Source organism: Streptomyces sp. NPDC057877, from assembly GCF_042796855.1.
In the GTDB taxonomy this organism is placed as follows: Bacteria; Actinomycetota; Actinomycetes; order Streptomycetales; family Streptomycetaceae; genus Streptomyces.
Genome location: NZ_JBHVMS010000010.1, coordinates 169,185 through 281,913, shown reverse-complemented (window position 1 = coordinate 281,913; position 112,729 = coordinate 169,185). Strand labels below are relative to the sequence as shown.

101 protein-coding genes and 9 pseudogenes (2 of these 110 only partly in view) are annotated in these 112,729 nt (G+C 71.9%); 63 read left to right on the top strand and 47 right to left on the bottom strand.

The window, feature by feature from the left end:
* Both ACFVQG_RS30045 and ACFVQG_RS30040 read right to left on the bottom strand, forming a co-directional pair.
* Positions 1-450: the 5' end (the start) of an FAD-dependent oxidoreductase gene (locus ACFVQG_RS30045; RefSeq protein ID WP_383389327.1), read on the bottom strand. It extends 1,212 nt beyond the left edge of the window; 450 of the gene's 1,662 nt are visible here — the first part of the coding sequence; its start codon is at positions 448-450; its stop codon lies beyond the left edge, outside the window.
* 145 nt (positions 451-595) lie between these two features.
* Positions 596-1,258, bottom strand: a complete 663-nt coding sequence (locus ACFVQG_RS30040; RefSeq protein ID WP_383389325.1) for a peroxiredoxin-like family protein — start codon at positions 1,256-1,258, stop codon at positions 596-598.
* 162 nt (positions 1,259-1,420) lie between these two features.
* Here ACFVQG_RS30040 and ACFVQG_RS30035 point away from each other — a divergent pair, with 162 nt between their 5' ends.
* A complete protein-coding gene (locus tag ACFVQG_RS30035; protein ID WP_383389323.1) occupies positions 1,421-2,020 on the top strand; it encodes a TetR/AcrR family transcriptional regulator in 600 nt (199 codons plus the stop codon).
* Positions 2,021-2,330: 310 nt separating this feature from the next.
* On the top strand, positions 2,331-3,551 hold the full coding sequence (locus ACFVQG_RS30030) for an alginate lyase family protein (RefSeq protein ID WP_383389321.1): 1,221 nt from the start codon (positions 2,331-2,333) through the stop codon (positions 3,549-3,551).
* Positions 3,552-3,627: 76 nt separating this feature from the next.
* On the opposite strand, the gene ACFVQG_RS30025 is transcribed toward ACFVQG_RS30030, so the two are convergent.
* Positions 3,628-4,362, bottom strand: a complete 735-nt coding sequence (locus ACFVQG_RS30025) for a TetR/AcrR family transcriptional regulator (RefSeq protein WP_383389319.1) — start codon at positions 4,360-4,362, stop codon at positions 3,628-3,630.
* Between the two features lie 89 nt (positions 4,363-4,451).
* Between ACFVQG_RS30025 and ACFVQG_RS30020 the strand changes: the two genes are divergently transcribed.
* Positions 4,452-5,315 carry an SDR family oxidoreductase gene (locus ACFVQG_RS30020; protein WP_383389318.1) on the top strand — a complete coding sequence of 288 codons (864 nt, stop codon included), beginning with the start codon at positions 4,452-4,454 and terminating at the stop codon, positions 5,313-5,315.
* A 58-nt stretch (positions 5,316-5,373) separates the two neighbouring features.
* Positions 5,374-5,655: a hypothetical protein gene (locus tag ACFVQG_RS30015; RefSeq protein WP_383389316.1), complete on the top strand. Its 282-nt coding sequence runs from the start codon at positions 5,374-5,376 to the stop codon at positions 5,653-5,655.
* 54 nt (positions 5,656-5,709) lie between these two features.
* Here ACFVQG_RS30015 and ACFVQG_RS30010 read toward each other — a convergent pair whose 3' ends face one another.
* Together ACFVQG_RS30010 and ACFVQG_RS30005 are read right to left on the bottom strand one after the other, a co-directional pair.
* Complete coding sequence (locus tag ACFVQG_RS30010) at positions 5,710-5,919, bottom strand: hypothetical protein (protein ID WP_383389314.1); 210 nt, start codon at positions 5,917-5,919, stop codon at positions 5,710-5,712.
* A gap of 43 nt (positions 5,920-5,962) precedes the next feature.
* On the bottom strand, positions 5,963-8,410 hold the full coding sequence (locus tag ACFVQG_RS30005) for a helix-turn-helix domain-containing protein (protein WP_383389312.1): 2,448 nt from the start codon (positions 8,408-8,410) through the stop codon (positions 5,963-5,965).
* A 197-nt stretch (positions 8,411-8,607) separates the two neighbouring features.
* Here ACFVQG_RS30005 and ACFVQG_RS30000 point away from each other — a divergent pair, with 197 nt between their 5' ends.
* Entirely contained in the window at positions 8,608-9,063 is a 456-nt protein-coding gene (locus tag ACFVQG_RS30000; protein WP_383389310.1) for a carboxymuconolactone decarboxylase family protein, read from the top strand.
* 130 nt (positions 9,064-9,193) lie between these two features.
* On the top strand, positions 9,194-9,592 hold the full coding sequence (locus ACFVQG_RS29995; protein WP_383389438.1) for an iron chaperone: 399 nt from the start codon (positions 9,194-9,196) through the stop codon (positions 9,590-9,592).
* Here the strand turns inward: ACFVQG_RS29995 and ACFVQG_RS29990 are convergent.
* Positions 9,585-9,965, bottom strand: a complete 381-nt coding sequence (locus ACFVQG_RS29990) for a DoxX family protein (RefSeq protein WP_383389308.1) — start codon at positions 9,963-9,965, stop codon at positions 9,585-9,587. The genes ACFVQG_RS29995 and ACFVQG_RS29990 overlap by 8 nt on opposite strands.
* A 172-nt stretch (positions 9,966-10,137) precedes the next feature.
* Between ACFVQG_RS29990 and rox the strand changes: the two genes are divergently transcribed.
* Positions 10,138-11,565, top strand: a complete 1,428-nt coding sequence (rox, locus tag ACFVQG_RS29985) for a rifampin monooxygenase (protein WP_383389306.1) — start codon at positions 10,138-10,140, stop codon at positions 11,563-11,565.
* A 68-nt stretch (positions 11,566-11,633) separates the two neighbouring features.
* Here rox and ACFVQG_RS29980 read toward each other — a convergent pair whose 3' ends face one another.
* The 3 genes from ACFVQG_RS29980 to ACFVQG_RS29970 form a co-directional block, all read right to left on the bottom strand.
* Positions 11,634-13,130: a PQQ-dependent sugar dehydrogenase gene (locus ACFVQG_RS29980; protein WP_383389304.1), complete on the bottom strand. Its 1,497-nt coding sequence runs from the start codon at positions 13,128-13,130 to the stop codon at positions 11,634-11,636.
* 251 nt (positions 13,131-13,381) lie between these two features.
* On the bottom strand, positions 13,382-14,233 hold the full coding sequence (locus ACFVQG_RS29975) for an NAD(P)H-binding protein (protein WP_383389303.1): 852 nt from the start codon (positions 14,231-14,233) through the stop codon (positions 13,382-13,384).
* 79 nt (positions 14,234-14,312) lie between these two features.
* Positions 14,313-15,425 (bottom strand): alkene reductase, encoded by a 1,113-nt coding sequence (locus tag ACFVQG_RS29970; RefSeq protein ID WP_383389301.1) that lies wholly within the window; start codon positions 15,423-15,425, stop codon positions 14,313-14,315.
* A 67-nt stretch (positions 15,426-15,492) separates the two neighbouring features.
* Here ACFVQG_RS29970 and ACFVQG_RS29965 point away from each other — a divergent pair, with 67 nt between their 5' ends.
* The 9 genes from ACFVQG_RS29965 to ACFVQG_RS29925 all read left to right on the top strand — a co-directional run bounded on the left by ACFVQG_RS29965 (position 15,493) and on the right by ACFVQG_RS29925 (position 30,865).
* Positions 15,493-15,915, top strand: coding sequence for a MerR family transcriptional regulator (locus ACFVQG_RS29965; RefSeq protein WP_383389299.1), 423 nt, complete (start codon positions 15,493-15,495; stop codon positions 15,913-15,915).
* Entirely contained in the window at positions 15,912-16,484 is a 573-nt protein-coding gene (locus ACFVQG_RS29960) for a GNAT family N-acetyltransferase (protein ID WP_383389297.1), read from the top strand. Before ACFVQG_RS29965 ends, ACFVQG_RS29960 begins: the two co-directional genes overlap by 4 nt.
* Before the next feature lie 58 nt (positions 16,485-16,542).
* Positions 16,543-17,553, top strand: a complete 1,011-nt coding sequence (locus tag ACFVQG_RS29955; RefSeq protein WP_383389295.1) for a LacI family DNA-binding transcriptional regulator — start codon at positions 16,543-16,545, stop codon at positions 17,551-17,553.
* 177 nt (positions 17,554-17,730) lie between these two features.
* Positions 17,731-21,117: a CARDB domain-containing protein gene (locus ACFVQG_RS29950; protein ID WP_383389293.1), complete on the top strand. Its 3,387-nt coding sequence runs from the start codon at positions 17,731-17,733 to the stop codon at positions 21,115-21,117.
* Between the two features lie 199 nt (positions 21,118-21,316).
* The gene (locus tag ACFVQG_RS29945; RefSeq protein WP_383389291.1) at positions 21,317-25,603 is read left to right on the top strand and encodes a discoidin domain-containing protein; all 4,287 of its coding nucleotides are present in this window, start codon (positions 21,317-21,319) and stop codon (positions 25,601-25,603) included.
* Between the two features lie 197 nt (positions 25,604-25,800).
* Entirely contained in the window at positions 25,801-27,219 is a 1,419-nt protein-coding gene (locus tag ACFVQG_RS29940) for an extracellular solute-binding protein (protein WP_383389289.1), read from the top strand.
* A gap of 83 nt (positions 27,220-27,302) precedes the next feature.
* A complete protein-coding gene (locus ACFVQG_RS29935; RefSeq protein WP_383389287.1) occupies positions 27,303-28,262 on the top strand; it encodes a carbohydrate ABC transporter permease in 960 nt (319 codons plus the stop codon).
* Positions 28,263-28,278: 16 nt separating this feature from the next.
* Positions 28,279-29,154 carry a carbohydrate ABC transporter permease gene (locus tag ACFVQG_RS29930; protein WP_383389285.1) on the top strand — a complete coding sequence of 292 codons (876 nt, stop codon included), beginning with the start codon at positions 28,279-28,281 and terminating at the stop codon, positions 29,152-29,154.
* 106 nt (positions 29,155-29,260) lie between these two features.
* Positions 29,261-30,865, top strand: coding sequence for a glycoside hydrolase family 13 protein (locus ACFVQG_RS29925; protein ID WP_383389283.1), 1,605 nt, complete (start codon positions 29,261-29,263; stop codon positions 30,863-30,865).
* Between the two features lie 48 nt (positions 30,866-30,913).
* On the opposite strand, the pseudogene ACFVQG_RS29920 reads toward ACFVQG_RS29925, so the two are convergent.
* A pseudogene (locus ACFVQG_RS29920) lies at positions 30,914-31,063 on the bottom strand (VOC family protein); the annotation flags it as partial.
* Between the two features lie 19 nt (positions 31,064-31,082).
* Positions 31,083-32,129: an aldo/keto reductase gene (locus ACFVQG_RS29915; protein WP_383389281.1), complete on the bottom strand. Its 1,047-nt coding sequence runs from the start codon at positions 32,127-32,129 to the stop codon at positions 31,083-31,085.
* 109 nt (positions 32,130-32,238) lie between these two features.
* Between ACFVQG_RS29915 and ACFVQG_RS29910 the strand changes: the two genes are divergently transcribed.
* The 6 genes from ACFVQG_RS29910 to ACFVQG_RS29885 all read left to right on the top strand — a co-directional run bounded on the left by ACFVQG_RS29910 (position 32,239) and on the right by ACFVQG_RS29885 (position 37,105).
* Positions 32,239-32,865, top strand: coding sequence for a TetR/AcrR family transcriptional regulator (locus ACFVQG_RS29910; RefSeq protein ID WP_383389279.1), 627 nt, complete (start codon positions 32,239-32,241; stop codon positions 32,863-32,865).
* A gap of 200 nt (positions 32,866-33,065) precedes the next feature.
* The gene (locus tag ACFVQG_RS29905; protein WP_383389278.1) at positions 33,066-33,668 is read left to right on the top strand and encodes a GPP34 family phosphoprotein; all 603 of its coding nucleotides are present in this window, start codon (positions 33,066-33,068) and stop codon (positions 33,666-33,668) included.
* A gap of 119 nt (positions 33,669-33,787) precedes the next feature.
* Positions 33,788-34,813, top strand: a complete 1,026-nt coding sequence (locus ACFVQG_RS29900) for an alcohol dehydrogenase (RefSeq protein ID WP_383389276.1) — start codon at positions 33,788-33,790, stop codon at positions 34,811-34,813.
* A gap of 169 nt (positions 34,814-34,982) precedes the next feature.
* Positions 34,983-35,159: a hypothetical protein gene (locus ACFVQG_RS29895; protein WP_383389274.1), complete on the top strand. Its 177-nt coding sequence runs from the start codon at positions 34,983-34,985 to the stop codon at positions 35,157-35,159.
* Between the two features lie 81 nt (positions 35,160-35,240).
* Positions 35,241-35,753: a peptide-methionine (S)-S-oxide reductase MsrA gene (msrA, locus tag ACFVQG_RS29890; protein ID WP_383389272.1), complete on the top strand. Its 513-nt coding sequence runs from the start codon at positions 35,241-35,243 to the stop codon at positions 35,751-35,753.
* Between the two features lie 167 nt (positions 35,754-35,920).
* Entirely contained in the window at positions 35,921-37,105 is a 1,185-nt protein-coding gene (locus tag ACFVQG_RS29885; RefSeq protein WP_383389270.1) for a Rieske 2Fe-2S domain-containing protein, read from the top strand.
* Here ACFVQG_RS29885 and ACFVQG_RS29880 read toward each other — a convergent pair.
* Both ACFVQG_RS29880 and ACFVQG_RS29875 read right to left on the bottom strand, forming a co-directional pair.
* A complete protein-coding gene (locus ACFVQG_RS29880; protein ID WP_383389268.1) occupies positions 37,075-37,770 on the bottom strand; it encodes a hypothetical protein in 696 nt (231 codons plus the stop codon). The genes ACFVQG_RS29885 and ACFVQG_RS29880 overlap by 31 nt on opposite strands.
* A 33-nt stretch (positions 37,771-37,803) precedes the next feature.
* Positions 37,804-39,378: a hypothetical protein gene (locus tag ACFVQG_RS29875; protein WP_383389266.1), complete on the bottom strand. Its 1,575-nt coding sequence runs from the start codon at positions 39,376-39,378 to the stop codon at positions 37,804-37,806.
* A gap of 281 nt (positions 39,379-39,659) precedes the next feature.
* Between ACFVQG_RS29875 and ACFVQG_RS29870 the strand changes: the two genes are divergently transcribed.
* On the top strand, positions 39,660-39,995 hold the full coding sequence (locus ACFVQG_RS29870; RefSeq protein WP_383389264.1) for a hypothetical protein: 336 nt from the start codon (positions 39,660-39,662) through the stop codon (positions 39,993-39,995).
* A gap of 126 nt (positions 39,996-40,121) precedes the next feature.
* Here ACFVQG_RS29870 and ACFVQG_RS29865 read toward each other — a convergent pair whose 3' ends face one another.
* Complete coding sequence (locus tag ACFVQG_RS29865) at positions 40,122-42,014, bottom strand: RICIN domain-containing protein (RefSeq protein WP_383389262.1); 1,893 nt, start codon at positions 42,012-42,014, stop codon at positions 40,122-40,124.
* A 214-nt stretch (positions 42,015-42,228) separates the two neighbouring features.
* On the opposite strand from ACFVQG_RS29865, the gene ACFVQG_RS29860 reads away from it, so the two are divergent.
* The 7 genes from ACFVQG_RS29860 to ACFVQG_RS29830 all read left to right on the top strand — a co-directional run bounded on the left by ACFVQG_RS29860 (position 42,229) and on the right by ACFVQG_RS29830 (position 56,059).
* A complete protein-coding gene (locus ACFVQG_RS29860) occupies positions 42,229-42,879 on the top strand; it encodes a TetR/AcrR family transcriptional regulator (RefSeq protein WP_383389260.1) in 651 nt (216 codons plus the stop codon).
* Positions 42,880-42,898: 19 nt separating this feature from the next.
* Positions 42,899-43,381, top strand: coding sequence for a nucleoside 2-deoxyribosyltransferase domain-containing protein (locus ACFVQG_RS29855; RefSeq protein ID WP_383389258.1), 483 nt, complete (start codon positions 42,899-42,901; stop codon positions 43,379-43,381).
* Between the two features lie 178 nt (positions 43,382-43,559).
* A complete protein-coding gene (locus ACFVQG_RS29850; RefSeq protein ID WP_383389256.1) occupies positions 43,560-44,414 on the top strand; it encodes a DUF4132 domain-containing protein in 855 nt (284 codons plus the stop codon).
* A complete protein-coding gene (locus ACFVQG_RS29845) occupies positions 44,411-49,507 on the top strand; it encodes a hypothetical protein (protein ID WP_383389254.1) in 5,097 nt (1,698 codons plus the stop codon). The genes ACFVQG_RS29850 and ACFVQG_RS29845 overlap by 4 nt, the downstream gene beginning before the upstream one ends.
* A gap of 38 nt (positions 49,508-49,545) precedes the next feature.
* Entirely contained in the window at positions 49,546-50,712 is a 1,167-nt protein-coding gene (locus tag ACFVQG_RS29840) for an AAA family ATPase (RefSeq protein ID WP_383389436.1), read from the top strand.
* Between the two features lie 5 nt (positions 50,713-50,717).
* Entirely contained in the window at positions 50,718-54,344 is a 3,627-nt protein-coding gene (locus tag ACFVQG_RS29835) for a DUF5682 family protein (RefSeq protein WP_383389252.1), read from the top strand.
* A complete protein-coding gene (locus ACFVQG_RS29830; RefSeq protein ID WP_383389250.1) occupies positions 54,341-56,059 on the top strand; it encodes a hypothetical protein in 1,719 nt (572 codons plus the stop codon). Before ACFVQG_RS29835 ends, ACFVQG_RS29830 begins: the two co-directional genes overlap by 4 nt.
* Before the next feature lie 66 nt (positions 56,060-56,125).
* Here the strand turns inward: ACFVQG_RS29830 and ACFVQG_RS29825 are convergent.
* The 3 genes and pseudogenes from ACFVQG_RS29825 to ACFVQG_RS29815 all read right to left on the bottom strand — a co-directional run.
* Positions 56,126-56,272: pseudogene (locus tag ACFVQG_RS29825) on the bottom strand (ATP-binding protein); the annotation flags it as partial.
* A 297-nt stretch (positions 56,273-56,569) separates the two neighbouring features.
* A complete protein-coding gene (locus tag ACFVQG_RS29820) occupies positions 56,570-56,833 on the bottom strand; it encodes a hypothetical protein (protein ID WP_383389248.1) in 264 nt (87 codons plus the stop codon).
* A 63-nt stretch (positions 56,834-56,896) separates the two neighbouring features.
* A complete protein-coding gene (locus ACFVQG_RS29815; RefSeq protein WP_383389246.1) occupies positions 56,897-57,445 on the bottom strand; it encodes a MarR family winged helix-turn-helix transcriptional regulator in 549 nt (182 codons plus the stop codon).
* 39 nt (positions 57,446-57,484) lie between these two features.
* Here ACFVQG_RS29815 and ACFVQG_RS29810 point away from each other — a divergent pair, with 39 nt between their 5' ends.
* Positions 57,485-58,480, top strand: a complete 996-nt coding sequence (locus tag ACFVQG_RS29810; protein ID WP_383389244.1) for a DMT family transporter — start codon at positions 57,485-57,487, stop codon at positions 58,478-58,480.
* A gap of 115 nt (positions 58,481-58,595) precedes the next feature.
* Here the strand turns inward: ACFVQG_RS29810 and ACFVQG_RS29805 are convergent, their stop codons facing one another.
* Positions 58,596-59,465, bottom strand: coding sequence for a helix-turn-helix domain-containing protein (locus tag ACFVQG_RS29805; RefSeq protein ID WP_383389242.1), 870 nt, complete (start codon positions 59,463-59,465; stop codon positions 58,596-58,598).
* A gap of 198 nt (positions 59,466-59,663) precedes the next feature.
* Between ACFVQG_RS29805 and ACFVQG_RS29800 the strand changes: the two genes are divergently transcribed.
* The gene (locus ACFVQG_RS29800) at positions 59,664-60,443 is read left to right on the top strand and encodes an SDR family oxidoreductase (protein WP_383389240.1); all 780 of its coding nucleotides are present in this window, start codon (positions 59,664-59,666) and stop codon (positions 60,441-60,443) included.
* A gap of 223 nt (positions 60,444-60,666) precedes the next feature.
* Positions 60,667-61,200 carry a 2'-5' RNA ligase family protein gene (locus ACFVQG_RS29795; RefSeq protein ID WP_383389238.1) on the top strand — a complete coding sequence of 178 codons (534 nt, stop codon included), beginning with the start codon at positions 60,667-60,669 and terminating at the stop codon, positions 61,198-61,200.
* Positions 61,201-61,690: 490 nt separating this feature from the next.
* Here ACFVQG_RS29795 and ACFVQG_RS29790 read toward each other — a convergent pair whose 3' ends face one another.
* The gene (locus ACFVQG_RS29790; RefSeq protein ID WP_383389236.1) at positions 61,691-62,572 is read right to left on the bottom strand and encodes an alpha/beta fold hydrolase; all 882 of its coding nucleotides are present in this window, start codon (positions 62,570-62,572) and stop codon (positions 61,691-61,693) included.
* 158 nt (positions 62,573-62,730) lie between these two features.
* Between ACFVQG_RS29790 and ACFVQG_RS29785 the strand changes: the two genes are divergently transcribed.
* The 3 genes from ACFVQG_RS29785 (at position 62,731) to ACFVQG_RS29775 (ending at position 67,296) form a co-directional block, all read left to right on the top strand.
* A complete protein-coding gene (locus tag ACFVQG_RS29785) occupies positions 62,731-64,698 on the top strand; it encodes a BTAD domain-containing putative transcriptional regulator (protein ID WP_383389234.1) in 1,968 nt (655 codons plus the stop codon).
* Between the two features lie 304 nt (positions 64,699-65,002).
* Positions 65,003-66,133, top strand: a complete 1,131-nt coding sequence (locus ACFVQG_RS29780; protein WP_383389232.1) for a hypothetical protein — start codon at positions 65,003-65,005, stop codon at positions 66,131-66,133.
* Positions 66,130-67,296, top strand: a complete 1,167-nt coding sequence (locus ACFVQG_RS29775; RefSeq protein WP_383389231.1) for a hypothetical protein — start codon at positions 66,130-66,132, stop codon at positions 67,294-67,296. The genes ACFVQG_RS29780 and ACFVQG_RS29775 overlap by 4 nt, the downstream gene beginning before the upstream one ends.
* 173 nt (positions 67,297-67,469) lie before the next feature.
* On the opposite strand, the gene ACFVQG_RS29770 is transcribed toward ACFVQG_RS29775, so the two are convergent.
* Positions 67,470-68,384 (bottom strand): MBL fold metallo-hydrolase, encoded by a 915-nt coding sequence (locus tag ACFVQG_RS29770; RefSeq protein ID WP_383389229.1) that lies wholly within the window; start codon positions 68,382-68,384, stop codon positions 67,470-67,472.
* Positions 68,381-69,670 (bottom strand): MFS transporter, encoded by a 1,290-nt coding sequence (locus ACFVQG_RS29765; RefSeq protein WP_383389227.1) that lies wholly within the window; start codon positions 69,668-69,670, stop codon positions 68,381-68,383. Before ACFVQG_RS29765 ends, ACFVQG_RS29770 begins: the two co-directional genes overlap by 4 nt.
* A 130-nt stretch (positions 69,671-69,800) precedes the next feature.
* On the opposite strand from ACFVQG_RS29765, the gene ACFVQG_RS29760 reads away from it, so the two are divergent.
* From ACFVQG_RS29760 to ACFVQG_RS29745, 4 genes are all read left to right on the top strand, one after another.
* Positions 69,801-70,010, top strand: coding sequence for a hypothetical protein (locus tag ACFVQG_RS29760; protein WP_383389226.1), 210 nt, complete (start codon positions 69,801-69,803; stop codon positions 70,008-70,010).
* Positions 69,997-71,388 (top strand): amidase, encoded by a 1,392-nt coding sequence (locus tag ACFVQG_RS29755; RefSeq protein ID WP_383389224.1) that lies wholly within the window; start codon positions 69,997-69,999, stop codon positions 71,386-71,388. Before ACFVQG_RS29760 ends, ACFVQG_RS29755 begins: the two co-directional genes overlap by 14 nt.
* Positions 71,389-71,543: 155 nt before the next feature.
* Positions 71,544-72,107 (top strand): TetR/AcrR family transcriptional regulator, encoded by a 564-nt coding sequence (locus ACFVQG_RS29750; RefSeq protein ID WP_383389223.1) that lies wholly within the window; start codon positions 71,544-71,546, stop codon positions 72,105-72,107.
* A 69-nt stretch (positions 72,108-72,176) separates the two neighbouring features.
* Positions 72,177-72,680: an NUDIX domain-containing protein gene (locus tag ACFVQG_RS29745; RefSeq protein WP_383389222.1), complete on the top strand. Its 504-nt coding sequence runs from the start codon at positions 72,177-72,179 to the stop codon at positions 72,678-72,680.
* On the opposite strand, the pseudogene ACFVQG_RS29740 reads toward ACFVQG_RS29745, so the two are convergent.
* Positions 72,652-72,807, bottom strand: a pseudogene (locus ACFVQG_RS29740) ((2Fe-2S)-binding protein); the annotation flags it as partial. The gene ACFVQG_RS29745 and the pseudogene ACFVQG_RS29740 overlap by 29 nt on opposite strands.
* A 214-nt stretch (positions 72,808-73,021) precedes the next feature.
* Positions 73,022-73,417 (bottom strand): hypothetical protein, encoded by a 396-nt coding sequence (locus tag ACFVQG_RS29735; RefSeq protein WP_383389220.1) that lies wholly within the window; start codon positions 73,415-73,417, stop codon positions 73,022-73,024.
* A gap of 571 nt (positions 73,418-73,988) precedes the next feature.
* On the opposite strand from ACFVQG_RS29735, the gene ACFVQG_RS29730 reads away from it, so the two are divergent.
* Genes ACFVQG_RS29730 through ACFVQG_RS29720 form a run of 3 tightly spaced genes read left to right on the top strand, consistent with a single transcriptional unit; the run spans position 73,989 to position 76,208 of the window.
* Positions 73,989-74,369, top strand: coding sequence for a hypothetical protein (locus tag ACFVQG_RS29730; RefSeq protein ID WP_383389218.1), 381 nt, complete (start codon positions 73,989-73,991; stop codon positions 74,367-74,369).
* A 38-nt stretch (positions 74,370-74,407) separates the two neighbouring features.
* On the top strand, positions 74,408-75,028 hold the full coding sequence (locus ACFVQG_RS29725; RefSeq protein ID WP_383389216.1) for a TetR/AcrR family transcriptional regulator: 621 nt from the start codon (positions 74,408-74,410) through the stop codon (positions 75,026-75,028).
* A gap of 37 nt (positions 75,029-75,065) precedes the next feature.
* Complete coding sequence (locus tag ACFVQG_RS29720; RefSeq protein ID WP_383389214.1) at positions 75,066-76,208, top strand: acyl-CoA dehydrogenase family protein; 1,143 nt, start codon at positions 75,066-75,068, stop codon at positions 76,206-76,208.
* Positions 76,209-76,237: 29 nt separating this feature from the next.
* On the opposite strand, the gene ACFVQG_RS29715 is transcribed toward ACFVQG_RS29720, so the two are convergent.
* Entirely contained in the window at positions 76,238-77,125 is an 888-nt protein-coding gene (locus ACFVQG_RS29715) for an amidohydrolase family protein (protein ID WP_383389212.1), read from the bottom strand.
* A gap of 4 nt (positions 77,126-77,129) precedes the next feature.
* On the opposite strand from ACFVQG_RS29715, the pseudogene ACFVQG_RS29710 reads away from it, so the two are divergent.
* Positions 77,130-77,566 (top strand): annotated as a pseudogene (locus tag ACFVQG_RS29710) (enolase C-terminal domain-like protein); the annotation flags it as partial.
* Between the two features lie 167 nt (positions 77,567-77,733).
* Positions 77,734-78,174 (top strand): PfkB family carbohydrate kinase, encoded by a 441-nt coding sequence (locus tag ACFVQG_RS29705; protein ID WP_383389210.1) that lies wholly within the window; start codon positions 77,734-77,736, stop codon positions 78,172-78,174.
* On the opposite strand, the pseudogene ACFVQG_RS29700 reads toward ACFVQG_RS29705, so the two are convergent.
* Positions 78,138-79,584: pseudogene (locus ACFVQG_RS29700) on the bottom strand (sulfatase-like hydrolase/transferase). The gene ACFVQG_RS29705 and the pseudogene ACFVQG_RS29700 sit on opposite strands and share 37 nt — an antisense overlap.
* 377 nt (positions 79,585-79,961) lie before the next feature.
* Between ACFVQG_RS29700 and ACFVQG_RS29695 the strand changes: the two are divergent.
* Complete coding sequence (locus tag ACFVQG_RS29695; RefSeq protein ID WP_383389208.1) at positions 79,962-80,474, top strand: hypothetical protein; 513 nt, start codon at positions 79,962-79,964, stop codon at positions 80,472-80,474.
* A gap of 321 nt (positions 80,475-80,795) precedes the next feature.
* Here ACFVQG_RS29695 and ACFVQG_RS29690 read toward each other — a convergent pair whose 3' ends face one another.
* Positions 80,796-81,206, bottom strand: coding sequence for a hypothetical protein (locus ACFVQG_RS29690; protein WP_383389206.1), 411 nt, complete (start codon positions 81,204-81,206; stop codon positions 80,796-80,798).
* Positions 81,207-81,539: 333 nt separating this feature from the next.
* On the opposite strand from ACFVQG_RS29690, the gene ACFVQG_RS29685 reads away from it, so the two are divergent.
* Positions 81,540-82,298, top strand: coding sequence for a hypothetical protein (locus tag ACFVQG_RS29685; protein WP_383389204.1), 759 nt, complete (start codon positions 81,540-81,542; stop codon positions 82,296-82,298).
* A 155-nt stretch (positions 82,299-82,453) separates the two neighbouring features.
* On the opposite strand, the gene ACFVQG_RS29680 is transcribed toward ACFVQG_RS29685, so the two are convergent.
* Positions 82,454-83,005: a TerD family protein gene (locus tag ACFVQG_RS29680; protein WP_383389202.1), complete on the bottom strand. Its 552-nt coding sequence runs from the start codon at positions 83,003-83,005 to the stop codon at positions 82,454-82,456.
* 462 nt (positions 83,006-83,467) lie between these two features.
* Between ACFVQG_RS29680 and ACFVQG_RS29675 the strand changes: the two genes are divergently transcribed.
* Positions 83,468-84,073 (top strand): lytic polysaccharide monooxygenase, encoded by a 606-nt coding sequence (locus ACFVQG_RS29675; protein ID WP_383389200.1) that lies wholly within the window; start codon positions 83,468-83,470, stop codon positions 84,071-84,073.
* Between the two features lie 179 nt (positions 84,074-84,252).
* Here the strand turns inward: ACFVQG_RS29675 and ACFVQG_RS29670 are convergent, their stop codons facing one another.
* The 5 genes from ACFVQG_RS29670 to ACFVQG_RS29650 form a co-directional block, all read right to left on the bottom strand.
* Positions 84,253-84,600 carry a MerR family transcriptional regulator gene (locus tag ACFVQG_RS29670; RefSeq protein WP_383389198.1) on the bottom strand — a complete coding sequence of 116 codons (348 nt, stop codon included), beginning with the start codon at positions 84,598-84,600 and terminating at the stop codon, positions 84,253-84,255.
* 29 nt (positions 84,601-84,629) lie between these two features.
* Positions 84,630-85,568, bottom strand: coding sequence for an aldo/keto reductase (locus ACFVQG_RS29665; protein ID WP_383389196.1), 939 nt, complete (start codon positions 85,566-85,568; stop codon positions 84,630-84,632).
* Between the two features lie 367 nt (positions 85,569-85,935).
* Complete coding sequence (locus ACFVQG_RS29660; RefSeq protein ID WP_383389194.1) at positions 85,936-86,148, bottom strand: DUF4287 domain-containing protein; 213 nt, start codon at positions 86,146-86,148, stop codon at positions 85,936-85,938.
* A gap of 61 nt (positions 86,149-86,209) precedes the next feature.
* Complete coding sequence (locus tag ACFVQG_RS29655; RefSeq protein WP_383389193.1) at positions 86,210-86,782, bottom strand: dihydrofolate reductase family protein; 573 nt, start codon at positions 86,780-86,782, stop codon at positions 86,210-86,212.
* Positions 86,783-87,270: 488 nt separating this feature from the next.
* A complete protein-coding gene (locus tag ACFVQG_RS29650; protein ID WP_383389191.1) occupies positions 87,271-88,155 on the bottom strand; it encodes an NAD(P)H-binding protein in 885 nt (294 codons plus the stop codon).
* Positions 88,156-88,218: 63 nt separating this feature from the next.
* On the opposite strand from ACFVQG_RS29650, the gene ACFVQG_RS29645 reads away from it, so the two are divergent.
* Complete coding sequence (locus ACFVQG_RS29645) at positions 88,219-88,815, top strand: TetR/AcrR family transcriptional regulator (protein WP_383389189.1); 597 nt, start codon at positions 88,219-88,221, stop codon at positions 88,813-88,815.
* Between the two features lie 155 nt (positions 88,816-88,970).
* Here ACFVQG_RS29645 and ACFVQG_RS29640 read toward each other — a convergent pair whose 3' ends face one another.
* Positions 88,971-89,615 carry a dihydrofolate reductase family protein gene (locus ACFVQG_RS29640; protein WP_383389187.1) on the bottom strand — a complete coding sequence of 215 codons (645 nt, stop codon included), beginning with the start codon at positions 89,613-89,615 and terminating at the stop codon, positions 88,971-88,973.
* Positions 89,616-89,886: 271 nt separating this feature from the next.
* Complete coding sequence (locus ACFVQG_RS29635; RefSeq protein ID WP_383389184.1) at positions 89,887-90,234, bottom strand: hypothetical protein; 348 nt, start codon at positions 90,232-90,234, stop codon at positions 89,887-89,889.
* Positions 90,235-90,530: 296 nt separating this feature from the next.
* Between ACFVQG_RS29635 and ACFVQG_RS29630 the strand changes: the two genes are divergently transcribed.
* Positions 90,531-91,478 carry a GAF and ANTAR domain-containing protein gene (locus ACFVQG_RS29630; RefSeq protein ID WP_383389183.1) on the top strand — a complete coding sequence of 316 codons (948 nt, stop codon included), beginning with the start codon at positions 90,531-90,533 and terminating at the stop codon, positions 91,476-91,478.
* Between the two features lie 190 nt (positions 91,479-91,668).
* On the opposite strand, the gene ACFVQG_RS29625 is transcribed toward ACFVQG_RS29630, so the two are convergent.
* Positions 91,669-91,833, bottom strand: coding sequence for a hypothetical protein (locus ACFVQG_RS29625; RefSeq protein ID WP_383389181.1), 165 nt, complete (start codon positions 91,831-91,833; stop codon positions 91,669-91,671).
* A 161-nt stretch (positions 91,834-91,994) separates the two neighbouring features.
* Here ACFVQG_RS29625 and ACFVQG_RS29620 point away from each other — a divergent pair, with 161 nt between their 5' ends.
* Complete coding sequence (locus ACFVQG_RS29620; protein WP_383389180.1) at positions 91,995-92,165, top strand: winged helix-turn-helix domain-containing protein; 171 nt, start codon at positions 91,995-91,997, stop codon at positions 92,163-92,165.
* On the opposite strand, the gene ACFVQG_RS29615 is transcribed toward ACFVQG_RS29620, so the two are convergent.
* A complete protein-coding gene (locus ACFVQG_RS29615) occupies positions 92,138-92,368 on the bottom strand; it encodes a hypothetical protein (protein WP_383389178.1) in 231 nt (76 codons plus the stop codon). The two genes, ACFVQG_RS29620 and ACFVQG_RS29615, sit on opposite strands and share 28 nt — an antisense overlap.
* Before the next feature lie 460 nt (positions 92,369-92,828).
* On the opposite strand from ACFVQG_RS29615, the pseudogene ACFVQG_RS29610 reads away from it, so the two are divergent.
* A pseudogene (locus ACFVQG_RS29610) lies at positions 92,829-93,565 on the top strand (sensor histidine kinase); the annotation flags it as partial.
* Between the two features lie 162 nt (positions 93,566-93,727).
* Positions 93,728-94,222, top strand: coding sequence for a MarR family winged helix-turn-helix transcriptional regulator (locus tag ACFVQG_RS29605; protein WP_383389434.1), 495 nt, complete (start codon positions 93,728-93,730; stop codon positions 94,220-94,222).
* Position 94,223: 1 nt separating this feature from the next.
* Here ACFVQG_RS29605 and ACFVQG_RS29600 read toward each other — a convergent pair whose 3' ends face one another.
* Positions 94,224-94,973 (bottom strand): DUF899 domain-containing protein, encoded by a 750-nt coding sequence (locus ACFVQG_RS29600; protein ID WP_383389177.1) that lies wholly within the window; start codon positions 94,971-94,973, stop codon positions 94,224-94,226.
* A gap of 297 nt (positions 94,974-95,270) precedes the next feature.
* Here ACFVQG_RS29600 and ACFVQG_RS29595 point away from each other — a divergent pair, with 297 nt between their 5' ends.
* From ACFVQG_RS29595 to ACFVQG_RS29585, 3 genes are read left to right on the top strand one after another with little or no spacing between them, the layout of a single operon-like run.
* Entirely contained in the window at positions 95,271-96,467 is a 1,197-nt protein-coding gene (locus tag ACFVQG_RS29595) for a macrolide family glycosyltransferase (RefSeq protein WP_383389175.1), read from the top strand.
* Positions 96,467-96,955 (top strand): hypothetical protein, encoded by a 489-nt coding sequence (locus ACFVQG_RS29590; protein WP_383389173.1) that lies wholly within the window; start codon positions 96,467-96,469, stop codon positions 96,953-96,955. Before ACFVQG_RS29595 ends, ACFVQG_RS29590 begins: the two co-directional genes overlap by 1 nt.
* Complete coding sequence (locus ACFVQG_RS29585; RefSeq protein ID WP_383389171.1) at positions 96,952-97,920, top strand: hypothetical protein; 969 nt, start codon at positions 96,952-96,954, stop codon at positions 97,918-97,920. The genes ACFVQG_RS29590 and ACFVQG_RS29585 overlap by 4 nt, the downstream gene beginning before the upstream one ends.
* On the opposite strand, the gene ACFVQG_RS29580 is transcribed toward ACFVQG_RS29585, so the two are convergent.
* The gene (locus ACFVQG_RS29580) at positions 97,886-98,746 is read right to left on the bottom strand and encodes an SDR family oxidoreductase (protein ID WP_383389170.1); all 861 of its coding nucleotides are present in this window, start codon (positions 98,744-98,746) and stop codon (positions 97,886-97,888) included. The two genes, ACFVQG_RS29585 and ACFVQG_RS29580, sit on opposite strands and share 35 nt — an antisense overlap.
* Positions 98,747-98,928: 182 nt before the next feature.
* Between ACFVQG_RS29580 and ACFVQG_RS29575 the strand changes: the two genes are divergently transcribed.
* Positions 98,929-99,777, top strand: coding sequence for a helix-turn-helix domain-containing protein (locus tag ACFVQG_RS29575; protein WP_383389168.1), 849 nt, complete (start codon positions 98,929-98,931; stop codon positions 99,775-99,777).
* A 261-nt stretch (positions 99,778-100,038) separates the two neighbouring features.
* Entirely contained in the window at positions 100,039-102,165 is a 2,127-nt protein-coding gene (locus tag ACFVQG_RS29570; protein WP_383389166.1) for a SpoIIE family protein phosphatase, read from the top strand.
* Here the strand turns inward: ACFVQG_RS29570 and ACFVQG_RS29565 are convergent.
* Complete coding sequence (locus ACFVQG_RS29565; protein ID WP_383389164.1) at positions 102,152-102,808, bottom strand: TOPRIM nucleotidyl transferase/hydrolase domain-containing protein; 657 nt, start codon at positions 102,806-102,808, stop codon at positions 102,152-102,154. The genes ACFVQG_RS29570 and ACFVQG_RS29565 overlap by 14 nt on opposite strands.
* A gap of 85 nt (positions 102,809-102,893) precedes the next feature.
* Positions 102,894-103,376, bottom strand: a complete 483-nt coding sequence (locus ACFVQG_RS29560; protein WP_383389163.1) for a carboxymuconolactone decarboxylase family protein — start codon at positions 103,374-103,376, stop codon at positions 102,894-102,896.
* Positions 103,377-103,457: 81 nt separating this feature from the next.
* On the opposite strand from ACFVQG_RS29560, the gene ACFVQG_RS29555 reads away from it, so the two are divergent.
* Complete coding sequence (locus ACFVQG_RS29555) at positions 103,458-104,423, top strand: pirin family protein (protein WP_383389162.1); 966 nt, start codon at positions 103,458-103,460, stop codon at positions 104,421-104,423.
* Between the two features lie 272 nt (positions 104,424-104,695).
* Here the strand turns inward: ACFVQG_RS29555 and ACFVQG_RS29550 are convergent, their stop codons facing one another.
* A complete protein-coding gene (locus tag ACFVQG_RS29550; RefSeq protein ID WP_383389160.1) occupies positions 104,696-105,223 on the bottom strand; it encodes a hypothetical protein in 528 nt (175 codons plus the stop codon).
* A 5-nt stretch (positions 105,224-105,228) separates the two neighbouring features.
* Entirely contained in the window at positions 105,229-105,351 is a 123-nt protein-coding gene (locus ACFVQG_RS29545; protein ID WP_383389158.1) for a hypothetical protein, read from the bottom strand.
* 172 nt (positions 105,352-105,523) lie between these two features.
* On the opposite strand from ACFVQG_RS29545, the gene ACFVQG_RS29540 reads away from it, so the two are divergent.
* Together ACFVQG_RS29540 and ACFVQG_RS29535 are read left to right on the top strand one after the other, a co-directional pair.
* Positions 105,524-106,099: a TetR/AcrR family transcriptional regulator gene (locus ACFVQG_RS29540; RefSeq protein ID WP_383389157.1), complete on the top strand. Its 576-nt coding sequence runs from the start codon at positions 105,524-105,526 to the stop codon at positions 106,097-106,099.
* A 737-nt stretch (positions 106,100-106,836) separates the two neighbouring features.
* Entirely contained in the window at positions 106,837-108,276 is a 1,440-nt protein-coding gene (locus ACFVQG_RS29535) for an MFS transporter (protein ID WP_383389155.1), read from the top strand.
* 559 nt (positions 108,277-108,835) lie between these two features.
* Here ACFVQG_RS29535 and ACFVQG_RS29530 read toward each other — a convergent pair.
* From ACFVQG_RS29530 to ACFVQG_RS29510, 5 genes and pseudogenes are all read right to left on the bottom strand, one after another.
* Complete coding sequence (locus ACFVQG_RS29530) at positions 108,836-109,087, bottom strand: hypothetical protein (RefSeq protein ID WP_383389153.1); 252 nt, start codon at positions 109,085-109,087, stop codon at positions 108,836-108,838.
* 358 nt (positions 109,088-109,445) lie between these two features.
* Positions 109,446-109,742, bottom strand: coding sequence for a heavy-metal-associated domain-containing protein (locus ACFVQG_RS29525; RefSeq protein ID WP_383389152.1), 297 nt, complete (start codon positions 109,740-109,742; stop codon positions 109,446-109,448).
* Positions 109,743-109,819: 77 nt separating this feature from the next.
* Positions 109,820-110,137: a TetR/AcrR family transcriptional regulator C-terminal domain-containing protein gene (locus tag ACFVQG_RS29520; protein ID WP_383389150.1), complete on the bottom strand. Its 318-nt coding sequence runs from the start codon at positions 110,135-110,137 to the stop codon at positions 109,820-109,822.
* 206 nt (positions 110,138-110,343) lie between these two features.
* Positions 110,344-110,751, bottom strand: coding sequence for a four-helix bundle copper-binding protein (locus ACFVQG_RS29515; protein WP_383389148.1), 408 nt, complete (start codon positions 110,749-110,751; stop codon positions 110,344-110,346).
* A gap of 169 nt (positions 110,752-110,920) precedes the next feature.
* A pseudogene (locus ACFVQG_RS29510) lies at positions 110,921-111,212 on the bottom strand (DUF4396 domain-containing protein); the annotation flags it as partial.
* A 132-nt stretch (positions 111,213-111,344) separates the two neighbouring features.
* Here ACFVQG_RS29510 and ACFVQG_RS29505 point away from each other — a divergent pair.
* Together ACFVQG_RS29505 and ACFVQG_RS29500 are read left to right on the top strand one after the other, a co-directional pair.
* Positions 111,345-112,169: pseudogene (locus ACFVQG_RS29505) on the top strand (IS5 family transposase).
* 8 nt (positions 112,170-112,177) lie between these two features.
* A pseudogene (locus tag ACFVQG_RS29500) lies at positions 112,178-112,729 on the top strand (O-methyltransferase); its annotated part runs 41 nt beyond the window's last position; the annotation flags it as partial.

The following is a 112,729-nucleotide window of genomic DNA, read 5'->3' as shown; positions in this document are numbered from 1 at the left end:
TCCGAAGCCGCCGCCGGAGACATGGCCGCCGGCGCCCACGGAGTAGCACGAGCCGCCGGGCACGGCGAGACCGTGGTGCCGGTACAGCTGGCTGGCGGTCTCCCAGTTGCCCGCGCCCGCCTCGACGCAGTAGGCCTCCATCTCCGGGTCGTAGGAGACGCCGTTCATGCCGCTGACGTCGATGATGACGGCGACGTCGGCGCCGCACACGAAGTCCTCGTAGCAGTGCCCTCCGGAGCGGACCGTGACCCGGCGCCGCCGCGAGGGATGGCGGGCGAGATAGGTGTCCAGGGCGGCGACCACGTCACGCGTACCGGCGGCCACGACCACGTAGTCCGGGGTGGCGATCCAGCGCTGGTTGAAGCCCCGGCGCAGCGCCTCGTAGCGGGCGTCACCGGGCCCGACTTCCGTCGGACCGCGGTGCGCCGGGTGGGAGGAACTGGTGGGCATGACGGCACCTCCGCACGGATGACCTGCACCGATCACTCGAAGTTAGGTCAGTGTCGCCGTGGAACGCTCCGCCGTTCGGGTGATCTCGCGAGGCGCACGGGCTCACACCGGTCACCGCGCGGGGCGCCGGGGCACGCCGGGGCGACTACGCGGTGCGCGACTGGTCCAGTGCGGCGAGGATGTCGGCCGGTTCGGCGCGGGTGGTGTAGTCGGTGGCCGCGAAGGCCCAGCGGATCGTGGAGCCCGGGTCGATGACGTAGGTGGCGGGCAGCGGGAGGGTGCGCGCGTGTCCGCCGTTGACGCGCTGGAGGTCGATGCCGAAGGTCTCGTAGAGGGCGGCCAGGTCGTCCGGGATGTCGAAGGCGAGGCCGTACTGCTTGGCCGTGTCGCAGCCGAGGTCGCTCAGCACGTCGAAGGCCAGCTCGTGCTTCTCGGCGAGGGAGAGGGACGCGTCGGGGAGCTGCGGGGAGACGGCCACGAGCCGCGCCCCGCGGGCGGTGATGTCGCCGTGGTGCCGCTGCAGCGAGCGCAGCGTGATGTTGCAGTACGGGCACCAGGCGCCGCGGTAGAAGGTCAGCACCACCGGACCTTCGGCGAGCAGGGCGTCCAGCGAGACGGTCCCTCCGGTGGCCGTGGGCAGGGCGAAGGACGGCGCGTTGGCGCCCACGGCCAGGGCGCGGTCGGCCTGCCCGGACTCGGCCAGCTCCTGTGCCGCCCGCCGCATGACGGCACGGACGTGCTCGGGGAACTGCTGCTGACGGCTGTCGAAGAAGGCGCGCAGTTCGGCGTTGAGGCTGTTGGGGCTCACGAGGTGGTCCTTCCGGGACGGGCGGAGGAGACGGAACGACAGATCCTGGAACAAATCTTGGAACGACCGTTTCAAGATAGTCCCTGGAGCGCACTCCACGTCAACGCCCGCGGGCGTATCTTGGAACCCTCATTTCAGGATCGAGGGTTCAGGGGAGCCGTCATGCCGGACATCAAGCACTTCGATCCGGAGGCGACCCTGGAGACGGTCGTACGACTCTTCTGGCGCCAGGGCGTGGCCGCCACCGGCGTCCAGGACATCGTCCAAGCGACCGGGGTCAACCGCTCCAGCCTCTACGCGACCTTCGGCGGCAAGCAGGAGTTGTACCGCGCCGCCCTGGACCGCTACATCACCAGCCGCTCACGCCCGGCCCTGGCCCGCCTCGCCGAGGGTGACCGGGGGGTGCCCGCCATCCGGGAGTTCTTCACCGGACTGGTCGAGATCCGCTGCACGGGCGAGTACGCCCGATGGGGCTGCATGGTCTCCAACGCCCACGCGGGCGCCGAGAAGGGCGACCCCGAGGTACGCGCCCTCCTCGACCGACAGCACGAACGGCTGCGCGACGCCCTGCGCCAGGCCCTCCTGACGGCTCGGCGGCAAGGCCAGCTCACCGAAGGGGCGGATCCGGAATCCGGGGCCGAGGTCCTTGCCCTGCTGGCCTACGGCATCAATCTGCGGTCCCGCGCCGGGGCGGGCGCACGTCGGCTGCGTGCGACGGCCATGGCGGCGATCGACGCGGTGGCGGGCCCGACCGTTCAGTGAGGCAGACCGGACCCGTCGGCGAACCGGGCGAGCTTCTCGGCGGCGTCGCGGGGCGGATCGGTGCCGGGCAGGGGTGTGATCGCGGGGGTGCGGTTCGCGCGGCGGGACGTTCCGCGGCGCGTGCACCGTACGGACGAGGCGAGTGGCGTTCGGCGGCCGGAGGCGGCCAACGGGGCGTGTCCAGCTCGTCGAGGTGCGTCGACTCCGCTTGCCGCCGCAGTGCTTGACGGTCAGTTGGTCTGTACCTATGGTCTGCTCTCAGCGCCAGTTCAGCGAAGCGAATGTCGTTCACATACAAGAACGGACGTCCATGTCACCCACATCCGCTCACCCCCACCGCGGAACCCGCCTCTCCCGCCGCGCGGCCATCGTCACCGCGGTCGCCGCCCTGCTGGCCGGTCTGCTCGCCTGGCCGGGAGTCCAGCGCGCCGACGCCGCGCCCGCCACCTTCGTCCACCCCGGAGTCACCGTCTCCAAGGGGCAGTTGGACTTCACCCGCAGCATGGTGACCGCGGGGGCGCAGCCCTGGAAGGGTGCCTTCGACCAGATGATGGCGAGCAGGTACGCCGACCTGAACCGCACCCCGAAGCCCTGGGCCGTCGTCGAGTGCGGCTCCTACTCCAACCCCAACTACGGCTGCACCGACGAGCGCGAGGACGCGATCGCCGCCTACACCCAGGCGCTCGCCTGGTACGTCACCCGCGACGAGCGGCACGCGAAGAAGGCCATCGAGCTGATGGACGCCTGGTCGGCCGTGATCCAGGACCACACCAACAGCAACGCGCCCCTCCAGACCGGGTGGGCCGGTTCCTCCTGGCCCAGGGCCGCCGAGATCATCAAGTACACCTACACCGGCGGCTGGCCCAACTCCGGCCGCTTCGCGACGATGCTCCGCAACGTCTACCTCCCCGAGATCATCAACGGCTCCCACTCCAACGGCAACTGGGAGCTGTCGATGATGGAGGCCGCCCTCGGCATCTCCGTCTTCCTCGAGGACAGGACGTCGTACGACAAGGCCATGGCCAAGTTCCGCACCCGCACGGCCGCCTATGTCTACCTCGCCTCCGACGGTGATCTGCCCAGGACCGTCCCGAGCCAGAACCTCGACACCCGCGACAAGATCGTCCGGTACTGGCAGGGCCAGACCACCTTCGTCACCGGGCTCACCCAGGAGACCTGCCGCGACCTCACCCACACCGGCTACGGCATCTCCGCCATCTCGCACGTCGCGGAGACCAGCCGTATCCAGGGCCAGGACCTGTACGGCACCGACGTCGGCGAGCGGCTGCGCCACGCGCTCGGCTTCCAGGCGAAGTACGAGCTGGGCACCGCTGTCCCGAGCTGGCTGTGCGGCGGCACCCTCCACCTCGGCCTTGGCCCCGTCACCGAGGTCGGCTACAACGCGATGCACAACCGTCTCGGCCACGCCATGACCAACACCCAGACCCTGACCGAGCGGAACCGCCCGGCGGGCAGCAACAACCTGTTCGTCGCCTGGGAGACCCTCACCCACGGTGACAACTACAACTGACCGCTGACCGCTGACGTGTCCTGCCCTGTCCACCACGAGGGACAGGGCAGGACGCCGGGACATACCCGGCAGCACCTCATCCGCCCGCGGCGAGTCGGTCCAGCCACTCCCTCAGCAGATGCTGCTCCGCGCCGCTGAGCGCCATCTGGTCGGGGAGCGCGGCGCGCAGCGCGCGGGCGGCACCGGCGGGGCCCGCGTCCCGTACGGCGGGCCGCTGGTTGGTCACGGCGGTGACCATGGCCTCCCGCAGCGTGGTCAGCAGGGCGGGGTCGCGCTCCTCCTCCGGCAGTGACAGCCAGGTGAGTACGGCGCCACGGGCCGTGGCGTGGATGATCTGGGCCGCGAGTGCCTCGTCGACACGGAGCCAGCCACCGGCGGCGAGCCGCCGGATGCGGCCCCTCAGGATCTCCATGCCGGACTGGAACGCGGCCGAGGTGCTCCTGCTGGGCTCGCTGTACATGAGCGTGTACAACGCGGGGTTGGCCACCCCGAACTCGACAGCGACGTCCCATCCGGTTCTCAGGTCCTCCAGGGGGTCGCGCGGGTCGGGATCGATGTGCTTGGTGGCGAGGAACGCGGTGAAGCCGTGCTCGGCCACCGCGTCGAGCAGCCCCTCCTTGTCACCGAACAGCCGGTAGATGGCCGGGGGCTGCAGCCCCGCCAGATCGGCGACCGCGCGCGTGGTGACCGCGTCGCGCCCCCCGCGCGTGAGCAGGTCGATGGCGGCCTGGATGACCCGTTGCCGGGTGTGCTCGCGCCCACGGCCGGTGGCGTCGGAGGCGCTGTTCTCGGTCGGCGAGGATGATGGCATGTATCGATGATATCGCGGTATTGCTTCCGTCGTTAGTATCGGTGATACGCTCAATACGGTACCACTGGAACCATGCCGGGGAGAACATCGTGATCATCGTGACCGGAGCCACCGGACAACTCGGGCGTCGGATCGTCGAGAGGCTGCTGACCCGCGTACCGGCCGACCGCGTCGGCGTCAGCGTCCGCGACCCATTGAAGGCGCGGGACCTCGCCGACCGGGGCGTGCGGGTGCGCCACGGCAGCTTCACCGACGCCGCGAGCCTGACGCACGCCTTCGAGGGCGCCTCCCAGGTGCTCATCGTCTCCGTCGACAAGATGGGGGAGGAGGCCGTGCGGCAGCACCGTGCCGCGATCCAGGGCGCGGTCGCGGCCGGGACCCGCCGCATCCTCTACACCAGCCACATGGGCGCCAGCCCCACCTCGCACTTCCAGCCCTGCCGCGACCACGCCGCCACCGAGGAAGCGCTGCGCGCCTGCGGGGTGCCGTTCACCTCCCTGCGCAACGGCTTCTACGCCGCCTCCGCGACCCAGTTCCTCGACCGGGCCACGGAGGACGGAGAGGTGCTGCTCCCCGCCGACGGGCCGGTCAGCTGGACCGCGCACGCCGACCTCGCCGACGCGACGGCCGCCATCCTGGCCGACGAGGGCCGGTTCGACGGCCCCACACCCCCGCTGACCGCGGCGCGGGCGCTCACCTTCGACGAGATAGCAGACCTCGCCGGGGAGATCACCGGTCACACCCTGAAGAGGATCACCGTGGCCGACGACCGGTTCCGGGAGCGGCTGACCGGCCATGGCGTCCCCGCCGAAGCGGCGGACCAGCTACTGGGCGTCTTCACCGCCGCCCGCGCGGGTGAGTTCGCCGCCGTCAACCCGACTCTGGCCGCCCTGCTGGGCCGCGAGCCCCTCACCCTGGGTGACGTACTGCGCGAGCGCATATCCGCTGAGTGACCGCATGCCTCGCGAGTCGGGCCCGGGGGATCCCTGGTGATCGACATACGATCCGCCCGTGGCACTCACCTTCGAGGAACTCGTGGAGATGCAGCGCGCCGCCGACGCCGCCCATGCCAAGGTCGAGCAGCTCCGCGCCCAGTACGGCTCGCCCACCGCCCATCCGTGGAGCGAACAGCAGACCACCACCTACGAGACCGCGTGGCGGGCCTGGCGCGACCTCGCCCGTGATGTCCAGGCCGCGGTCACCGAGCACGCCAAGGACCAGGGGCAGCGGCGGAACTCGGTGGAGGCGGACGTGAAGAAGGCGGTACGGCACTCGGAGGAACAGGGCCCGTAGAGCCGAAGCGGCCCGGAACCCCGGGCCGCCCCGCACCGCTTCACACGAAGCCCCTCACCTGCCGAGCACACCCGCGGGAAGAAGGGACTGCGGAGAGGCCGCCGGATTCCCCACTTCCAGGGCACCGAGGACACCGTCCAGGAGGGGCGCCCCGGGAATCCCGGCGGACGGGACGGGATGCGCCGCGGCGGCCTGAGCGGCGGGAACGGCGGTCGCCACCAGAGCGGCGGCCAGGACGGAGACGCGTACGAGATTCTTGATCATGTCTGCTCCAACGACCGACGGCCTGGACGGAAACGCCCGCCCGTCACCCGCTCGGGGCGTCCTGGCGGCCGAAGGAGTGAAGTTCCCGCAGGACCGCCTGGGCCGAGGCGCGGTGCTCGGCGGCCCCGGCCGGATCCGTGCCGTCGAGCACGGTCGCGATGCCCTCGTGGGCCAGCGCCTCCTCGTACCGGTTGCCCAGCCCCGGGGCCAGGGCGAGGGCCTGCCGGTGCAGCCGTAGGGCGTCCTCGGGCAGGCCCGCGAGGCGGCAGGTCTCGGCGTAGCCGTTGAGGAAGTGGATCTTCCAGTGTTCCTCGAACAACTCGTCGAGCAGCGCGAACGCCTCCCGGTGGCTGGCCAGCGCCTCCTCGTAGCGGCCCATCCGCCGCAGGGCGACGCCCCGGCAGTGGGCCAGCGTCAGGGCCCGGTGCAGGTGCTCCGCCGCCTCGTCGGGGTGCTCGCGGGCGATGGCCACACCGAGTGTGATCCGGGCCGTCAGGGCGGGCGGCCAGGCGGGATCGCTGTGCGGGACGTCCAGCACCTCGCGGGCCCGCCGCGCCGCCTCCTCGCGGTGCCCCAGTTGCAGCATCGCCCAGGCCTCCGACGCCGCCGCGTGCGCCACGCCCGGCGCGCAACCGGCCTGTTCGTACAGCTGCCCCGCCAGCCGGAAGAGGTCGAGCGGCTCCTCGACCCGCCCGGCGTCCCAGGCCAGATAGGCGCGGCGCATGGTCAGTTCGGCCTCCGCGAGCCCGTCCGCCGCCTGTGCCACCCGCGGCCCGGCGGCCTCGTACTCCGCGGCGGCCTCCGCCAGCCGCCCCGCGTTGTAGCGCGCGAAGCCCAGGTCGCTGTGCGCCTCGGCCAGTCGCAGCGGATCGCCCAGGCGCTCGGCGGCGGCCAGCGACCGCTCGAAGAGGACGTTGAGGTGCGTCGTGCCGCAACGCCGCGCGAAGTAGGACCGCAGGAAGCGCGGCAGGTCGTACACATGCGCGTCCGCCCCGACGGCGGCGGCCGTCTCGAAGACGGCCATCAGATTGCCGTACTCCGCGACGAGCCAGGCGAAGGCGGCGTTCTTGTCCGGGAACGGCGGCAGCGCGGCCGGGGCCCGACCAGCGGTGGGCGGCCTGCCGGGGGACAGGAACGGCATCGCGGCGTCGGCGGCGGACGCCGCGTGCACGTAGTAGTCGAGCACCCGGCCGAGCGCCCGCTCCCGCTCGGCCGCCGGATCCAGCTCCTCCGTGGCCCGGCGCGCGTGCTGGTGCACCAGGTCGTGCAACCGGAAGCGGCCCGCCGTCGGCTGCTGGACGAGATGCGCGTCGAGCAGGTCCTCCAGCGTCGCCCGGGCCTCGCGCAGCGGCAGATCGGCGAGCGCGGCCACGACGTACTCGTCGAAGGACGCCCCGGGCAGCAGGCCCAGCATGCGGAACAGCCGGGCCCGGGACCGGCCCAGCTGCCGTACCGACATCGCGAACGCCGTGCTGAACTCGGCGTCGAAACCGCCCGCGCCCTCGGCCATCCGCTCGGCGAGGATGCCCACGGTCCACCCCGGCCGGTGCCGAAGGCGTGCCGCGGCCAGCCGCAGGGCCAGCGGCAGACGGCCGCACAGCCGCACCACCTCGGCGGCGGACTCCGGATCGCGGCCGAGCCTGCCGTCGGGGCCGCCCGGATCGCCGCTGGCCCGGGCCAGCAACTCCGCGCTCTCCCGCGGACTCAGCACATCGAGCGAGACCGGCGGCACCTCGTCCAGGCCGAGCAGCCGGTTGCGGCTGGTGACCAGGGCGACGGACGGACCGGCACCCGGCAGCAGCGGGCGGACGTGGTCGGCGTCGGCGGCGTTGTCGAGGACCACGACCACCCGGCGGCGGGCCAGCTCCGACCGCCAGCAGGCGGCCAACCGCTCGACGCCCTCCTGCGGGACCCGCTCGGACGGCACGTCGAGCGCCGCGAGCAGCGTCCGCAGCGCGGAGTCGGCGTCGAGCGGGGGACGGCCCTCGGTGAACCCGTGCAGGTCAACGTAGAGCTGGCCGTCGGGGAAGTCGGCGGCGAGCCGGTGCGCGGCGTGCACCGCGAGACAGGTCTTGCCGACGCCCGCCATGCCGTCGACGGACACCACCCGATGGCTCTCCACGGCGGCGAGCACGGCGGTGAGCTGCGCCTCGCGGCCGGTGAAGTCCGGTACGTCGCGCGGCAGGTCGTTGCGGGGGAGCGGGCGGCCCTGGCGGCTGCTCTTGGGCGGCGCGGGCAACGGATTCGAGGTGCGCTCCCACAGCGGACGCAGCGGCCGGGGGTCGCGCCTGACGAGACGGCACAGGGCGACCACCGCGGGCCAGGGCGGCACGGTCTGACCGTTGAGATAGCGCGACAGGGACGACGAGCTGAGGCCGGTGTCCCGGGCGAGGGCCCGTACGCCGAGCCCGGACAGCTCCTGGAGCAGCCGCAGCCGTGCCGCCAGCTCCTCCTGCGGGTCCGGCTTCGTCTTCCGCCCCGGTACGTCCACTGTCCCCCGCCTTCCGTCCCGCTCGGAAGCGAAGTGTCCCCAGCCAAGTCGCCGCTGGTCAAGGCCGTTTCAGCTGTCCCACGCTGTCCCGTCGCCGTGGTCGTCGCGGGCCGGTGCGGCTGTGATGGAGTCACGCCCCGGTCAGCCGGGGCACCGGCCCGGAAGACCGGGAGAAGACCAGAAGAGGAGCAGCGACCATGCAGTCCCGTATGCAGAACCCCGCCGTCGTCCTGTCCGACGCGATGCGCCCCATCCAGCAGGTCTTCAAGGCCGCCCACTCCGGCGGCGTCGACCCGCAGACGCTGGAGCTGGTCCATCTGCGGGTGAGCCAGATCAACGGCTGCAGCGCCTGCGTCGACGGCGGCACCAAGACGGCCCGCGAGGCCGGGGTCGACGACGAGCGGCTGGCCACGGTCGCCGCCTGGCGGGAGGCCCCGTACTTCACCGACGAGGAGCGCGCGGCCCTCGCACTGGCCGAGTCCGCGACCCGGCTGGCCGACCGGCCCGACCCGGTGAGCGACGAGGTCTGGGACACGGCCGCCACGTACTTCGACGAGAAGCAACTGGCCGCGATCGTCCTGATGATCGGCGTCACCAACCTCTTCAACCGCCTCAACGCCACCACCCGCCAGATCGCCGGGGCGTGGGGCTGACACCGCGCCGCCCTCCGCACAACACCACCGCCGACCCGCCGCACGCCGTACGGGAAAGGGACCACCAGTGAAGAACGCACAGGACACCACCACGACCTACGACGGGTTCACCGACGCCGAGCGCTCCGCGATGAAGGAACGCGCCCGGGAGCTGAAGACCTCCGCCCGGCGCGGCTCACGCGCCGACAAGGCGGCGCAGAACGAGGCCGCCGTCCTCGCGAGGATCGCCGAAATGCCGGAGGCCGACCGGGCCATGGCCGAACGCCTGCACGCGGTCATCAAGGCGAGCGCGCCGGACCTCGCGCCGAAGCTGTGGTACGGGATGCCCGCGTACGCCCTGGACGGCAAGGTCGTCTGCTTCTTCCAGAGCGCGCGGAAGTTCAGCACGCGGTACGCCACCCTCGGCTTCAGCGACAAGGCGAGCCTGGACGAGGGCGCCATGTGGCCGACGTCGTACGCCCTGAGGGACCTGACTCCCGCCGAGGAGACGAGGATCGCCGCCCTTGTCCGGCGAGCGGTGCTCAGCTGAAGGACTCGGGACCGAAACGGCCCACCGCGAGGAACACGGCGACGGAGAGATAGACCAGATTCAGCCCCACGAAGGGGAACTCCCGGCGTCGGCCATGGGTGATCATCGCGCCGATCATCAGCAGGACCCAGCAGACGGCGGTCACCGGCACCATGACCGGTGCGATGTCGAGCGCGGCGGGCAGGATCAGGCCCGCCGCCGCCAGCAACTCCAGGGCGCCGAGGGACTTCACGAAGCCGTCGCCCACGTCCCCGGTCCAGCCACCGCCATGGGCCGCGGCCAGCTTCTGTCTGGGGATGAAGGACTTGCTGAGGCCGCCGACCAGGGCGACCGTGGCCAGGAAACCGGCGGCGATCCACAGTGCGAGGTGCAAGGCCCACTCCCCCGATACGGCCCAAAGAAAAAGGCAAGGGAGTACCGGCCTCCTTGCCACTCTCAACTTATAGCGCACGGGGGGCCTTGCGGCAAGGCCCCGGGTGTGCCGCAGAATCTCCCGCCTGAGCAAATCTCGCGGAGCGGGTTTCGCGAGTCGAAGGGGGATTCCGATGATCGACGTGATCATTGCCGGTGGCGGGCCGACCGGCATGATGCTGGCCGCCGAACTGCGGCTGCACCAGGTGCACGTGGTGGTGCTGGAGAAGGACACGGAGCCGCCCCCGTATGTGCGCGCGCTCGGGCTGCATGTGCGCAGCATCGAGGTGATGGACCAGCGCGGCCTGCTGGACCGGTTCCTCGCACACGGCACCAGGTACCCGCTCGGCGGCTTCTTCGCCGGTATCCCCAAGCCGCCGCCCGAGCGGCTGGACACCGCGCACGGGTACGTCCTCGGCATTCCGCAGACCATCATCGACCGCCTGCTGGCGGAGCGGGCCGCCGAACTCGGCGCCGAGATCCGGCGCGGCCACGCCCTGGTCGGGCTGAGCCAGGACGACGACGGGGTGAGCGCCGAACTGGCCGACGGCACGCGACTGCGCTCGCGCTATCTCGTCGGCTGCGACGGTGGCCGCAGCACCGTGCGCCGAGCGCTCGGCGTCGGCTTCCCCGGCGAGCCCTCCCGGGTCGACACGCTGCTGGGCGAGATGAGGATGACCGCCTCGCCGGAGACGCTGAACGCCGTCATGGCCGAAGTCCGCAGGACACACTTGCGCGTCGGCGCGATGCCCCTCGGCGACGGGGTGTACCGCGTGAGCGTGCCCGCCGCCGGGGTGGCCGAGGACCGCACGACGGCGCCCACCCTCGACGAGTTCAAGCGGCAACTGCGGGCGCTCGGCGGGACCGACTTCGGCGTCCACTCACCGCGCTGGCTCTCCCGGTTCGGCGACGCCACCCGGCAGGCCGAGCGCTACCGCACCGGCCGGGTGCTGCTGGCCGGTGACGCCGCGCACATCCATCCACCCGTCGGCGGCCAGGGCCTCAACCTCGGCGTCCAGGACGCGTTCAACCTCGGCTGGAAGCTCGCCGCCGCGCTGGACGGCTGGGCCCCGGAAGGACTCCTGGACAGCTACCACGCCGAACGGCACCCGGTGGGCGCGGCCGTGCTGGTCAACACCCGGGCCCAGATGGAGCTGATGTCCACCGAGCCGGGGGCGCAGGCGGTACGCCGACTGTTCGCGGAACTCGTCGACTTCGAGGAGGTGAACCGCCACCTGGTCGAGAAGATCACCGCCATCGGCGTGCGCTACGACTTCGGCGCGGGCCACGACCTGCTCGGCCGACGGATGCGGGACGTGCAACTGAAGCGGGGCCGCCTCTACGAGCTGACGCGCACCGGGCGCGGGCTGCTCCTCGACCAGACCGGCCGTCTCTCGGTCACGGGCTGGGCGGACCGCGTCGACCACGTCGTCGACCTCGCCGAGGAACTGGACGTGCCCGCCGTGCTGTTGCGGCCGGACGGTCATGTGGCGTGGGTCGGTGAGGACCAGCGGGACCTGTGTGAGCGGCTGCCCGTGTGGTTCGGGGCGGCTGCGGGCTAGGTGCATCGACCCGCCGCCAGGTCCGGTGCTCGGTGCGAGCGTGGCCCGGCGGCGGGTCGGATGCGGCGTCAGCGGCCTACGGCGCAGGCGTCCCCGTTGAGCATGAAGCGGGGTGGTGGGGCCGCGTCGCCGGTGTGGCTGGCGAGGTAGCCGAGGGTGATGGTGGAGCCCGGAGCGATCGCGGCGTTGTGGGAGGCGTTGGTCGCCGTGACCGTGTTGGAGAGCTGGGTCAGGTCCGTGTTCCAGTCGGAGACGACGGTCTGGCCGAGGCCGAGCCAGAACTTCAGGGTCCAGCCGTTCACCGGGGTGTCACCGGTGTTGGTGAGGGTGAGGTCGACCTTGGTGCCGGTGCCCCAGGTCTGGACGGTGCGGTCGACCCGGCAGGTGGGTTCCTCCTGGGCGAAGGAGACCCGGTGCAGCCCGCCGGGCAGGTCGTTGACGACGTAGAACTCGCCCTCGGCGGTCGTACCGATCGAGGTGACCTGGGTGGGCATCTCGCCGATCTCGGCGTGCTCGTAGCCGCCGTTGCCGTCGGGGCGCAGGGCCCAGACCGTGGAGGAGCAGTAGTCGGTGGCGATGTAGGTGCCGCCGACCAGGTCGGCGTACCGCTGGCCGCGGTAGACCTGACCGCCGATGACCGAACAGCCGCCGGTGTAGGGGGAGTAGGTGAAGACGGGCTTGGTGTAGGTCTGACCGGGCGGGCAGTCGCCGCCGCTGAACTTCTCCAGCCCCTCGTAGCAGGACCAGCCGAGGTTCAGGCCTCCCCGGCCGCGGGCGATGTGGTCGATCTCCTCCCAGCGGCCCTGCCCGACGTCGCCGATCCACATCGAGCCGTCGACGCTGTCGAAGGAGAACCGCCACGGGTTGCGCAGCCCGTAGTGCCAGATCTCGGCGCGGGCGCCGGGGGTGCCCACGAAGGGGTTGTCGCTGGGGACGCAGTAGGGGAGCGCGCCACAAGTGCGGCTGACGTCGACGCGCACGATCTTGCCCAGCAGGGTGTCCAGCCGCTGCCCGGCCTTCAGCGGGTCGGCGGAGCCGCCGCCGTCGCCGATGCTCCAGTAGAGGTTTCCGTCGGGGCCGAAGGCGAGTTGGCCGCCGTTGTGGTTGTTGAACTCGGCGTGCTCCTGGGAGAGCAGCACCTCGAGGCGGGAGTCGTCGAGCCGGTAGCGGGCCAGCGTGACCGCGCCGTTGGGCCGTGCCGTGTACGCCAGGTACAGGTCCTGGCTGGCGGCGAAGTCCGGCGGGATGGCGATGCCGAGCAGGCCGCGCTCGTTGCCGGACTCGAGGATGGCCGAGGTGATGTCGATGAGCGGGGTGGTGGCCAGGCCGGTGTCCGGGTGGTAGACGCGGACGGTGCCGGACTTCTCGGTGATGAACAGGCGGTCCGTGCCGTCGTCGGGGGCGACCACCGCGGTGGGTCGCCTGAGCCCGAAGGCGACCTGAGTGGTGGTCGCCTTGAGCGACGGCAAGGGCGTGGCTGAGGTGGCCGCCGTCGTCGTCTCGGACGGTTGGCTCGCGGCGGCGGGTAACGGGGTGAGGACGGTCAGCAGGAGGGCCAGCAGCACGGGCCCCGTCCATCGGCGTCTTAGCATCGCGGCTCCAAGTGGGGGGGGGGGAGAGAGAAGACGTGTGGGAGCGCTCCCGCGCACCAGGCTGAGGGTCATGGGGGAGGGCGGCAACCTTCGAACACGCCACTCTCGCCCCGTGTGGCGCAAAAGTTCCGGTCGTTGAACCGTGGACTGCCGAGGGGGCTTCGCTTGAGCGGTCGAGGCCGCCGCCGGACAACGGCGGCGGCCTCGGGTGACGGTCCAGCTGTCTATCGTGCGCCGACCTTCGCCCGGAAGGCGTCCGCGTGCTCCCCGGCCCACTGGCCGAAGGTGCGGGCCGGGCGGCCGGTGACCTTCTCGACGGTGCCGACCACCGTGCGGCCCACCTCGGGTGTGTTGCCGTACGCCTCAAGGAGGAAGCCGATCACGTCCTCCGGGTGCCCCGCGGCCCGCCACTGGGCCACGGCCTGCTCCTCGGTCATTTCCACCAGGGCGACGTCCCGGCCGCGAGCGGTGGCGATGGCCGTCACCTTGTCGGCGACGGTGAGCAGTTCGGGGCCGGTGATCACGTACTCCTGGCCGCCGTGCCCCTCCTCGGTGAGCGCGACGGCGGCGACGGCGCCGATGTCTCCCTCGTGGACCATGGCGCTGAGCCGGGACACGAACGGCTCGCGCACCTCGTCCCGGGTCGAGATCGGGTCCGCCCACTCCAGGGCGTTGCCCATGAACTCGACCGGCATCAGCACCGTCCAGGCCACACGGTCGTCGGCACGCACGGCGTCCTCCAGCAGGGACGGTCCGCCACCGTGCAGCACGGTGACCCGGCGTACGCCCGCGGCGTGGGCCAGCTCCAGGATGCGCGGGCCGGTCTCCAGCGGGGCGAAGTAGGCCCCGCCGAAGGTGATCAGGTGGAGGCCGGTGACGCCCTCCAGCGCCGGGGCCAGGGTGTCGGGGTCGGTCAGATCGCCCTGGACGACCTCGACTCCCGCCGGGAAGGCGGCGTTCTCCGGGGTGCGGGTCAGGGCGCGGACCTGGTGGCCGCGGGCGAGGAGTTCGGTGACGACCTGGCGGCCGACGGTTCCGGTGGCACCGGTGACGAGGATCTTCTGCGTGTGGGTCATGGGATGACCGTAGGAAGCGTTGCGGTCAGGTTCTGTCCGCGATGCGGGCGGAGCGGTTCCGGGACGGAAGAGGGCTCGCTCACCCCACGGCGCTGACCGCGAGGGTGGGGTAGTCGGTGTACCCCGTCTCCCCGCCCGTGTACATCGCGTACTCGTCCCGTACGGGATTCAGGGGCGCCCCGACGCGCAGTCGTTCGACCAGGTCGGGATTTGCCAGGAAGGCCCGGCCGAGGGCGATCAGGTCGGCTCCGGCGGTCAGCAGCCGCTCGCCCGCGGCCCGGCCCCCGTCGGCGGGCAGGGGGCCTCCCCAGCCGAGCGCCGGGTTGGCGATCAGCGTGCCCGGCCACGACCTGCGCAGGCTCCCGAAGAGGGGCTGGTCCGGGTCGGCGAACACGAGGTGCAGATAGGCGAGGCCGGTGTCCGCCAGCGCCGTCACCAGGGTGCCGTAGAGGGCCTCGGTGTCGCCTTCCGCGATGCCGTTCACGGTGTTCGCGGGGGAGACGCGCAGGCCGACCCGGTCGGGCCCGATCGCGTCCGCGACGGCCCGGACCACCTCGACGACGAAGCGGATCCGGTGGGGGACCGGGCCGCCGTAGGCGTCGGTGCGGCGGTTGGTGTTCGCCGCCAGGAACTGGTGGAGGAGGTGACCGTTGGCCGCGTGCACCTCGACGCCCTCGAATCCCGCGTCGACCGCGTTGCGCGCGGCGGTGGCGAAGTCGGCCACGGTGGAGCGGATGTCGGCCTGGGTCATCTCGCGCGGCACGACGGGGGCTTGGCGCCCGCTCGGGGTGTGGATCGTCTCGGGGAGCGGGACGGGCGAGGGCGCGACGGGTGTCAGCCCGCTGGTGGCCGGATGGCCGACCCGGCCACCGTGCTGCAACTGCAGGAACATCCGCCCACCGGCCGCGCGCACGGCGTCGGTGACGCGGCGCCATCCGGCGACATGCTCCGGGCGGTGGATCGCGGGGATGCCGGGATAGGTCTGCCCCACCGCGTTCGGCGTGGTGGCCTCGGCGATGATCAGTCCGGCGGTGGCGCGCTGGGCGTAGTAGGTGGCCATGAGCGGGCCGGGGACCCCGTCCGATCCGGCGCGATTGCGGGTCAGCGGCGCCATCACCAGGCGGTGGGGCAGGTGCAGGGGACCGAGGCGCGCGGGCGCGAAGAGAGGGGACTCGACCTGTGTGTTCGTCATGCCGGGTACCGTAGGAGTTGACATCAGTGTCAGGTTCAAGTGGCATACGCGGCGGTCGGGGTGGGCGATGCGGATCGGTGAACTGGCCCGGCGCAGCGGCGTGAGTGAGCGTTCCCTGCGCTACTACGAGCAGCAGGGGCTGCTGCGGTCCGAGCGCACCCCGGGAGGGCACCGGGACTTCGGGGACTGGGCCGTCGATCGTGTCATCCGGATCCAGGCGCTCTACGCGGCCGGGCTGAACAGCAGGACGATCGCCCGGCTGCTCCCCTGTATGCGGGACGCGGACGGCGGCCCGAACGAGTTCGCGGACGCGCAGCTCGTCGAGGAACTGATCAGTGAACGGGCCCGTATCGACCGAGTGATCGCCGACCTGACCCGCTCCCGCGACGTCCTGGACGAGGCCATCGAGACCGCGTCGACGGGCCTGGGTCCGGCGGTGTCCGACGCCCCTTCGCGCCGCCCGGCACCCCATGGCATCGTGGGGTCATGACCATCGAAGTCCGCCCGGCCTCGGTCTTCGAGGACGTCCGTGCCGTGATCGGACCGAAGTCACCCACGGCGACCGTCTGCTGGTGCCTGAGCTACCGGATCCCGTCCAAGCTGAACAACGAGCTGCGCGGACCGGCCCGTGGTGAGTACGTCGCCGGACTGTGCGGCGCCGACCCGCCTCCCGGAGTCCTCGCCTACGACGGTGAGGTGCCCGTCGGCTGGGCGGCGGTGGCGCCGCGCTCGGACACCTCCTTCGCCCGCAGCCGCAAGATCCCGCACGTCGACGATCTGCCGGTCTGGTCGCTGTGGTGCGTCCGGGTGCGCCCCGGGCACCGCAAGCAGGGTGTCTCGCACGCCCTCATCGCGGGCGCGGTCGAGTTCGCCCGCGCCCAGGGCGCTCCGGCCATCGAGGCGTACCCCCTCGACAACGGCGGCGAGCGGGCCGACACGACGATGGCGTACGCCGGACTCCGCGAGAACTTCGCACGTGCCGGATTCACCCATGCCGCCGACACCACCTCGGTGCTGGCCGGTCATCCCCGGGTCGTGATGCGACTCGACCTGCGCTGACGAACCGGCCAGGAAACGGGTGTAATTAACTTGCGTGTTTTGCGCTAGTCTTGCGTTCATGACGCGACGACTTGCTCAAGTAGCCAGGAAGGTGGGCGTCAGCGAGGCAACGGTCAGCCGTGTCCTCAATGGCAAGCCCGGTGTCTCGGAGGCGACGCGCCAGTCCGTGCTCACGGCTCTGGACGTCCTCGGATACGAGCGGCCCACGCAGCTGCGCGGCGAGCGCGCCCGCCTCGTCGGTCTGGTGCTGCCGGAGCTGCAGAACCCCATCTTCCCGGCGTTCGCCGAGGTCATCGGCGGTGCGCTCGCACAACAGGGGCTGACGCCCGTGCTGTGCACGCAGACCAAGGGCGGCGTCTCCGAGGCCGACTACGTGGAGCTGCTCCTGCAGCAGCAGGTCTCCGGCGTGGTCTTCGCGGGCGGCCTGTTCGCGCAGGCCGACGCCCCGCACGACCACTACCGCCAGCTTGCGGAGCGCAACATCCCGGTCGTCCTGATCAACGCCTCGATCGACGGTCTGGACTTCCCCTGTGTCGCCTGTGACGACGCCGTCGCCGTCGAGCAGGCCTGGCGTCATCTCACCTCCCTCGGCCATGAGCGGATCGGGCTGATCCTCGGGCCGAGCGACCACGTCCCCTCGCGCCGCAAGCTGGAGGCCGCCCGCGCGGTGGCCGAGGCCGTGGGCACCGCGCTGCCGGACGAGTTCGTCGTACGGTCGATGTTCTCGCTGGAAGGCGGTCAGGCCACGGCCGCCCGCCTGCTGGACCGGGGGGTCACCGGCATCGTCTGCGCGAGCGACCCCCTGGCCCTCGGCGCCATCCGTGCCGTGCGCAGGCGCGGGCTCTCCGTCCCCGAGGACGTGTCGGTCGTCGGGTTCGACGACTCCGCGTTCATGAACTGCACCGAGCCGCCGCTGTCCACCGTCCGGCAGCCGATCGAGGCGATGGGCCGGGCGGCGGTCGAGCTGCTCTGCGCCCAGCTCCAGGGCACCCGGCTGCACCCCGGTGAGCTGCTGTTCGAGCCCGAACTGGTGCTGCGCGGCTCGACCACCCAGCCGCCCACCGCCTGACGTTCGTCGTCCGAGTTCTTCAGCAGGCCCCGCCTCCCGTGAGGCGGGGCCTTTGTCATGCCGCCCCTGTTGACAAAGTGGTGACCCGGTAGAAATCTGTGCCCTCAGTCAACGTAAAAGATTGATGAAATCGCTCAATTACCCGGCGATCCGTCGACGTTTCGTGGAGAGGGCTGTATGAGTGGGAGACACCGGAGACGACGACTGATCGTCGCTCTGCTGATATCGGGGCTGATGGCCGTGGGGCTGCTGCCCGTGAGCGCGCACGCCGCGAGTGCCGACGCGGCCGATGGCACGACGAACGTCGCACTCGGCAGACCGGCGACGGCCGGGGGCGCCCTCGGTGGCTATCCGGCGGGCCATGTCAGCGACGGCAGCCAGCAGTCGTACTGGGAAGGGCCCACCGGTGCCTTCCCCCAGTGGGTGCAACTCGACCTGGGCGCCAGCGTCCGCGTCGACCGCGTGGTGCTGAAGCTCCCCGCGTCCTGGGAGGCGCGCACCCAGCGGCTCGGCGTGCTCGGCAGCGCCGACGGCAACGACTTCGGCACCCTCGCCGCCGTGGCCGAGCGGACGTTCGACCCGGCGCGGGCGAACACGGTGAGCATCGCCCTCGACGGCACCAGCACGCGGTACGTACGGGTGCAGGTGACCGCCAACACCGGCTGGAACGCCGCCCAGTTGTCGGAACTGGAGGTGTACGGCGAGAGCGGATCCACCGACCCGCCCGTGGAAGGCACCAACCTCGCCCGCAACAAGCCGATCGAGGCCACCTCGACGACCCAGAACTACGTCGCGGCCCACGCCAACGACGACCACACGGGCACGTACTGGGAGTCCAACGGCTTCCCGTCCAGCCTGACCGTGAAGCTCGGCGCCAACGCGGACGTCCAGGCCGTGGTCGTCAAGCTGAACCCGGACCCGATCTGGGGGCCGCGCACCCAGTCGCTCCAGGTGCTGGGCCGTGAGCAGTCGGCCTCCTCCTTCACCTCGCTCAAGGCGCGCGCCGACTACGCCTTCAGCCCGTCGTCCGGCCAGAACAGCGTCACCATCCCCGTGACCGGCCGCTACGCCGACCTGCGGCTCACCTTCTTCTCCAACACCGGTGCCCCCGGTGCCCAGGTCGCCGAGTTCCAGGTCGTGGGCGCCGCGGCACCCAACCCGGACCTCACCGTCACCGGCCTGTCCTGGACCCCGGCCGAGCCGTCCGAGACGGACGCGGTGACGGTCGACGCGACGGTACGCAACTCAGGAACCGCCGCCTCCCCGGCCACCACCGTCAACGTCAGCCTGGAGGGCACCGTCGTCGGATCCGCCCCCGTCGGCGCGCTCCAGCCAGGGACCGACGCCACCGTGCGAGTGCCCGTGGGCAAGCGGCCGAGGGGCTCCTACACCGTGTCGGCCGTCGTCGACCCGACGGACACCGTCACCGAACAGGACGACACCAACAACAGCCGCACCGCCGCGACCAAGCTGGTCGTGAGCCAGAGCCCGGGCCCCGATCTCCAGGTCACCGGCATCGCCTCCAACCCGTCCGCCCCCGCGGTCGGCGCGTCCGTCTCCTTCACCGTCACCGTGCACAACCGCGGCACCACCGGCGTCCCGGCGGGCACGGTCACCCGTCTCACCGTGGGCACCACCACCCTCGACGGCACCACCGGCGCGATCGCCGCCGGTGCGAGCGCCACCGTCGCCCTCTCCGGCACCTGGAAGGCCACCAGCGGCGGCGCCACGCTCACCGCCACGGCCGACGCGACCGGCCAGGTCACCGAGACCGACGAGAACAACAACCACTTCGCGCGCTCCATCGTCGTGGGCCGGGGCGCGGCCGTGCCGTACACCGAGTACGAGGCGGAGGACGCCCGCTACGACGGCGCCCTGCTCACCGCCGACCGCAAGCGCACCTTCGGGCACACCAACTTCGCCACCGAGTCCTCCGGCCGCCAGTCCGTGCGCCTCAACAGCACGGGTCAGTACGTGGAGTTCACCTCCACGGGCGCCGCCAACTCCATCGTCGTACGCAACTCCATCCCGGACTCCGCGAGCGGTGGCGGCACGGAGGCCACCCTCAGCCTCTATGTCGACGGCACCTTCAAGCGGAAGCTGACCCTGTCGTCGAAGCACAGCTGGCTGTACGGCAACACCGACAGCCCCGAGGGCCTGACCAACACCCCGCAGGCCGACGCGCGGCGGCTGTTCGACGAGTCGCACGCCCTGCTGGGGGAGAGCTACCCGGCGGGCACGACGTTCCGGCTCCAGCGGGACGCCGACGACCGCGCCGCCTTCTACATCGTCGACCTGATCGACCTGGAGCAGGTGGCGCCCGCGGCGGCCAAGCCGTCCGGCTGCACCTCCATCACCGAGTACGGTGCCGTACCCAACGACGGCATCGACGACACCGACGCCATCCAGCGGGCGGTCACCGCCGACCAGAAGGGCGAGATCGGGTGCGTCTGGATCCCGGCCGGACAGTGGCGCCAGGAGCAGAAGATCCTCACCGACGACCCGCAGAACAGGGGTGACCACAACCAGGTCGGCATCCGGGACGTCACCATCCGCGGCGCGGGCATGTGGCACTCGCAGCTGTACACGCTGACCCCGCCGCACCAGGCGGGCGGCATCAACCACCCGCACGAGGGCAACTTCGGCTTCGACATCGACCACAACACCCAGATCTCCGACATCGCCATCTTCGGCTCGGGCACCATCCGGGGCGGCGACGGCAACGCCGAGGGCGGCGTCGGCCTCAACGGCCGCTTCGGCAAGGGCACCAAGATCAGCAACGTCTGGATCGAGCACGCCAACGTCGGTGTCTGGGTCGGCCGTGACTACTCCAACATCCCGGAGCTGTGGAACCCGGGCGACGGGCTGGAGTTCAGCGGCATGCGGATCCGCAACACCTACGCCGACGGCATCAACTTCGCCAACGGCACCCGCAACTCGACCGTGTACAACTCGTCCTTCCGCAACACCGGCGACGACGCCCTGGCCGTCTGGGCGAGCCGCTACGTGAAGGACCCGTCGGTCGACATCGGCCACGACAACCACTTCCGCAACAACACCATTCAACTGCCCTGGCGGGCCAACGGCATCGCGGTGTACGGCGGCTACGGCAACACCATCGAGAACAACATCATCGCCGACACCATGAACTACCCGGGGATCATGCTGGCCACCGACCATGACCCGCTGCCGTTCTCCGGGCAGACGCTGATCGCGGGCAACGCCCTGCACCGCACGGGCGGCGCGTTCTGGGGAGAGGCCCAGGAGTTCGGTGCCATCACGCTGTTCGCCGCCGGGCAGGACATCCCCGGTGTCACGATCAGGGACACCGACATCCATGACTCGACCTACGACGGCATCCAGTTCAAGAACGGAGGCGGGGCGGTGCCCGGCGTCGACATCAGAGACGTACGCATCGAGAACTCGGTCAACGGCTCCGGCATCCTCGCCATGGGAGGGGCCCGCGGCAGTGCCACGCTGACCAACGTGGCGATCTCCGGCTCCGCCGAGGGTGATGTCGTGATCGAGCCCGGCTCGCAGTTCGTGATCAACAGATCGGGCTGAGCCCGGCGTCCGGACGGCGGCCCGCTTTCGTAGTGGGCCGCCGCGTCGGCATGCCCGGAAAACCGCCTCTGACCTGCGAGAACTCAGAGCGTCCAACTGGTAGACGCTTCGACAGTCCTCTGGAACTCTCTCATCGATCCACGCAAAAAAAAGACAGCAGCACGCTGCCTGTGGCGCTGCTTGTGGAGATCGAGGACTGATGAGAATCCGTAGAAACAGATCACGCACCCTCAGTGCCGTGATCGTGACCAGCCTGCTGGCACTGGGCGGTCCCGCGCTGACCGCCCAGGCCGCCGGAGGACCGAACATCGCGCTGGGCGACCGGGCGTCGGCGAGCAGCGCGCTCAACGAGTACGGCGCACCGAACATCACCGACGGCAACCAGGGCACCTACTGGGAAAGCTCGGGACCGGACCTCCCCCAGTGGGTGCAGACCGACCTCGGCACCACGGAGAACGTGGACGAGGTCGTCCTGAAGCTCCCCGCGGGCTGGGAGAGCCGCAGCCAGACCCTCTCCGTCCAGGGCAGCGCCGACGGCACCAGCTTCACCACCCTCAAGAACAGCGCCTCCCACACCTTCAGCCCGAGCACCGGCAACACCGTGACCGTGGCGTTCCCGGCGACCCGGACCCGCTTCGTGCGGATCGCGGTCACCGAGAACACCGGCTGGCGGGCTGCGCAGCTGTCCGAGCTGGAGGTGCACTCGGCCGACGAGTCGTCCAGGAACCTGGCCTCCGGCCGCACCCTCACCGCCAGCAGCCACACCCAGACCTACGCCGCCGCCAACGCGGGCGACGGCAACCGGGCCACGTACTGGGAGAGCACCGGTGGCGCGTTCCCGCAGTGGCTGCGCGCCGACCTCGGCTCCTCCGTCCGGGTGGACCGGGTCGTGCTGCGGCTGCCGGGCACCTGGGAGGCGCGCAGCCAGACGCTGAAGATCCAGGGCAGCACCAACGGCACGGACTTCACCGACCTGACGGCCTCCCGCGCGTACACCTTCGACGCCGCGAGCGACCACTCCGCCACCCTCGCCTTCGACGCCACCACCACGCGGTACGTGCGGGTGCTGGTCACCGCCAACTCCGTGCAGAACGCCGCCCAGCTCTCCGAACTGGAGGTCTACGGCCCGCAGACCGGCGACACCCAGGCGCCGAGCGCCCCCGCCGGTCTGGCGCTCACGGAGCCCGGCACCGGCCAGATCAGGCTGACCTGGAACGCGGCCACCGACAACGTCGGTGTGACGGGCTACGACATCTACGCCAACGGGGCGCTGCTGACCAGCGTCGCCGGTGAGGTCACCGCCTTCACCGACACCCGGCCCGCCGACCAGACCGTCTCCTACTACGTACGGGCCAGGGACGCGGCCGGAAACCAGTCCGGCAACAGCAACACCGTCACCCGCACCGGCAGCGGCGGCGACACCCAGGCGCCGACGGCACCGGCGAACCTCGCCTACACCGAGCCGGGCAGCGGGCAGATCAGGCTGACCTGGACCGCCGCCACCGACAACACCGGCGTCACCAGGTACGACGTCTACGCCAACAACACCCTGCGCGCCAGCGTCGACGGCGACGTCACCACGTACACCGACACCCAGCCCGCGACGAGCACGGTCACCTACCAGGTGCGGGCGAAGGACGCGGCGGGCAACGAGTCGCCGCCGAGCAACAGCGTGACCCGCAACGGCACCGGCGGCGGGGGCTCCAACCTGGCCGTCGGCAAGGCGATCAGCGCCTCCTCCGTGGTGCACACGTATGTCGCGCAGAACGCCAACGACAACAGTGTGTCGACGTACTGGGAGGGCGCGGGCGGCAGTTACCCCAACACCCTCACCGTGAAGCTGGGCGCCAACGCCGAGGTCGACCGGCTCGTGCTGAAGCTGAACCCCGACCCCGCCTGGTCGGCCCGCAACCAGACCATCGAGGTCCTGGGCCGGGACCAGGACGCGCAGGGCTTCACCTCCCTGGTCGCGGCCAGGAGCTACCGCTTCGACCCGGCCGACGGCAACAGCGTCACCGTGCCGGTCTCCGGCCGGGCGGCCGACGTACAGCTGAGGTTCACGGCCAACTCCGGCGCCCCGGCCGGGCAGCTCGCCGAGTTCCAGGTGATCGGGGTCCCGGCGCCCAACCCGGACCTGGAGGTGACCGGCCTGACCGTGTCGCCCGCCGAGCCGGTGGAGTCGGACGAGATCAGCGTCTCGGCCACCGTCCGCAACAGCGGCTCGGCCGCCGCGCCCGCGAGCAGCGTGGCCGTGCGCCTGGGCGGCACCAAGGTCGGCACCGCGCAGGTCGGCGCCCTGGCGGCCGGTGCGCAGACCACGGTCACCGCCGCCATCGGGGCGCGCGAGGCGGGGACGTACCAGCTCAGCGCGGTCGCCGACGACGGTGAGGCGGTCACGGAGCAGAACGAGACCAACAACACCTACACCCGGCCCACCTCACTGGTCGTCAAGCCCGTGGACAGCTCCGACCTCGTCGCGGCGGCGGTGACCACCTCGCCGTCCAGCCCGGCCGCGGGGGACGCCGTCACCTTCAAGGTGCGGCTGGAGAACCAGGGCACGAAGGCCACCGCCGCGGGCGGTCACGGTGTCACCCTCACCCTGACCGACTCCAAGGGAGCCACCGTACGGACCCTGACCGGTCAGCACTCCGCAAGCCTGGCCTCGGGCGCCTCGGCCGAGGTGAGTCTCGGCCCGTGGACGGCCGCGAACGGCTCGTACACGGTCAAGGTCGTGGTGGCCGCCGACGCCAACGAGGTGCCGGTCAAGCGCGAGAACAACACCACCACCCAGCCGCTGTTCGTCGGCCGCGGCGCCAACATGCCGTACGACATGTACGAGGCCGAGGACGGCACCACCGGCGGCGGCGCCACCGTGGCCGGTCCCAACCGCACCGTCGGTGACATCGCGGGCGAGGCCTCCGGCCGCAGGGCGGTCAGCCTGGACTCGACGGGGGAGTACGTCGAGTTCACCACCCGCGCCCCCACCAACACCCTGGTGACCCGCTTCTCCATCCCGGACGCGCCCGGCGGCGGGGGCATCGACTCCACGATCAACGTCTATGTCGACGGCGTCTTCAAGAAGGCGCTGCCGCTGACGTCGAAGTACGCCTGGCTGTACGGGGCCGAGGCCTCGCCCGGCAACTCCCCGGGCTCCGGCGCGCCCCGGCACATCTACGACGAGGCGCACATGATGCTGGGCGAGACCGTCCCGGCGGGCAGCAGGATACGGCTCCAGAAGGACGCCGCGAACTCCACGACGTACGCGATCGACTTCATCAACCTGGAGCAGGTCGCACCGGTCGCCAACCCCGACCCGGCGACGTACACCGTGCCGAACGGGTTCACGCACCAGGCCGTGCAGGACGCGCTCGACCGGGTGCGGATGGACTCCACGGGCAGGCTCGTCGGTGTCTACCTGCCGCCCGGGGACTACCAGACGTCCAGCAAGTTCCAGGTGTACGGCAAGGCGGTGCAGGTGGTCGGCGCCGGGCCCTGGTACACCACGTTCCACGCGCCGTCGACGCAGGACAACACCGACGTCGGCTTCCGTGCCGAGGCCACCGCCAAGGGCTCGCTGTTCAAGGGGTTCGCCTACTTCGGCAACTACACCTCGCGCATCGACGGGCCGGGCAAGGTGTTCGACTTCTCCAACGTGTCGGACATCGTCATCGACGACATCTGGAACGAGCACATGGTCTGCCTCTACTGGGGCGCCAACACCGACCGGATCACCATCAGGAACTCCCGCATCCGGAACATGTTCGCCGACGGCGTCAACATGACCAACGGCTCCACGGACAACCTGGTGTCCAACAACGACGCGCGGGCCACCGGCGACGACAGCTTCGCGCTGTTCTCGGCGATCGACGCGGGCGGCGCCGACATGAAGAACAACCTCTACGAGAACCTGACCTCCACCCTGACCTGGCGGGCCGCGGGCGTGGCCGTGTACGGCGGCTACAACAACACCTTCCGCAACATCCACATCGCGGACACGCTCGTCTACTCCGGGATCACCATCTCCTCCCTGGACTTCGGCTACCCGATGAACGGCTTCGGGACCGAGCCGACGACCATCGAGAACGTCTCCATCGTCCGCGCGGGCGGCCACTTCTGGGGCGCGCAGACGTTCCCCGGCATCTGGCTGTTCTCCGCGTCGAAGGTGTTCCAGGGCATCAGGGTGAACCACGTGGACATCGTCGACCCCACCTACAGCGGGGTGATGTTCCAGACCAACTACGTGGGCGGGCAACCGCAGTACCCGATCAAGGACACCGTCCTCACGGACATCTCCATCACCGGCGCCCGCAGGAGCGGTGACGCCTACGACGCCAAGTCGGGCTTCGGCCTGTGGGCCAACGAGATGCCCGAGGCGGGGCAGGGCCCCGCGGTCGGTGAGGTGACGTTCAACGGGCTGGAGATGAGCAACAACGCCGTGGACGTCCGCAACACCACGTCCACCTTCAAGATCAACATCAATCCGTAGGTCGTAGACCCCGATTGAGGCCGGTGCACGCTGCGTACGCGACAGCGTGCACCGGTATTTTCTCTTCCGGCTGTCAATCAATTACAGAGTCTGCGCGATATCTTGCGCTGCCTTGTCGGTGGTGGTTGAGTGTGCGACGCCCCACAACGCATCGGCGGTGGGGCGACCTCCACGTTCATGCCCGAAGGGGTCCAGCCATGAGAACTGCCCGGTTCCGCCGTTCCCGCCGCGCCAGCGCGGTCGCCCTCCTCTCCGCGCTCACGCTGACCGCTCTCGCCGCCTGCGGCACGAGCAGCAGCGACAACGGCGCCGGTGGTTCGGAAGGGGGTGCTGGTGACTCCGACCCGGCCGCGCCCCTGGACCCGAAGACCAAGGTGACGATCACCATCGACTGCATGCCGCCCGCGGCGAAGGCGGCCGAGCTGAAGGAGTGGAAGGAGGACGTCGCCGAGTTCAACAAGACGTACCCGAACGTCACCATCGAGGGCCGCTCCACCCCGGGCCAGTGCCTGGAACCCCCGCGCTTCACCGCGATGCTCAAGGCCAAGTCGCAGCCCGACGTGTTCTACACGTACTTCACCGACCTGCCGCAGGTCCTGGACCACGACGGCGCCGAGGACATCACCGCCTACGTCAACGACAAGACCGTCCCGCTGCTGAAGGACATCGATCCGAACGTCCTCGGCTCGCTCAAGCAGGACGGCAAGCTCTACGGCCTGCCGACCAGCAACTACACGATGGGCCTGCTCATCAACCGCAAGCTGTTCAAGCAGGCCGGACTCGACCCCGACGCCCCGCCGCGCACCTGGGAGGAGGTGCGCTCGGCGGCCAGGAAGATCTCCGACCTCGGCGACGGCATCGCCGGATTCGGCGAGTACAGCGCGGGCAACACCGGCGGCTGGCACTTCACGGCGCAGATGTACAGCCTCGGCGGCGACGTCGTGGACACCAGCGGCACGAAGGCGGCGTTCAACAACGACACCGGCCGCCAGGTCGTCGAGAACCTGCACGCCATGCGCTGGGAGGACGACAGCATGGGCAAGACCCAGCTGCTGAAGTGGGGCGACCTCCAGAAGCAGATCGCCACCGACAAGCTCGGCATGTTCCTCGCCGCCCCCGACGACATCGCCTACATGGTCCAGCAACTCGGCGCCGAGTACGAGAACTTCGGCATGGGCCCGATACCCGGCGAGCAGAACACGCTCGCGGGCGGCAACAACTACATGATCAAGAAGGGGATCTCCTCCGACAAGGTCAAGGCCGCCGTCGCCTGGCTGAACTTCAAGAACCTCACCGTGGGCAAGGGCCAGTTCGACTGGGCCCGCACCAAGGCCGACAAGCTCCCGGTCGGCGTCCCGCAGCCCAACTTCTGGCTCGGCGAGTCCAAGAAGAAGGACGACGCCGCCCGCGTGGAGCACGCCACCATGCCGGTCGCCAACTTCAAGACGTTCATGGACAACCCGGTACCGGGCAAGGCCGAGCCGCCGAAGGCGCAGGAGGTCTACAAGGTCCTCGACAACGTCATGTCCGGTGTCCTCACCAACGAGGACGCCGACATCGACAAGCTGCTCGACACGGCCGAGGCACAGGTCAACCAGGTCCTGGCCAACCAGTGACCCCTTCCCGGCGTGGGCGGCGCACGGAGGCGCCCACGCCGGGAGCGCCACGCCCGAGCGGAACGGACCCACAAGGAGCGACCATGTCGGCCCCCAGCCTGACACCGACAACGGCGGACCCGGCCCGCCACCTGCCACCGCACAAGACGCCCGTACGACCATCCGGGGGCCGGTTCGCCAAGAGCCTGCGGCGCAACCTCACCGCCCACGCCTTCCTCATCGGCGCCGTCATCTGCTTCGCGGTGTTCTCCTGGTACCCGATGATCAGGGAGTTCCTCCTCGCCTTCCAGCGGACCGAGAACGGCGAGACCACCTGGGTCGGCCTGGACAACCTCACCACCGTCTACAACGACCCGGCGTTCTGGCAGGCCTGGCGCAACACACTCCTGTTCACCGTGCTGGCGCTGCTCCTCGGCTTCGTGGTCCCCTTCGCCGTCGCGATCGTCATCAACGAGTTCCACCACGGCCAGGGCTATCTCCGGCTGCTGGTCTACCTGCCGGTGATGCTGCCGCCGGTCGCCTCCGTGCTCCTGTTCAAGTACCTCTACGACCCCGGCTACGGCCTCCTCAACGAACTCCTCGCCTTCCTGCACCTGCCCGAACAGCAGTGGCTCCAGGACCCCGACCTGTCGATGCTGTCCGTCGTCATCGCCTCGACCTGGATGAACATGGGCGGCGCCGCCCTCATCTACCTCGCGGCGCTGCAGGGCATCCCCGGCGAGCTGTACGAGGCCGCCGAACTCGACGGCGCCGGACTGTTCCGCAAGATCTGGCACGTCACCATCCCGCAGACCCGGCTGATCCTGTCGCTGATGCTGCTGATGCAGATCATCGCGACCATGCAGGTCTTCGTGGAGCCGTTCCTGCTCACCGGCGGCGCCGGTCCCGAGGGCTCCACCACCACCGTCGTCTACCTCATCTACCAGTACGCCTTCAACTTCAACAACTACGGTGCCGCGGCGGCGCTCGGACTGCTGCTGCTCGTACTGCTCGCCGGGTTCTCGGCCGCGTACGTGAAGCTCAGCCGCACCGAGGACGCCTGACGCGAGGGAGACCGGCATGTCCACACGCACACTCATCTCACCGGCCCAACTCGCCCGGCCGCGCGGCAGACTGATCTACTGGACCGTCTTCGCCGTGGTCGTCGGCGGCTTCACCCTGGTCTTCCTCGGCCCGCTGTACTGGATGATCTCCAGCGGCTTCAAGGACGCCCAGGAGGTGATCCAGACCCCGCCGACCCTGGTGCCCGGCTCCTTCACCCCGGAGAACTACTCACGGGCCTGGGAGGTCATGGACCTGGCGAGCCTGCTGTTCAACACCCTGTACTACGCGCTCGGCGCGCTCGCCTTCCAACTCGTCCTGGACGTCGCCGCCGCGTACTCCCTCTCCCGGCTCCGCCCGGTCCTGGGCAAGGCCATCCTCGGCATGATGCTGGCCACGCTGATGATCCCGGCGACCGTGCTGGTCGTACCCCAGTACCTGACGGTCCTGGACGTGCCGATCGTGGAGCGGAACCTGCTGAACAGCCCATGGGTGATCTGGCTGCCCTCGGTGACCAACGCCTTCAACATCTTCCTCCTGAAACGGTTCTTCGACTCCATCCCCAAGGAACTCCTGGACGCGGCGGCCATGGACGGCGCCTCACCGATGCGCGTCCTGTGGTCGATCGTGCTGCCGATCTCCCGCCCGATCCTCGGCGTGGTCTCGATCTTCGCGGTCGTCGGGGTCTGGAAGGACTTCCTCTGGCCGATGCTCACGCTGCCCGACCCGGCCAAGCAGACCCTCAACGTGGGCATCTACTCGCTCTCCAACGGCGTCCCCGTCAACGTCCTGATCGCCGCGCTGACGATCGCCTCACTGCCGACGCTGCTGATCTTCCTGATCTTCCAGCGGAACATCATGAGCGGCCTCACGGCAGGCAGCCTCAAGGGCTGACCAGCCGGTTCCCCGCACCCCGTCCAAGCCTTCGCCGCGGGCCCGTCCGAAGCCCCGCCGCATCCGGGCCCGCGGCGAAGATCCACCCTGCCCGAAAGGACCGACAGTGGCAGCCCCTCACTCGCCCCGCACCGACGACTGGTGGCGCGACGCCGTCATCTACCAGGTGTACCCCCGCAGCTTCGCCGACGGCGACGGCGACGGCACCGGGGACCTCGCGGGAGTCCGGGCGAGACTGCCCTACCTCGCGGAACTCGGCGTCGACGCCGTCTGGTTCACGCCCTGGTACGCCTCACCCATGGTCGACGGCGGCTACGACGTCGCCGACTACCGCACCATCGACCCCGCCTTCGGCACCCTCGCCGAGGCCGAGAAACTGATCGCCGAGGCTGCGGAACACAACATCCGCGTCATCGTCGACATCGTCCCCAACCACGTCTCCGACCAGCACCGCTGGTTCCGCGCCGCGCTGGCGGCGGGCCCCGGCAGCCCGGAGCGCGCGCTGTTCCACTTCCGCCCCGGCCGCGGCGAGCACGGCGAACTGCCGCCCAACGACTGGCCGTCGCAGTTCTCCGGCCGCACCTGGACGCGGGTGCCCGACGGCGAGTGGTACCTGCACCTGTTCACCCCGGAACAGCCGGACCTGAACTGGGCGCACCCGGCGGTCCGCCAGGAACACGAGGACATCCTGCGCTTCTGGTTCGAGCGGGGCGTGGCGGGCGTCCGCATCGACTCCGCCGCCCTGCTGGTCAAGGACCCCGCCCTCGCGGACTTCGAGGAGGGCGTCGACCCGCACCCGTACATCGACCAGGACGAGCTCCACGACGTCTACCGCTCCTGGCGCGCCATCGCCGACGAGTACGGAGCCGTGTTCGTCGGCGAGGTCTGGCTCCCGGACGCCGAACGCTTCGCCCGCTACCTGCGCCCCGACGAACTCCACACCGCGTTCAACTTCAACTTCCTCACCTGCCCCTGGGAAGCGGACCGGCTGCGCGCCACCATCGAGGCCACGCTCGCCGAACACGCGCCCGTGGGCGCCCCCGCCACCTGGGTCCTCTGCAACCACGACGTCACCCGTACGGTCACCCGCTACGGCCGCACCGACACCGCCTTCGACTTCGCCACGAAGGCCTTCGGCACACCCACGGACCTGACCCTGGGCACCCGCCGCGCCCGCGCCGCGGCCCTGCTGACGCTGGCCCTGCCCGGCTCGGTGTACGTCTACCAGGGCGAGGAACTGGGCCTCCCCGAGGCGGACATCCCCCTCGCCCGCATCGAGGACCCCATGCACTTCCGATCCGGCGGCACCGACCCCGGCCGCGACGGCTGCCGGGTCCCCCTCCCCTGGACGGCGGACGCCCCGTCGTACGGCTTCTCCTCCGTCCCCGACCCCTGGCTGCCCCAGCCCTCCGACTGGGCCGACCACGCCGTGGACCGCCAGAGCACCGACCCGCACTCCATGCTCGCGCTCTACCGCGAGGCCCTGATGCTGCGCCGCTCGGGGAAGGGCTTCGGCGACGGGCCCATGACCTGGCTGCCGTCGGAGGACGGGGTGCTGGCCTTCACCCGCCCGCACGGCCTGGTGTGCGTCGTCAACCTCGCGCGCCACCCGACCGCCCTGCCCGCCCACGAACGCCTCCTCCTGGCCAGCGGCCCGCTCGCCGGGGACGGGCTGCTGCCACCGGATACGGCGGTATGGCTGCGCGTCTGACGCCATCCCCGTCCGCGTCGCCCGGGCGCCACAGGGGCGCCCGGGTGAGACGACCGGCTCGTCGATGCCCGGCGGGTTCACCTCACTGTCACGGAACCAGGCGCCGCGTTCCCCGCGTGCGCCCTTGCTGGGGTAGTTGCCCTCGAGGTCGGCGATGCCGTCCCTGGCCCGGAGCGCGGGCAGGTCGACGTCCTCGAAGTGTGCCGTGGCCCGCGCCCTATTCGACGGTGTGCACCAGCGGCGGGTTGAGCCGGGCGAAGCCCTCCTGGCGCTGGTAGGGGAAGTAGGGGTAGGGCGCGGTCCGACTGCTCACCGCGTCGAGTCTCGCCATCTGGTCCGGTGTGAGTGTCCAGCCGACGGCGCCGAGGTTCTGGCGGAGTTGCTCCTCGTTGCGGGCGCCGATGATGACGGAGGAGACGGTCGGGCGCTGGAGGAGCCAGTTGATGGCGATCTGGGGAACGGCCTTGCCGGTTTCCTCGGCGATCTCGTCGAGGACGTCGACCACGCGGTACAACTGCTCGTCGTCGACCGGTGGGCCGTAGTCGGCGGTGTCGTGCAGTCGGCTGCCGACGGGCAGGGGCCGGTCGCGGCGGATCTTGCCGGTGAGGCGTCCCCAGCCGAGCGGGCTCCAGACGACGGCTCCGAGGCCCTGGTCGAGGCCGAGCGGCATCAGCTCCCACTCGTAGTCGCGGCCGATGAGGGAGTAGTAGACCTGATGGGCGACATAGCGCGGGTGGCCGTGTCGCTCCGCGACCGCGAGGGACTTCATCGTCTGCCAGCCGGAGAAGTTGGAGACGCCCAGGTAGCGGACCTTCCCCGCCCGGACGAGATCGTCGAGCGTGGACAGGACCTCCTCGACCGGGGTGCCCGCGTCGAAGGCGTGCAGTTGGAACAGGTCGATGTAGTCCGTACCCAGGCGGCGCAGGGCGTCCTCGCACGCGGTGATCAGCCGGGACCGTGACGAGCCCGCGTCGCCCGGGCCGTCGCCCATGGGCAGGCTGGTCTTGGTGGACACGAGCACCTGGTCCCTGCGCCCCTTGATCGCCTCGCCCAGCACCTCCTCGGAGGCGCCCGCGGAGTAGACGTCGGCGGTGTCGAACATGGTGATCCCGGCGTCCAGGCAGATGTCGACGAGACGCCGTGCCTCTCGCGCGTCGGTGTCGCCCCAGGCGCCGAACAACGGACCCCGGCCGCCGAACGTACCGGCGCCGAAGCTCAGGGCGGGGACCTTGAGGCCGGACGCACCCAGCCGCCTGTATTCCATGACCGCTCCTTGAAGATCTGCGTGATGGATTCGCTAACGGCACTGAAGTTCCGTTAAGCTGAGCCTCAACGTAGCAGTTGTCAGTCTTAAATGAAACTGGAGTCCCGTTATGAGTTCCGAGGGTGTCTCCGAGAGCGCGGAGCCGGGAACCGTCCGGCCCGGTGGACGTACCGCGCGGGTGCGGGCCGCGGTGCTCCAGGCGGCCGGGGACACCCTGGCCGAACAGGGCTTCGCCCACCTGGACCTGGCCGACATCGCCCGCCGCGCCGAAGTCGGCAAGACCACCGTCTACCGCCGCTGGGGGACGGTGACCGGCCTGGTGGCCGACCTGCTGGCCGACATGGCCGAGCAGTCACTGCCACGCACCGAGACCGGCTCCCTGCTCGGCGACCTGAAGGCCAACGCCCGACTGGTACGGCGCACCCTGGCCGACCCCCGGCAGGGCGCCCTGTTCAAGGCCGTGATCGCCGCCGCCACCTGCGAGGAGAAGACGGCCGAGGCCCTGCACCGCTTCTACGACATCCGGGTGCGGGAGTGGGCCCCCTGCGTCCAGCAGGCCATCGACCGCGGCGAGGTACCCGAGGGCACCGACCCCCACGAGGTGATCCGCGCCGTCTCGGCCCCCCTCTACTACCGGCTCCTGACCACCGACGACCACCTCGACGAGGCCACCGCGGACCGCGCCGCCGAGGCGGCGGTGGCGGCGGCGCGGGCGGGAGCGTACGTGTCGCGGTAGGCGGCGCCACCCGCCCTGGTACCAGGGCCCGTCGGTGCCCTTGAACGAGCGAGCGGTAGCCGACGCCGAGGCCTCGCTGACGGCCCGCTCGGTCTGCTCGGACGGTTCGGGGGACGGCCCCCGCCCCCGCGTCTATCGTGGTGATCCGGAAGCCGTCCACCGGAGTTCATGCCCCTACGGCAGACCTGGAGCCGCCGCTCATGACCACAGCCCGGGACTTGTCCCTGGTCGCCACCGACCCGCACAACGACTCCGTCGTGGAACAGGGCGACCTGTCCCTGGCGCTCGCCGGGGCGGAGCTGATCGACCTGATCGACGCGGGGGCCGTGACCCTCGACGGCGACCGCCTGGTTGCCGGTGGCGCGCCACCAGCCGGTGACGCCCTCCTCCTCGATGCCGCCTCGCTGCTCACGGCGTCGGCGCCCAAGGAGACCGTGGAGGACTGGCTGTGGCGCCGGGGCCGCGACCTCGCCGCCCGCTACCGGGGCGCACTCGAGGACGAGGGGTTGGTGGCACCCGCACGCCAGCGCCGCAACCCACTGCGCCGGACCACCCCCGCACCGGCGGACTCCCCGGCCCTGCGGCAGGCGAGGGAGCGACGGGTATCGGGGGAGCCCGTGCTCACCGGCCTCGCGGCCGCCGCCGGGATCGAGGAGGCACCGAGCGACACGCTGGCCGGACTGTCGGACGAGCACGGCGCCGTACTGGCCGCCGTGCACCAGGCCGTCACGGAGCTGGCCGCCGAGCGGCAACGCAGGTCCATCGAGTCCGCCGCCTTCGACAACATCTGGCGGGGCGCGTGACGTCCTGACGAGCGCGGCCCGTGTTGCCGGGGTCGCGGGGCGGTGGTCGTATGGACGTGCGTTGCCGCTCGGCCGTCCACCGCCCGCAGGGGGCCCCGCTCCTCGCACCGGAGACACGTATGAACACCTACCGAGTCGCACAGGTCGCCACGGCGAACGGGTCCTTCGAGGTCGTCGAGCGTGAGGTGCCCCGGCCGGGTCCCGGGCACGTACGGATCGCCGTCGAGGCCTGCGGAATCTGCCACAGCGACGCCATGTTCGTGGGCGCGGGCATCCCCGGAGTCCGCTTCCCGCTGGTCCCCGGCCACGAGGTCGCCGGGCGCGTCGACGAACTCGGCGAAGGGGCTGAGGACAGCGGCTGGAGCGTGGGGGACCGGGTGACGGTGGGCTGGTTCGGGGGCAGTTGCCGCCACTGCACCCCCTGCCGTCAGGGCGACTTCATCGTCTGCGACAACCTCAAGATCCCCGGCTATGCCTACGACGGTGGCTTCGCCGAGGCGATGGTCGCGCCGATCGACGCCCTGGCCCGCATCCCCGAGGCGCTGGCGGCGACCGACGCGGGGCCCATGGCCTGCGCGGGCGTCACGGCGTACAACGGCCTACGGCGCAGCCCCGCCCGGCCCGGCGATCTGGTGGCCGTACTGGGCATCGGCGGGCTCGGTCACCTGGGGGTGCAGTACGCGGTGGCCATGGGCTTCGAGACGGTGGCCATCGCCCGGGGCGCGGACAAGGCCGAGTTCGCCCAGCACCTCGGGGCGCACCACTACATCGACAGCACGGAGGCCACCCCGGTCGCGGAAGCGCTGCTGTCCCTGGGCGGCGCCAGGGTCGTCCTGGCCACCGCCGGACACTCCGACGCCATCGCGGCGACGGTCGACGGCCTGACGCACCGGGGCGAACTGGTCGTCATCGGAGCGAGCCCCGACCCGCTCGGCATCAGCCCGCTCCAGCTGATCATGCGGGGCAGGAACGTGCGCGGCCATCCGTCCGGTACCGCGCGGGACGTCCAGGACACCATGGCGTTCAGCGTGCTGCACGGCATCCGACCCATGGTGGAGACCGTGCCGCTGGGCGAGGCCGACGCGGCGTACCGGAAGATGCTCTCCGGTGCCGCCCGCTTCCGCATGGTGCTCACCACCGGCTGACCTGGCCGGACGGGCCGCACCAGAACCACGGCGCGTCGGCCGTCTCCCGCTCCGCGCGCAGTGGCGGGGAGGCGGGGGTGTGGAGGCGGCGCACGCCTCCGTCACCACCTTGACGGGTGACGGGATGGTGTGTGACCATGGATCACCACTGCAGGGAGGGGACGGCGACATGGGAAGCGAAGCCAGGGCCGAGGACGCGGGGCGGGAAGTGCGGCAGTCGCGGTTCGGCAGCCTGCCGGAGCGCATCCGTGTGGAGGACATGGTCGAGGAGCGCCCGGCGGTGCCGCATGACCCGGCGAGGGACGCCTACAACGCCGACGAGTGGCTGGTGCGCGTCTGCCTCTGAGGCCCCGGCACCATGGTGAGCGACGGCCCGCACACGACGTCGGCCGCGACACGTGAGACACGAAGGAACAGGTGACACGACATGGCTGACAGCGAGCAGAAGGCCCTGCTGGCGGGCGGCTGCTTCTGGGGCATGCAGGAGCTGATCCGGACGTTCCCCGGCGTCCTGTCCACCCGGGTGGGATACAGCGGGGGTGCCATCGAGCATCCGACGTACCGCAACCACGAAGGTCACGCCGAGTCGATCGAGATCGTCTTCGACCCGGGCGTAACGGACTACCGGACGATCCTGGAGTACTTCTTCCAGATCCACGACCCGACCACGAAGAACCGCCAGGGCAACGACATAGGGCTCAGCTACCGGTCCGCCATCTTCTACCTCGACGACGAGCAGCGGCGCGTCGCCGAGGACACGATCGCGGACGTGGACGCGTCGGGGCTGTGGCCGGGGCCGGTGGTCACCGAGGTCGTGCCCGCCGGGCCGTTCTGGGAGGCCGAACCCGAGCACCAGGACTACCTCCAGCGCTACCCGGACGGCTACACCTGCCACTTCCCCCGTCCTGGCTGGCGGCTGCCGCAGCGTCAGGCTTCCTGACCCGGAGGCAGTACGCGGCACCGTGGGTCGGGGTACCTCGGGCCGGGGCCGGGCCGACGCGGGCGGCCGACCGTACGCTCACCCGTTCGGACGCATTCGACGGGGCGTGGGCAGCGGTCGGCCGTCAGGGTGTGGAGGGTGGTGTCCCACACGCGAGGGAGCGAGACATGGCCGAGACCGGTTTCGACGGGGCCGGGGGAGTAGTCGCCGATGTCGGGAGCGGTCGGGCGGCGGGGCGGCGGGAGCCGGACTCCGGGGCGGTCGATCTGCGGCGGGTGGGAGTGAACCCCGACTACTGGTATCCCGTCGCCCTGTCGAGGAGCGTGCGCCGCGGGCGGGTGCGCGCCGCGGTGTTCGCCGGTGAGCGTCTGGCGGTCTTCCGCGGCGAGAGCGGTGCGCCCTACGCCCTGGAGGACCGGTGCGCCCACCGGCAGGTGCCGCTGAGCATGGGCGTCGTGGAGGGCGAGGCACTCCGCTGCTGCTATCACGCGTGGGCCTACCGGGGCGACGGCCGCATCTCGCAGATCCCCTATCTGTCCAAGGGCGACGGACGACCGCCGCGCGGTGTGCGGGGCTACCCGGTGCGTGAGGCGTACGGCATGGTGTTCGTCTTCCCCGGAGATCCGGAGAAGGCCGCGGTCACCGAACTGCCGGAGCTGCCCGCCTTCCACTCACCGGCGCACCGGACCATGACCTTCTCGCGGACGGTGCGCTGCCACTACTCCTTCCTGCACGAGAACCTGCTCGACATGAACCACCAGTTCCTGCACCGGGGCGTCGTCGGCAAGATCCACCCCGATCTGCTGGGCTACCGGACCGACGCCCGCTCGGTGGAGGCCAGGTACCTCTTCACCCACGCCGGGGGCAGGCAGAACCGGGGCGCCAGCCTGCTGGCCGCCGGGGGCATCCGGGGCAGCGACTCCGGTGACGTCCTGACCATCCGTACCGAATACCCGTACCAGACCCTGGACTTGGTGCCCGAACACGCCGAGCGCCCGGCCTTCCGGCTCTGGGCCGTCTATGTGCCCGAGGACGCCGAGCAGCGCCGCTGCCGGGCCTACGGACTGCTCATGATCGAGAAGCCCCGGTTCCCCGGCGCCCTGCAACTGGCCTGGCCGCTCATCCGGCGCTTCACCGAGCGGGTGTTCGCGGAGGACCGCATGGCCGTGGAAGCCGAGCAGCGGGCCTGGGACGAGCAGGGCGAGGACCGCAACCACGAAGTCTTCCCGCTGATCCTGGACGTCCGCGAGGTGCTGCGCGCCAACGGCGTCCCGATCCGCCCCCGGCCCGCCGCGTGCGGCGCCGGACCGGGCGACTGCGGTCAGGCCCAGGAGACGTTGGCCAGCGGATAGCCGCCGCCGTCGAAGGTCTCCCGGCACACGGATATCCCGAACGCGATCTCGAGTCCCTTCAGGAATCGCTGATTCCGGTCGGGTATGTATCCGTCGTTCTCGAAGACAGGGCGCCCGTCGACGTAACGGACCTCGGGACGGCATCCCGCCGCGTGCATGGCCCAGTTGAGGAAGGCCATCTCCGGCGCGTGGTCGAAGAAGTACCCGCCCTTCTCCTGCGACTCCGCGCCGAACGACCCGTGGATCTCGCCGTCCCACACCAGTCGGCCGTTCTCGAAGTAGACCATGCAGGTCATGCCCTTGGCGGCGATGTTGTACAGGAGGACGACCCGGCCGGTCCCCTCCGGCAGTGCGAAGCCTCGGTGGAAGTGGAGCAGGAAGTCGAAGTCGCCCGCGAGGAAGGACCAGCCGCCCTCCTCGCCGTACGCCGCGAGACGGGGATCGTCGGGGACCCGGGTGTCGGGGTGGGTCCGGTCGTAGACGGCCTTGGCCCCGGCGCTCACCGGCTCGGGGATCTCCCAGGGCACGGCGCCGAAGACCACCGCCAGGTCCTGCGGCGCGATGCCCTGCGCGAAGACGAGTCCCGCCTGTTCCCCGAGCAGGGGGTCGGCGCCGTCACCCGGCCACCGCTCGCCGAGCCATGCGATTCCGTCGTTTCCAGCCATGCCCAGGACCGTAACAGCAGGGTCTGACAACGCTCACAGACCCGTTCCCAAGCTCTCCGTCGTGTAGGCGCACTCCGTGTAGATGTACCCGGGCTCCAGCTTGGCGGTGTCCGAGGCCGGTGACGAGAGGCTGTCGAGCGGCTTGTGCACGAAGTAGGTGGTGCCGGGCGGCAGACTGATCGTCTTCTGCGGGTAGTTCTTGCCGCTGTCGCTGCAGGGCTCGAAGTACGGGGCGATGGTGCTCGAGAAGGGGTACGCCGTGCAGTCGCCGCATCCCTTGAGGGTGAGGCTGCCGGTGACGGGGCCCGTGTAGAGGACGCGGATGTCGTCGGGGCTGTCGTTCTTGACCGTGACGGTGATGCTGCCGCCGGACGCGGTCGTCGGCAGCCGCTTCCCGGCGGCCGGAACCGTCTGGGCGACCTCCGCCGCGATGGCGATCTTCCGTGCGCGGTCGCTGTTCTTGTGGTTCTTGTTGGCGGCGACGAACTGGTTCATCGTGGTCTGCGCGTCCGCGAAGTCGCCGTCCTCGTACTGCTGGACGCCGCACGCGTAGGCACCCGAGTCGGCGCGTCCCTCGGCCCGGGAGGCCTGCTTGGTGAGCGCGTCCTCGGTGGTGCTGCTGTTGTCCGAGAGTTCGGAGATACGTCCGCTCAGGGCCCGCAGGTTCTCCATGGCGGTGCAGGGTTCGTCACCGCGCAGGCCCTTCGAGGCGCTCTCGACCGCGGAGCCAACGGCGGGCTCGACCTTCGCCGCCTGCTCGGACTCCGGGAACGTGCTCAGCAGTTGGCCGAAGGGTGTCGTCCAGTCGGCCTCCCCGCCCTTCAGCTTGCCCGACCCGCACTCGTAGAGCGAGGTGGCCAGCCGGTCGTCGGGCCAGGTGACCAGCGAGCCCAGGTCCTCGTCGGGCATCCGGTCCGGGACGTCGCGCAGGTACTTCAGCGGTTCGATCGCGTGGCAGTAGTCGCCGTCCTCGTACGCCGCCCCGACCGTCGTGTAGTACGTCTTCATCCGCTCCGGCACCCGCTGTGCCGCGCGGGAGCCACCGTGGTCGGTGCTGAGGTCCCGGTAGACGGTCAGGGCCTCGCGGTAGTCGGACTCGGCGCCGCTCCAGCCCTCCTTGCTGGCCGCGGTCACCAGGCGGTCCGCCTCCGCGAGCCGGTCCAGCAGCATCCGCTCGACGGCCTCGTCCCGGGCGTCGTCGTACAGCACGGCACCACCGGCCGGTACGGCGAGCAGGGCGACGCCCAGCACCAGCGCGACGGGCGTGCGCCCCGGCCACACCAGCGGCCTGCGCAGCCCGGCCACCGCCCCGTGGACGGCCGCGAGCACCAGGAAGGCGATGAACAGGCCGAGCGTGGTCGACGAGACGCCGTCCGCGTCGGCGGGCAGCACCACGAACAGCCACACGATGGTGACCGCCCAGCACACGGCCGCGGCGACCCAGCGGCGGATGAGCGCATAGCCCAGCCCGAGCCCGCTGAGGTTCAGCAGGGCGACCGCCAGGGCCCTCAGGCCGTCCGGCGCCGCGAGCGGCGGACCCGGTGGCGGGCCCGGTGGCATCGGCGGTATGACAAATCCATGACTGGAGTCGTACGGGTTCCCGGACATGGTGGCTCCCCCCGGTCAACTGCGCATACAGCGACGTGAGTTGGCAGTGTACGGCCGAGCGACCCCGCCGACAGAGTCGAATACACCTCCGTGCCGAGCTGCCTCGGAGTTGCCGCCCAGCCGTAACCTGCGCAACGCGCCCGTGCCATTTGCGGCAGGAGCATGACCTCTCTAGGGGTTGCGCCCGCCGTGTCCGGTTCGTCCCCGAGTCCGCCCCTGCCGCGCGGGGTCGTCACCGCACTACCCTGGCTCCACGGCGACGTGGAGGGAGGCGGACCCAGGTGAGCACGGCCGATCCGCACATCCACGTGGCGGAGAAGGTGACGCGGGCGGGATCCGACGAGCGCAACCTGATCGGGTCGATGCTCGGCCGCGTGCCCGACGCGCCGAGCGTCGTCAGGACCGGCTGCGGACAGCGGGTGCCCTACGCCATGACCTCCACCCGACCGGAGAGCGTCACGTGCCTGGCCTGCCGGGAGCACGGCCACCGGGAGTACCTGCGCTTCGCCGACGAGGTCGAGCGCCTCGGCCGGATGCCCGGTGCGCCCCTCACCGGTGAGCAGGCGGGCGCGGCCGTGGCACGGCTGCGGGATCTCGCGCGGCGGTTCTCCGCCTAAGGTCTGTCTGACCCTTCCCGTCGTCGTCCGAAGGACCGCTCAGGGCGTGTCCCCTGTCACCCACGTCCCGGGACGGAGCACACCTAGGGCGGGGTGCCGGGACCCGGCACCCCGCGGACGGGCCCATCAGCCGGTGAGACCGAAGGACTGGGCGGGCGACCCGGAGCAGGGCTGCTGGGACAGCCGCGCCCCGTTCGCGGTGGACGAGCCGTCCACGGTCAGGCACTTGCCGCTGTGCCGGGCCACGAACCGGTACCGTCCCGCCGTGCCGACGGGCTCGGGGCGCCACTGCTGGTTGGTTCCGCCCACGTAGTCCCACAGGTGCACCCGGACACCGTCCGCCGTCGCGCCACTGCCGCCGTCCACGTCCCAGGCCTTGGCGTTGTGCTGGTTGACGACCTGGTAGTGGCCGTCGCTGGTCGGCCGGAACTGCCACCGCTGGTTGGCGCCGGTGCCACAGGCCCACTGCTGCAGGGCGGTGCCGTCGGCGGTGCCCCAGTCGGCGGCGTCCAGGCAGGCTCCGCTGTTGGCGTTCACCACCCGGTACCAGGCGGCGGGGTCGATCGGCCCGGTGGGACCGCCACCGTCGGCCGGGTTCCAGACGAAGGTGGCCACGGCACCGGCGGGCAGGGTGTGCACGAGCGACCTGCCGTTGTCGGTGAGGGAGAAACGCTGCGCGCTGGAGGCGGTGTTGACGACGTACGCGACCCGGGAGCCGTCCGGGTTCTGCCAGACGACGTTCTGCACGCCTCCGCCGCCCTGGCTCGTGGAGCCGATACGCGTGGCGCCCGGCCGGACGAACTTGCTCAGGTGGCCCAGCGAGTAGTACTCGGCGCCCCGGGTGACGTTGCCGTTCGCGATCTCGACCACGCCGTTGCACCGGTTGGCGCAGTGCCCCTGGTGCGGGCCGCCGTTCTGGTCGAGGGCGAGGTTCCAGGTGAGGACGGTCTCCCCGCCGTTGCGCATGTTCTGGACGACGAGGTTCTCCGCCTGCCAGCGCAGGCTGTCGGCGAACGTGGCGGCCGGGGTGCCGCTGTCGGTGCCGGAGCACTCCGTGAAGAAGACGCGCTTGCCCGCGTTGACGACCTGCTGCTGAGCGGACGGCTGCCCGCCGTAGCAGTGGAAGGCCGCGCCGATGACGCGGTTGATCCCGAGGGTGCGGGAGAACACGTCGAGGGGGTACGTGGGGTGGTCCCAGTTGTGGTCGTAGGCCAGGATGTTGGTCGCCAGACCGGCCGCGGTGAGCTTGGGGTCGAGGACCTTGAGGAAGTCCGCCTGCTGGGCCGAGGTCATCGACATCGACGGGTAACTGGTCGCGAACTCCGGCTCGTTCTGCACGGTCAGGTCGGCGAGGGTGATGCCCTCCTGCCGGTAGGCCTGGATCGTCCTGACCAGGTAGTCGGCGTACGACCCGTAGTTCTCGGGCCTGAGGCTGCCGCCGTTGAGCGAGTTGCCGGTCTTCATCCAGGCGGGCGGCGACCAGGGCGAACCCATGAAGCGGATGGACGGGTTGACGCCGAGCGCCTGCTTCAGGACCGGGATGATCTCCGCGCGGTCCCGGTCGATGGAGAACTGACCGGGTGTGTCCTCGTACGAGTACGGGTTGTCGGTGGCGTCGAAGTCCGTACTGCCCAGCGGTTGCCGCAGATACGTGAGTCCGATGCCGTCGCCCGCGGTCGAGAACAGCGACCGCACGAGGTCGCCGCGCCGGTCCTGCGGCAGTTGCTGGATGAGGTGCGCCGACGCGCCGGTGACCGAGGCACCGGCACCGGTGAACCGCTGGCCCCGGGTGTTCGCGTCCACGCGTATGTCCACGGCCTGCGGTGAGCCGGTGAAGGGCACGCCGCCGTCGGAGCTGAGTCTCCGGGCGCCGTCCGGGGTGGTGATCCAGACCTCGGCGACGGGGTCGGCGGCCTGCGCGGTTCCGCCGCCCGTGAGGCCGAGACCGGTGACGGCGAGGGTCAGCGCGAGGGCGGCCGTCGCGGCCCTCGGCAAACGGGTTCTGACGCGAGATGGCACGGTGCGGGTCTCCTTCGGTCGGTGACACGTGGGGGTGCGCACCAGTCGGCTCGCCGGAGCGGGGAGGACGGCGAGCCGACCGGGCTCGAAGGGTGGTGCACTCGGGGCGATGGAAGCACACTTACTAAGTACTTAGTAAGTGGTCTGCACCAACTTTCGGCGGTCGTTGGAGAGATCGTCAACAGGGGTGATGGCAGCGCGTAAGCTGTCGCGGGTGAGTGACCAGTCAGCAGGCCGACCCGCCCGCAACGGACCTCGCGCCCCGCGCAGTGCCGAGGCACGGCGGCGACAGCAGGACATCCTGCACATCGCCATGGACACCTTCGCCGCCCGCGGCTACAACAACGCGTCCCTGGCGGAGATCGCGGACCGGGTGGGCCTCACCCAGGCCGGTGTCCTGCACTACTTCCGCTCCAAGTCGTTGCTGCTCACCAGCGTTCTGGAACTCCGCGACGAGACGGACATCGAACAACTCGGCACCGAACGCCCACGGGGCCTGGAGTTCCTACGGCACCTCGTCGACACGGCCCGCCGCAACACCGAACGCGAGGGCATCGTCAGGCTCTACGCCGTACTGTCGGCCGAGTCCGTCACCGACGCCCACCCCGCCCAGACCTACTTCCGCGACCGCTACGCCGGACTGCGCGCCTTCGTCACCGACGCCGTGCTCGAGGCCTGCGAACTCGACGACGCGGACCGGGAGATGGCCCAGCACGTCGCGAACGCCATCATCGCCGTCATGGACGGACTCCAGGTCCACTGGCTGCTCGCCCCCGACGCCGTCGACATGGTCGTCTCGACGGACCTGGTCATCACCTCACTCCTCGCCCACCTCGCACCGGGACACTTCGCCGCGCCCGCCTGAGGCGCTGGACACTCCGGCCATGGAGCAGCCGAGATACGTCGAAGCCCCGGGCGAGTTCGAGAGCACCGGAACCACCCTGTTCCTCGCGGGCGGCATCACGGGGTGCCCCGACTGGCAACGGGACGCGGTCCGCCAACTCGACGAACTCGGCTGCGAGGCAACGGTCCTCAACCCGCGCCGTGCCTCCTTCCCGCAGGACGACCCCCGAGCCCATGACGAACAGGTCGGCTGGGAGTACGCCGCGCTGCGACGCGCCGACGTGATCCTCTTCTGGTTCCGCCCGGAGACGGCCCAGCCGATCGTCCTGTACGAACTCGGCTTCCACGCCGCCCGCGACGGCGCGGCGCTCGTGGTCGGCGCGCACCCCCACTACGAACGCCGCCGTGACGTCCTCGCCCAACTCGCCCGCGCCCGGCCGGATATCACCGTCCACGACTCGCTCTCGGCGACGGTCGGCGCGGCGGTGGAGGCGGTCGCCCGGATACGGAGGGCAACGCGGTGACGGTGTGGTCGGCCGTCACGCGTCCTCGGCCGGAGGCGTCGGACGTGCCTGTCACGTCCACCGGAGCCAGGCACAGAGGGGCGCACCCGGACACCCTGAATCGTCCCTCCCGACCCCGTTGTCAGCGGTCTGCTCTACAGTTCCCGTCACTTGATCACTGCGGGTGCGGGAGGCACGCATGGGGTGGGTGTCGGCCGGTGACTACGAAGTCGCCCTCGACGACGGCAAGGTGGTGTGCCGCAACGCGGCCGGGCGGCGGCTGAAGTCCGTACCGGCCAAGATCGCCGATGATCCGGCGGTGGTGGGGCTGCGGCAGCTCGCGGAGTGGCTGGAGCGGCACGAACGGCAGTGCCTGGCCGACGTGGAGCGGTGGATGGTGCGCTCGCTGCCGGTGCCGTTCACCGTGCTGGCGAGGGTGTGGCCGGACCCGGCCTGGCAGGGCGCCCTGCGCGACCTGGTGGTGACGGGGGCGGACGGCACGGTGGCCGGGTTCCTGCGGGACGCCGACCTTGAGCGCGGCCTGGGCCTGGTCGACCTCGACGGCGACACCGTCCGCCTCACCCCGCAACTGGTCCGTCTGCCGCACCCCGTCCTCCTGGACGATCTGGAGGAGCTGCGGGAGTTCGCCGTCGAACTCGGCGTCGAGCAGCGCGCCCAGCAGCTTTTCCGCGAGGTGTGGCGGCGGCCCGCCGCGCTCGACGCCGAGGCCGCCTCCGTCGAGGACTACGCGGGCGGCGTCTTCAAGCAGCTCAGGTTCCTGCACGGCCGCGCCACCCAGCTCGGCTACCGCGTGCGCGGCGGCCACGCCGTGTGCTCCGTGCTGGAGGACGGCCGTGGCGTCGAGGCCCGGGTATGGGTCGGCGACTACGACGGCTACGAGGAGACGGAGACCGGCCCCCTGGTCTTCACCGACCCGGCGGGCCGGGTCCTCAAACTCCGTCAGGTCGGCCCCGTGGCCTGGTCGGAGGGCATGCGCATGGCAGCCGCACTGTACGCCGGACGCGACATCGAGGACGAGGAGCGTGCGGCATGACGACCCACGACGCCCCCACATACGACGCCGTCGCCTACGACGCCACCACCGTCGCCGCGCTCCTGGAGGCCGGTGCCGTACTGCCCCCAGGCACCACGGACCGCGAAGACGCCGACCTCCTCACCGTCCGCAGCTACACACACCCCGCGCTGGACGGGCGGAAGGTCGTACGGCTGGTGCCAGGCCTGCTCGGCGAGGCCGAGGACCTCGCCCTGGACTTCCTCGGGCTGCTCCGCGAACCCGAGACCCCCGAGGTCGGGCAGGTACGCCGGGAAACCCTCGGCTTCCCCGCCTGGGCACTGGTCAACGACCCGGCCAACGGCCACCACGCGCTGGCCCTGGTCCGGGACGTCGAACGGCTCGCCCGGCAGGCCAAGTCCCGCCCCGGCACCGCCAAGGAGGGCTTCGAAGCGCTCGGCGAACGCCTCGGCCGGGCCGTCCCGCACTTCCTGCCCACCTTCTACGAGCAGGCCGCCCGCATCTTCCTCCAGCACGAGAACACCACCTACGCGGCGGCCTTCTTCGGCAAGGCCCGCGAAGCGGAGCGGGTGCACGCGCTGACCGTGGACGAGGAACGCCAGCGAGCGGTGTTCCTCGAGTTCGCCTTCGCCGGGGCACTGACGGTCAAGGCCCTCAAGGAACATGTGAAGGCCCTCGCGGCACGGCTCGCCCCGGCCGACGCCTGGGCGCAGTTCCGGCAGCTGACCGTGGAACGCTGCGCCGCGGGCATGCCACCGTACGCCTCACTGCCCCAGGACGCCCGCGCCCTGATCAAGGCGGCGGGGCTGGACCGGCCCGCCGAGGAGCGCGCCCTGGTCGCCGACCTGCTCGCCTCTCCCGCGGCCGTACGCGCCCCCGCCTCCTTCTGGAACACCTACCGGGCGACACTCGCCGCCCTGGCCGAGGCGCAGCCCGCCCTGCGGCACCGGATGCTGGAGATCATGCCCGCCGGGCTGGACCGCTCGACGCAGGACGACGAGTTCTGGCTTGCCCTGCTCACGGAAACCGGCACCGACCGACTGCTGACCGGCGAGACCCCAGCGGACGGCAGCGACGCGACAGACGGGACAGCCGGAGTCGACTCCGCCGACTGGCTCAGCCGCTGGGCCCTGCACCGCAAACACGGCTCCACGGCCAGCGGTCGCTCACCGGCCACCCTCACCCTCGTGGAACGCATGGCGCCACGGCTGCGCGCCCTCGGCCGCCCCGTCGATCTGTTCACCGGCCGCTGGCAGCCGAGCGCCGACCTCGACCTGCTCGACCTGTGCGTGGCCCACGGCATCCCCCTGACGCGCCCCGAGACCGACGAGCACGTCTTCCTGCCCCTGAGCCAGTGGCTGACGGACCCCCAGCCCGGCCGCCGCGACCTGACAGCCCTCGCCGCGGACCCGGACCACCGACGCCTGCTGTACCAGTGCGTCGGGAAGTTCAGCGGCCACCGCCCCGACAACGGGCTGCTGGAGAAACTGGCCGGGCACCCCGTCCTCGCCGACGTCCTGCGCGAATGGCTGGACGACGCGACCGAGGAACTGACCACCGCGACCGGCCTGCCCGCCGCCCGCGCGGCCCTGGACCGGCTGCGCCCGTTCCGTGCCATCGCCGCCCGGATCAGCCCGCGGGCCCTCACGCGGGCCGCCGCCCTCGACATCGCACCGCTGCTCGGCCACACCCTGCGCTCCGGCATCCCCGACGAACTGGGCTGGCCCGCCCTCGACGAGGCCCTGCGCCGCCTCGACGCCGAGACCCGCCGCGACCGCGACGACACGCTGACCGCCTACGAAGCCTGGCCCGCGCTGATCCTCTCCCTCGGGCACAAGGCGATCGTCGTCGGCCCGCGGGACATCCTCCTCGAGCACGACCTGCGGCTCCCGGTGGAACTGGACCGCTGGCAGCGCCCGTCGTTCCGCTACACGGACGGCGAACTGCTGGTGATGTGGCGGCAGGAGGGCAAGCACTACGGCTACTGGTCCGCACGCCCGTCCGAGGTGTTCCCGCTCGGCGGCGAACACCTCCCGCACTGGTACAACAACCGTGACATCGGGGACAGCTCGATCCCGCTGCCGGGCGGCGGACGCGCCACCGGCGGACGCGCCCTGCACGCAGGTGACACGGCGGTGCCGCCCCGCCGCCGCGTCCTGGGCGACGGCACCTCGTACTGGCGCCAGGGCCACCAGGGACGCCAGCAGGTATGGCTCGAGTACGACCCGGCGACCGGCACCCACGAGCGTGCCTCGCTGCCCGCGTTCCTGCGCTCCGGCATCCGCGACGGCGCCACCCTGCTCCAGGCGCACTGCGCGGTCCTGCCCCTCCAACCCGGCCTGGAGGGCAGCCCGTTCGGCACGGACGGCACCGTCCTGGGCCGCTGGGTACGCACCGAGGGCGAGGGCGCCGAGGCCCGCGTGACCGTCGGCACACCGGACGGCCGCACCCGCACCCTGCCCACCGCGCACGGCCGGATCCCCGGCGTCCTGCTCGGCACGCTGCGGCTGCCCGGCGGCGCTGAGCCCCTAGCCGTCGCGCAGCACCACCAGATCGTCCTGTACACCGGCGACGACAGCGCCCGCGGCGGGGTGCGGGAGCTGGGCCGGGTGACACCGCTGGCGCGGGGCGGCGAGTTCGCCGCGGGCACGCCCCTGGTGGTGCCGGTGGACTTCTGGCACGCGCTGCGGCCACGCGACGAGGAGGCGTCGGCGCTCCTGCGGGCCCTGAGCGACGAGCAGGCGGACGAACTGCTGCGCGCGGGCGTGGCGGCGCTGGCGGACCGGCAGGCGAAGATCAAGGCGGCGGGCACGGACGGCCAGCCGGACACGGCACAGCACGCGGGCCCCGGACCGCACCACCGAACGGACCCCGCCCTCCCCACCGCCGACGAGGTCCTGCACGACGCCGTCTCCCGCCTCCTGCCCGCCCTCACGGAACCCCACCTGCTCACCGGCGTCACCGCCCTGGTGCGCGCGGTGCTGCGGCTGGCCGAGTCCATCGCCGTGTTCGTGACCCCTCCCGCCGAACCCACGGCCCAACGCCGACGCGCCGAGGGCATGTTCGCCGACTACAGCCCCGAGGACGGCGACGACCAGACGCTGACCGAGGCCACCGCCGGTCTCGCCGCACTGCACGGCTGGTGGAACAGCGGGCGGCAGTGGAGCGCACTGCGTCAGATCCGCGCCGTGAACCACGTCCTGTCCGGCGAGCCCGCCGACGGCAAGCCCCTGCCCGCCTCCGCCCGCGCCGCCGGATCCGCCGACGGCTGGCGCAGCGACGAGTTCACCATCCCCGGCATCGACGCGATCTGGACATCCGTCCTGGACGTGCTGCGCCCGCTCGCCTACCGCGCCGCTTCGGCCACCCTGCCCACGGCACACCGCCAGGCACTGCTGCTGCTGTTCGAGACGATCGCCCAGGGGCCGCTGGCCACACCCGGGGGAGCGCTGCGCGAGATCGTCCTGAGCGAGCCGCACGACCGGCACGAACGCGTCGGCCAGGTCCTGCGCCGCGACGGCCGCACCGTGATCGTCCTCGGCTGCCAGAACATCGACCACCAGCAACAGCGGGTGAACTGGCTGGCGCTGGACCACGACCCGGTTGGCACCTTCGGCGCCATCGCACACTTCACCCTGGAGAAGGAGACCGCACACCCGCCGCTGTTCCCCGCCGACGCGCTGGCGACGGTGACCGGCCTGATCCGGGACAAGGGGCCCGCACCCTGGCAGCCCCAGGCCCCCGACGCCCTGGCCGCCGCGACCCGGCACGCCCTGGGCCCCGTACAGGCGGCCTTGCTGGTCGCCGGGCAGCCCGCGCAGCTGACCGACGAGACGATCGCCGCGACCGGCCTGAAGCCCCGGCAGAAGCAGCTCGGCGACACCTTGCTGGCCTCCCTGCCGGACGCCGACCGGGAGGCGGTCATCGGCGCCCTGCTGCCCGCGACGCCCGGTGACCTCTGGACGGCCGGACCGGACACGGTCGCGGCGGGCCGGATCTGGGCACAGCGCCTCGGCGACGTCGTCCGCCTGCCCGAGGACCTCGCCGGGGAACTCACCCTGACCGGCCTGGCCACCACCTCCGCCGAGGCCGTCCTCAACCCGCACCGCACCCCGTGGATCAGCCGCACCACGGTCCAGCGGCCCGGCAAGAACGGCGACCTCGTCGCGGACGACCCCACGGCACTGCCCCGACGCTACGACCTGGCCCACGCCGTGGCCGCCCTGGCCACTCTCGCCTACTGCCTGCCCTACGGACACCCCCTGCGCGCCGTGCTGCCGGACGCGCTGGCCGCGCTGCGCCGCCGCGTCGCGGACCCGGGACTGCTGCTCGACCTCGACCTCGGCTGGACGGAGAAGGGCTCGTCGACCGCCGTCGAGGTGCGCAAGGCGTACGGGCTGCCCGCCACCGGCGGTGCCGACGCCCACGGCCTGACCCCCGTCGGCGAGGCACTCGTGCTGCGCCCCTGGTACAGCGACCAGGAGACCGTCCTGGTCCGCACCGGCGCCCTCGACAGCCCCGACGACCCGGTGTTCGGCCTTGTCGAGGGACTGGTCGGACCCGAGCGGGGCGGGGCCATGCGGGCGCTGCGCACGCTCCTGGACGACTCCCTCGCCCAGGCCCTGGCCGCCGGAACCGACCCCCACGGGCCCACCGGATACGCCCAGGACCCGGCCCTCAGCGTCCCCGACCTGGTCACCGAGGCCGCCAGGACCCACGGCCTCAGCCAGGACGCGGCGGCCCTCTACCTCCAGCTGCTGGCCCTGCCCGACCCGACGGACCGCAACTGCGCCCGCTGGACGGGCTGGAAGCCCGCCCGTATGAAGAAGGCCCGTGCCGAACTGGCGGCCACCACCCTGGTCGTGGAGGCGAAGCGGGCACGCGCCGGGCGCACCCTCTTCCTGCCCTGCGGCTGGCTCGACCTGAAGTCGCCCGCGGTGCCGGTGGAGATCTGGAAGCAGGGCCTCTACCCGGTCCCGCACCGCCTGCGCGCGGTGCCGCTGATGCCGGTACCCGACCTGTTCACCCGCGCCTGGGACCGCGTCCGCGCCGGTGACGCCCCCGCCTACGAGGAACTCACCACCCGCGCCACCCGCAAGGGCCGCCGCCGATGACCACCACCGCCCACCCGCACCGGGAAGAACCCACACCGATGACCATCCCCGCCCAGGCCCCGGCCCGTCAGATCGTCCCGCCCGAGGAGCGGTACGCGACCGAACTCGCCTTCCTCGCCGCCTACGACGACGGACCGCGCCCGCCCGCCTGGCGGCTCACCCCGCGCGCGGTGGTCACCTTCGTCATGGGCAGCGACGGCACGGCCCTGAAACTGCCCGACCACGCCGAGACCCCCGACGCGGTACCGCGCCGCCTCACCATCGAGGGCAAGTTCGTCGGCGACCGGGCCCTGGTCGAGCGGTGCGTGGTGACCCTCGCCGGGGAGCGCGGTCTGCTCCTGGTCGGCGAGCCCGGGACCGCCAAGTCGATGCTGTCGGAACTGCTGGCCGCCGCCGTGTGCGGCACCAGCGGCCTGGTCGTGCAGGGCACCGCGGGCACCACCGAGGACCAGCTCAAGTACGGCTGGAACTACGCGCTCCTCCTCGCCCAGGGGCCCACCCGGCAGGCGCTCGTACCGTCCCCGGTCCTGACCGCGATGTCCCGCGGCGCCCTCGCCCGTGTCGAGGAGGTCACCCGCTGCCTGCCCGAAGTGCAGGACTCGCTGGTGTCACTGCTGTCCGAGCGGCGCATCGCCGTACCCGAACTGGCCGGTACCGAGGACGCCCTGGCGCACGCGGCGCCCGGCTTCAACCTGATCGCCACCGCCAACCTCCGCGACAAGGGCGTCTCGGAGATGTCCGCGGCCCTCAAGCGCCGCTTCAACTTCGAGACGGTCGGCCCCATCGGGGACCTCGACGCGGAGACCGCGCTGGTCCGCGGCCAGGCACAGGCGTCCGTGGCACGCGCGGGAGCGCTGTTCCAGGTCGACGACGCCGTGCTCGAGGCGCTGGTCACCGCCTTCCGGGACCTGCGCGAGGGCCGCTCGGCGGAGGGCTGGGAGGTGGAGCGGCCGTCGACGGTGATGAGCACCGCGGAGGCCGTCTCCGTCGCCGGGGCGCTCGCGCTGGCAGCGGCGTACTTCCCGGGCGACCGCGATGTCCTCGGGCTGCTGCCCGGTCATCTGCTCGGCGTGGTCCGCAAGGACGACCCCGCCGACGCCGCCCGCCTGCGCGGCTACTGGGACGGCCCCGTCCGCCGCCGCGCCGAACAGGGCTCCGCCACCTGGCGCACCCTGTGGGACCTGCGCACGGTCCTGGAGGGCTGACCGCCGTGTCCCAGACCCGCCAGGCGCCCGCCCCCGGCCCGGGCGTCCCGCCCGACGAGGCGCTCGCCGCCCTCACCGACGCGTCCGCGCCCCACCTCATCGGCGTACGGCACCACGCGCCCTCCCTGGCCGCCGCCATGCCCGCGCTGCTGGAGCAGGCCCGGCCGGACGTCCTGCTCGTCGAACTACCGGCCGAGATGCAGCCGTGGCTGCCCTGGCTGGGCCACGAGGAGACACGGGCCCCGGTGGCGCTGGCCGCCGCCCCGAACGACGGCAGCGGCAGCGGGCTGGCGTTCTACCCGTTCGCCGACTTCTCACCGGAACTGGCCGCCGTACGCTGGGCCACCCGCCACGCGGTGCCGGTCGTCGCCTGCGACCTGCCCCTGGCCGACGGCGCCTGGCGCGCGGGACGGCGGGCCACGGCGGCCCCCACGGACGGCCCCGGCCTGGCCACCGCCCTGCGGGCCCGGCTGACGGGCCGTCGCGGGGACGACCTGTGGGACCGCCTCGTGGAGGCCACCGCCCCCGGCTCCCCACCCCAGGCCCTGCGCCGGGCGGCCCTGCTCACCGGCTGGGCCCTGCGTGAGGACGCGGCCGCCTCGGGCGGCGTACCGGAGCTGGACCTGCGCCGCGAGCACTGGATGCGCGCCCGCCTCACCGAGGCCACCGCGAACGGGCAGCGCGCCGCCGTGGTGGTCGGCGCCTTCCACGCCCCAGCGCTCCTACGACCGGACGCCACCGCGCGGCAGGAGGCCACCATGGCCACCACCGCGCGGCAGGAGGCCACCATGGCCACCACCGCGCGGCAGGAGGGCGCCACGGCCACCACCGCGCGGCAGGAGGCCACCACGGCCACCACCGGCGCCCCCGCCTGGGCGACCTCCCTCATCCCGTACACCTACGCCCTCCTCGACGAACGCTCCGGCTACCCGGCGGGCATCCGCGACCCGGAGTGGCAGGACATGGTCCTGCACGCGGCGGGCGACCCGGCGGCGCTGGAGGACGCCCTCACCCGGGCGGCCGTACGCGTCTGCGCCGCACTGCGCGACCTCGGCCACCCCTCGGGCCCCGCCGACGCACGGGAGATCACCCGGCTCGCCGCGGACCTCGCCCGGCTGCGCGGCCTGCCCGCGGCGGGCCGCGGCGAACTCGCCGAAGCCGTACAGACCGTCCTCGCCCAGGGCGAGCCCTACGGACGGGGCCGGGCCGTGGCCCGGGCGATGGAGCGCGTCCTCGTCGGCACGCGCACCGGACGCCCCGCCCCGCGGGCACCGCGCAGCGGCCTCGGCCCCGCCGTCGAGGCCGAGGTGGCACAGCTCGGCCTGCCCGGCCCCACCGAGGACGACCCCGGCGCGTCGCGGGACCTGCGGCTGGACCCGCTGCGCTCCGACCTCGACCGCCGCCGTGAACTGCTGCTGCGCCGCCTCGAGGTGTGCGCGGTGCCCTACGGGCAGGCCAAGGAGGTCGTCGGCGCGGGCGGCGCGGACGCCCTCACCTCCCGCTGGGAGGTGCGCTGGACACCCGCCACGGCGGCCATGCTGACCGCGGCCGGTGTGCGCGGGGTCACTGCCGCGCAGGCCGCCGAAGGGGTCCTGCGCGAGCGGCGGCGAGCCGAGCGCGACGAGGGCGGGCCGACCGCCGCCCACACCCTCACCGGACTCGAACAGGCCGCGCGGTGCGGCCTGACCGCGCTCGCCGACGAGCGCCTCGACGACGTCGCGGACGTCCTGCCCCAGGCCGGGACCCTGCCGGAACTGCTCGCCGCCCTGGCGTTGCTGGACCGGCTGCGGGCCGGTCACATCCCCGGCCTCGACGCCGACAGCGACCGTACGGCGCGGGCGTCGGCCGCGGCGGAACGGCTCACGGCCGCCGCGGTACGGCAGGTGGACGGCCTGACCGGCTCCGAGGACCCCGCCGACGCCCACGCCCTGCTCGAACTCGCCCACCGCGCGGATGAGGTGGGCGGCATCCGGCTCGCGGACGCCCTGGCCCGCCTCGCCGCCGACGGCTCCCCGTTGATGCGCGGGGCCGCCGGTGCCGTACGGGTCCTGCTCGGACAGCAGGACGCCGGGGTCTTCGGCGACCGGGTGGCCTCCTGGATCGACGGGGCCACCCACCCGGACGCCCGCGCCGCGCTCACCGCCCGCCTCACCGGAGTGCTGACCGCCGCCGGTCCCCTGCTGGAGGCGGCGCCGCCCGCGCTGGAACCCCTGCTCACCCGGGTGTCCGAACTGCCCGACCGGGACTTCCTCGACCGCCTGCCCGCACTGCGCGGCGGCTTCGACACCCTCAGCCCCGCCGCCCGCGACCGCCTCTGCACGGCCGTCGAGGAACGCCTGGACACCGCACGCATCACCGGCACCGACGGGACCGACCCGGCCGCGCTCGCCGCCTGGACCGCGGCCGACCTCACGGCCCGCGAGACCCTGGCGTCCCTGGGGCTGCTGCCCCCACCGGCACATGCCCACCCGGCCACCACCACCGCGCCATCCACCGCCCCTCGGGCAGCGCACGACCAGGACCACCTCCTCGCCCCCGCCGACCGCTGGCGCCTCCTGCTGGGCCGCCGCACCGACCAACTGCCGCCCTCCGCGACCCCGTTGGCGACCGCGCTGGACGAGCTGTACGGCAGCGGACGGGGCGAAGGCAGCCGGGGCGACCTGACCGGCCGGGGCACCGGCGCCGGACGGGAGGCGCCCTACCCCGGGGTGCGGGAGTGGTCCGAGGAACTGGCCGTCCTGTTCGGACCGGGCATCCGCGAGGAAGTCCTCGCGGCGGCAGCGGCATCGGGCCGCAGGGACGTCCTGACCGAACTGGACGCCGACAGCGTGCGCCCCTCGGTGGACCTGCTGCGCACGGTCCTGCGCCACGCGGGCGGCCTGCCCGAGGCCCGGCTGGCCGCCCTGCGCCCCCTCGTACGGCGGCTCGTCGACGCGCTGACCCGGCAACTGGCCACCCGCCTGCGCCCCGCCCTGCACGGCACCACACTGCCGCGCCCCAGCAGACGCCCCGGCGGCGGCCTGGACCTGCCCCGCACCCTGCGGGCCAACCTGGCGACGGCCCGCCGCGCCGCGGACGGCACGGTCCGGGTGATCCCCGAGCGGCCGGTGTTCCGCACCCGGGCGCGCCGGGCGGCCGACTGGCGGCTGATCCTGGTCACGGACGTGTCGGGGTCCATGGAGGCGTCCACCGTCTGGGCCGCGCTGACCGCCTCGGTGCTGGCGGGAGTGCCGACCCTGTCCACCCACTTCCTGGCGTTCTCCACGGAGGTCATCGACCTCACCGGGCACGTGGACGACCCGCTGTCGCTGCTGCTGGAGGTCAGCGTGGGCGGCGGCACCCACATCGCGGCGGGGCTGCGGCACGCGCGGGAACTGGTCACCGTACCGTCGCGCACCCTGGTCGTGGTCGTCAGCGACTTCGAGGAGGGCTATCCGCTCGGCGGCCTGCTCGCCGAGGTCCGCGCGCTGGTCTCGGCCGGGTGCCACGTCCTGGGCTGCGCGAGCCTGGACGACACGGGCCTGCCCCGCTACTCCACGGCGGTCGCCGGTCAACTCGTCGCCGCGGGCATGCCCGTGGCCGCCCTCAGTCCGCTCGAACTCGCCCGCTGGGTAGGGGAGAAGATCGCATGAGCCCGGACCTGCCCCCGGTCGCCCCGTCCGTCACCGCCGAACTCGTCGCGGCGCTCTCACCCCGGCTGCGCAAACGGCTGGACGCGGGCGTGGCCAAGCTCGCGGCCCGTCCGGTCAGCCGCGAGGGCGACACCGTACGGATCGCCGTGGACGACGACACCGACGTGACCCTGCGGGTGTCCGGCACCGCGGTCACCACCGCGGACGCGATCCGCTGCGGCTGCCTGCTGGCCCCCGACTGCCTGCACCGCGCCGCGGCGGCGTCGGCGGCACCGGTCGCCGACGACGCGGCACCCGAGTCCGGCGAGGTGACGGAAGAGGAGAAGGAGACCGGGACACACACGGGGCCCGACCCGGAGACGGTCGCCGCCGCCCGAGCGGTGTACGACGCGGCTGCCGCCGTCCTGGAAGCGGGCACGGACGGCGCGGGCGCCGTGCTCCAGGCGGAACTCCTGCGGGCCGCGCACACCGCCCGCCTCGCGGGCCTGCCCCGGGCCTTTGCCGCCGCCGTCTCCGTGGTCACCGAGGTGCGCTCGGCCCGCTCCGCCGACCCCGGCTACCGCCTCGCCGACCTCGCCCGCACCCTCGCCGACGTCCTGACCGTCGCGCACCGCCTGCCCCGGGCCACCGGCACCGACCTGGCCGGACTGCGCGGCACGGCGCGGCAGCCGTACCGCCCGGACGGCTCGCTGCGGCTGTACGGGCTGTTCTCCGAACCGGTCCTGACGGCGACCGGCTACGCGGGCGCGGTCACCTGGACGGCCGACGCCGAGGGACGCCTGTACACGGTGTCGGACGTGGCACCGGGCGGTGCCGCGCGGGCGACCGGGGCGGCCGACCGGACCGTACGGATCGGCGACACGGCCCTGACCCACCGGGAACTGTCCCGCGCGGGCCTGGCCGTGTCCGGTGCCACCGTCTCGCCCACGGGCCGCCTCGGCGCGGGCGCCGCGGTGCGGGCGGTCCGCGCGTCCGGGGCCGCCTGGCACGCCGCACCGCTGGACCGGCTGTGGGCCGTACCCGCCGCCGAGCAGGTGGCCGGTGCCCTGAACGGCGGGCAGGACCTGCTGTTCCTGGAGGTGACCCTCACGGGCACGGTGCGCGAGACGACGGGCGAGTGCCTGCTGGCCGACTGCGCGGGACTGCCCCTGCGGCTGGCCACCGCCCACCACGACCCCGCGCTGCCCTACCGCGACAACCTCCGCCTGCTCGCCGCCACCCGGGGCCGCCGACTGCGGATCATCGCGCGCCTGGCCCCTGGCCAGCGTCCCCGCGCCCTGCTGCTGGCCATCGAGCACCCCACCGACCCGGCCGCCCGGGTGGACCTGGGCCTGGACCGCCTCCAGCACGCCGACCTGCCCACCGGCACACCCCCACCACCGGCCACGGCCCCCACCGACGACGAGGCCCCCCTGCACCTGCTGCGCCGCCGCGTCCACCAGACGGTGTCCGGGGGCCGCCGCGTCCTCACCCTCACCCGCGGCGGATCCGGCGACGGCGCGCGCCTGCGCCACCTCGGCCTCACCACGGCGGGCGACCTCCTCGACACCCTCCACACCACCGCCCGCGACCGCACCCGCGACCCTTTCGGCCGCCTGCTCCCGACCGACACCCACCACTTCACCCGGGCCTGGCTGGCCGCGGCCGTCTACACGGACGCGGTCGAACGGGAGCTGTGCGCGCACGCCTGGGGAGCCGCTACGACACCGGTGTGATGACTGCTGGTCAGGCGTTCGGCGCGGGCTCCTCTCCCAGGAGGCACCCCGGCGAGCCGGGTGCGCTCACTCCGTGCACCCGGGCAGCCGAACCCGCTGGGCGAGCCCTCCGCCACGGCGGGCAGTGGCGGAGACGCCGCCGCCATGGGCCCGCACGACGGAGCGGACCAGAGCGAGGCCGAGACCATGACCGCGTTCGCTGCCGACGCGGGGCGTGGCGCGGTCAGAAGGGCTCGAAGAGAGGGCCGGTGATGCCGGGGCCGACCCGGGGCCCGGAGTTGGCGACTTCGAGCAGGACGGTCGCGCGCCCGTCGCGGCGCACCGTCACGGCCACGAAGGTCGTGTGGCTACGGCGGTGAGGGCGGCCGTATGAGGAGAAGGCAGCGGCCGTCCACGGCGGCCACGACGCAGAGCATCCTGAGACGACCGAGCCCTTCCCCCCACAGCACGGCGGCCTTCTGCGGCGCGGACGTCCGCCTCAGCACCCGATCAGCGGCTCCTGCGCATCGCTCAGCACCCCTCCGGGACGGCCCGCGGCATCTGCCGGAAGAGGGCCGCGACCTGGGCCGTCAGCCCGGTCGCGTGGGAACCGAGCGCGGCCGACATCTCGTCCATCGGACCGTCGACGGCGGGCACGGCCAGACCGGCTCCGAGCGACCAGACCAGGGTGACCAGCGGAACCGGGTCTCCCGGCGGGGCGGCGCCCTCGCGCTGGACGGCCAGCACGGTGTCGGTGGCCAGCTGGATGCCCTCCCGCGTGAACGCCTCGGTCACGGAGCCCTTGGTGCGTGGGACCGCAGAGCCCGGCGAACCTCCGGCGGTGCGAGGGCCTCGGCTTCAGTGCGCCCCCTGGTCCCGGTAGTCCTCGCCACCGGAGGGGCGCGGTTGTTCCACCCGGGCGAGCCAGGCGGTGAGCAGCGCCTCGAGCGTCTCGGCCTCAGCCGGGGTCAGCAGATCCAGCAGGTGGCGCTCGTTGCGCATGTGGTCGGTGAACGCCCGGTCGATCAGTTCCCGGCCGGGCCCGGTGAGGGCGACGATCCGGCCGCGCTGGTCGTCGTCCGACCGGCGGCGGGTGACGAGTCCGGCCCGCTCCAGGCGGTCGATCCTCTTGGTCATCGCGCCGGTGGTGACCATGGTGTGCACGGCCAGCTCCCCGGGCGCCCGCTCGTAGGGCTCACCGGCGCGCCGCAGCGCGCACAGGACGTCGAACTCGCCCTCGCTGAGGCCGTAGCGGCCGTACACCCGGGTCAGTTCCTCGGTGAGCAGCCCGCCCAGGCGGTGCAGTCGGCCGATCACCCCCTGCGGAGTGACATCGACGTCAGGCCGCTCGCGGCGCCACTCCGCCTGGATACGGGCTACATGATCCAACAGTCGTCGATCTTCCATCGCTCCACACTACCTTCCATGGAAGCTATATTGGCTTCCATGGAAGGTAATACGCTGCGGTGGGTGGCCCTGACCGCGATCGCACCGGTGGCCTGGGGAACCAACTACTTCGTCACCCACGCGTTCCTCCCCGCCGACAGCCCGCTGTACGGAGCCGCCTGGCGGGCACTGCCCGCAGGTCTCCTCCTGCTCGCCCTGCGCAGGCAACGGCCACGCGGCGCCTGGTGGGGGAGATCCGCCGTACTCGGCCTGCTCAACGTGAGCGTGTTCTTCACCCTCGTCTACGTCGCCTCCCAGACCCTCCCGACAAGCCTGGCCTCGACCGTCATGGCGGTGTCCCCGCTGACGATGATGCTCATCGCCTGGCCGCTGGTGTCCGAGCGCCCCCGAACCCCCCACCTGACCGGTGCCGCGATCGGACTCGCCGGGGTGTGCCTCATGCTGCTCACCGGTGCGGACGGAGTGAACCCCTGGGGAGTCCTCGCCTCGGCCGCCGCCATGCTCGTGTCGTCCTTCGGCTACGTCCTCACCAAACGCTGGGGCACCGACACCGACGTCCTCGCCTCGACCGCCTGGCAACTGACCGCCGGAGGCCTCCTGCTGCTCCCGGCCGCCGCGGCCGTAGAGGGCCCTCCCCCCGCACTTTCTCTGTCGGCGCTCCTCGCCTTCGCCTACGTCGCCCTGGTGGCCACCGCACTGGCCTTCACCGTCTGGTTCACCGGCCTGCGGCACCTGCCCGCGGGGACGGTGGGCCTGATCGGACTGGTCAACCCCGTCACGGGCGTCCTGCTCGGCACGGCACTCGCCTCCGAGACACTCACCGCCCAACAACTGGGCGGCCTGGCACTCGTCCTGACCGGAGTGGCCCTCGGCCGCCCCACCCGCGCGCGACGGGACAGCGACAGCAACGACGACGGCGGCAGCGGCCGGACGCCCCCGACCCGCCGTCAGGGCCCACCGCAGGCGGGAGCCGTCGGCCCGGACGCCGACGTCATGGTGACCGACACGGCGGCGCGGCGAGCTGCACGGCCTTGACGCCGACCTGGTTCGCGTCCCTACGCCGAACCGCAAACTCGCCGAAGGCTACGGCACCCGCACCCTCCCGACCGCCCCCGCACCCTGACCGCGCCCGTGTGGGAACCTGCCACCCCTACGCTCCCGCGTCCGGCGCACCCGACGTCTGTGGAGCGGTCCAGCTGGTGAGGAGCCGCAGGGCCTCGGCGGTGCCGGAGCCGGGTTCGACGTTGTAGACGCACAGCGTCTGGTCCGCGTCACCGGGCGCCTGGAAGGACTCGTAGGAGAAGTGCAGCTCGCCGACGAGGGGATGGCGGTAGTGCTTCGCGCCGTGGGTCCGGCGCAGCACCCGGTGGTCGTTCCACCACACGGAGAACTCCGGTGACTTCACGGTGAGTTCGCCGACGAGGTCGGCGAGCTGGCGGTCATGAGGGCTGCGACCGGCCTCCAGGCGCAGGATCGCGACGGTCTCGGCGGCGATCCGTTCCCAGTCGCCGACCCGCTCGCGGGCCTCGGGTTCCAGAAGGTAGTAGCGGGCCAGGTTCCGGCGAGGCACGGGCAGGGCGTCGAAGTCGGTGATGACCTCACGCGCGAGACGGTTGGACGCCAGGACGTCCGTACGTCGGCCGAGGATGAACGCGGGCACGTGGCCGAGGGTCTGCAGCATCAGACGCAGCCCGGGACGCACACGCTGCGGACTGGCCGGGGCACGGCGGACCGGCGTGGGCCGCGCCAGGAGGTCCATGAGGTACTCCCGCTCAGCGGGGTCGAGCCGCAGAGTCCTGGCGAGAGCATCGAGGACCTCGGGGGAGGGGTTGTGCGCCCGGCCCTGCTCGATGCGGGTGTAGTACTCCGTACTGACTCCCGCCAGCCTGGCGACCTCATCGCGACGCAGGCCGGGCACGCGACGGGCCCGGCCGTCCTCGGGCAGCCCCGCGTCGTCAGGGGAGACCCGGGCACGACGGGTGCGCAGGAAGTCAGCGAGTTCGCCACCGCGGTCATCCATGGACCCAGTGTGGCGGGTGAGAGCGGGCCGTGCCCGGGGCCAAGTGGTACTGCCAGTACCTCCCTTACGGATACCTGCCTGGTCAGGGCCCTCTCCGCCGCCCCACGAGACATCCGCGGGTGGTGTTCTTGTGCACAGGCCGATGGCGACAGGCCACGGCGCACACCCCCTTCAACCACCCTGGAAAGGCATGCCCCCATGACCACGCAGACGTCTTCCGCCCGTTCCCTCTCCGGCCGCGTCGCGGTCGTCACCGGCGCCTCCAGCGGTATCGGCGAGGCGTCCGCCGAGCACCTGGCCGGGCTCGGCGCTCGTGTCGCCGTCCTGGCCCGGCGCGCGGACCGACTGGACCAGTTGGTCGCCCGGATCGAGAAGAACGGCGGGCAGGCCCTCGCCCTTGCCGTCGACGTGACCGACGCGGCGGCCGTACGGGCGGCGGCGGACCGGGTCACGGCCGAGTTCGGCGGCGCCGACCTGCTGTTCAACAACGCGGGGGTGATGCTCCCCGCCCCCGTCGAGGAACTCGCCGACGACCAGTGGCAGCACCAGATCGACCTCAACATCACCGGCCTGATGAACGTCATCGGCGCGTTCATCCCCCAGCTGGTGACGACCGCGGAGGAGCGCGGAGTCGCCGACCTGATCAACACGTCCTCGATCGCGGCACAGAACATCTTCCCGAACTTCGCCGTCTACTCAGCGACCAAGGCATACGTCACCCATCTCTCCCGCCACCTGAGGGCCGAGCTGGGAGCGAAGAAGGTCCGTGTCTCGGCGGTCGAACCCGGCATCGTCGGCACCGAACTGCAAAGTCACGTCACCGACGAGGGCGCCCTGGCCTGGCTGGAGGGCTCCAAGGAGACCATGGAGTGGCTCAAGCCCGAGGACATCGCCCACACCGTCGGGTTCATCGCCTCCCTCCCCCCGCGGGCCAACCTCCAGCAGGTGACCGTCATGCCGACCGCCCAGGCCAGCTGACCGTCCGCCGCCAGTCCGCCGCCAGTCCGCCGCCAGTCAGCCCCGGCCGGACCGGGGCGGCTCCGAGCCTCCGCCGACGCCGAAGGTGACCCCACCTCTGGCCGCCACCGGCACCGGCACCGGCACGAAGGGAAGGACTCCGCGCGCACTTCCCGGGCGAGGCCGATCCCCGGAGCGCCCGGCCGGATACGCGGGCGCAGGCTGCCGCCGGTAGGCTACGGCGGTGCGCACGGTCGAACTGCTGTTGGACGAGACGGCGGAGCTGGCGGTCCGGGAGGCTTGGCGGCGGCTGGCGGACGCGGGACTGCCCAGTCAGGCCCGGCACCGCTCACCCACCAACAGCCCCCACCTCACCCTGGCCGCCTGCCCGGAACTGACCGCCCCGATCCGCTGGGAACTCGCCGAAGTGGCCGCCGCCCTCCCGCTGCCGGTCCGGTGCACCGGCACGGTCCGCTTCCAGCGGCCCACCTCGGTGCTGGCCTGGGCACTGGACCTCGACTCCGCGCTCGCCGCCCTGCACCGCCGGGTATGGGAGGCGGTGGCCTCCGACAGCCCGCCCGACACCCTCAACCCCCTCCACGAACCCGGCCGCTGGAACCCGCACATCACCCTCGGCCGGACCCGACGGACCGGCGCCTTCACCGACCGGCGCATCCCCGAGCTGCTCCCGGCACCGCCGCCGTCACTCCGGCTCACCACCCTGCGCAGCTACGACACCCTCACCGGCGCCCTGGAAGTACTCAGCCCCCGCCCCTGACCACCCCCCGGGCGAAGCCAGCGCACCTCCGCAGCCCTGGCACCGGGGCACGGCGCCCCGCGTCCGGGCCTGTCGTCACGACGCCTGAAGACCCGCTCATCATGCTGTAACGAGTCCTCAGCAGACGGCGAGCGAACCGGGGGAGAGGACGGACCCGCCACGCGCGCGCTCGCTACCCCTCCGCCGCATGCCCTGAACGGTCCCCCGCTGGCGGCCCGTCATGGGTGATCACGCTCGCCCGGGACGCTGAACGCGCCCGCGACGTAGGACTCGTCCCCGTAGCCGACGGCCGTCAGCTCGCGGCCCGGCGCGCCGCCCACCTCGCACGGATGCCCGCGCTGACGGCGCTCAGGACCGGTGAGCGAGCCCCGGCTCCCGCGTCGCCGACGGCCTGTTGCGCGTCATGCCGGGGCCGTCGGTACCCGGGCAGCGGATGGCCGGTGGCCTCCTTGCGCGCGGCGGGCGGTACTCCCGCCCGCCGCGCGCGCCGTCAGGAGCGGGCCAGCAGCGTCCGCAGTGCCCCCGCGATGTCCTCCGGCGCCTCCTCGGCCATGAAGTGGCCGGTGGAAACGGTGGAGTGGTCCAGGTCCTTTGCCCAGGCGCCCCACAGGGCGGCGGCCTCGTAGCCGAGGGCCGCGCCCCAGTCCTGCTGGAGCACCGACACCGGCATGGCGAGCTGGTTGCCCGCGGCGCGGTCGGCACGGTCGTGGTCCACGTCGATACCGGCGGACGCGCGGTAGTCGGCCACGATCGAGGGGACGGCCTCGCGGCACGCCGTGAGGTAGGCCTCCCGCACATCGGCCGGGACGGCGTCCGGGTTGTTGGCCCAGACGTCCAGGAAGTAGCCGAAGAACTCGTCCGAGCTGGCCTGGATCATCTTCTCGGGCAGGCCGGGGGGCTGGGCCATCAGGTACAGGTGGAAGCCGACGGCCGCCGTGACACCGTGCAGTGCCTCCCACATGTCCAGCGTGGGCAGGACGTCGAGGCAGGCCAGGTGGGTGATGACGGCCGGGTGGTCGAGGCCGGCGCGGAAGGCGACCAGCGCGCCGCGGTCGTGACCGGCCAGGGCGAAGCGCTCGTGCCCGAGGCGCTGGGCGAGCGTGACGACGTCCTGGGCCATGGTCCGCTTGGAGTAGGTGTCGGGGCCGTCCTCCAGCGGCTTGTCGCTGTCGCCGTAGCCGCGCAGGTCGGGAACGATGACGGTGTGGTCGGCGGCGAGGTCGGCGGCGACGTGCCGCCACATGAGGTGGGTCTCCGGAAAGCCGTGCAGCAGGACGATCGGAGTGCCCGATCCGCCGACCGCCACGTTGAGGGACACGCCCTCGGTGACGCTGACGCGCTGGTACTGGAAGTCCGGGATGGTGGGTGTCATGGTGCCGCTCGTTTCTGGTGAGTCGTTTCCGCTGTCAGGTGCCGCGTCGGCCGTGGGCCGGGCGCTCGTCCCTGTACGAAGCCTGCGGGCGGTGAATGAACAACCGATGAGCGCTGTACGTTTGACCTCGTGATTCCCTGCCGGAACGGACGACTGCGATGGGCCTGACGCTCGGTGTCCTGGGGCCGGTGGCCGCCTGGGACCCGCAGGGGGACCCGGTCGCGCTCAAGGGGCCCAGGCACCGGGCGGTACTGGCCCGGCTCCTCGTCGCGCGCCGCCGCGTCGTCCCCGTCGCGCGGCTCGTGGAGGACCTCTGGGAGGAGCCCCCGGCGGACGCGGTGAGTTCCGTGCGCACCTTCGTCGCCGCGCTGCGCCGCGCCCTCGAACCCGACCGGCCGCCCCGCGCCAAGCCCCACCTGCTCGTCACCGAGGGGCCCGGCTACGCCCTGAAGGCGCAGGAGGAGGACGTGGACGCCTGGCGCTTCGAGCGGGCCATCGCCTCCGCCGCGGAACTGCCGCCCAGCGAGGCCGTCAGCCGCCTCACCGAGGCGCTCGGCTGGTGGCGCGGCCCCGCGTATGCCGGTCTCGACGACGCCCCCTGGGTCCGCGCGGAACGCTCACGGCTGGGGGAACTGAACTGCCAGGCACTGGAGCGCCGCGCCGAGGCACAGATCGCCCTGGGCGCCGCCGCCCAGGCGGTCCCGGACCTGGACGCGTACGTGACCGAGCACCCCTGGCGCGAGGACGGCTGGTACCTGCTGGTGCTGGCGCTCTACCGGTCGGGTCGCCAGAGCGACGCGCTCTCGGTCGTGGGACGGGCCCGGCGCCTGCTCGGTGAGCAGATGGGCATCGACCCGGGACCGAGACTGCGCCGCCTGGAGACCGACGTCCTGCGCCAGGCCGGGCATCTCGATCCCGGTCCCGGCGGTACGGCCGCCCAGGTCTGGGCGGAGGCGACCGCGGCCTACGAACGCACGGTCCCCTCGTACGCGCGCGCCCGGCTGGAGTCCACGGCGGGGCTGATGCGCGACCTGGCCGTCACCGGCGGCGGAGGCCTGGAAGCGGCCCGTCGCCACCGGGTGTCCGCCGTGGCGGCCGCCGAGCAGCTCGGCGACCCGGAACTCACCGCCCGCGTCATCGGCATCTACGACGTACCGGCGGTCTGGACCCGGTCCGACGACCCCGAGCAGGCCCAGTGGCTGGTCGACGCCGCCGAGCGCACCCTGCGACTCCTGCCCGCCGGGGCCCACGACCCGGCCCGCGCCCGGCTCCTCGCCACCGTCGCCGTGGAGTCCCGCGGCACCGAGCGGGCCCGCGCCTACCAGGCGGCCCGGCAGGCCGAGCAGCTCGCCCGCGGCCTCGGGGACGGGCCACTGCTGGCCTTCGCGCTGAACGGCGTGTTCATGCAGACCTTCCAGCGCGCGGGGCTCTCCCCCCGCCGGGACGCCGTCGGTGCCGAGATCGTCTCCCTGGCGCAGCGCAACGACCTCGTGACGTACGAGGTCCTCGGACACCTCATCCGTCTTCAGTCGCGCTGCGCCGTGTCCGACCTCGCTGGCGCCGAGCAGCACGCGGTGGCCGCCGACCGGCTCTCCGAGCGCTACGGCCTCCCGCTCGTGAGCGTGTTCACCACCTGGTACCACGCCCTGCGCACCGCCCTGACCGGAACGCTCGCCGCGGCCGACGAGGCATACCGGCGGGCCGACGCCGCTCTGGAGGGCGCGGGGATGCCGGGACTGCGCAACGGGCTGCTGCCACTGGCCCGGCTCGGGCTGCACCTCTCCCACGGCGTCGCGCCACCCGAGGACGTCGCCGAGGCCGACTGGGGACCGTACGAGAACTGGGTCCGCCCGTGGCTCCTGGTGAGCGCGGGGGAGACGGAGGCCGCGCGCGCGGCGCTGGAGGACATCGCCTCGCCGCCGCGCGACCTCATGTCCGAGGCCCTGTGGTGTGTGGTGGGCAAGGCGGCCGTGGCGGTGGGCGACCGGGCCACGATGCGTCGCGCGCTCCGGCAACTGCAGTCGGCGGAAGCGGAGTTGGCGGGCGCCCAGAGCGGTCTCGTCACCTTCGGCCCGGTCTCGGCATGTCTGCGGGAACTGTCCGACGGGCTCGACGGCCATGGGTAGGACACTCCTCGGCGTGGACCCGTGTCCGTGCGGTTGTCCCTCGAACCGAGGTCCGCGCCGGGTCGTACGAACCGGGGTCCGCGCCGGGTCGTACGCACCGGGGTCCGCGCCGGGTCGTACGAACCGGGGCCCGCGCCGGGTCGTAGCGGTGTCTGCGGGGCATCCGCCCGCGCGTGCTCCCGCCGCGGGGCGGGGCGCCGCCCCGAAGGGGGAGCCGGTCGTGCAAGTCAGGCGGCAACAGCCCTTCTGGTGACGGGAGATAAACTCCTGCGCCGGAGGGGATCACGGGGTGGGGGATCACGGGGTGAGTGAGACAGACGTGGTGCCCGCGGCGCCCGGTCGGTTGCGCCGAGTGCTGCCGCGTGGCAGGCGCGGCCGGTTGGTGCTGGCAGCCGCGCTGGTGTTCGTGCTTGCGGGCACCGGGCTCGGGACGTGGGCGGCGGACACCTGGCCGTGGCCGAAGGACCGCTACTGCTGGGGCGCGTGGGAGGAGGACAGCGGCCCGGGCTTCCTCGGCGACGGTGACGACGGGTCACGCACCGGCAGGGAGACGGCGCCCACCCGTGAACGCCCGACCGGCAGCTGCGAGGTCGCCATCACCCGCGACGACAGGAGCGGTTACGACGGCGGCAAGGTCTCCATCGACCAGAAGGTGGCCGTCGAGTACGGGCCGGTCCCCGAAGCCGTCGACGCCCGGCTGGCGATGATCCATGACGGTTTCCTGGGCGGCGACATGGTCTCGCTCCCGGACGGACTGCCGGGCACGGTCAACGGGCGCGGTGGTCTGCTGGTGCTCCCGAAGTCCTGCGATGCCAAGGACGGTCGGCCGACCGTCGTGACCATGCGCGCGTCCGGTACGTACACCGGCGGCCCCTCGTACACGCGGAACGACCCGCCCGACCTGGGCGGCGTCCGTCAGGCGGCGGTGCTGCTCGTGGCGGCGGCCAACCGCGGGATGACGGCGGCCGGTTGCGCGCCGGACGAGCCACTGAGGGTCAGCTCGCCGGTGTACGACCTGCCGGGTGAGCGGGAGCGCGTCTTCAGCGCCTCTGACGACGTCTGCGGCATCCGCGGCCTGCGCCTCGGCACGCAGGACATCGAATACCAGACCAGCGCGGTCACCCGCGACCTGCAGACGTGCAGCGTCCGTGGCGATCGCGACGGCGTGACATACCTGGAACTGGCCATGGTCGCGCGGCCCCGGCTGGCCGCGGCGTTCGACGGCATCACGGGCGACGACCCCGTGGCCCGCGGCTGGCGCGGAACGGGCACCATCGGCGACCAGCACGCGATCGTACGGGCCGACTGCGCGGGGCGGCCCGCCACCTTCCTGATGGGCGCCTCCACCGACACCGGCCATCTCGCCGCCTTCGCCAACGCGGCCGCCGCCCGCCTGGGCTGCGCCCCCGTCGCCCCCGAGGGAGTGGCCCGGTGAGCAGCACCGCGGACGAACCGAACCGATACGAGCAGCCCCTGCCCGCCGACCGGGAACCGCTCAGCGAGCGGCGCCTGCCCTGGTGGCACTGGCGCGGACTGCTGGACGGCCGACTCCGGCCGCTGCTGGCGGCGGCTCTCTCCGGGGTGCTGCTCGGCGTCGGCGGCACGGCCTGGCAGACCCAGGCCGGACCGTTCGCGCCGGACGAGGTGTGCTGGGGCGCGCTGTCCCGCGACGACCTCGCTCCCCTCTTCCGCAAGCCGGAGGACGTCAAGGCGGTCGAGGCGCCCGTGCTGCACGGTGATCCCGTGGACGGACCCGTCGGCAATTGCCAGTTGACCAACAGCGACGGCGACGGATGGGCGCTCACCGCCCGGGTGCACCGGCTGGACGAGCGGACCGGCGACCACCGCACGTGGGCTGGTGAGTTCCTCTCCGCCCGTCTCACCCCGCTCGGCGGCGGCCTGTTGGGTATGGCCTCGGACAACCGTGCCTGGCTCGCCGTCCCGGACGGCTGCCTGGGCCGCCCCGGCGACTTCGACGGGCCGACCGTCGTGGACATCGCCCAGGGCGACTGGATCAGTGACATGGAGCCGCTGACCCCGCAGCGCGACGCGATGGCCCGCATGGTCGTGAAGCTCGTCAACCAAGTCAGCGCGGACCTGGGCTGCACCGGCACGATCGCCGATCCGGTCGAACGCCTCCCGAAGGCCGCCCGCTACACCCGCACGGAGAAACCGGACGCGCTGTGCGGCATCAAGGGGCTGACCCTGGGCAAGAAGCGCAAGCCGTACCACTACCCCATGATCACCGACGGGCACGGCCCCGTACGCACCTGCGACCGGGACATCACCGGCTCACAGCCGACGCTGCGCCTGATGACCGTCCAAGACCCACGGCTGGCCGCCCTCTTCACGAGGACGGCCCTGCACGAGGGCGACAGGGTCCGCTCCACCGCCGGTTACGGCGGCCTCGGCCCCAACCTCGGCATCCTCCAGGCCCGTTGCCAGGCGGGCCCGACGGTGTTCCTCGTCCAGGCCGACGACAGCGGGATGAGCGCCGACCTGCGCACCCTCTTCCCCCGCTACGTCGAGGCCGAAGCCGCCCGCCTCGGCTGCGGCCCGCTCAACCTGGACCTGCCACGGCCGGGAGCAAGCCGCTGACCCTCGTGGCGGTGGCCAGGACAGGACCTCTCCCCGTGCCACGACAGCGACCCCGGATACCGCCGTCCCGCCTCGCGCCGCCCCCTGGGCTGACGACGTCAGACGCGGCTTCGGCTCCGCTCTCTCGACCATGCGCAATACGCCGGGGCCCGTCTTCGGGCCGGAGCGGAGTGTCAGTACGAGTCGGCGGGGACGGGTGAGAGCCGGTAGGCGCCCTCATGGGTGATGACGCGGCCCGCGGTGGGCGGCGCGAAGTGGGTGCCCAGGACGAGGGTGTCCGTGGCGGCGAGCGAGCCGAGCAGCGTGCGGCGCGAGGCCTCGGACCGCTCGGGGTCGATGTCGACGCAGGCCCCGATGGCGGGGTGGGCGAGCTGGACGGGGTGGTGGATGCAGTCGCCGGTGATCAGAGCCGTGTGGCCGCGGCTGGTCAGTTCCAGGGCGATGTGGCCGGGGGTGTGCCCGGGGGTGGGGATCAGGCGCAGGCCCATGGCGATCTCGACGCCGTCGGCGGGGACGTCGACCAGGTCGAGCAGTTCCGCCTCCTCCACCGGGATCACGGAGTCCCGGAACATCTGCTGGCGCGCCTCCTCCATGTCATACCCGGCCCAGAACTCCCGCTCGACGCGGGAGGTGAGGTAGCGGGCGTGGGGGAAGGTGGGCACCCACGCGCCGTTCACCTCGTGGGTGTTCCAGCCGACGTGGTCGGCGTGCAGGTGGGTGAGGATCACCAGGTCGACGGCGTCCGGGGGGAATCCGGCGGCGGTGAGGCGCTGAAGGTAGTCGGTGTTCAGGTCGTGCCAGGCGGGGTTGGCCCGCTCCTTGCCGTTGCCGATGCCGGTGTCCACCAGGATGCGCAGCCCGTCGACGGTGAACGCGAAGCTGTGGCTGTCGATGCGCAGGATGCCCTCGTCGTCGGCGAAGTGGGGGCGCAGCCAGTCCTGCCCGGCGACGACGTCCGGGGTGGCGCCGGGCAGCAGCCACGGTCCGGTGGCGGGCGGCAGGAGGATCTCGTCGATGCGGTGGACGGTGACGTCGCCCACGGTCCAGGAGGGGATGGCGGTCGGGTCGGTGGCCGGGGGAGTGCTCATGATCGGGTGTTTCCCTGTGTCTCGTACGGAAGGTTCGTGTGGGCGCCGCGGGCTGTCCCGCGTCGCGACATGGCGAGTGCGGCCAGGGCCGCGACGGCGAGCAGGGCGGCGGCGCTGGCACAGGTGTGGGCGGTGGTGTTCAGCCCGTAGTGCTGGGTGGCGGCGCCCGCGGCGATGGCGGGCAGGCTCATGGACAGGTAGCTGAGGATGTAGTAGGCGGCCAGGGTCGCGGCGCGGTCCCGCTCGTCGAGCGAGGCCAGCGTCATGCGCAGCGCCCCTTGGGAGACGGCGCCGAAGGCGACGCCAGCCAGGGTCGCGCCCCCGTAGACGGCGGGCAGCCCGGCGCCGTGCAGACCGAGCAGGCTCAGGGCCGCGGACGGGATGACGGCCAGGCTTCCGCCGGTGGCGGCGGCGCGTGGCGCCGTGCGTCGCAGCACCCACACGGTGAGCGTGGCCGCGGCGGTGAGCACGAAGAAGACCATGCCGCCGGTCGCCGGTGAGGCACCGGGGGCCACGAGGTGCACGAGCGCCGGTCCGAGGGAGGAGTAGAAGCCGCCCAGGGCCCATACGGCGACGACGGCGGTGCCGACCGCCAGCAGGGCGCTGCGCGCCGAGGGCGGCACGGCGAGGTGAGGGCGCAGCGACCGCAGGGCACCGGCGTGCGGACGGGCCGTCTCCACGGTGAACGTGACCGCGAGCGCCTGGGCAGCGAAGAGGACCGCCAGCAGGATGTACACGGTGACCGTGGGCGCGGGGGCGAAGCGGACGAGAAGGGTAGAGGCCAGGACGCCCGCGGCCATGCCCGCCACCGGGGCGATGCTGTTGGTCAGGGCGGACCGGCCTGGACGCGGGAGGTCCTGCAGGTCGAGGAGGGCCGCTCCCGCGGCGCTGGTGGCCGCGCCGGTGGCCGCTCCCTGCAGGACGCGGGCGGCGATCAGCGCTCCGGCGCCGTCCGCCGAGGCCAGCAGCACCATGGAGGCCGCCTCCAGCAGCAGGGCACCCACCAGTACGGGGCGCCGCCCGAGGTGGTCGGAGAGCGCTCCGGTGGTGAGCAGGGCCAGCAGCAGCGTCAGGGAGTAGGCGCTGAAGACCACGGTGATGGTGAGCGCGGACAGGTCCCAGGCGTCCTGGTAATGGGGGTACAGGGGTGTGGGCGCACTGGATGCCGCGAGGAGCGCGGCCAGGATCGAGGCGTCCAGGACGAAGGACGCCGCGCGGTGGGCGGCCTGGGTGCGGGCTCCCGGGCGACTGGATGGCGCGGGCGCGCGGGGTGTGACGGTGGACATGGGACTCCTCGGCGCTAAACGCAATGACTTTGCTTTAAGGCACCGTAGGTTCTACAGTCCACTAACGCAAATCTTTAGCTTTTGGCGTCGGAGGTTGCTCCGGCCCGCCAGCTCCCGAGGAGACAACTCCATGCCCTCCGCCGAACTCACCCCGCCGGAAGCGGCCCGCTGGGCCGCCCGCGCCGGGCTCCCGCTGCCTGCCGACCGCCATGCCGCGGTCGCGGCCACCGCCCAGCACATCCACACCGTCGTCGCGGTCCTGCGTGAGCTGGACTTCGGGGACACCCCGCCCGCCCCCGCCTACCGCGCGGAGCAGGAGATCCACCATGCGGCCGTATGAGATGTCCCTGAGCGCGGCCGCCGACGCGATCCGGGCCCGCCAACTGTCCCCCGTCGAGCTGGCGGACTCCGTCCTGGAGCGCATCGAACAGGTGGACCCGCAGCTTCGGGCCTACGTCACCGTCACCGCCGAGCAGGCCCGCCGGGCCGCGCGCGAAGCGGAGAGCGACATCGCGGCCGGCCGCTACCGTGGTCCGCTGCACGGCATCCCGATGGGCCTCAAGGACCTGATCGACGTCGCCGGTGTGGCGACGTCGGCCAGCTCCCGCGTCCGAGCCGACCACCGCGCACCGGCCGACAGCACCGTCGCCGCACGCCTGTCGGCGGCCGGAGCCGTCCTGGTCGGCAAGACCCACACCCACGAGTTCGCCTACGGGCTGACCACCCCGCAGACCAACAACGCCTGGGACACCGGCCGGGTCGCGGGCGGCTCCAGCGGCGGATCCGCCGTCGCCGTCGCCGCGGGCGCCGCCACCTTCGCCCTGGGCACCGACACCGGCGGATCCATCCGGGTGCCCGCCGCGCTGAACGGGGTCGTCGGCCTCAAGCCGACCTACGGCCTCGTCCCCCGCCACGGCGTCACGTCCCTGTCCTGGTCCCTGGACCACGTCGGCCCGATCACCCGCACCGTCGAGGACGCGGCCCTGGTCCTGACCGCCCTGGCCGGACACGACCCCCGGGACCCCGCCTCCCTGACCACTCCCGCCGTGGACTACCGGCCGGGCGCGGGCACGGACCTGACGGGGCTGCGCGTGGGCGTGCCGCGCAACCACTACTTCGACCACGTCGATACGGAGGTGGAGGCCGCCGTCCGGCGCGCGATCACCCGGCTTCGGGCGCTCGGCGCGCGCCTCGTCGAGGTCGAGATCCCCATGACCCGCTACCTCCAGGCCACCCAGTGGGGCCTCATGGTGCCCGAGGCGACCGCCTACCACGAGAGCACCCTGCGCACGGTCCCCGAGCTGTACCAGGACGACGTCCGCATCCTCCTCGAGTCCGGTGAACTGATGCCCGCCGGGGACTACTTGCGGGCCCAGCGCGCCCGCACCCTCATGCGGCAGGAGTGGGCGCGCATCTTGCGGGAGGTCGACCTGATCGTCGCCCCCACCGTCCCGGCGACCGCGGTCAAGGCCGACCAGGAGACCATCACCTGGGCCGACGGCACCGTCGAGGGCGTCTCCGACGCCTACGTACGCCTCTCGGCCCCTGCCAACATCACCGGGGTGCCGTCCCTGTCCGTCCCCGTCGGCCACGACGCGGCAGGCCTGCCGATCGGCATGCAACTGCTCGGGCGACCGCTCGGGGAGAGCACGCTCCTGCGAGTCGGCCACGCCTACGAGCAGACCCAGCCCGCCCGCCAGCTCGCGCGCGCGGTGTGAACGGGCGCGTGGGCCCGGCCCGGTCACTCGGCCGGGCCCGGAAGCGCCGTTCGGCTCCAATCGGCCGCCGATCGGCCGGGTGCCGCAGGAAGAAGACCGTCGCACGGAAGTGGGCGGCCCACTAGACGCAATGATTTTGCTTTAAGGTGGGTTGCATGAGCAGGCAGATGGTGCGCCCCGGCGGGCGCAGTGCCCGGGTCCAGGCATCGGTCCACGCCGCCGTACGCGAACTCGCCTCGGAAGCGGGCCGGGACGCCCTGACGGTACCGCTGATCGCCCAGCGCGCGGGCGTGACACCGTCGACGATCTACCGTCGGTGGGGGGATCTGCAGGAGCTGCTGTCGGACGTGGCGGTCGAGCGGCTACGGCCCGACACCGCACCCCACGACCACGGTGCCCTGTCGTCCGACCTGACGGCCTGGGCCGAGCAGTTCCTCGACGAGATGGCCTCCGCCACCGGCCGCGCCTACATCCGCGACGCCCTGCTCGGCGACCCGGACGGCAGCAACGCCGGCCAGTGCTCGGCCTACGCCGCCGACCAGATCACCCTCATCCTCACCCGAGCAGCCGAACGCGGGGAGAAGACTCCCGACGTCGAGACGGTCATCGACCGCGTCGTGGCGCCCATGATGTACCGCATCCTCTTCCGCCCGGACGGACTCGGCGCCACGTACGCCCACCGACTCGTGGCCGAGGCCCTCGGCCAGACTGGCCCGTGACCAGCTGATCGCACCGGCGCGCCTCGCGGGAGGCGCCTGAGACGCCCGGGGGGTGCTGCCATGCGGCGCATGCCTGTCATCGACGGTCAGGGCAACGCCCTGACCGCGTTCCTCACCGCCAGTACAGAGGACGTCCCGCCCGACGACGCGCCCCTGCCCCTGTCGCTCGTGGCGCTCCGGCACGACCGGCGGGTCCTGTTGGTTCTCGACCGGCATCGTCGGTCCTGGGAGCTGCCCGGCGGCATGATCGAGCCCGGTGAGACCCCGCGCCAGGCCGCCCTGCGCGAGCTGTCGGAGGAGACCGGCCAGCGGGCCGACGAGCTGTCCTTCGCGGGCTACGCGAGGTTCGTGCTGGGCGTGGACGGGCGGACCGAGTACGGTGCGCTGTTCACCGGCAGCACCGCCAGCCCCGGCCCGTGCCGGGCCAACGACGAGATCGCCGACTTCACCTGGTGGGACCCCGGCACCCCCGGCCCGGAACCCACCGAGTCACTCGACCTGCACCTCGTACGCCTGGTGGCCCTTTCCCAGCACTGGGGGCAGGTCACCGCATGCCCCTGGCCCCGGCCCTGATCGCCTCGCGGATACGGAAGTACGTACCGCAGCGGCAGATGGTGCGGATGCCGTCGAGGTCGGCGTCGGTGATCTCGCGGCCCTCGGCGGTGACGCGGCGCACCAGGGCGACCGCGGCCATGACTTGTTCGCCGTTGAGGCGGAAGGTGTGCTCGGGCACGGGCTGCTCTCCAGGCGTCTCAGCGGATGTGGTCCAGGCCCTCGGTGGGGGTCCAGTTCGGGCGGGGTGTTCGACTGCCGGGTGTAGAAGTAGTCGTCCCAGCTGGCCTCCAGGAAGTGTCCGCCGCGCAGGTGCAGACTGGAGGTCAGGGTCAGGGCGATGCCGTCCATGAGGCAGCCCATCATCTGGGCCTCCAGACCACGGGGGCCGTCGAGGTGGTGATGCCCTGGCCCACCTCCGTGCTCGGCACCGCGAAGGACACCGTGCCGTCCGTGCCGACCTCGACCGTGATCAGGCCCGAGGTCGGCAGGGCCGCCGCGGTCATCACGTCGTTGAGATCGACCAGTTCGGTGATCTCCGGCGAAGGGGTCTCCGACGAAAGGATCCCCGGTGCAGGGATCTCCGGTGACGGGATGCCCGGTGAAGGGACGTCCGCCGCCCGTGCCCCGGGCGCGGTGGCGAGTTCGGCGGCGGCCGTCAACGTCGGGGCGGACAGTACGTATCCCAGGAACCGGCGTCTGCCGAAGGGCTGCGGGCCGGGTGGCTGCGCGGCGGAACCGCTGGGCGAGGTCGGCATCGTTCCGTCCTGGGTTCATGGCCGGGGGCTCAGGTGCTCCGGTGAGCGCGGACGGGGGTCAGGAGGGGCGGTTGGCGTCGGGAATCGCCCGCGACGGAGCCGCTCGGGGACCAGGTCCACAGGGACCGCGCCCGCGCGGGCGGAGCCGCTCCCAGCGCCCCGAGCGCTCCCAGGGCTCCGCCCGTGATCAACATCTTGCGCCTGCTGGGTCCGTTCATCGCTTCGAACTCCTCCTTGAGCCCTTGAGCCCCTGAGCCCTTGAGTCCTTGAGTCCTTGAGTCCTTGAGTCCTTGAGGCCTTGAGCGCTCGCGGTCCTGTAGACCTGTCGATCTCCCTTGATACGATGAAACATATTGCGAATCTCTGTCTCATTGCTGTCTCATCAGGGGAGCACAAACGTGAGGTGCACGCCAGAGGCTTCGCGGAATCAGGGCGCACCTATTGGCCACACGTCAACAGGTCTCCCGTCTCCCGAGTGAGCGAGCCGCAAGTCCCGTCGTTGAACGCGCTGTTGACACATCGCCAAGAGCACCCCACTGTGGGGACCCGTTCGCGAGGCAGGGAGCCCGCCATGGTGACAGCAGAGCAACTGCACGAGTCCGTCGAGGGGCAGACCATCACCAGGCTGCTGCGCCGTAACGCCCAGCGGTTCGCCGAGCGTCCCGCGCTGACCACCGGCCCCGGTCCGGACGCCGGAACCCTGTCCTGGGCGCAGTTGCTAAACGACCTGCCGCACGTGCGCGCGGTCATCGTCCTCGACTGGTCCGCCGCCCCCGCCGACGATCCACGCTTCGTCAGCGCGGTGCTCTCCCGCGCGGAACAGGTGAAGCGGCACCGGGTCCGGGCCGGTCCCTGGACCGCGGAGACCGGTGAGCTGACGCCGAAGCTGAGCCTGCGCCGTCGTGCCATCGACGGACTGCACGCCGTCACCATGGAGTCGATGTACACATGACCGCGACGCGTACCGCGCTCACGGACGGAAGGACTCACATGGGCGTTCAGCGCCAGGCCCAGCGACGGCGGATGGAGCCGGACGCCCGGCGGGCCGAGATTCTCGGTGTCGCGCGCAGGCTGTTCGGGGCCCACAGCTACGGCACGGTGTCCCTGTCGGACATCGCCGCCGAGGCTGGTGTGGCCCGCGCCCTGGTCAGCCACTACTTCGGCAGCAAGCGGCAGCTCTACCTGGAGGTGGTCCGGCAGATGATGGTCGTCCCCGCCTCCGTCTCCGAGCGGCTTCCGCCGACCACCGCGGAGGAACGTGTAGCGATCTGTGTCGACCGGTGGCTCGAAGTGGTGGAGCGCAACCGGGAGATGTGGCTGTCCGCGATCGGCCTGGAGGCGCTCGGCCATGACCCGGAGATCGACCAGATCATGCTGGAGGCCGACGAGATCGCCACCGACCGTGTCCTGGAGGCGGCGATGATGGCCGATGTCACCCAGGGCCGGGAGAAGCTCCGGGCGATGATCCGCGCGCACAGCGGGATGCTGAAGGCCGCCTCCCGCGAATGGCTGGTGCGCGGCACCCTCAGCCGCAGCGACCTGCACGTGATGCTGACCCGCACCGTGCTCCATCTGGTGCACACGGTCTTCCCCGCCGTGCGGGACGACTGAGAACCCCCTACCGACGTGCCGAGGAGAGATGACCGTCATGCCCCGAGTCCTGTCAGACGAACGCCGTGACCTGGTCCGGGCGATCGCCGACTTCTGCCGCCGCGAGTGCGGAACCAAGGAACAGCGCGACAAGCTCACCGCCAACGGCCAGGTGCAGCACAACCAGAAGCTCTACGAGAAGATGGCGGAGCTGGGCTGGCTCGGCATCGCGGTCCCGGAGGAGTACGGCGGCGCGGGCCTGGGGATGACGGACCTCTGTCTGTTCCTGCGGGAGACGTCCTACGGACTCGCGCCGATCAGCGGTTTCGGGACGACCGTCATCGCGGCCGCCGCCTACGAGAAGTTCGGCACCGAGGAGCAGAAGCGCACCGTGCTCGAAGGCGTGGTGGGCGGCCGGGTCGAGGCCATCTCGATGTCGGAGCCGGGCGCCGGTTCCGATGTGGCGGCCCTGAACTGCCGCGCGGCACGCACCGACGGCGGCTATCTGGTCAACGGCCAGAAGACCTGGTGCTCCAACGCCCACATCGCCGACCATGTGCTGCTCATCGCCCGCACCGAGCCGGGCGCCTCGAAGCACGACGGACTCACCCAGTTCCTGGTGCCCACCGACGCCGACGGCCTCCAGATCCGGGGCATCGACACCATGGGCGGCAAGGAGGTCAACGACCTCTACTTCACCGACTGTTTCGTCCCCGACTCCGCGGTGGTCGGTGTCCCCGGACAGGGGTGGACCCAGCTCATGGCCGGGCTGAACCTGGAGCGGATGATCCTCGCCGCCCTGATGCTGGGCGTCGCCCGACGGGCCTTCGACGACACGCTCGCCTACGTCCGCCAGCGCGAACAGTTCGGGCGTCCCATCGGCTCCTTCCAGGCGCTCAAGCACCGGATCGCGGACATGGCCACCGAACTCCAGTGCGCCGAACTGCTCCTGGACGACGTCGCCGCCGCGATCGACGCCGAGCCCGACCGGGTGTTCGCACGCGAGGCCTCCATGGCCAAGCTCAAGTGCACCGAACTCGCCAAGCACATCACCCTGGAGGGCGTGCAGATGATGGGCGGCTACGGCTACACGACGGAGTACGGCATGGAGGCCCTGCTCCGCTCGACAATCGCCTCCACGGTGTACGGCGGGACGAGCGAGATCCAGCGGGAGATCATCGGCAGGACGTACGGGCTTTAGACCACTGGCGTTGACGACACGCGGACGTGTCAGAGGCCGAACAGGTCCGCCGCGTTGTCATGGCACACCGCCCGCAGCCACTCCTCTCCCAGACCCAGCCGTTCCAGGGCATGGAGCTGGTGCAGGTACGGATAGGGGATGTTGGGGAAGTCGGAGCCGAGCAGCACGCGGTCACCGAGGGCGGTGAGCCGGGGCAGGGCTCGACCGGGGAACGGCATGAACCGCTCGGTGAAGTCGGTGAACGCCATCGTGGTGTCCAGCCGTACCTCGTCGTACCGTTCGGCGAGGCCGAGGAACTGCTCGTACTCCGGCATGCCCATGTGCGCGACGACCAGCCGCAGCCGGGGGTGCCGGGCCAGTACGCGCGCGACGGGCTCGGGGCCGGTGTGCTTGCCGGGCGCGGGCCCGGAGCCGCAGTGCATCACCACGGGGATCCCGGCCTCGGCCAGTACGCCCCACGCTCGCTGGAGACGTTCGTCGGCAGGGTCGTAACCCCCCACCTGCACATGGGCCTTGAACACCCGCGCCCCCGCTTCGACCGCCGCGCTGACGTACGTCTCGACGTCCGGCTCGGGAAACAGGGTGGCGGTGTGCAGACAGTCGGGGGTGCGGCCCGCGAAGTCGGCCGCCCAGCCGTTCAGCCACTGCGCCATGCCGGGCTTGTGCGGGTAGAGCATCGCGGTGAAGGCCCGGACGCCGAACTCCCTCAGCAGCGCCGTCCGTTCCGCCTCCTCCCTCCGGTACGTGATCGGCCACCCCAGGCCGCCGATCAGCGGCCCGTTCGTGTCGAAGTAGTCCCAGACCTTGCGCAGGACCCGCTCGGGCATGAAGTGGGTGTGGACATCGATCAGCCCGGGAAGGCCGAGCCGCTCCGCGAAGCGCCGGACCTCGAGGGCCTCCGTGCGGTGATCGTTCATGCCGCTCACGATCGGCCCCGGTGGGAGGGCGGGGCCACCCCTGCTACGGGAGGCATCCGTCACAGCACAGCCCGCGTCCGCTCCCCTCGGGGCGGCCCAGGCGCTGTGGGACATCGCCGGAAAGACCTACGGCGCCCCGGCGCACGCCCTGCTGGGCGGCCCGGTGCGGGACCGCGTCCGCGTCTACGCCTGGGTCGGCGGCGACGACCCGGGCGAACTCACCGAGCAGGTCGCCGAGCAGGTGGAGGCCGGGTTCACCGCGGTGAAGACGAACGGCGCGGGCCCCACCTCCCCGGTGGCCCCCCGGCCGAGACTGCCTCGGTCGTGGCCCCGGTCACCGCCGCCCGGACGTCCTCGGCCCGGACCGGGACGTCGCCGTCGACTTCCACGGCCGCTTCACGGCCCGCCCGCGCCCGCCGCACCCTCGCGCGAGAGGAGCCGTACGCCGCTACCCGGTCGACCGTCGCACCGACGACCTCGGCACGCCGGAACCCACGGTGCGCTGCTGGACGCCGAATGCCTGCGACCGTCGATCGCGGGGGCGGAGTCGAACGTGGCGATGTATCTGGCGGACCACGGCATCCCCGTGACCTGGCTGTCCGGGCGCCGTGCTGCTGACGCTGTTCGTACGGCGGCAGCGGCGCCGTCGGCATCCATCGTCCTCGTCGGGCTGGACGAGGCGCGACCTGTGGGGCGCGGACCTGACGCCGCGGGACGTGAGGGAGTTGCTGCCCGGCCTGCAGACGGTCGTCGTCAAGGACGGGGCCGTGGCGGCCCTGGCGCTCACCACCGAGGCCACGCACCGGGTGCCCGCCCTGCGGACGACGGTGGGGGAGCCCGTAGGAGCCGGGGACGCCTTCGTGGCCGGATACCTGGCCGGATACCTGGCCGGGCTGGTGCGCGGGGCGTCACCGACCCATGCCCCACGGCTCGGACACGTCACCGCCGTGTCGGCGCTGAAGGTGACCGGCGACCACGGCCGTCTCGCCGACCCGGAGGAGCGGCGGCTGCTCTACCTGTCGGACGAGACCTGGGAGAGCAGCGTCTGATAGGGGAGCAGTTCGGCGTCGACCTGCTCCCAGGCCGCCCTGAGTTCGGTGAGCAGCTCCGGCTCCTGGGCCGATCGGTCGGCGCATTCGCTGGGATCGCGCTCCAGGTCGAACAGGACGTCCTTGTCGTTGTTCAGCGGCATCTTCGCCGTGGCCGCGCGATGGTACTTCCACCTGCCGCGGCGCGGCGCCCGCTCGGTCGCCTGCCGCCAGAGCAGATCCCGCTGCGGGGCGTCCTCACCGCGCAGCAGATGCCCGGCGAGGCTGACACCGTCCAGCGGGGCGGCCGGATCGGGTTGCGCGCCCGCGACCTCCAGCAGCGTCGTGGTCCAGTCGGGCGTGAAGACGGGTACGCGGCTGACCTGACCGCCGCGGATCCGGCCCGGCCACCGCAGGATGGTCGGCACCCGGATGCCGCCCTCCTGGAGCGTCGCTTTCGCCCCGGTGAACGGCCAGCTGTACGAGAAGCGTTCACCTCCGTTGTCGCTGGCGAAGACGACGAGGGTGTTGTCGGCCTGTCCCGAGTCCCGCAGCGCCAGCAGCACCCGGCCGACCGAGCGGTCCAGGTCCCGCGCCAGTTGCCGGTACTTCGCCAGGGACCCGCCGTCGAGGTGCGCGAGGACGTACTTGGCGTCCTCCGGCGGGAGTTCGAGGAGGAGCCGCTCCAGCCGGGCCGCCTCCTCCGTGTCGCCCTCGGCGATCCACGGCCGGTGCGGGGTGCTGAAGTCGAGGTTCAGCAGCCAGGGCCGCCCATGCTCACGTCGGATGAACTCACTCGCCCGTTCCGTGAGGATCCGGGTGTAGTAACGCAGATCCTGAGACGGGGTTTCGCCCTCGTACAGGCCTTATTCCCCGTAGGCGGTGAGTTTCGAGTAGTACTCCAGGGCCCCGCAGAAATTCCCGAAGAACTCGTCCCAGCCGGACTTCGTGGGGGAGTAGTCCGGTAACTCGCCGCAATGCCATGTGCCGATCATCGCGGTGGTGTACCCGGCGTCGCGCAGGAGGGAGGCGAGCGTGGGGTGGGCGGGTTCGAGGCCGGTCGTGTCGTCCTCGATGGGTTCCTCCAGTCCGGCGGCGATCCGGCCCGGTAGCGGCCGGTGTAGAGGATGATCCGGGTGGGGGAGCAGGTCGACGAGGCCGCGTAGCCGTCGGTGAACCGGACGCCGCTCGCGGCCAGTTGGTCGAGGTGGGGGGTGTCGATGTACGGCGATCCGTAGCACGAGAGATCGGCCCAGCCGAGGTCGTCACCGAGCACGAACAGCAGGTTGGGCCGCTCGACGGTACCCCTCGACACCGTGGGTGCGGCGTGGGCGGGGTTCTCGCGGAGTCCGGTCAGGCCGTGACGGCCCCGGCTCCGAGGAGGACGCCGCCGAAAGCGCGGCGGGACAGATCGCATGCGGACTCAGGCACGGTTTCGCTCCTTTACCCGGCAGTGTTGAAAACAGCGGTGGTGAATATGACGGGGCGGCTCACGAGGAGTGGGAAAGGCCGACGGTCTCCCATTCCGTACGGCCGTACCAAACCGACGGTAAGGGTCGCGCCGACGGGACGGAAGCCGCCTTCGTACCGCTGCCGGGAACCGTCAGGAAACCGTCAAGTTCGCCGGGAGGTTCCCTCAAGTGCCGTGGCTGTCATGGGGCCTGTCTGCCGATCGGGCAGAACGGCAAGTCGCTTGCTCCCGAGGTCCAGCTGACCAAGGATCAGCAGCGCGCGTCATCGACAACGACCCGCAAGACATCCCGAGGCCATCAGGAAGAGCATGGCCGCTTACAGAACGGCTGGTGGCCATGGGTGCTAGCGCTTCGGATCCGAGTCCCCTCGTCCTGGAAGTCGCCCGCCGTACCGGCAACGGCACCGTTGATCCCTCGGACGGGCACGCGCGGTGGGAGGTGTACCGGCGGGCCATGGACTCGCCGGACGAGTGGGATGCGTTGCTAGAGATCGTGGGACGGGAACCTGATCCGTCGATCGCCATGTCCGTGGTCCTACGGATGCTGGAGCGGGTTCCCGAGGCCGAAAGGACCGCCTGGGCCGAGCGGGTGCCGCTGGAGGAGAAGCGCTCGTCGGCCCTCCTCCGCGTGCGCGAGCTGCGCATCCTGGAAGCCGCGCGCGGCGCGGCGGCAGCGGAGCGCGCCCCGGCTTCCGACGAGGTCCCGGAGTGGTCCGACTGGCTGCAGCGCCGCGCCGCGGAGGAATCGGTCTCGCCGGAGGTCCTGGAACTGCTGAGCCAGTCCGGGCGAACGCGGAGGGTGAGACACGTTGCCGCGCAACGGCTGCGGGTCCTGCGGCGGACCCGGTGACCGCGAGGACGACGCCGGGCCCCGGCGCCGGGACCCGAAGCCCGGTGACGGCCCCCGCTCGGGCGCCCGGCCACCACGGTGACCAGCCGCCTGCCCGGACTTGCCCGGTCTTGCGAGGGGCGCGGGGCGTGCTTTCCCTGCCAGCGGTGGCGCGGCCGACCCGACCGGGGCCCTGATCGCGGGGGAGGGCGCGGTGGTTCCCCGGGCCTTGTGGGGGACGAAGCCGCCGCCAGGTACTGGACGCGCGGCGCGTCGGCGCCCCCGGTGACCGGGACGTGCCCGCGGTCGTCGGGGGCGCCTTGTCTGCGGCTATGGCTGGTGTCAGCCACCCCCGGTGACACAGCTGGCGAGACATGCCAGCCATGCGGTGTTGCAGGGCACGCAGCAGAAGCACGGCCACGAGGTGCCCGAGCCGCACTCACGCGCGATGCAGGCGTTGCGGGTACGGGAACAGCCGTCGGTGCAGCCGGGGCCAGCCGCGGGGTTCAGCGCGGTCGCGGCCTCGTACGCCACCGCGTAGGCGCCAGTGGCCGCGGCGAACTGTCCGGCCTGCTGGTCGTTCCAGGTGGTGGCGTTCTGAGCGGCGTCCTCCAGGAGGCGACGGGCCTCCTCCAGGAAGACCCGTACGGTTTCCTCCGCCACCTCGGAGAGTTGCTGAGGGCTGGGGAAGTCCTGGAGCGCCGCGGAGGCGGCACTCTGGAGGGCGGCTTTGTGTTCGTTCGTCAGGGACATGAGTACCCCGTTCTGTGAAGTCGAATGGACGTGACGGCCCGCCAACTGACCGAGGGCGGGCAGCCGCGGTCCCGAGTGACGGTCCGGAAGCCGGTGACCGTACTGGGGAAGCCGGGGCGTTTCCCGAGCATGTGGCAGTACGTCAGGCCTTCACAAGCTTGTCCCGTTTGCTTCCCTGATGTCGGGATCCTTGCGCTGGTGACCTGCCGGGACATGCCTGTCCCGGGATGCGGGCGGCCGGTTGAAGCAGCAGCGCCATGGCATCTGCCCGCACGTGCCGCGCCTCGACCGCATAGAGTCGGCGAGGTTCGAGCAGGGGAGGGGAACCCGCACGTGAAGCATTACTTCGCCAACTGCGCCGCTGTCGCGCTGCTGTGCGCCGCCACCGTGGTCATTACCGGTTGCAGCCCCGACAGCGCCGCGACCGGGGCGCAGGGCACCGCGTCGGTGACCGGGACGGAGCACCCCTTCGACACCATGACGCCCGAGCAGATCACCGCCCAGGCGGGGGAAGCCCTCAAGGGCACGTCGAGCCTGCGCCTTACTGGCAGGACCAACAGCGAGGGCCGACAAGTAGAGGTCGACCTGGCCATGGACGTCCACGGCTCCTGCAACGGCATGGTGGGCAACTCTCTGGGCACCATGCGCATCATCAAGAAAGGTGCCCTCGTCTACGTCAAGGCTGAGGAGGACTACTGGCGGGCCACCTTCAGCCGTGGGATGACGGCCGAGCAGACCGAGGAGTACGTCGCCCTGTTCAAGGGCCGTTGGGTCAAGCCGCCCACCATGATGTCGAAGACCGTTGGGCGCATATGCGACGGTCTCGACGTCCTGCTCGGGAAACTGAGCCCCGCATCCGCCGGGAACCCCACCCGCGAAGCCGATGCCACCATGGGCGGCCGGGCGGTCGCCGTGCTTGCCGAGGAGACCGCTACCGCCTACATCGCCAAGGAGGGCAGGCCCTACCTCCTGAGGGTCACGGTCGAGGGCGGCAACGAGCCTATGGACCTCACCCTCACCGACCACAACAAGCCCGTCGACACCACCCCGCCGCCGCCCCACCAGATCCTCGACCCCACCAAGCTCCGCTGATCTCGCGCGGGCCGCAGCCATGCCAGGCGGACGGCTGCACCAGCGCCGCCTCTGGCTGGCTTTCAGGCACCATGGCCAGTAGTTGATCTCCGGTCCAGGCTGGGGGCGTCGGCGTCGTCGCCGCCGTTGCCGTCGCGGCGACGATTCCGGCCCCGTCACCCCCGCCGACGCGAGCTGCCCATCTCCGCCGCGAACAGTTGCGGGTCGCTGTCGAAGCCCCGGACCATCTCGTGCAGTTCCCAGGCTCCCGACGCGCCCCGGGTGAACTCGGCGATCGTCGCGGCCGTGGCGTCGGGGACCCCCGTGAAGTCGTCCGCCAGCAACTGCCCGTACCCCTCGACCACGACCACCCCGGCGTTGACGATGTCACCGAACGTGCGGAGGCCGCCGTCCTGGTGGACGGCCACGCCGACCACCACCCGCCCGTAGGACGACGACAGCCGGTCGAACTCCAGGCTCATCGCCTCGACGAACCCGAGGCCCATGCCCGTCCGGCTGTGCCGACTCATGTTGATGGTGCCGTCCGGTGACCTGCTGTCGTAGTGGACGACGTAGGCGGGGGGACCGTAGGGGTCGTCCACCGTGTAGGTCGCGGCGATGATGTCGAGGTGCCGGGGCGGCTCCCCGGGCGGACTCGGATCCCACCGCAGCCTGACCTCGACCTTGCCCAGCCCTTCGCTCACGCCACTCACCCTGCCGCTCCCCATCAGGCCATGGCGGGCCGTTCCCCGCCTTGCTCAGTATGCCCTCTGACCAGCTTGTTTTGATGTCTCGCCGACGTGCTTCGCCCTGCCGGTCGGGGAATGGCCACCAGGCCCGGGAGGTGCTGTACTCGCCCACCGCGCCCGACGATGTCGTGCCGGTCCGGAACGAGGCGACCGGGAGATGCCCGATCCAGGTCGATGCGAACCCGCACGCCAGTCCTGGCCGCGTCCGCGCTTTCCGGTCCCGGGAACGGTTCTGCCTCCCGGCTCACGGCAGATTCCCTGCTCGCCGCCCGCCTCCGTAAGCAAGTTTGTTTGTTTCATTGACATTTCACTCAGGAGCCCTACATTGGGAGCGCTCCCATCAGCCTTGCCACTGGAAGGAGTTCCCCCCACATGCGCAACCAGAGTCCGTTAACCGCGCGTTCGCGGTCGTCTCTCCGTCGGCCTCTCCAGACGCTCGTCATGCTGTTCGCCGTGGTCGTCGGCGCACTGGCCTGGTCGACCCCCGCCCAGGCTCACGGCACCATCGTCGGCCCCGCCACCCGCGCGTACCAGTGCTGGAAGACGTGGGGCAACAACCACACGAACCCGGCCATGCAGACCGAAGACCCCATGTGCTGGCAGGCCTTCCAGGCCAACCCCGACACCATGTGGAACTGGATGAGCGCTCTCCGCGACGGTCTCGGTGGCCAGTTCCAGGCGCGGACCCCCGACGGGACGCTCTGCAGCAACAACCTCTCGAGGAACGCCAGCCTCGACAGGCCCGGGGCCTGGAAGACCACGACCGTCGGCAACAACTTCTCGGTCCACCTGTACGACCAGGCATCCCACGGTGCCGACTACTTCAGGGTCTACGTGAGCAAGCAGGGCTTCAACCCCAAGACGCAGACCCTGGGCTGGGGCAACCTCGACTTCATCACGCAGACCGGCCGATTCGCCCCGGCGCAGGACATCACGTTCCCCGTCCAGACCTCCGGCTACACCGGACACCACATCGTGTTCGTGATCTGGCAGGCCTCGCACCTCGACCAGGCCTACATGTGGTGCAGCGACGTGAACTTCGGCTGAGCCGAGGAGCGTCGCACACGGCACCGGCCTCGGCCGGGCGACGGTAACCCGCCGCCCGGCCGACCGGACCCCGTCGGGGCAGGGGACCCATGTGGTCACCCTGCGCCGACGGGGTCTTCTGCGCTCCTAGCGCTGTGACCGGATGCCGTTGCCGGGCCGCGCTCGCGTCGGCCCCCGGCTCAGCTGTAGTAAGCGATCTTCTCGTCCAGGACCCCCATCGCCCGGTGCAACGCCGCGACTTGTTGTTCCAAGGCCGTACGCCGCTCGCGGAGGTAGGCGACCCGGTCCTGCGCGGGGTGCTCGGTGCGCAGCATGGCGACGAATCCGCGCAGGTCCGCGATGCCGAGACCGGCCTCCCGGAAGCACGTGACCAGGCCGATCCAGAAGAGGTCGTCCTCGGTGTACTGGCGGCGCCCGCCGGTGGTCCGCCGGATGGGGCCGATGAGCCCCTCACGCTCGTAGTAGCGCAGCGTGTCGATGGAGACGCCGGTGCGGTCGGCGGCAGCGGCCGGGGTGTGGGTGGTCATGGAACTCCTGGGAAGGGTCGGTGGGGCCGCTACCGCGCCGCGGCGAAGCGCGCCAAGTGCTCGTCGTCGAGCCGCACCTCGCGTGCGGCGAGTGCCTCCTCGATCTGCTCCACCCGGCTCACGCCGACGATCGGATCGATGCCCTGCCGCGTCAGCCAGGCCAGCACCACCTGGTTCCGGGTGGCGGACAGTTCCTCGGCGACCTCCTCCAGGACCGCGAGCACGCGCGCGGTCCCGGGGTGATCATAGGTATCCGGCAACGGCTTGTCCGTTCGCACGTACGACCCCCACATCAACGAGCTGTACGACCATACGGTGAGCCCCTCCGACCGTGCGAGGTCCAGGTCCTCGGCGGCGAGCATCCGGTGACCGGCCTCCGCGAGCGGCGTGAGCGGGCGCGGCTGGACGAGCGAGTGGCGCAACTGGAGCGCGGAGAACGGCTCCACGCCCTGCTCCCGCGCCAGCGACCGGGCCCGCTCGACGCGCCAGGCGGCATGGTTGGCCGCCCCGACCCGCAGGACCACTCCCTTGGTCACCAGCTCACCGAAGGCACCGACTGACTCCGCCAGCGGTACGGCGCGGTCCTCGGCGTGGGCCCAGAGGAGGTCCACGTGATCGACGCCGAGCCGCTCCAGGCTCCCCTCCACGCCGTTGCGGACGGCGGGCGCCGACAGGCCTTCGGCGCTCTCGGGCCAGGAGTGCGGCACCAGCGGGTTGTGCCGGACCTTGGTCGCGATCCGCACCCGGTCGCGCATGCCCGGCCGGGCCCGCAGCCACGCGCCGATGACGCGCTCGCTGGCGCCGCCGACGCCACCGGGGTCGGTCCAGAAGGAGTAGCAGTTCGCGGTGTCGAGCCAGACACCGCCACCGGCGACGAAGTCGTCGAGGATCGCGAAGGCACTCTCGGGTGCGACACGGGTGCCGAAGTCCATGGTCCCGAGAACGATGCGGGGATCGGTGGTGTTCATGCCCTTCATGCTCGGATCTGGAGCGCGCTCCAGGTCAAGGGCCGTGATCACCCTACTTCCCGCCCCGTTCGCCGCCCTGCCGTGTGCGCCTCTGCCAGTCTGTTCACCGCTCGGAGGGCGTGGGTGGCCACCAGCGCCGCCGGGTGCCGGGTGCCGGGTGCCCGGTGCCGGTGAGGAGTTCAGTCACAGCGACCTGTGCCAAGGCCGCCGCCCTGCTACGCCTCAGCGGCAAGGAGGCAGGTCGTCAGGCATGCCGGTGACCGTACCGGCGTGGGTGCGCTCCGCGGCCGTAGGGCTTCGATGAGCCCAGCCCAGGGGACCGACGGTCCCGCGACCCGGGCGGGGCCCCACGGATCCTCCCCCCGGGTCAGTTCCCTTTCCCCTCGGCGAGCGTGTGGGCGACGAGGGCGTTGGCGTGGCCATGACCCAGTCCGTGCTCGGACTTGAGCCAGGTGACCAGTTCCATGTGCTGGGTCAGGGGCGAGGTGCGGATGAGGTCCTTCCACTCCTCGATCGGACGGCCGTACTTCTTCTCGATCGAGGGGAAGTAGCTGGCGGGGCCCTTCGCGGGTGCGGTCATGTGCGATGTCCTGCCTCTCTTGTTCTGGTGATCTCGGCTGTGCGCTCCCAGCGGGCCCGCGTCAGCGGACGACGTCGAAGACGTTCTTCTGCAGACCGTTGGCGTAGGCCTCGTGCTCGACGAGCCTCAGCTTCTGGGAGTCCTTGTCCGTGGAGCTGAAGAGTCGCTTGCCCGCGCCGAGCAGCAGCGGGAAGACGAGCAGGTGGTAACGGTCGATCAGGCCCGCGTCCGAGAGGGCCTGGTTCAGCGTGGCGCTGCCGTGGACGATGATCGGGCCGCCCTCGGTCTCCTTCAGCGCGGCCACCTCGTCGAGCGAACGCAGGATCGTGGTCTCGCCCCAGTTCGACACCAGCTGGTCGTCGGTGAGCGTGGTGGAGACGACGTACTTCGGCATCAGCTTGTAGTCGGCGAAGTCCTCCATGTCCGGCCACACCGCGCTGAATGCCTCGTAGCTGGTCCGGCCCAACAGCATGGCCGTGGCTTCCTTCTGCTCCCGGCCCTTGATCTCGAACGCCTCGGGGAGGAACTCGACGTTCTTGAAGGTCCATCCGGAGTTCCGGTACCCCGGCTCACCGCCCGGGGCCTCCACGACGCCGTCGAGCGAGATGAACGCGGTGCTGATCAGGGTGCGCATGGGGGTTGTCCTCCGGTGTCGTCATCGTTTCACCGGGTCAGACCGAGCCCTCCGGCGAAACTCATCGCTGTCGAACGGAGATTCTCCGGAAAACGCGACGCGCTCGGAAAAGCGCGACGCGCTCGGAGCGCTTCGGCGAGAAGGCGCGGTCAGCGGTGCGGACGGCAGGCACTGAGGAAGGATCCGAGGATCTCTCCAAAATTCGCCAATTAGCGTGAATGCCAGCTTTTATCCGTGTGTCAACATGCGGACCGGGGAGCCGCCTCGTACCGGGCCGGTGCCGGGGAGCGCTCGGCGGTGGGCTCGTCGCGGCGGTCTCCGTGACCGCACCGGCAGTGCCGCGGCAGTTGGTGATCTCCCTCGGGTACGGTCGCCGCAGCCGTATGTACGGAGGACGTGCCTCCCCGCTCTCCCGCAGGGCGGACGTCCCCGTGCTGCTCGGCCCCATCGACCGCGCCCTGGCCCGGGGCGCGGTCGATGGGGCCGGGTCAGGGTCCCTCGGTGAACGCGGTGGCGTGGTCGACGGCCCATTGGCGGAACGTCCGTGGCGCGGTCCCGAGGACGTCGGCCACCGCGGTGGTGACGTATGCGCGCCGTCCGGCCGCCGCGCTCCACGCGGCGAGCAGCATGTCGGCGACCGACCTGGGCGCCGTACCCTCCCACAGGCTTCGGAACTCCTCCGGAGTCATCTCCTCCAGGGTGATCCGGCGCCCCAGAACGTCACCGATGACGTCCACTTGCGCGGCCTGGGTGAGCGCCGCGGGGCCCGTGAGGACGTAGTCGCCACCCGCGTGTCCGTCGTGCAAGAGGGTCCGGGCCGCGACGGCCGCCACGTCGCGGTCGTCGACCGGTGCCGACTCGGCCGTCAGGCAGGGCCACCGGACGGCGTCCCCGGCCCGGATCGCGGGAGCCCACCAGGCCAGCGCGTTCGACGCGAACATTCCTGGCCGGATGATCGTCGACTCCAGCCCGGTGGCGGCGATGTGCCGCTCGATGTCGGCGTGCAGCGCCGCCAGGGGATTCGGTTGCTGGAAGAAGGGGTGTGGCGTCTGGTGCGGGGAGGAGAGGAGGACAACTCGCCGCACATGGGCGGCCAACCGCTCGACGACGGCCTTGGCGGTTCGGGGCGGGGCGGTCCAGACGAGGAAGACGGCACCGGCGCCCTTCAGCGCCGGGTCCAGCGACTCGGGCACGGTGAGGTCACCGGTGCGGACCTCGACGCCCGCGGGCAGCGTCACCGCGGCCTCGGGGCGACGGACGAGGGCGCGGACCGGCACGCCCGCGTCGAGGAGTTGGCCGATGACGGCGCGGCCGATCCGTCCGGTCGCGCCGGTGACGAGTACAGGTGAGGAGAGACAGTCCGTTCGATGCACACCGTCGATAAAAACGTTACTCGGTTAAAAAAGCAACCCGGTTGCAACTGTTACGGTGGTCGGGTGAGCGAGTCGACGGGGCTGCGGGCCCGCAAGAGGGAACGGACGCGCGACGCCATCGGGGACGCGGCCGTCTCGCTGTTCCTGGCGCGGGGCTTCGACAGCGTCTCGGTCAACGACATCGCCGTGGCGGCCGAGGTCTCCAAGCCGACCCTGTTCCGGTACTTCCCCACCAAGGAAGACCTGGTGCTGCACCGGTTCGCGGACCACCAGGGCGAGGCGGCCCGGGTCGTACGTGACCGCGGGTCCGGCGTTGAGCCGGTGACGGCGCTGCACCGGCACTTCCGGGCGGGTCTCGACCGCCATGACCCCGTCACCGGCCTCAATGACCACCCCGAGGTGGTGGCGTTCCACCGTCTGGTGTTCACCACTCCGAGTCTGGCCGCACGGCTCACCCGCTACCAGATGGAGGACGAGGAGGCGCTTGCGGACGCCCTCGGGGAAGGGCTCCGGGCGCGCCTCCTGGCCGCCCAGGTCCTCGTGGTCCAGCGGGTGCTCGCCCGGACCAACTGGCGGAAGATCGCCGACGGCCGCACCGCCGAGGACGTCCACCCGGAGGCCGTGGCCGACGCCGACCAGGCGTTCCACGCCCTGCGGTGACGCCCGCGCGGCGCCCGCCGCCCCGGTTCCGAGCCCCGTGCCATGCAGTACGGAGGCAGCGTCAGCGCCCTGCCGCGGCGCCCCGCCCCGCCCGTCCGCACTGCCGGGACACGTTCGCTCCACCGTCCCCGGGGCCCTTCGCGGGCGCCCTCGCGTCACCGCCGCCAGAACAGGTGGTGGCGCACGCCGCTCGGGCTGGGCACGACCTCCAGGTGGAACCGGTCCAGCAGTTCGTCGGGGGAATCCCAGAGTCGCAGTCCCGATCCGAGCCTCACCGGCGAGACCGCCACGTGCAGGGTGTCGACGAGGTCGGCATCGAGGAACTGCCGGATGGTGGTGACCCCGCCGCCGAGTCGGACGTCCCTGCCCCGCGCCGCCTCCCGGGCCCGTGCCAGCACGGTGGCCGGGTCGTCGTCCACGAAGTGGAACGTGGTGTCGGAGAGCGTGAACGACGGGCGCTGGTGATGGGTCATGACGAACACCGGCGTGCGGAACGGCGGCTCCTCGCCCCACCAGCCGCGCCACTCGTGATCCTGCCAGGGCCCCCGCTGGGGCCCGAACTTGTTGCGGCCCATGATCTCGGCACCGATGTTGCGCGCGAAGTCCCGCGTGAAGTAGTCGTCCAGGCCCCGGCTCCCTCCGGCATCCGTCCGCATGGGCCAGCTCGCCGTGGCTCCGGCCCAGGCGAACAGCCCCTCGGGATGGTCGTGGCCGAGTGGCCGCTCGAGACTCTGGTGCTCACCGGCACCGATCCCGTCCTCCGAGAGGCAGAAGTTCATCACTCTCAGCAGTTGATCCATGTGTCTTCCTCGTCAGGTCCCGTAGCTGTGTCGTGGGGCGAAGCGCCGCACATCAGTACGTCGAACGGGACGCGGCCGGATCGACACCGGGCCGCCACCTCTTCCGCGTCGCGCGCGAGCGACTGCCCGGTGGCGGCCTGCCGTTCCACGAGATCCGCCGGGTCAGCCCCGACCGAAGAACCGGGACGCGTCGTACGGGCCGCAAAGGGAGCCGTGGCCCTGGCCGACGGTGCCGCACTCGTCGATCCCGGCACCTGGGTCGACGGGCGCCTCACGACCCATGCCGCTGATCGGCGTACTTGCGCCAGCCGGTGGTCACGTCCAGGTTTTGCGCGGCGCCGCCGCAGCCGTGGAAGAGGACCACGACGGGGGCGCCGGACCGCGCTTGCTGCGGGACGTGAGCGAACATCTTCAGGTTGCCCGGGTCGCTGCCGAAGTCGGTGACCTCGTGGCAGCCGGTCTGTGCGGCGCGTGACGGCGCGGCGGCGCCGAGGGCCGCGGCCAGCAGGGCGATGACCACCGCGAGGACGGCGCTCGTCCTGAGCACGGTGGTGTGGGCGGTGCCGGTGCCTGGTGCCCGAGAGCGGGGCGGGGTGCCTGCCGTGGTGTCCAAGGTCATGGCCCGCGGGACGGGCGACCGCCCCGGTCGCGGCACCGGCAAGATGACCGGTCGAGCGGTCCGCGCTCCCGGCGATCCTGCCCCGTTCCCTGCCGCTGGTTGCGCGGCCTCCCCGTCCCCTGAGCGTCCTGGGCGGCGGGCCGGGGCATGTCCGCAGTGCGGGCGGAGAGCAGGGTAGGGCGGGGTCGCGGCTATGGTCGGGGATGGAGCACTTGGGAAGTAGGTGCTGCCCGCGGTGCGCCTCGTGGTGCCCGCGGTCCGCCTCACGCCCGCTGTTCTGCATGGGAGTTCCCTACATGGCCCAGCCTTCCGACCGCTCGGAAGAGACGTCCGCGCCGACCCCGCGGATCACACCGACCTCCTCGGCCTCCTCGACCCCGTCGGCCCGGCCCGCCGCGCCGGACGCCCTGTCCGCATCCTCCCCGCCGTCCGCACCGGCCCTGGCCTCCCGCGTGGTGCTCCCTTCACCCGAGGAACTGGGCGCGCGCAACCGGCGGCTGGCGCGCGAGAGGGTGTCGCGTGCGGAGGGACTGCTGGTCAAGCGGTACGGCCTGGCCAGTGCCGCGGAGGGGTTCGAGCTGTTGAAGACGGTGTCGCAGCGGTCCAACGTCAAACTCCACACCCTGGCGGACGCCGTCCTGCGCACGCCCGCACCGGACCGGGACGCCCAGGTGTGGTTCCCCGGACGGCGGCGCCACGACCCGCCCCGGCTGCCGGGCCTGCAGCTGGACCCCGGTTCCCGCAGCAGCCAGGGAGCCGTCCTGAAGGCGGTGCTGCACAGGGTGCTGTCGATCACGCAGACCCCGATGGGCAATGTGCAGCTCATGGACGGCGATCGGCTGCACCTGACCCGCCACACGGGCTTGAACACGTACTTCACCGAGTTCTTCGCCTTCGTCGACGCTCCCACCACCGCCTGCTCCCAGGCGGCGGCCGAACGGCGGCAGGTCACCGTACGGGACGTGGCCAGCGCGGACGTGTTCGACGAGGCGTCCCGCCACGCGATCCTCCAGACGGGCAGCCGCGCCGCCCACAGCGTCCCGCTCACCAGCGGCCGGGGCACGGTGCTGGGCATGGTCTCCTCCCACCACGAACGCCCCCTGGCCGGATTCACCGCCGCCCAGCTCCAGGCACTGCGACAGACCGGAACCGACGTCGGCCGGTGGCTGTCCTGGCACGCGCACACCGTCGTCCTGGACGCCCTGGAACACCTCCACGCCACCGCCACCCGCCCGGCGCACTGACCACCCCCTCGCGTCGAAGGCATGTACGTACGCCCCCCATCCCGTGCATCCGCGAAGACCAGCCATGCCAGGGCGCGGACGCCGACCGACAACTGCGGTGACCATCCGGTGCCGCCGATCGCGGCGCCCATGAGGGCGACCCCGACGGTGGCGCCGGTCGGGCGGACGCGGTTGGGCAGGATCGAGCCCGTCAGTCGGACTGGCGCCAGTCCATGTCGGCGTACCGCGCCTCGACGCCTTCCTCGGCCGCATGACCCTGGTCCCGGGCGTACCGGCGCTGCTCGGCGGCGGGGCAGGGTGGCTGCCGGGCGACTGGACAAGTGGCCGCCCCGACCCGGATGTTGAAGACGCCCACGTGGAGCAGGACCGTCCCGTCGTCTCCCGAGGCGCACCTGACCACGAGCGAGCAGGACGTCTCCGCATGAACACCACGGACACGGTCCTCGTCGTCGAGGACGACGCCAGCATCCGCGAACTGCTGGACTCCGCCCTGCGCTTCGCCGGGTTCGACACGTGATGACCCGCTCCCAGATCCTGGAGGCGGTCTGGCACTACGACTTCGGCGGTGACTCCGTCGTCGTGGAGCGCTTCGTGTCCAACCTGCGCCGCAAGCTCGACCACGGCCGCGATCCCCTCATCCGCACCGTCCGGGGCATCGGCTACAGCCTGCGCCGCCCCACCGCATGAACCGTCCCCGCCTCGCCGCGCTGCGCCCCCGTCGGCCGGTCACCCTCCGCGCCCGGATCCTGACCGGCGTACTGGTACTGCTGGCCGTCGGCCTCATCGGCAACTCCGTCGCCAGCGCCGTCACCCTGCGCTCCTATCTGGAGCACCGGGCGGAGAACGCGCTCCGGGACGCCGGTGACCGCGTCCACCGGTCGCTCACCCACGGTCCGCGGACGGTCAGCGGCAACCAGACGGCCGCGCTGGTCGCGCCGGTCCTGGGCATCACCGTCATCGGTCCGGACGGTGAGGTCGCCGAACAGGCGGGTGACGGGGTGCCGGAGGCGATCAACGGCCTGACCGCCGACCGGCTCGACCAGATCGTCACCTTCGAGGACGACCCGTCCGTACCCGACCTGATCGCACGCCGGATCCCCACCAGCGGACTGACCGTCACCACGGCACAGGGGGACGTGCGGACCTCCGCCATCATTCTCACCGTACGGACCGACGCCGACCGGGTGACCGTCGCGGAGTTCATCTCCCGTCAGGCGGGCAGCGTCGGCGTCACCCTCCTGCTGGCCCTCGTCACCGCGCTGCTGATCCTGGAGTTCGGTCTGCGGCCGTTGAAACGGATGGCCGACGCCGCCGGGGCGATCGCCTCCGGCGGTGCGGCCGTTGAAACAGATGGCCGCCGCCGGGGCGATCGCCTCCGGCGCGCGCGAGGAACGCCTGCCCGTCTACGGCCGACGCAGCGAGACCGACCGACTCGCCCTCGCGGTCGACGACGCCTTCGACGCCCAGGTCCGCGCGGAGGACAACATCCGCAACTTCGCGGCCGACGCCTCGCACGAACTGCGCACCCCGCTGGCGGCCATCTCCGGCTGGCTCGACCTCTGCCACCAGGGCGGTCTGTCCGACCCCGCCGCCCTCACCCGGGCACTGGAACGCGTCGACGGGGAGGTGGGCCGGATGCGGCTGCTCGTCGAGGACCTCTCCCTGCTCGCGCGCCTGGACGCGGGCCGCCCCCTGGAGTCCGGCCGCGTCGAACTGCGCGGACTCGCCACGGACGCCGTCCAGGACGCCCGCGTCGTCGCCCCCGGCCGCACCATCCGACTGCACGCCCCCGCGCCGGTCCATGTCCTGGGCGACGGGCCCCGCCTCCAGCAGATCCTCAACAACCTGATCGGCAACGCCATCCAGCACACCCCGGCCGGTGTCCCCGTCGACGTCGAGGTCCTCACGGAGGAGCCCGGCGCCCGCGCCGTGATCCGGGTCACCGATGCCGGACCCGGTATCGCACCGGAGGACCTGCCCGCGTCTTCGACCGCTTCTGGCGCGCCACCGCCAGCCGAGGCCGGGTCCGCGGCGGCGCGGGCCTCGGCCTGCCGATCGTCCGGGCGGTGGTCCACGCGCACCACGGAACCGTGGAGATCACGTCGCCGCCGGGTGGCGGAACCACGGTCACCCGTCACCCTCCACGCGGCCACGAAGACGGGCTGACGCTCACCCTCACCCTCGCCGCGGCCGCACTTCGTATCGATCGATACCGTATCGATCGACTGGGTGGTTGGTACTGTGGACGGATGACCGCGGACCCCCCTCGCGAAACTCCTGAGACCACCGCCCCGTTGGCGACCGACCGCCCCGGGGACACCTCCCCGTTCGCCCTCGGCCTGCTGCTGCGCCGGGCCCACTGGCGCGCCGCCGCGGTGATGACGGAGGCGCTCCGGCCGCTCGGCATCGAGCTGCGGCACTTCGCCGTGCTGATCGTGCTCGTCGACCGCGGACCCACGGTGCAGCGGGACTTGGCGGAGGCGGCGGGGTCGGACAAGGCCGGGATCATGCGGGTCGTGGACGACCTGGAGCACAAGGGGCTGGCCGTACGCAAGGGCGTGCCGGGGGACCGCCGGGTGCGGGCGGTGGAGATCACGCCCCAGGGCATGGACCTGTTCAACGCCGCTCATGCGGCGGCTGCGGCGCACGCCGAACGTCTGGTCGCCGATCTCCGGCCGGGCGAGCCCGAGCAGTTGGTGGATCTGCTGACCCGGGTCGCCCATCCCGTGGGCGGGGACGCCTAGGTCAGTGGTGGTGCCCCTGTCGACCCAGGGTCTGCACGGGGGCCGCGCCGGGGCGGGTCCACTGGGGTACGGGGCGGCTGGTCGGCCCCCAGGTGGCGTTGCCGTCCGCGTCCGAACGCCATGACCAGCACGCGTCGCCTCCCCTGGGCCAGCCCTCAGGGTTCTCCTCCCACGCCTCGCCACGGCCGTAGGGCGTCATGTCGAGCAGCCCGAGGGACCCGTTGACCCGCTCGTTGCCACGGCCCGTCGTGGAGTACGTGAGGAACACCCGGTCGCCGTCACGCAGGAAGCAGGTGAGGTACCCCATCTCCCCACCGACCGGCGCGTCCACGTCACGGACCGAGTACCAGGGCTGGGTGTAGCCCATGAACTCGACGTACGGGGCCACCTCCTCCCATCGGCCCGTGGTCAGGATTGCGAACGAGACGCCGCGGGCGTTGAGGTAGACGGCGTCCTTCAGGTGCCAGGCCGTGGTGGTGCAGCCCTCGCACTGTCCCTGGTGCGGCGCGCCGTCGTACCACATGTGCTGGTAGACCACGAGTTCGTCGCGGCCCTGGAACAGGTCAAGGAACGGCACCGGCCCGTCGGGTCCGACGACCTCGACCGTCCCGTCCAACTCCACCATCGGCAGCCGACGGCGGGCCGCGGCGAGCGCGTCGCCCTCACGGGTGTGGGCCTTCTCGCGGACCAGCAGCTCGTCGCGGGCGGCCTGCCAGGTGGCCAGGTCGACGACGTCCGGCTTGGTGGTCATGGTGTCCTCCGTGGATCTCGTACGGGCAGCGTCGTACGACAGACTCCGGCCCCGGCCGGAACTCATCGCGGCAGGGAGGGCCACGGCTTCCGGCGGACGCTCGGTAGTCTTATTCGAGAAAGTATCGAGTGATACTATTAGGGGAAGGGAGGCGGTCATGGCCCAGTGGATTCGGCGCGTCCTCGCACGTCTCAGGGGCGGTTTCACCCGGAGGGTCGGACGGCTCGCGGCGCGAATCGGGCTCCCTCCCGGAGCTGGCTGACCCCCGTATCAGAAGCTGCAGAGAAAGCCCCCCCCGTGAGTACCATCGCGTTCCTCAACATCGCCATGCACGGCCGCGTCAACCCGACGCTGCCGATCGTGGCCGAGCTGGTCCGGCGCGGTCACGCCGTCACGTACCACACCTCGCCCGCCTTCCGCGCGGAGATCGAGGCCACGGGGGCGACGGTGTGCCTCTATCCCGGCGGCGACCAGCCGCTGCCCGATCCGCCGACGCCGGTCACGCTGCTGGAAGGGCTGGCGAGCACTGCCGTCCGTCTGCTTCCCCCGGTGCTCGCCGATCTGCGCCGGATACCGCCGCAGTTGATCGTGCACGACAACGCCTGCCTGTGGGGCGCGGTCGCCGCCCGCGCACTCGGTGTGCCCGCCGCGTCGTCGTTCACCACCTTCGCCTTCAACCGGCGGGTGCCCAGCCCTACCCGCGCCTCGGCGGACCTGCTGGCTCAGGCGGCCGGTCGGCCGAGCGGTCTGCGGGGCTACCTGCGCGCCCGCCGGGAGCTGCGCCGCCGCTTCGGCGCGTCGGGGCTGCCGCCGCTCGACGTGGGCAACATCCGCCAGCCGCTCAATCTGGTCTACACCTCGCGGGCGTTCCAGCCCGCCGTCGAGGAGTTCGACCGGTCCTACCGGTTCGTCGGCCCCAGCATCGGCGCCCGCCCCGCCGACCCGTCGTTCCCGGCCGAGCGGTTGCGGGACCCGGTGCTGTACGCCTCGCTGGGCACGGTGTTCAACGCCGACCCGCGGCTGCTGCGCACCTTCGCCACCGCCCTCGCCCCGCTGGGCGGCACCGTGATCATCTCCACCGGCCAGACTGACCCCAGCGCACTGGGACCGCTGCCGGGCAATGTGTTCGCTCGCCGGTTCGTCCCGCAGCCGGACGTGCTGGCCCGCGCGGCGCTGTTCGTCACCCACGGCGGCATGAACAGCGTCAACGAGGCCCTGTACGCCGGAGTTCCGATGCTGGTGGTCCCGCAGGGCGCCGACCAGCCGATGGTGGCCCGCCGTGTCGTGGAACTGGGCGCCGGTCTGTCGGTCCGTGGCGAGGACGCCACCGGGGCCTCCGTGCGGGCCCTCGCCGGGCGCCTGCTGCGGGAGCCTGGGTTCCGGGGCGCCGCGCACACCCTGAAGGCGGCCCAGCACGAGGCGGGCGGGTATCGGCGGGCCGCCGACGAACTCGAGTGGTACGCGCACATGGCCCGGCGCGGCGGGGGCGCGTGATGTCACCCGTCGTCGTGCTCCTGCTGGTCCTCGCCGGAGTGTCGGAGGCCGCCGGGCGCATCCTGCCGCTGGCGGTGCGCCGCCCCGGCATGTCGCGGACCTTGGTGGCCGGGTTGCTGCTGGCCGCCGGTCTGGTCGAGGCCGCGGTGTTCGCGCTGTGGCCGCTGACCGCGTGGACCCTGGCCGAGCTGGTGCTGTCCTCACCATCGCCGGGCCCGGGACCGGAGTGGACACCGGCCTTGGTCGTCCCGCTGCTCCTCGCCGCCGTCCTCGCGTTCCCGCTGCTCGGGCCCTTCCTCCACCTGCTCCTCTTCGTCGGCGTCGGGGCCGGTCTGGCTGACCCGCTCGCCGCCGCGACCGGGCTGGGCTGGTGGGGCGCCGTCGGCTGCGTGGCCGTAGCCGGGGCCGGGCTCGGGGTCGCCGTGGAGGGCGTCAGACGACTGGTCGTACGGATCAGCGCGGCCGAGGCACGGGAGTCCCTCGTATGAACGGTGTCCTGCTCTGGGTCTACGCGATCGGCGCCGCCCTGCTCGCCGAGGCGCTGCTCGCGCGGTACGAGGTGCTGGCCTACGGCGCGCGCTGGCGGGCGCCCGTCACCGTCCTCCCGGAGGGCGTGCCCCACGCCCGCGGCGCGGCGCCCGACAGCCCCCCGGCCGCCTACGTGGTCTACCTGGACGGCATCGGCAAGCGCCGCGTCCGCGACAGCCGGGACGGCGGTCAGCTGGTGAAGGCCCTGCTCGCCGGGGCGCCGGAGCTTCGGGTACTGGGCCAGGTGCAGCCCTACTCCCCGCTGGCCGACCCGCTCGCCGATCGGCGCGTGTGGGCGTGGCTGCGCCACCGTCACGCCGGGCTGCTGCTGTTCCTGCACAACGTCATGCAGATCTTCGTCGCCGCCGACCATCGGTACCGGCCCCTGTACAACCGGGCCGTCGGCTCCCAGATCGCCACACAGCTCAGGCTCGCCGGGTACCGGCCCGGCAGCGGTGTCCCGGTCGTGCTGCTCAGCTACAGCGGCGGCGCCCAGGTCGCCACCGGCGCGGTCGGCGCACTGCACACCCAGCTCGGCTCCCCGCTCCTGCTGATCACGCTCGGCGGGTTCCACAACGGCGCCAACGACCTCACCCGCGCCGACCACCTGTACCGGCTCACCAGCGCGAGCGACCGGATCGAGCGGGTCGGCGCCTGGATCTTCCCGCAGCGCTGGCGGCTGTTCCGCGGCAGCGCGTGGAACCGGGCGGACCGGGCCGGAACGATCACCGTGCACCGGCTCGACCCGGCCACCCACGTCGGCCCGCGCAGCTACCTCAGCCGGACGGCCCGGCTGCCCGACGGCCGCAGCCACCTCGACCGCACCGCCGAGACCGTGATCGGGCTCATCCGCACCCACCCCGGCCCGGCCCCACGCCCCGGCGCCGCGGTCAGGCGGCGGGGAAGTCCGTCGCCGCCGCGCTGACCGCCGCGGCCTCGACGTCCGCCCGCAGCGCCGCGACCTTGGCGGTGGCGTAGGAGTGGGCGTCCGAGCCGAGCAGTTGGCGTAGCGGGCCCTCGCCGGACCGGACCCGGTCGATGATCGCCGCGGCCCCCTTGGCCGGGTCGCCGAGCTGGCCGCCCTGGAGCTCGAGGTGGTGGGCGATCATGTCGCGGATGGCGGGGTAGTGCGGGGTCGTGGCGGCGGGGAGGGCGAGGGAGTCCCGGGTGAGGAAGTCGGTGCGGAAGTAGCCGGGCTCGACGAGGGTGACCCCCACACCGAAGTCCGCCATCTCGGCCGCGAGCGCCTCGGTCAGCCCCTCCAGGGCGAACTTCCCGGCGCAGTACAGCGCCCAGCCCGGGACGGCGGTCAGGCCCAGGATCGACGACACGTTGACGACGTGTCCGCCGCGCTGCTCACGGAGGACGGGCAGCGTGGCGCGCAGTACGTTCCATACGCCGACGACCTGGACGTCGAGCATGTCGCGGACCTCGCGGTCGCCGGTCTCCTCCACGGCGGCCAGGAAGCCGTAGCCCGCGTTGTTGACGACGGCGTCCAGCCCGCCGAAGCGCTCGGTCGCCGCCCGCACCGCCTGCCGTACGGCCGTCTCGTCCCGCAGGTCGACGGTGAGGGGGAGAAGGCGCGCACGGTCGACGTCGTCGCCGAGCGCCGCGAGCAGCCGGTCGGCCGAGCGCGTGGTCGCGGCGACGTCGTCGCCACGCTCCAGCAACTGCCTGACCAGCTCCAGGCCCAGACCGCGGGAGGTGCCGGTGACGAACCAGGTCGTGGGTCGGTCGGTCGGGAAGGTCATGATCGTCCTCAACTCGGTGGAAGGGGGAGGCCGTCCGGGGGTCCCCGGGGCCGGTGACCTCCAGCGTGGTTCACGGTCGCGGGCCATGGGCGCCCATCCCGCGCCCTGCGCGACCGCGGACGGGGCAACCTAGGACTGACAGGGCCAGTCAGCGCGGCCGGGCATCGGTGACACTGGTGGGCGTGGCTGACACCAACCGTGAACTCGCCGACTTCCTGAGACGGGCCCGCAGCCAGGTCGACCCCTCGCGGGCCGGTCTGCCCCCGGACGGCCGCGTCCGCCGGGTGCCGGGGCTGCGCCGTGAGGAAGTCGCGCTCCTGGCCGGGGTGTCGACCGACTACTACGCGCGCCTCGAACAAGGGCGCCCCATCAACCCCTCACCCGCCGTCGTCGAAGCCCTCAGCCGCGCCCTCTCCCTCGACGCGGCGGGACGCGCACACCTCCAGGACCTCATCGGGGTGACGGCGGCGCGGACCCGGCGACGCCCTCCCGCCGTCCAGCGCGTCCGTCCCGGCCTCCACCAGCTCCTCGCCGCCCTCGACGGCGAACCCGCCCTCGTCCTGGGACGCCGTACCGACGTCCTGGCCGCCAACCGGATGGCCAGGGCGCTGTTCACCGACTTCGAGCGGATGCCTCCGCGGGAGCGCAACTACGCGCGCTGGATGTTCCTCGACGACGACGCCCGGTCCCTCTTCGTGGACTGGGAGGACCAGGCGCGAGCGGCGGTGGAGAGCCTGCGGCTGGACGTCGGCCGCGACCCCGGCGACCCGGCCACCACCGCGCTGGTCGAGGATCTGCGGGACCGGAGCCCCGAGTTCGACGGCTGGTGGGAGCAGCACCGCGTCCACCAGCGCACCCATGGCTCCAAGCGCCTGCGCCACCCCGTGGTCGGCGAACTCACCGTCGAGTACGAGACGCTCTCCCCGCCCGGGGACCCCGACACGACCCTCTACCTCTACACGGCGGAACCCGGCTCACCCTCGAAAAGCGCTCTGGACCTCCTCGCGAGCTGGGTGCTCACCGGGACCTGAGCCCCCTGCCGGTCGGCGATGGCGCGGGACGGCGTGCCCGGCCCGCCGTACAGGCGTAGCGTCGGCGTATGGGAGAGGTCGGGTACATGCGGGGCGCATATGCGGGCCTGCCCCGTGATGGTGACCACGGGCGGGGTGGGGCGCAGGTGCGGTTGCCCCTCGGTGGTGACCACAGGTGGGGTGGGGCGCAGGTGCGGTCGCCCCACGGTGGTGACCCCAGGTGGCCGTCCGCGCGTCTTCCCATGGCGCTGGAGGTGCGGCATGACCAGCACAGGTGACGCCACCGCCGCGCGGGGCGACCTGGACGCCGCGTTCGCGGAGACCGTCCGCCGCACCGGCGCGTCCATCGCCGCCCTGTACCTGCTCGACCCCGACCAGCAGCTGTTGTACCTGGAAGTGCTCTGCGGGGCGTCGGCCGAGATCGCCGCACCGTGGGCGAGGGTGTCGCTGGCCGCCCCGGCCCCGGTCGCCGACGCGGCCCGCGAGAACCAGCTCATCTGGCTGGGCAGCCAGGAGGAGGTCGCCCACCGCTACCCGCGCACCGCGATGGCGCTGCCCTACCCGCTGGCGATGGCCGCCGCCCCGGTGACCGGCGTACGCCGGTGGGGGGCGCTGCTGCTGGTGTGGCCCGCCACCCGCCCCCCGTACATGACCGGGCGGGAGCGCGGCCACATCGTCTCCCGCTGCCGGACTCTCGCGCGGCTGCTGGAGGAGGGCGCCGAGCGCGGCGGACACCGGTTGCCCGCCACCGCGCCGCGTGTCGTCGCCCCCGTCCCCGCCCACGGGTCGGTGAGCCCGGAGATGGCCGCGGCCGACTTCGTGGAACGACTGCCCGGCGGCAGTTGCTCGCTCGACCTGGAGGGACGCTTCACCTACGTCAGTACCGGCGCCTGCGACCTGCTGGGCCGTGACGCCGATCAACTGCTGGGCACACTGCCCTGGCACTCCCTGCGCTGGCTCGACGATCCCCTGTACGAGGACCAGTACCGGGCCGCGGTCCTCAGCCGCAAGCCGGTGTCCTTCACCGCCTGCCGCCCACCGGACCAGTGGCTGGAGTTCCACCTCTACCCGGATGCCAGCGGCATCAGTGTGCGCCTCGTCCCCAGCGGCGCCCTGCCCCCGTCACTGGCGGCGCCGCGCGGGACCGCGGACGCCGCCATGCCCGCGCGCGTCGGCCAGCTCTACCAGCTGGTCCATCTGGCCGCCGGGCTGACCGAGGTCGTCGGGGTGCAGGACGTCATCGACCTGATCGCCGACCAGATCATGCCCGCGTTCGAGGCGCAGGGGCTGGTCCTGTCCACCGCCGACGCGGGCCGGTTGTGGATCACCGGACACCGCGGCTACACCCCCGACGCGATCGAACGCCTCGACGGCCTGCCCCTGGACACCGACTTCACCCCGGCCGGACGCACCCTCGCCAGCGGCATCCCCGCGTTCTTCGCCGACGCCCCGGAGATGAGACGCCTCTACCCGGAGGCCCCGCAGGTCAGCGGCAAACAGGCCTGGGCCTTCCTGCCGCTGATCATCTCCGGGCAGCCCGTCGGCTGCTGCGTCCTGTCCTACGACCGGCCCCACGCGTTCCCCGCCGAGGAACGCGCCGTCCTGACCTCCCTGGCCGGACTCGTCGCCCAGGCACTGGACCGGGCCCGCCTCTACGACACCAAACACGCCCTCGCCCACGGGCTGCAGCAGGCGCTGCTCCCGCACCTCCTCCCCGAGGTGACCGGCCTGCAGGTCGCGGCCCGCTATCTGCCCGCCACCCGCGGCATGGAGATCGGCGGCGACTTCTACGACGTGATCCGGCTCGGCGACAGCGCCGCCGCGGCCGTCATCGGCGACGTGCAGGGCCACAACGTCGCCGCCGCCGCGCTCATGGGCCAGGTGCGCACCGCGGTCCACGCCCACGCGACCGTCGGCACCTCTCCCGCGCAGGTCCTCTTTGCGACCAACCGGCTCATCACCGACCTCGGCGTGGACCTGTTCACCAGCTGCCTCTACGCCCACCTCGACCTCGCGCACCGCCGGGCGACCCTGGCCAGCGCGGGCCATCCGCCCCCGTTGCTGCGCTGCCCGGACGGCGACACACGCCCCCTCGCCCTGCCGCCCGGCCCCCTTCTCGGCATCGACCCGGACGCCGTCTACCCCATGACGGAGATCCCGCTGCCCCTGGGAACGCTGCTGGCCCTCTACACCGACGGACTCGTCGAAACCCCCGGCACCGACCTCGACGACTCCATCGCCGACCTCGCCCACCACTTCGCCGACGCCGACCACCGGGACCTGAACCTGCTGATCGACGGTTTGCTGAAGAAGGCGAGCGCGGCCCGGCAACGCACGGACGACGTCGCCCTCCTCGTCCTGCACCACGCGGGCGTCACACCCGCGTGAGAAGACGCTCCAGCGGCCGGGGAACCCGCCCAAGATCCAGATGCGCGATCAGCGCCTGTGCGTAGTGCGCCTTGCGACCACTGTGCGTGCCCATGAAACGCCGCAACTGGTGCTCCACGGGCCGCTCCCGCTGGGCGGGCTGGTTCTGGAAGGTCTGGAAAGGACGGCCCTCGCCCTGCTCCTCGATCACGTACCGCACGCTGTCGGCCCCGAGGGCACGGATCAGCTCGTCCTCCAGATCCGCGACGCACACCTGGAACCCGAGTGTCTCCAGCCCGGCGGGGGTGAGCCCCGAGGCGAGCCCGACGCGCTCCAGATGACGCCGGAAATGCCGCTCCTCGCCGATGTCGCAGAGCCCGGCCAGCGGAAGCCCGAGCCCCGCGGGGCCGCACACGTCCAGGAAACGCCCGATGTTCGTCGCACCGCCGAGCGGCACCACCGCGACACCCTCCGCGCCGAGGTCGCGACCGTGCCGCAGGGCCAGCGCCTCCAGCGCCGCCTGGTCACTGCTCCCCTCGACGAGTACGACCGTCCGCACGCCGCCACCGGCCAGCTCCCGTGCCGTCGTGGCGGCCTCGCGCGCACGGGTCCCCCCGGCCGCCCATACGGTCAGCGCCCGGCGGAACCGCCCCAACTCGTCCACGAGACCTCGCTTTCCGACGCCATCGTGGCACGCCCGAGATCCCGTACGCACGCAGGTTTCCCGGCGACCCGGCACCCCGCCCCGGTTACTGCGGCGACGGAACCGCGGAACTGACCCGCACCGGATGCTTGCTCATGACCGAGACCCGGTTGAAGGCGTTCATGGTGATGGCGACCCAGATCACCGCGGAGATCTCGTCCTCGGTGAGCGCGGACCGGGCGTCCGCGTACGCCGACGTCTGCGCGCCGGCGTCCGCGGGATGGGTGGTGGCCTCCGCGAGCGCGAGGGCCGCGCGCTCCCGAGGGCTGAACAGCTCCGTGTCGCGCCAGGCGGCCAGCACACCCAGCCGCTGGGTGGTCTCGCCCGCCCGCAGGGCCGCGCGAGTGTGCAGGTTGAGGCAGAACGCGCAGGCGTTGAGCTGCGACACCCGAAGGTTGACCAGTTCGACGAGGATCCGGTCCAGCCCCGCCTCGGCCGCGACGCGTTGCACGGCCTCCGAGGTGGCGGCCAGGGCGCGGTAGGCCTCGGGGCTCTGCTTGTCGACGTAGACCCGCTGATCGGATCGCACCGAAGCCGTCCCTGTCACGCTGATCTCCTTCACCGAGCGATCACTTGACCCGCGATCTATCATCACCAGGAAAAAGGTTGAATGTCGAACGGTTCATTTCCGGGAGGGGACGCACCCGTGAGCAACGCCGAGACAGATCCCACCACCGTCCAGGTCCTCACGGCCCGCAAGGTCCCCCTCGGAGGCCCCCGCGCGATGACGGTACGCCGCACGCTGCCCCAGCGGTCGCGTTCGCTGATCGGCGCCTGGTGCTTCGCCGACCACTACGGCCCCGACGACGTCACCAGCAGCGGGGGCATGGACGTCGCCCCGCATCCGCACACCGGCCTCCAGACCGTGAGCTGGCTGTTCGGCGGCGAGATCGAACACCGCGACAGCCTCGGCAGCCACGCCTACGTCCGCCCCGGCGAACTCAACCTCATGACCGGCGGCCACGGCATCAGCCACTCCGAGGTGTCGACACCCCGCACGACCACCCTGCACGGCGTGCAACTGTGGGTGGCGCTGCCCGACGAACACCGCGACGCCCCACGGGACTTCCAGCACTACGTACCCCGGCCCGTCCCCCTGAACGGCGGCCACGCCCGCGTCTTCCTCGGCACCCTCGCCGGAGACACCTCCCCGGTCCGCACCTTCACCCCCCTCCTCGGCGCCGAACTCTCCCTCGACCCGGGCGCGGCCCTGACCCTCGACACCGACCCGGACTTCGAGCACGGACTCCTCGTCGACACCGGCGACGTCCACCTGAACGGCACACCCCTGGAGCCCGCCGCACTCGGTTACGCCGCCCCCGGACACCGGGCGCTCACCATCGCCAACGAGGGCCCGGAGACCGCGCGACTGATCCTGCTGGGCGGACCGCCCTTCGGTGAGGAGATCGTGATGTGGTGGAACTTCATCGCCCGGTCACACGACGAGATCGTCCAGGCCCGCGAGGACTGGATGAAGGGCGACCGCTTCGGCGAGGTGCACGGATACGACGGGGCTCCACTGCCCGCGCCGGAACTGCCGAACGCGCCCTTGAAGCCGCGAGGAAGGGCGCGCTGACCTGCGAACACGGCGCGCCGTACGTCGACAGGGCGGGATCGCTGCTGCGCCTGTCCGGGACGTTCCTGACAGGTGATCAGGTGTCGGCTGACGTGGTGTGCTCTCTGCTTGTGGCCCTCGCGAGGCGTTCTCGGCGCCCCAGCACTCCGCTGACGCGGGCTCTGAAGGCTCGGCGTTCCTCGGTAGCGGCAGTTGTCGACGTGGGTCATCGCTGAGCGCCCTTCCTCGGCCCGAGGCTGCCCGGGAGGGCGCTTCGTGCGCAAGGCACCGCATCAGAGTTCACCGGTCCGGTCGGCTCGCCGTGCCTGCTGCACCCGCCACCCGTACCGGGTGATGCCGCGCGGCTTGTAGATCGACAGCACCGTGTTGGTGAGCAGGACGACGACGGCGGCAGCGGCGTCGAACACGAGTTGCATCCTCATCCCGGTGAGGTCGGAGGCGGACAAGCTCGTCCGCGCGGCCGAAGCCGCCACGTGGTCGGCCACCTGCATGTGCAGCAGGAGGAGGAACGTCGCGAAGACGCTGAGTGTGAGCTTGGCCAGCACCCAGTAGTGGCGGAACAGCCCCCACGTGGTGCCCAGGGACTGGACGAGGCCGGTCAACAGCGAGGCGAACGCCAGCGGGACGATCACGTACCAGCCCGTGACCTCCATGGCGAGATACGCGCCCCGCACGCGCTGTGCGTCCTCGCCGGTCAGTCCGACGACGGCGAGGACGAGAAAGGCGGCGACCGCCCCGAGCCAGCCGACCGAAGACGTGACATGCGCGGTGAGCGCGAGCTTGCGGAGGGCGGGTGGCATGGCCATCAGTGGCCGCCGTGCAAGCCCGCCCCCATGGCGCCGGTCAGGTGAAGGACGAGGAACACGACGACCAAGGCCAGCGCCGCGGCGCCGGAGACCTTCACCCAGCGCGGGGTGGCAGGGGGCATTGCGCGGTCGGGTCCTGCGCTCGGGGTGGATTCGGACGGTGTGCCGGTCATGGGTTCCCTCTGACGGGATGGTGCGAGCCGCGGGCCCTCTTCCAGGCGGCAACTCTTATCGAGACACTGTGTCTACGTCAAGTCGTGATGTACCGGCATCGTCGCCCCGTACACTGGCCCGGTGCCGAAGCTGTGGAACGAGACCATCGAGGAGCACCGCCGCTCCGTGCGGGACGCGGTACTTCAGACCACGGCGGCGCTTGTGGCCGAGCAGGGGCTGCGGGGCGTGACGATGTCGCGAATCGCCGAGGAGAGCGGTATCGGCCGGGCCACTTTGTACAAGTACTTCCCGGACGTCGAGTCGATCATGGCGGCGTGGCATGAACGTCAGATCACCGGCCACCTTGCCGAACTCGCCGAACTCGGGGACCGCCCCGGCACCCCGGGCGAGCGGCTGGAGGCGGTGCTGGAGCGCTACGCGCTCATCCAGCAACAGCGCCACGGTCATGGGGGAGAGTTGTCCGCCGTCCTGCACCGGGGCGACCATGTGGTCCGCGCCGAGCAGCATCTGCGCGACTTCGTCCGGGGGTTGCTGGCCGAGGGGGCCCAGGCGCGTGAAGTACGGGATGACGTCTCGTCGGACGAGTTGGCGGGCTATTGCCTGCACGCCCTCGCGGGAGCCGGAGCGTTGCCCTCCAAGGCCGCGGTGCGGCGGCTCGTCGCGGTGACCCTGGCTGGGCTGCGTCCTCAGGGCTGACGGGCCGTTCTCTGCGGCTGGGGCCCGGCCCTGGTGGGCAGTTCCGGGCCCGAGGTCGGGGGCGCGGCGGCCAGGGGCATCGAGTGCCGCAGTCAGCAGCGTGGTGCGCCTTCCGGTTCGCCCTCCTTTTCGGCAGTGGCCGCACCGGGGCGTCCCGGGCGGAGGGCGCCGAGGCTGCCCGACCGGTGCAGGCCCTGGGGCGCAGCACGGCGGCGACCTGGGCACGGAGGTTCGCCAGCCAGTCGGGGTGACGGGCGGGCGTCGACCGGACGAGCGCCGTGAGCACCCGAGCGGCGAGCAGGACGGCCAGACAGAGGGACATCATGTCCATCGCCATGACGGGCATGTCGGTGGACGGTGCCTGCTCGGGAGTGGCCTCGTGCTTCGATTCCGTCGAGGCCGGATCTGCAGCGTCCTCGTACGTACCGGCTCACGGCCACTCCCAAGGCATCCGTTGGGGGCCGCCGGGCCCTCCCCTCTTGCCACTGCCGAACCAGAGCCGATCACGCCGTGGCGGACTGGTGACTGCGGGCCCTGACCGCTCAGGGCGTGGCGGTCCCCACATCGCCTGCTCGCTGAACGGCGCCGAGGATCCAGCAGCCTCGGCATCGGTTCGTGCCTTTCGACTGGCTCAGTCACGACTCTTGCATACCCCCCTGGGGTATTGTATCTTCCAGCTCACGATACCCCCAGGGGGTATAACCCTCGGGGTCTGTTCCGGATGGAAGGGAAAGGCCATGTCGTCAGTCAACCCGCGGCGCTGGTGGGCGCTCGTCGTGCTCGCCGCCGCCCAGTTCATGGTGATCATGGACACCTCGATCATCGGGGTCGCGCTGCCCGAGATGCAGCGGGATCTCGGCTTCTCGCAGGGCGAGCTGCAGTGGGTCTTCAACGCCTACGTCATCACCTTCGGCGGGCTGCTCCTGCTCGGCGGGCGCCTGTCCGATCTGCTCGGTGCCCGCCGGGTCTTCACGGCGGGCTGGATCGTGCTGATCGGCGCCTCGATCGTCGCGGCGGCCGCGCAGACGGCGTGGGTCGAGGTCGTCGGCCGCGCGGTGCAGGGTGTCGGCGGCGCGTTGATCGCTCCCGCCGCGATGACCCTGCTCATGACGCTGTTCGCGCACGACCCCAAGGAACTCGGCAAGGCCATGGCGCTCTACGGCGCCGCGGCCCCGGCTGGCGGTACCGCGGGCGTCTTCCTCGGCGGCGTCTTCACCGAATGGCTCAGCTGGCCTTGGGTGTTCATCATCTACGTGCCCATCGGCGTCGCCACACTCGCGGCGACCAAGCTGCTGCCAGCGGTCGCCCCGCGCCGCGGCGCCATCGACGTGCTCGGCGCCGCGGCGGTCACCGCGGGCCTCGCGCTCGCCGTCTACTCCGTCGTACGGGCCCCGGAAATCGGCTGGGGATCCACCCGGACCGTGCTCGGACTCCTCGTCGCGGCGGCCCTGCTGGTCCTCTTCTTCGTGCTCCAGCGATCCGTGCGCGAGCCGCTGATGCCGCTCGGCATCTGGCGGGTGCCGCGCCTGGGATCGGCCAACCTGGCGATGACACTGCTCGGTGCCGCGTGGATCCCGATGTGGTACTTCCTCAACCTCTACCTCCAGCAGGTCCTCGGATACGGGGCGTTCGCCTCGGGCGCCGCGCTCCTTCCGATGACCGTGCTGCTCATGGTCTTCATGACCGCGATCACGGCACGGCTGCTGGCCCGCTTCGGCGCCAAGCCGCTGATCGCTGGCGGACTGCTCGTCCTCGCCCTCGGCCTGGTGTGGCTGTCGGCCGTGGAGCCGACCGGCTCCTTCGTGGTCGATGTGCTGCCCGCGTCGCTGGTGGCCGCGCTGGGCATGTCGCTGGCGTACATCCCGGCGATGGTGGCCGCCATGTCCGGCGCTCCGGCCGAGCAGGCGGGCCTGGCCTCCGGCATCGTCAACACCACCTACCAGGTCGGCTCGGCGCTCGGCCTCGCGGCCCTCACCGCACTGGCCACCTCCCAGGGCGCCGGTGCACTCGGTGACCTGTCGGCGCTGACGGACGGGTTCAGCGCGGCGTTCCTCGCAGCGGCGGGCATCGCCGCGCTGGGCGGGGCCGTGACGCTGCTGGCCATGCGTACGGAGAAAGCGGTCGCCACCCAACAGCAGGCGAACGGGACCGCCTCGGGTGAGCAGGTAGGCGTCTGACCGATGGGCTGTAAGGCCCGCACCCGCAGGCACACCGCCCACCCGACGGGCTCACCGCGGACTCCCTCCGTCCGGAGTCCGGTGAGCCCGTCGGCGCTACGAGAGGGGAACGTCAGTCATGCAGTCGCGATCGTTCAAGAAAGCTGCCCGCCGGGGAGCCGAGCACCCCCTGGTGCGCATGGCTGCAGCGGCATTGCTCCAGGCCCTGGCCGCTCGCCTGGCCGAGGGCGGGGGTGACGCCGGATCGTCGTGCGTCGGCCGTTGCACCGGGGCGTAGACCCGACAGCCTCGCCCTCCCGCAAACTCCGGCGCCGGGCTCCGAACGACGCCCTCTGCGTCACTCCGCGCCTTGTCTGTACCGGCTCACGCGAAGCGGCACTTCAGGTGGGTGGCGAGGGCGTGTCGACCGCCCTGACCGGCTCGAGGTTCCGCCGCCCGCTGCCGGGGGGCACGGGCACCACGTGCAACTGGAGCTCGTTCATGAGCCCGTCCCTCAGGTGCCCGGCCGGAGGCGGTGGGTGAGCATGAAGGCCTGCGTCCGGACCGGCGGGTTGTCGCCTCAGGACTCCTCGCCCGTGTCATACATCATCCGGCCGATGACCACTCCGGTGGCGTCGAACCACCCCCGCAACAGCTCGGAGTTGCGGTTCTCCTCCTCACCGGTCATGCATGGACGCTCTTGCGGGCGGGCCAAGGCGTGGATCCACTCGAGGAGTGCCTCGACGCCGTCGCCTCCCGGGTTGTCGAGGGAACTGTCGGGGTCGGCCATGTAGCCGTCGAGGGAGACGGTCAGATCCGCGGTTACGGGCACGACGGCATGCTCCCGAAGCCTGCCGTGGGACGTGCTGCCTTCACTCCCATGTCGATCGGGAACCGGCGCATTCGACCTCCCCCAGCGACGCGTGACGGTGAGGCGATGCAGTAGGGGCCCTGCCTTCCGGCAGGGCCCCTACTAGCCAACGGGATCGTCCCCAGTTCTACTTGCAGGACCCGTCCACCCGGTTGAGCTTGCTTCTCGAAGCGGGCGGCGCAGGAGCGCATGTCATGCCGCCGATGGAAAGCTCGACCTCGGAGACGGCCGCGAACGTCGCGCCGGGGGACCTCTTTGCGGGAGCCGTGCTGGTCATGCGCATCTCCCGCGGTTCGGGGCCGATGCCCGAACGGTGCCTTCAGGCCCGGCCGACGAACTCGTAGCCAGCCTCGTCGACGGCGGCCCGGACGGCCTCCTCGTCGAGCGGGGCGGCGGAGGTGACGGTGACTTCGCCGGTCGTGGCGACGGCCTTGACGTCGGTGACGCCGTCCAGGGTGGATATCTCCTGGCTGACCGCCCCTTCGCAGTGGCCGCAGGTCATGCCGGACACCTTGTAGACGGCGGTGACCCCCGCGCCCTGGGCGTCGGTCACGGTGCCCGAGCCGCAGGAGCCGTCGGAGGAGCAGCAGGATCCGGCATTCGTCTGGGTGGTCATGGGTGCTCCCTCATGGTGTGACTGTGTGGGTCTGCCGTGGGAAGGGCTGCTTCGCGGTCCTCCCAACGATGCGGACACTATACCCCCCAGGGGTATGAATGGCTTGTGACCCAACCCACACGCATGCGGGTGCGTGCCGTAGGAGCCGAAGACCATAGGGGGAAGACCAGGAGTTCGTAGAGCTGGATGAGGGCCGCCTCCAGGTCCGGGATCGCCAGTCGGCCCTCGTCCGCCAGGGTGTGCAGTGCGTTCGCGACTGCGGGATGGTGCCCCTCGGGTCCGTGCTGCCGCCAGGCCCGGCCCAGCTCGGGGAAGCGCTGGACCTCGGCGGCCACGAGGTGCGCGGCATCCGGCTTCGAGCGCGGCGCGGTGGGCGGCTTCACCGGCGCGTTCACCGTGTGGGCAGTGGCGGCCGCCGTCAGTGCCGCAGTGGCTGTGGGGGCTTGTGCCGTGCGGCAAGCCGCAGTTGGCCGACGGGCCGCACGTGCACTGAGTCGTCGCTCGCCGCCTGGTGGGCGGCGGTGCGTCGGCCGAGGATGCGCGTGAGGGCCGGGGGAACGCCGTACCGGCGGCCCTGCCTTGTGGTGTGTGGTCGCGCTGGTCAGCCGAGGGCCTCGATGAGGTCGGTGCATGCCTGTGCGCAGGAGCGGCAGGCTTCGGCGCACAGGCGGCAGTGCTCGTGCATATCGGCATGCGCGGAGCATTCGTCGGCGCAGGCTTCGCAGGCGGTGGCGCAGGCGGTGAGGATCGCGCGGGTGATGTTGGCGTCGTAGCCGGTGTGCCGGGACAGTACGGACGCGGTGGCGTTGCAGATGTCGGCGCAGTCCATGTCGGTGCGGATGCACTTGGTCAGCTCTCCGACCATGCCCTCGGACAGACAGGCGTCCGCACACGCCGTACACGCCTGGGCGCAGGCAATGCACTCTTCGATACACCGGGTGAGCTTGTCGCGGTCCACTTCCCCCAGGTCGGCAGGGTAGGTGGCGAGCATGTCCTTGACCGTGGTCATGGCCGGTGGCCTCCTTCGGATCGATGCCGGACGGGCGGCGGACCGGACGGCCGCGTCTCTTCCTCCTCCGGCCCCTGCCGGGTTGGCCCGCCCTGGTGACGTAAACGCGGTCGGGGCACCCCTGTTCCGCCGGGGTGCCCCGACCGCGTGGGCCTGTGTGCTGCGTGCGTCAGTGGTAGGCGTGGACGACGGCGTGGCCCTTGCCGCGGCTGATCAGCCACCTGATTGACCGGCGTGGAGACCAGGAAAGCCACCGCGAATCCGCCCAGCAGCGCCGACCAGAACAGCCCGTCCGACAGGTGGGCGTCCATCGCGCCCGGTGTCACGGCGATGATCGCGTTGTCGACCAGCTCCATCACAGCGATCAAGACGGTGTCGGCGGCCAGCGCCACCTTGATCGCGGACTTGAGGCCCAAACCGACCGGGGGCACCGCGAACAGGGTGAACAAGTAGCCGAAAAGTCACCGGGGCGTCGTAGTGGACGGGGCACGGCCCGAAGCCGCGCCCTGACTGGCCGTGTGCACATGCCGACGCCCGGAGAGGCGGCAGGCCGTCTTAAGACGTCGTTGCATTTGGCGTGATCGGTAGCTTGCATGGCTGTGGCGATCATGGAGCGTTTGGTCCCGGACGGGTTGTGGGAGTTGTTCCAGCGGGTGGTGCCGGTCGTGCCGGTCCGACTGCGAGGCGGTGGTCCTCGACGCTACGGCGACCGAGAGGTGCTGGCGGCGATCATGTTCGTGGCCAGGTCAGGCTGCACCTGGCGGCAGACTCCGGAATTGTTCGGGCCGTCTTGGTCGACCGTGTACCGGCGGTTTGCCGAGTGGAGCAAGGCCCGAGTCTGGGCCAAGTTGCACTGACTGGTGCTGGACGAACTCGGTCGGACTGGTGAGCTGGACTGGTCACGGTGTGCGATCGACTCGGTGAACATGAGGGCGATGAAAGGGGGGATCTGACAGGCCCGAATCCTGTCGATCGGGGAAAGAAAGGCTCGAAGATCCACTTGGCCACAGAGAGAGCTGGCCTGCCCCTCTCCATTGGTATCTCGGCCGCACACACCCATGACAGCCTCGGCCTCGAACCTTTGGTGCGCGGGATACCTCCCATCCGGTCCTGCCGCGGACCGAGGCGGCGACTTCCCGGGCAGACTGCATGCGGACAAAGGCTACGACTACGACCGTCTGCGCCGGTGGCTACGCAGCCGCAGCATCGTGCCGCGCACCGCTCGCAAGGGCATGGAATCCGCGGCTCGCTTGGGGAGACACCGATGGACCGTCGAGCGCACCGTGAGCTGGCTGAGCGGAATACGCCGCCTGCATCGGCGCTACGAGCGCAAGCCAGACCACTTCCTTGGCTCCGCCGGTATTGCCGCCGCCCTCATCTGCTACCGCCGCCTCAACGGCACGGCTACGCAAACATAATGCACGGCATGTCGCTTCAGGGAACGGACGCCTACCCAGACGACCACACCCTGCCTGCGCTGGTCGAGCGGGCCGTCGAGGCGGCCCGTACGCACTGTTTCGCCTCTCCTGCAGGCCCGAACAGGGGCGGCTGCTCCAAGTGCTGGCCGCAGGGGCGCCCCGCAGCATCGCCGAGACCGGAACAGGCTGCGGTGTCGGGCTGGCCTGGCTGGCCTCCGGCGCGGCCCCAGGCACGCGACTGACCAGCGGCGAACGCGACCTGGACCGAGCCCGCGTCGCCGCGGAGGTCTTCCGGGACTGTCCCGACGTAGTGATCCTCCACGGCGACTGGCAGCGCGTCGAAGAGCACGGCCCCCTACGACCTGCTCGTGCTCGACGGCGGAGGCCAGGCCAAAGGCAACGGCACCGCGGATCCCGCTCGCCTGCTCGCCGTCGGCGGCACAGTAGTGATCGACGACTTCACTCCGGCCAGCACATGGCCCCCTCGCTTCAACGGTGCCCCGACCAAACTCGACTGCACTGGCTCGAACACCCCGAACTTCGAGCCACAGAGCTACGTC

Bases quoted from the DNA above. Each gene is read 5' to 3' on its own strand.
- ACFVQG_RS30035 (WP_383389323.1), top strand. From the start codon at position 1,421: ATGCCGGACATCAAGCACTTCGATCCGGAGGCGACCCTGGAGACGGTC.
- ACFVQG_RS30030 (WP_383389321.1), top strand. From the start codon at position 2,331: ATGTCACCCACATCCGCTCACCCCCACCGCGGAACCCGCCTCTCCCGC.
- ACFVQG_RS30025 (WP_383389319.1), bottom strand. From the start codon at position 4,362: ATGCCATCATCCTCGCCGACCGAGAACAGCGCCTCCGACGCCACCGGC.
- ACFVQG_RS30010 (WP_383389314.1), bottom strand. From the start codon at position 5,919: ATGATCAAGAATCTCGTACGCGTCTCCGTCCTGGCCGCCGCTCTGGTG.
- ACFVQG_RS30000 (WP_383389310.1), top strand. From the start codon at position 8,608: ATGCAGTCCCGTATGCAGAACCCCGCCGTCGTCCTGTCCGACGCGATG.
- ACFVQG_RS29995 (WP_383389438.1), top strand. From the start codon at position 9,194: ATGAAGGAACGCGCCCGGGAGCTGAAGACCTCCGCCCGGCGCGGCTCA.
- rox (WP_383389306.1), top strand. From the start codon at position 10,138: ATGATCGACGTGATCATTGCCGGTGGCGGGCCGACCGGCATGATGCTG.
- ACFVQG_RS29975 (WP_383389303.1), bottom strand. From the start codon at position 14,233: ATGACCCACACGCAGAAGATCCTCGTCACCGGTGCCACCGGAACCGTC.
- ACFVQG_RS29970 (WP_383389301.1), bottom strand. From the start codon at position 15,425: ATGACGAACACACAGGTCGAGTCCCCTCTCTTCGCGCCCGCGCGCCTC.
- ACFVQG_RS29965 (WP_383389299.1), top strand. From the start codon at position 15,493: ATGCGGATCGGTGAACTGGCCCGGCGCAGCGGCGTGAGTGAGCGTTCC.
- ACFVQG_RS29960 (WP_383389297.1), top strand. From the start codon at position 15,912: ATGACCATCGAAGTCCGCCCGGCCTCGGTCTTCGAGGACGTCCGTGCC.
- ACFVQG_RS29955 (WP_383389295.1), top strand. From the start codon at position 16,543: ATGACGCGACGACTTGCTCAAGTAGCCAGGAAGGTGGGCGTCAGCGAG.
- ACFVQG_RS29950 (WP_383389293.1), top strand. From the start codon at position 17,731: ATGAGTGGGAGACACCGGAGACGACGACTGATCGTCGCTCTGCTGATA.
- ACFVQG_RS29945 (WP_383389291.1), top strand. From the start codon at position 21,317: ATGAGAATCCGTAGAAACAGATCACGCACCCTCAGTGCCGTGATCGTG.
- ACFVQG_RS29940 (WP_383389289.1), top strand. From the start codon at position 25,801: ATGAGAACTGCCCGGTTCCGCCGTTCCCGCCGCGCCAGCGCGGTCGCC.
- ACFVQG_RS29935 (WP_383389287.1), top strand. From the start codon at position 27,303: ATGTCGGCCCCCAGCCTGACACCGACAACGGCGGACCCGGCCCGCCAC.
- ACFVQG_RS29930 (WP_383389285.1), top strand. From the start codon at position 28,279: ATGTCCACACGCACACTCATCTCACCGGCCCAACTCGCCCGGCCGCGC.
- ACFVQG_RS29915 (WP_383389281.1), bottom strand. From the start codon at position 32,129: ATGGAATACAGGCGGCTGGGTGCGTCCGGCCTCAAGGTCCCCGCCCTG.
- ACFVQG_RS29910 (WP_383389279.1), top strand. From the start codon at position 32,239: ATGAGTTCCGAGGGTGTCTCCGAGAGCGCGGAGCCGGGAACCGTCCGG.
- ACFVQG_RS29905 (WP_383389278.1), top strand. From the start codon at position 33,066: ATGACCACAGCCCGGGACTTGTCCCTGGTCGCCACCGACCCGCACAAC.
- ACFVQG_RS29900 (WP_383389276.1), top strand. From the start codon at position 33,788: ATGAACACCTACCGAGTCGCACAGGTCGCCACGGCGAACGGGTCCTTC.
- ACFVQG_RS29895 (WP_383389274.1), top strand. From the start codon at position 34,983: ATGGGAAGCGAAGCCAGGGCCGAGGACGCGGGGCGGGAAGTGCGGCAG.
- msrA (WP_383389272.1), top strand. From the start codon at position 35,241: ATGGCTGACAGCGAGCAGAAGGCCCTGCTGGCGGGCGGCTGCTTCTGG.
- ACFVQG_RS29885 (WP_383389270.1), top strand. From the start codon at position 35,921: ATGGCCGAGACCGGTTTCGACGGGGCCGGGGGAGTAGTCGCCGATGTC.
- ACFVQG_RS29880 (WP_383389268.1), bottom strand. From the start codon at position 37,770: ATGGCTGGAAACGACGGAATCGCATGGCTCGGCGAGCGGTGGCCGGGT.
- ACFVQG_RS29875 (WP_383389266.1), bottom strand. From the start codon at position 39,378: ATGTCCGGGAACCCGTACGACTCCAGTCATGGATTTGTCATACCGCCG.
- ACFVQG_RS29855 (WP_383389258.1), top strand. From the start codon at position 42,899: ATGGAGCAGCCGAGATACGTCGAAGCCCCGGGCGAGTTCGAGAGCACC.
- ACFVQG_RS29850 (WP_383389256.1), top strand. From the start codon at position 43,560: ATGGGGTGGGTGTCGGCCGGTGACTACGAAGTCGCCCTCGACGACGGC.
- ACFVQG_RS29845 (WP_383389254.1), top strand. From the start codon at position 44,411: ATGACGACCCACGACGCCCCCACATACGACGCCGTCGCCTACGACGCC.
- ACFVQG_RS29840 (WP_383389436.1), top strand. From the start codon at position 49,546: ATGACCATCCCCGCCCAGGCCCCGGCCCGTCAGATCGTCCCGCCCGAG.
- ACFVQG_RS29830 (WP_383389250.1), top strand. From the start codon at position 54,341: ATGAGCCCGGACCTGCCCCCGGTCGCCCCGTCCGTCACCGCCGAACTC.
- ACFVQG_RS29815 (WP_383389246.1), bottom strand. From the start codon at position 57,445: ATGGAAGATCGACGACTGTTGGATCATGTAGCCCGTATCCAGGCGGAG.
- ACFVQG_RS29810 (WP_383389244.1), top strand. From the start codon at position 57,485: ATGGAAGGTAATACGCTGCGGTGGGTGGCCCTGACCGCGATCGCACCG.
- ACFVQG_RS29805 (WP_383389242.1), bottom strand. From the start codon at position 59,465: ATGGATGACCGCGGTGGCGAACTCGCTGACTTCCTGCGCACCCGTCGT.
- ACFVQG_RS29800 (WP_383389240.1), top strand. From the start codon at position 59,664: ATGACCACGCAGACGTCTTCCGCCCGTTCCCTCTCCGGCCGCGTCGCG.
- ACFVQG_RS29790 (WP_383389236.1), bottom strand. From the start codon at position 62,572: ATGACACCCACCATCCCGGACTTCCAGTACCAGCGCGTCAGCGTCACC.
- ACFVQG_RS29785 (WP_383389234.1), top strand. From the start codon at position 62,731: ATGGGCCTGACGCTCGGTGTCCTGGGGCCGGTGGCCGCCTGGGACCCG.
- ACFVQG_RS29770 (WP_383389229.1), bottom strand. From the start codon at position 68,384: ATGAGCACTCCCCCGGCCACCGACCCGACCGCCATCCCCTCCTGGACC.
- ACFVQG_RS29765 (WP_383389227.1), bottom strand. From the start codon at position 69,670: ATGTCCACCGTCACACCCCGCGCGCCCGCGCCATCCAGTCGCCCGGGA.
- ACFVQG_RS29760 (WP_383389226.1), top strand. From the start codon at position 69,801: ATGCCCTCCGCCGAACTCACCCCGCCGGAAGCGGCCCGCTGGGCCGCC.
- ACFVQG_RS29755 (WP_383389224.1), top strand. From the start codon at position 69,997: ATGCGGCCGTATGAGATGTCCCTGAGCGCGGCCGCCGACGCGATCCGG.
- ACFVQG_RS29750 (WP_383389223.1), top strand. From the start codon at position 71,544: ATGAGCAGGCAGATGGTGCGCCCCGGCGGGCGCAGTGCCCGGGTCCAG.
- ACFVQG_RS29745 (WP_383389222.1), top strand. From the start codon at position 72,177: ATGCCTGTCATCGACGGTCAGGGCAACGCCCTGACCGCGTTCCTCACC.
- ACFVQG_RS29735 (WP_383389220.1), bottom strand. From the start codon at position 73,417: ATGCCGACCTCGCCCAGCGGTTCCGCCGCGCAGCCACCCGGCCCGCAG.
- ACFVQG_RS29730 (WP_383389218.1), top strand. From the start codon at position 73,989: ATGGTGACAGCAGAGCAACTGCACGAGTCCGTCGAGGGGCAGACCATC.
- ACFVQG_RS29725 (WP_383389216.1), top strand. From the start codon at position 74,408: ATGGGCGTTCAGCGCCAGGCCCAGCGACGGCGGATGGAGCCGGACGCC.
- ACFVQG_RS29720 (WP_383389214.1), top strand. From the start codon at position 75,066: ATGCCCCGAGTCCTGTCAGACGAACGCCGTGACCTGGTCCGGGCGATC.
- ACFVQG_RS29715 (WP_383389212.1), bottom strand. From the start codon at position 77,125: ATGAACGATCACCGCACGGAGGCCCTCGAGGTCCGGCGCTTCGCGGAG.
- ACFVQG_RS29695 (WP_383389208.1), top strand. From the start codon at position 79,962: ATGGGTGCTAGCGCTTCGGATCCGAGTCCCCTCGTCCTGGAAGTCGCC.
- ACFVQG_RS29690 (WP_383389206.1), bottom strand. From the start codon at position 81,206: ATGTCCCTGACGAACGAACACAAAGCCGCCCTCCAGAGTGCCGCCTCC.
- ACFVQG_RS29680 (WP_383389202.1), bottom strand. From the start codon at position 83,005: ATGGGGAGCGGCAGGGTGAGTGGCGTGAGCGAAGGGCTGGGCAAGGTC.
- ACFVQG_RS29675 (WP_383389200.1), top strand. From the start codon at position 83,468: ATGCTGTTCGCCGTGGTCGTCGGCGCACTGGCCTGGTCGACCCCCGCC.
- ACFVQG_RS29670 (WP_383389198.1), bottom strand. From the start codon at position 84,600: ATGACCACCCACACCCCGGCCGCTGCCGCCGACCGCACCGGCGTCTCC.
- ACFVQG_RS29665 (WP_383389196.1), bottom strand. From the start codon at position 85,568: ATGAACACCACCGATCCCCGCATCGTTCTCGGGACCATGGACTTCGGC.
- ACFVQG_RS29660 (WP_383389194.1), bottom strand. From the start codon at position 86,148: ATGACCGCACCCGCGAAGGGCCCCGCCAGCTACTTCCCCTCGATCGAG.
- ACFVQG_RS29655 (WP_383389193.1), bottom strand. From the start codon at position 86,782: ATGCGCACCCTGATCAGCACCGCGTTCATCTCGCTCGACGGCGTCGTG.
- ACFVQG_RS29640 (WP_383389187.1), bottom strand. From the start codon at position 89,615: ATGGATCAACTGCTGAGAGTGATGAACTTCTGCCTCTCGGAGGACGGG.
- ACFVQG_RS29635 (WP_383389184.1), bottom strand. From the start codon at position 90,234: ATGACCTTGGACACCACGGCAGGCACCCCGCCCCGCTCTCGGGCACCA.
- ACFVQG_RS29630 (WP_383389183.1), top strand. From the start codon at position 90,531: ATGGCCCAGCCTTCCGACCGCTCGGAAGAGACGTCCGCGCCGACCCCG.
- ACFVQG_RS29620 (WP_383389180.1), top strand. From the start codon at position 91,995: ATGACCCGCTCCCAGATCCTGGAGGCGGTCTGGCACTACGACTTCGGC.
- ACFVQG_RS29605 (WP_383389434.1), top strand. From the start codon at position 93,728: ATGACCGCGGACCCCCCTCGCGAAACTCCTGAGACCACCGCCCCGTTG.
- ACFVQG_RS29600 (WP_383389177.1), bottom strand. From the start codon at position 94,973: ATGACCACCAAGCCGGACGTCGTCGACCTGGCCACCTGGCAGGCCGCC.
- ACFVQG_RS29590 (WP_383389173.1), top strand. From the start codon at position 96,467: ATGTCACCCGTCGTCGTGCTCCTGCTGGTCCTCGCCGGAGTGTCGGAG.
- ACFVQG_RS29585 (WP_383389171.1), top strand. From the start codon at position 96,952: ATGAACGGTGTCCTGCTCTGGGTCTACGCGATCGGCGCCGCCCTGCTC.
- ACFVQG_RS29580 (WP_383389170.1), bottom strand. From the start codon at position 98,746: ATGACCTTCCCGACCGACCGACCCACGACCTGGTTCGTCACCGGCACC.
- ACFVQG_RS29570 (WP_383389166.1), top strand. From the start codon at position 100,039: ATGACCAGCACAGGTGACGCCACCGCCGCGCGGGGCGACCTGGACGCC.
- ACFVQG_RS29555 (WP_383389162.1), top strand. From the start codon at position 103,458: ATGTCGAACGGTTCATTTCCGGGAGGGGACGCACCCGTGAGCAACGCC.
- ACFVQG_RS29550 (WP_383389160.1), bottom strand. From the start codon at position 105,223: ATGCCACCCGCCCTCCGCAAGCTCGCGCTCACCGCGCATGTCACGTCT.
- ACFVQG_RS29545 (WP_383389158.1), bottom strand. From the start codon at position 105,351: ATGCCCCCTGCCACCCCGCGCTGGGTGAAGGTCTCCGGCGCCGCGGCG.
- ACFVQG_RS29535 (WP_383389155.1), top strand. From the start codon at position 106,837: ATGTCGTCAGTCAACCCGCGGCGCTGGTGGGCGCTCGTCGTGCTCGCC.
- ACFVQG_RS29525 (WP_383389152.1), bottom strand. From the start codon at position 109,742: ATGACCACCCAGACGAATGCCGGATCCTGCTGCTCCTCCGACGGCTCC.
- ACFVQG_RS29515 (WP_383389148.1), bottom strand. From the start codon at position 110,751: ATGACCACGGTCAAGGACATGCTCGCCACCTACCCTGCCGACCTGGGG.